At 41.7% G+C, this 114,295-nt stretch carries 118 protein-coding genes, 3 pseudogenes, 1 riboswitch and 1 other annotated feature (2 of these 123 running past the window's edge); of the genes and pseudogenes, 63 read left to right on the forward strand and 58 right to left on the reverse strand.

Going from position 1 to position 114,295, the window contains the following annotated elements; translation table 11 throughout:
• A protein-coding gene (gene pgtP, locus ACIH2S_RS05535; protein WP_036949779.1) for a phosphoglycerate transporter PgtP crosses the window boundary here: on the reverse strand, window positions 1-267 show its start. Its footprint begins 1,113 nt before the window's first position; the window shows 267 of its 1,380 coding nt (coding positions 1-267); the start codon lies at window positions 265-267; its stop codon lies off the left edge, out of view.
• A gap of 400 nt (window positions 268-667) precedes the next feature.
• Here pgtP and ACIH2S_RS05540 point away from each other — a divergent pair, with 400 nt between their 5' ends.
• Genes ACIH2S_RS05540 through pgtA form a run of 3 tightly spaced genes read left to right on the forward strand, consistent with a single transcriptional unit; the run spans window position 668 to window position 5,140 of the window.
• A complete protein-coding gene (locus tag ACIH2S_RS05540) occupies window positions 668-1,897 on the forward strand; it encodes an ABC transporter substrate-binding protein (RefSeq protein WP_108479394.1) in 1,230 nt (409 codons plus the stop codon).
• Window positions 1,894-3,900, forward strand: coding sequence for a two-component system sensor histidine kinase PgtB (gene pgtB / locus ACIH2S_RS05545; RefSeq protein WP_430248227.1), 2,007 nt, complete (start codon window positions 1,894-1,896; stop codon window positions 3,898-3,900). Before ACIH2S_RS05540 ends, pgtB begins: the two co-directional genes overlap by 4 nt.
• Window positions 3,893-5,140, forward strand: a complete 1,248-nt coding sequence (pgtA, locus tag ACIH2S_RS05550) for a two-component system response regulator PgtA (RefSeq protein ID WP_430248229.1) — start codon at window positions 3,893-3,895, stop codon at window positions 5,138-5,140. Before pgtB ends, pgtA begins: the two co-directional genes overlap by 8 nt.
• A gap of 63 nt (window positions 5,141-5,203) precedes the next feature.
• On the opposite strand, the gene ACIH2S_RS05555 is transcribed toward pgtA, so the two are convergent.
• Window positions 5,204-6,112 (reverse strand): gluconeogenesis factor YvcK family protein, encoded by a 909-nt coding sequence (locus ACIH2S_RS05555; protein WP_036949771.1) that lies wholly within the window; start codon window positions 6,110-6,112, stop codon window positions 5,204-5,206.
• A 732-nt stretch (window positions 6,113-6,844) separates the two neighbouring features.
• Window positions 6,845-6,980: riboswitch (molybdenum cofactor riboswitch) on the forward strand.
• Between ACIH2S_RS05555 and moaA the strand changes: the two genes are divergently transcribed.
• The 5 genes from moaA to ACIH2S_RS05580 all read left to right on the forward strand — a co-directional run bounded on the left by moaA (window position 6,970) and on the right by ACIH2S_RS05580 (window position 10,014).
• Window positions 6,970-7,950 (forward strand): GTP 3',8-cyclase MoaA, encoded by a 981-nt coding sequence (gene moaA / locus ACIH2S_RS05560; RefSeq protein WP_036949769.1) that lies wholly within the window; start codon window positions 6,970-6,972, stop codon window positions 7,948-7,950. Its footprint overlaps the riboswitch before it by 11 nt.
• Window positions 7,951-7,976: 26 nt before the next feature.
• Window positions 7,977-8,456, forward strand: coding sequence for a cyclic pyranopterin monophosphate synthase MoaC (gene moaC / locus ACIH2S_RS05565; protein ID WP_036949768.1), 480 nt, complete (start codon window positions 7,977-7,979; stop codon window positions 8,454-8,456).
• Window positions 8,453-8,698 carry a molybdopterin synthase sulfur carrier subunit gene (gene moaD / locus ACIH2S_RS05570; protein ID WP_036949767.1) on the forward strand — a complete coding sequence of 82 codons (246 nt, stop codon included), beginning with the start codon at window positions 8,453-8,455 and terminating at the stop codon, window positions 8,696-8,698. Before moaC ends, moaD begins: the two co-directional genes overlap by 4 nt.
• Window positions 8,699-8,700: 2 nt before the next feature.
• Complete coding sequence (moaE, locus tag ACIH2S_RS05575; RefSeq protein WP_036949766.1) at window positions 8,701-9,153, forward strand: molybdopterin synthase catalytic subunit MoaE; 453 nt, start codon at window positions 8,701-8,703, stop codon at window positions 9,151-9,153.
• Window positions 9,154-9,306: 153 nt separating this feature from the next.
• Window positions 9,307-10,014: a Bax inhibitor-1/YccA family protein gene (locus ACIH2S_RS05580; protein ID WP_036949765.1), complete on the forward strand. Its 708-nt coding sequence runs from the start codon at window positions 9,307-9,309 to the stop codon at window positions 10,012-10,014.
• 81 nt (window positions 10,015-10,095) lie between these two features.
• Here the strand turns inward: ACIH2S_RS05580 and ACIH2S_RS05585 are convergent, their stop codons facing one another.
• The 5 genes from ACIH2S_RS05585 to cecR all read right to left on the reverse strand — a co-directional run bounded on the left by ACIH2S_RS05585 (window position 10,096) and on the right by cecR (window position 15,870).
• Complete coding sequence (locus ACIH2S_RS05585) at window positions 10,096-11,202, reverse strand: ABC transporter permease (protein WP_036949756.1); 1,107 nt, start codon at window positions 11,200-11,202, stop codon at window positions 10,096-10,098.
• Between the two features lie 8 nt (window positions 11,203-11,210).
• Window positions 11,211-12,350: an ABC transporter permease gene (locus tag ACIH2S_RS05590; RefSeq protein ID WP_108479397.1), complete on the reverse strand. Its 1,140-nt coding sequence runs from the start codon at window positions 12,348-12,350 to the stop codon at window positions 11,211-11,213.
• Window positions 12,347-14,104, reverse strand: a complete 1,758-nt coding sequence (locus tag ACIH2S_RS05595; RefSeq protein WP_108479398.1) for an ATP-binding cassette domain-containing protein — start codon at window positions 14,102-14,104, stop codon at window positions 12,347-12,349. Before ACIH2S_RS05595 ends, ACIH2S_RS05590 begins: the two co-directional genes overlap by 4 nt.
• Before the next feature lie 8 nt (window positions 14,105-14,112).
• The gene (gene hlyD, locus ACIH2S_RS05600; protein WP_108479399.1) at window positions 14,113-15,105 is read right to left on the reverse strand and encodes a secretion protein HlyD; all 993 of its coding nucleotides are present in this window, start codon (window positions 15,103-15,105) and stop codon (window positions 14,113-14,115) included.
• 66 nt (window positions 15,106-15,171) lie between these two features.
• Window positions 15,172-15,870: a transcriptional regulator CecR gene (gene cecR / locus ACIH2S_RS05605; RefSeq protein ID WP_036949750.1), complete on the reverse strand. Its 699-nt coding sequence runs from the start codon at window positions 15,868-15,870 to the stop codon at window positions 15,172-15,174.
• Window positions 15,871-16,159: 289 nt separating this feature from the next.
• Here cecR and rhlE point away from each other — a divergent pair, with 289 nt between their 5' ends.
• The 3 genes from rhlE (at window position 16,160) to ACIH2S_RS05620 (ending at window position 18,971) form a co-directional block, all read left to right on the forward strand.
• On the forward strand, window positions 16,160-17,581 hold the full coding sequence (gene rhlE, locus ACIH2S_RS05610) for an ATP-dependent RNA helicase RhlE (protein ID WP_108479400.1): 1,422 nt from the start codon (window positions 16,160-16,162) through the stop codon (window positions 17,579-17,581).
• Window positions 17,581-18,540, forward strand: coding sequence for a tRNA dihydrouridine(16) synthase DusC (dusC, locus tag ACIH2S_RS05615; RefSeq protein WP_108479401.1), 960 nt, complete (start codon window positions 17,581-17,583; stop codon window positions 18,538-18,540). The genes rhlE and dusC overlap by 1 nt, the downstream gene beginning before the upstream one ends.
• A 182-nt stretch (window positions 18,541-18,722) precedes the next feature.
• Window positions 18,723-18,971, forward strand: a complete 249-nt coding sequence (locus ACIH2S_RS05620; RefSeq protein WP_036949742.1) for a GlsB/YeaQ/YmgE family stress response membrane protein — start codon at window positions 18,723-18,725, stop codon at window positions 18,969-18,971.
• A gap of 110 nt (window positions 18,972-19,081) precedes the next feature.
• On the opposite strand, the gene ACIH2S_RS05625 is transcribed toward ACIH2S_RS05620, so the two are convergent.
• The 4 genes from ACIH2S_RS05625 to ACIH2S_RS05640 all read right to left on the reverse strand — a co-directional run bounded on the left by ACIH2S_RS05625 (window position 19,082) and on the right by ACIH2S_RS05640 (window position 21,095).
• Window positions 19,082-19,450 (reverse strand): hypothetical protein, encoded by a 369-nt coding sequence (locus tag ACIH2S_RS05625; RefSeq protein WP_108479402.1) that lies wholly within the window; start codon window positions 19,448-19,450, stop codon window positions 19,082-19,084.
• Window positions 19,451-19,460: 10 nt separating this feature from the next.
• Window positions 19,461-19,925 (reverse strand): hypothetical protein, encoded by a 465-nt coding sequence (locus ACIH2S_RS05630; protein ID WP_272534686.1) that lies wholly within the window; start codon window positions 19,923-19,925, stop codon window positions 19,461-19,463.
• Between the two features lie 132 nt (window positions 19,926-20,057).
• Window positions 20,058-20,897 carry a 3-mercaptopyruvate sulfurtransferase gene (gene sseA, locus ACIH2S_RS05635; protein ID WP_430248558.1) on the reverse strand — a complete coding sequence of 280 codons (840 nt, stop codon included), beginning with the start codon at window positions 20,895-20,897 and terminating at the stop codon, window positions 20,058-20,060.
• Between the two features lie 36 nt (window positions 20,898-20,933).
• Complete coding sequence (locus tag ACIH2S_RS05640; protein ID WP_187369806.1) at window positions 20,934-21,095, reverse strand: hypothetical protein; 162 nt, start codon at window positions 21,093-21,095, stop codon at window positions 20,934-20,936.
• A gap of 240 nt (window positions 21,096-21,335) precedes the next feature.
• Here ACIH2S_RS05640 and dinG point away from each other — a divergent pair, with 240 nt between their 5' ends.
• Complete coding sequence (dinG, locus tag ACIH2S_RS05645) at window positions 21,336-23,447, forward strand: ATP-dependent DNA helicase DinG (protein WP_108479405.1); 2,112 nt, start codon at window positions 21,336-21,338, stop codon at window positions 23,445-23,447.
• Window positions 23,448-23,513: 66 nt separating this feature from the next.
• Here the strand turns inward: dinG and dps are convergent, their stop codons facing one another.
• Complete coding sequence (dps, locus tag ACIH2S_RS05650) at window positions 23,514-24,017, reverse strand: DNA starvation/stationary phase protection protein Dps (protein ID WP_036949728.1); 504 nt, start codon at window positions 24,015-24,017, stop codon at window positions 23,514-23,516.
• A 292-nt stretch (window positions 24,018-24,309) separates the two neighbouring features.
• Window positions 24,310-25,197 (reverse strand): threonine/homoserine exporter RhtA, encoded by an 888-nt coding sequence (gene rhtA / locus ACIH2S_RS05655; RefSeq protein ID WP_036949726.1) that lies wholly within the window; start codon window positions 25,195-25,197, stop codon window positions 24,310-24,312.
• A gap of 301 nt (window positions 25,198-25,498) precedes the next feature.
• On the opposite strand from rhtA, the gene ACIH2S_RS05660 reads away from it, so the two are divergent.
• From ACIH2S_RS05660 to ACIH2S_RS05670, 3 genes are all read left to right on the forward strand, one after another.
• The gene (locus tag ACIH2S_RS05660) at window positions 25,499-26,074 is read left to right on the forward strand and encodes a TIGR00730 family Rossman fold protein (protein ID WP_036949723.1); all 576 of its coding nucleotides are present in this window, start codon (window positions 25,499-25,501) and stop codon (window positions 26,072-26,074) included.
• A 17-nt stretch (window positions 26,075-26,091) separates the two neighbouring features.
• A complete protein-coding gene (locus ACIH2S_RS05665) occupies window positions 26,092-26,550 on the forward strand; it encodes a GNAT family N-acetyltransferase (RefSeq protein WP_036949720.1) in 459 nt (152 codons plus the stop codon).
• Between the two features lie 254 nt (window positions 26,551-26,804).
• On the forward strand, window positions 26,805-28,379 hold the full coding sequence (locus tag ACIH2S_RS05670) for an ABC-F family ATPase (RefSeq protein WP_154604456.1): 1,575 nt from the start codon (window positions 26,805-26,807) through the stop codon (window positions 28,377-28,379).
• A gap of 89 nt (window positions 28,380-28,468) precedes the next feature.
• Here ACIH2S_RS05670 and ACIH2S_RS05675 read toward each other — a convergent pair whose 3' ends face one another.
• The 3 genes from ACIH2S_RS05675 to moeA all read right to left on the reverse strand — a co-directional run bounded on the left by ACIH2S_RS05675 (window position 28,469) and on the right by moeA (window position 30,967).
• Window positions 28,469-28,804, reverse strand: a complete 336-nt coding sequence (locus ACIH2S_RS05675; RefSeq protein ID WP_036949717.1) for a zinc ribbon domain-containing protein YjdM — start codon at window positions 28,802-28,804, stop codon at window positions 28,469-28,471.
• Between the two features lie 170 nt (window positions 28,805-28,974).
• Window positions 28,975-29,697, reverse strand: a complete 723-nt coding sequence (gene moeB, locus ACIH2S_RS05680) for a molybdopterin-synthase adenylyltransferase MoeB (protein ID WP_154610038.1) — start codon at window positions 29,695-29,697, stop codon at window positions 28,975-28,977.
• Between the two features lie 28 nt (window positions 29,698-29,725).
• Window positions 29,726-30,967, reverse strand: coding sequence for a molybdopterin molybdotransferase MoeA (gene moeA, locus ACIH2S_RS05685; protein ID WP_272534679.1), 1,242 nt, complete (start codon window positions 30,965-30,967; stop codon window positions 29,726-29,728).
• Between the two features lie 426 nt (window positions 30,968-31,393).
• Here moeA and folE point away from each other — a divergent pair, with 426 nt between their 5' ends.
• Both folE and yeiB read left to right on the forward strand, forming a co-directional pair.
• Window positions 31,394-32,053, forward strand: a complete 660-nt coding sequence (gene folE / locus ACIH2S_RS05690) for a GTP cyclohydrolase I FolE (protein WP_036949713.1) — start codon at window positions 31,394-31,396, stop codon at window positions 32,051-32,053.
• 3 nt (window positions 32,054-32,056) lie between these two features.
• Window positions 32,057-33,238, forward strand: coding sequence for a DUF418 domain-containing protein YeiB (gene yeiB / locus ACIH2S_RS05695; RefSeq protein ID WP_108479411.1), 1,182 nt, complete (start codon window positions 32,057-32,059; stop codon window positions 33,236-33,238).
• On the opposite strand, the gene sanA is transcribed toward yeiB, so the two are convergent.
• The 4 genes and pseudogenes from sanA to ACIH2S_RS05715 form a co-directional block, all read right to left on the reverse strand.
• On the reverse strand, window positions 33,235-33,939 hold the full coding sequence (gene sanA / locus ACIH2S_RS05700; RefSeq protein WP_036949704.1) for an outer membrane permeability protein SanA: 705 nt from the start codon (window positions 33,937-33,939) through the stop codon (window positions 33,235-33,237). The two genes, yeiB and sanA, sit on opposite strands and share 4 nt — an antisense overlap.
• Window positions 33,940-34,086: 147 nt before the next feature.
• A complete protein-coding gene (locus ACIH2S_RS05705) occupies window positions 34,087-35,205 on the reverse strand; it encodes a hypothetical protein (RefSeq protein ID WP_320205292.1) in 1,119 nt (372 codons plus the stop codon).
• 24 nt (window positions 35,206-35,229) lie between these two features.
• Window positions 35,230-36,120, reverse strand: a pseudogene (locus ACIH2S_RS05710) (rhomboid family intramembrane serine protease); the annotation flags it as partial.
• 168 nt (window positions 36,121-36,288) lie between these two features.
• Window positions 36,289-37,986, reverse strand: coding sequence for an NAD-dependent malic enzyme (locus ACIH2S_RS05715; RefSeq protein ID WP_036949699.1), 1,698 nt, complete (start codon window positions 37,984-37,986; stop codon window positions 36,289-36,291).
• 430 nt (window positions 37,987-38,416) lie between these two features.
• Between ACIH2S_RS05715 and ACIH2S_RS05720 the strand changes: the two genes are divergently transcribed.
• The 4 genes from ACIH2S_RS05720 to ACIH2S_RS05735 all read left to right on the forward strand — a co-directional run bounded on the left by ACIH2S_RS05720 (window position 38,417) and on the right by ACIH2S_RS05735 (window position 41,649).
• A complete protein-coding gene (locus ACIH2S_RS05720) occupies window positions 38,417-39,055 on the forward strand; it encodes a hypothetical protein (protein ID WP_196712263.1) in 639 nt (212 codons plus the stop codon).
• Between the two features lie 143 nt (window positions 39,056-39,198).
• Window positions 39,199-39,666, forward strand: coding sequence for a hypothetical protein (locus ACIH2S_RS05725; protein WP_230082505.1), 468 nt, complete (start codon window positions 39,199-39,201; stop codon window positions 39,664-39,666).
• Window positions 39,667-39,692: 26 nt separating this feature from the next.
• Window positions 39,693-40,385, forward strand: a complete 693-nt coding sequence (locus tag ACIH2S_RS05730) for a hypothetical protein (protein ID WP_154633934.1) — start codon at window positions 39,693-39,695, stop codon at window positions 40,383-40,385.
• Window positions 40,386-40,395: 10 nt separating this feature from the next.
• Window positions 40,396-41,649 carry a hypothetical protein gene (locus ACIH2S_RS05735; RefSeq protein ID WP_036949694.1) on the forward strand — a complete coding sequence of 418 codons (1,254 nt, stop codon included), beginning with the start codon at window positions 40,396-40,398 and terminating at the stop codon, window positions 41,647-41,649.
• A 131-nt stretch (window positions 41,650-41,780) separates the two neighbouring features.
• Here ACIH2S_RS05735 and cdd read toward each other — a convergent pair whose 3' ends face one another.
• The 4 genes from cdd to metG all read right to left on the reverse strand — a co-directional run bounded on the left by cdd (window position 41,781) and on the right by metG (window position 46,215).
• Window positions 41,781-42,677: a cytidine deaminase gene (cdd, locus tag ACIH2S_RS05740; RefSeq protein ID WP_272534674.1), complete on the reverse strand. Its 897-nt coding sequence runs from the start codon at window positions 42,675-42,677 to the stop codon at window positions 41,781-41,783.
• 179 nt (window positions 42,678-42,856) lie between these two features.
• Entirely contained in the window at window positions 42,857-43,552 is a 696-nt protein-coding gene (locus tag ACIH2S_RS05745) for a CidB/LrgB family autolysis modulator (RefSeq protein ID WP_430248235.1), read from the reverse strand.
• Complete coding sequence (locus tag ACIH2S_RS05750; protein ID WP_272534671.1) at window positions 43,552-44,019, reverse strand: CidA/LrgA family protein; 468 nt, start codon at window positions 44,017-44,019, stop codon at window positions 43,552-43,554. Before ACIH2S_RS05750 ends, ACIH2S_RS05745 begins: the two co-directional genes overlap by 1 nt.
• 168 nt (window positions 44,020-44,187) lie before the next feature.
• Window positions 44,188-46,215, reverse strand: coding sequence for a methionine--tRNA ligase (gene metG, locus ACIH2S_RS05755; protein ID WP_036949687.1), 2,028 nt, complete (start codon window positions 46,213-46,215; stop codon window positions 44,188-44,190).
• 238 nt (window positions 46,216-46,453) lie between these two features.
• On the opposite strand from metG, the gene apbC reads away from it, so the two are divergent.
• The 6 genes from apbC (at window position 46,454) to asmA (ending at window position 52,768) form a co-directional block, all read left to right on the forward strand.
• Window positions 46,454-47,566: an iron-sulfur cluster carrier protein ApbC gene (apbC, locus tag ACIH2S_RS05760; protein ID WP_006662269.1), complete on the forward strand. Its 1,113-nt coding sequence runs from the start codon at window positions 46,454-46,456 to the stop codon at window positions 47,564-47,566.
• A 218-nt stretch (window positions 47,567-47,784) separates the two neighbouring features.
• Window positions 47,785-48,345 (forward strand): LemA family protein, encoded by a 561-nt coding sequence (locus ACIH2S_RS05765; RefSeq protein WP_006660137.1) that lies wholly within the window; start codon window positions 47,785-47,787, stop codon window positions 48,343-48,345.
• A gap of 29 nt (window positions 48,346-48,374) precedes the next feature.
• Window positions 48,375-49,331, forward strand: coding sequence for a zinc metalloprotease HtpX (htpX, locus tag ACIH2S_RS05770; protein ID WP_036949682.1), 957 nt, complete (start codon window positions 48,375-48,377; stop codon window positions 49,329-49,331).
• A gap of 170 nt (window positions 49,332-49,501) precedes the next feature.
• Complete coding sequence (udk, locus tag ACIH2S_RS05775) at window positions 49,502-50,146, forward strand: uridine kinase (protein ID WP_036949681.1); 645 nt, start codon at window positions 49,502-49,504, stop codon at window positions 50,144-50,146.
• A gap of 65 nt (window positions 50,147-50,211) precedes the next feature.
• Window positions 50,212-50,793 (forward strand): dCTP deaminase, encoded by a 582-nt coding sequence (dcd, locus tag ACIH2S_RS05780; protein ID WP_036949679.1) that lies wholly within the window; start codon window positions 50,212-50,214, stop codon window positions 50,791-50,793.
• A gap of 112 nt (window positions 50,794-50,905) precedes the next feature.
• Window positions 50,906-52,768, forward strand: coding sequence for an outer membrane assembly protein AsmA (gene asmA / locus ACIH2S_RS05785; protein WP_272534667.1), 1,863 nt, complete (start codon window positions 50,906-50,908; stop codon window positions 52,766-52,768).
• 67 nt (window positions 52,769-52,835) lie between these two features.
• Here the strand turns inward: asmA and ACIH2S_RS05790 are convergent, their stop codons facing one another.
• On the reverse strand, window positions 52,836-53,513 hold the full coding sequence (locus tag ACIH2S_RS05790; protein WP_108478981.1) for a hypothetical protein: 678 nt from the start codon (window positions 53,511-53,513) through the stop codon (window positions 52,836-52,838).
• A gap of 214 nt (window positions 53,514-53,727) precedes the next feature.
• On the reverse strand, window positions 53,728-55,311 hold the full coding sequence (locus tag ACIH2S_RS05795; protein WP_036949673.1) for a TerC family protein: 1,584 nt from the start codon (window positions 55,309-55,311) through the stop codon (window positions 53,728-53,730).
• Between the two features lie 242 nt (window positions 55,312-55,553).
• Between ACIH2S_RS05795 and gndA the strand changes: the two genes are divergently transcribed.
• The 5 genes from gndA (at window position 55,554) to ACIH2S_RS05820 (ending at window position 61,176) form a co-directional block, all read left to right on the forward strand.
• Window positions 55,554-56,960: an NADP-dependent phosphogluconate dehydrogenase gene (gene gndA / locus ACIH2S_RS05800; protein ID WP_108478980.1), complete on the forward strand. Its 1,407-nt coding sequence runs from the start codon at window positions 55,554-55,556 to the stop codon at window positions 56,958-56,960.
• A 256-nt stretch (window positions 56,961-57,216) separates the two neighbouring features.
• Entirely contained in the window at window positions 57,217-58,509 is a 1,293-nt protein-coding gene (locus ACIH2S_RS05805) for a DKNYY domain-containing protein (RefSeq protein ID WP_349487655.1), read from the forward strand.
• Window positions 58,510-58,596: 87 nt separating this feature from the next.
• Window positions 58,597-59,790: a multidrug effflux MFS transporter gene (locus ACIH2S_RS05810; protein WP_349487656.1), complete on the forward strand. Its 1,194-nt coding sequence runs from the start codon at window positions 58,597-58,599 to the stop codon at window positions 59,788-59,790.
• A gap of 128 nt (window positions 59,791-59,918) precedes the next feature.
• The gene (locus ACIH2S_RS05815; protein ID WP_108478978.1) at window positions 59,919-60,554 is read left to right on the forward strand and encodes a CatB-related O-acetyltransferase; all 636 of its coding nucleotides are present in this window, start codon (window positions 59,919-59,921) and stop codon (window positions 60,552-60,554) included.
• A gap of 199 nt (window positions 60,555-60,753) precedes the next feature.
• On the forward strand, window positions 60,754-61,176 hold the full coding sequence (locus ACIH2S_RS05820; protein WP_196712265.1) for an FxLYD domain-containing protein: 423 nt from the start codon (window positions 60,754-60,756) through the stop codon (window positions 61,174-61,176).
• A gap of 54 nt (window positions 61,177-61,230) precedes the next feature.
• Here the strand turns inward: ACIH2S_RS05820 and ACIH2S_RS05825 are convergent, their stop codons facing one another.
• The 9 genes from ACIH2S_RS05825 to hisG form a co-directional block, all read right to left on the reverse strand.
• Entirely contained in the window at window positions 61,231-61,659 is a 429-nt protein-coding gene (locus ACIH2S_RS05825; RefSeq protein ID WP_230082515.1) for a YbaK/prolyl-tRNA synthetase associated domain-containing protein, read from the reverse strand.
• A 188-nt stretch (window positions 61,660-61,847) separates the two neighbouring features.
• On the reverse strand, window positions 61,848-62,459 hold the full coding sequence (gene hisIE, locus ACIH2S_RS05830; RefSeq protein WP_036951929.1) for a bifunctional phosphoribosyl-AMP cyclohydrolase/phosphoribosyl-ATP diphosphatase HisIE: 612 nt from the start codon (window positions 62,457-62,459) through the stop codon (window positions 61,848-61,850).
• A complete protein-coding gene (hisF, locus tag ACIH2S_RS05835) occupies window positions 62,453-63,229 on the reverse strand; it encodes an imidazole glycerol phosphate synthase subunit HisF (RefSeq protein WP_108478976.1) in 777 nt (258 codons plus the stop codon). Before hisF ends, hisIE begins: the two co-directional genes overlap by 7 nt.
• Window positions 63,211-63,948, reverse strand: a complete 738-nt coding sequence (gene hisA, locus ACIH2S_RS05840) for a 1-(5-phosphoribosyl)-5-[(5-phosphoribosylamino)methylideneamino]imidazole-4-carboxamide isomerase (protein ID WP_036951923.1) — start codon at window positions 63,946-63,948, stop codon at window positions 63,211-63,213. Before hisA ends, hisF begins: the two co-directional genes overlap by 19 nt.
• Before the next feature lie 5 nt (window positions 63,949-63,953).
• Window positions 63,954-64,547, reverse strand: a complete 594-nt coding sequence (hisH, locus tag ACIH2S_RS05845) for an imidazole glycerol phosphate synthase subunit HisH (RefSeq protein ID WP_036951920.1) — start codon at window positions 64,545-64,547, stop codon at window positions 63,954-63,956.
• Window positions 64,547-65,614 (reverse strand): bifunctional histidinol-phosphatase/imidazoleglycerol-phosphate dehydratase HisB, encoded by a 1,068-nt coding sequence (gene hisB / locus ACIH2S_RS05850; RefSeq protein WP_108478975.1) that lies wholly within the window; start codon window positions 65,612-65,614, stop codon window positions 64,547-64,549. The genes hisH and hisB overlap by 1 nt, the downstream gene beginning before the upstream one ends.
• Window positions 65,615-65,627: 13 nt before the next feature.
• Window positions 65,628-66,698, reverse strand: coding sequence for a histidinol-phosphate transaminase (gene hisC, locus ACIH2S_RS05855; protein ID WP_430248236.1), 1,071 nt, complete (start codon window positions 66,696-66,698; stop codon window positions 65,628-65,630).
• A gap of 3 nt (window positions 66,699-66,701) precedes the next feature.
• A complete protein-coding gene (gene hisD, locus ACIH2S_RS05860) occupies window positions 66,702-68,018 on the reverse strand; it encodes a histidinol dehydrogenase (RefSeq protein ID WP_430248237.1) in 1,317 nt (438 codons plus the stop codon).
• A 6-nt stretch (window positions 68,019-68,024) separates the two neighbouring features.
• Window positions 68,025-68,924, reverse strand: coding sequence for an ATP phosphoribosyltransferase (hisG, locus tag ACIH2S_RS05865; RefSeq protein ID WP_036952018.1), 900 nt, complete (start codon window positions 68,922-68,924; stop codon window positions 68,025-68,027).
• Between the two features lie 40 nt (window positions 68,925-68,964).
• Window positions 68,965-69,092, reverse strand: a sequence feature (His leader region).
• Between the two features lie 252 nt (window positions 69,093-69,344).
• Here hisG and ACIH2S_RS05870 point away from each other — a divergent pair.
• A complete protein-coding gene (locus tag ACIH2S_RS05870; protein WP_108478974.1) occupies window positions 69,345-70,169 on the forward strand; it encodes an SDR family oxidoreductase in 825 nt (274 codons plus the stop codon).
• 41 nt (window positions 70,170-70,210) lie between these two features.
• Here the strand turns inward: ACIH2S_RS05870 and ACIH2S_RS05875 are convergent, their stop codons facing one another.
• Window positions 70,211-70,834 (reverse strand): glutathione S-transferase family protein, encoded by a 624-nt coding sequence (locus ACIH2S_RS05875; RefSeq protein ID WP_430248239.1) that lies wholly within the window; start codon window positions 70,832-70,834, stop codon window positions 70,211-70,213.
• Between the two features lie 283 nt (window positions 70,835-71,117).
• Between ACIH2S_RS05875 and ACIH2S_RS05880 the strand changes: the two genes are divergently transcribed.
• Together ACIH2S_RS05880 and ACIH2S_RS05885 are read left to right on the forward strand one after the other, a co-directional pair.
• The gene (locus ACIH2S_RS05880) at window positions 71,118-72,323 is read left to right on the forward strand and encodes a serine hydrolase (protein ID WP_108478973.1); all 1,206 of its coding nucleotides are present in this window, start codon (window positions 71,118-71,120) and stop codon (window positions 72,321-72,323) included.
• A 269-nt stretch (window positions 72,324-72,592) separates the two neighbouring features.
• Complete coding sequence (locus tag ACIH2S_RS05885; protein ID WP_234413559.1) at window positions 72,593-74,182, forward strand: hypothetical protein; 1,590 nt, start codon at window positions 72,593-72,595, stop codon at window positions 74,180-74,182.
• A 100-nt stretch (window positions 74,183-74,282) separates the two neighbouring features.
• Here ACIH2S_RS05885 and ACIH2S_RS05890 read toward each other — a convergent pair whose 3' ends face one another.
• The 4 genes from ACIH2S_RS05890 to ACIH2S_RS05905 all read right to left on the reverse strand — a co-directional run bounded on the left by ACIH2S_RS05890 (window position 74,283) and on the right by ACIH2S_RS05905 (window position 79,318).
• Window positions 74,283-75,650, reverse strand: a complete 1,368-nt coding sequence (locus ACIH2S_RS05890; protein ID WP_036951897.1) for an L-serine ammonia-lyase — start codon at window positions 75,648-75,650, stop codon at window positions 74,283-74,285.
• A 154-nt stretch (window positions 75,651-75,804) separates the two neighbouring features.
• Window positions 75,805-77,121, reverse strand: coding sequence for a serine/threonine transporter (locus tag ACIH2S_RS05895; RefSeq protein ID WP_108478971.1), 1,317 nt, complete (start codon window positions 77,119-77,121; stop codon window positions 75,805-75,807).
• A gap of 905 nt (window positions 77,122-78,026) precedes the next feature.
• Window positions 78,027-78,635 carry an undecaprenyl-diphosphate phosphatase gene (ybjG, locus tag ACIH2S_RS05900; protein ID WP_108478970.1) on the reverse strand — a complete coding sequence of 203 codons (609 nt, stop codon included), beginning with the start codon at window positions 78,633-78,635 and terminating at the stop codon, window positions 78,027-78,029.
• A gap of 419 nt (window positions 78,636-79,054) precedes the next feature.
• Window positions 79,055-79,318 (reverse strand): GrxA family glutaredoxin, encoded by a 264-nt coding sequence (locus tag ACIH2S_RS05905; protein WP_006657693.1) that lies wholly within the window; start codon window positions 79,316-79,318, stop codon window positions 79,055-79,057.
• A 192-nt stretch (window positions 79,319-79,510) separates the two neighbouring features.
• Here ACIH2S_RS05905 and ACIH2S_RS05910 point away from each other — a divergent pair, with 192 nt between their 5' ends.
• The 3 genes from ACIH2S_RS05910 (at window position 79,511) to rlmC (ending at window position 81,680) form a co-directional block, all read left to right on the forward strand.
• Window positions 79,511-79,867: a YbjC family protein gene (locus ACIH2S_RS05910; RefSeq protein ID WP_036951889.1), complete on the forward strand. Its 357-nt coding sequence runs from the start codon at window positions 79,511-79,513 to the stop codon at window positions 79,865-79,867.
• Between the two features lie 159 nt (window positions 79,868-80,026).
• The gene (locus tag ACIH2S_RS05915) at window positions 80,027-80,545 is read left to right on the forward strand and encodes a YbjN domain-containing protein (protein WP_036951887.1); all 519 of its coding nucleotides are present in this window, start codon (window positions 80,027-80,029) and stop codon (window positions 80,543-80,545) included.
• 7 nt (window positions 80,546-80,552) lie between these two features.
• The gene (gene rlmC, locus ACIH2S_RS05920) at window positions 80,553-81,680 is read left to right on the forward strand and encodes a 23S rRNA (uracil(747)-C(5))-methyltransferase RlmC (protein WP_196712269.1); all 1,128 of its coding nucleotides are present in this window, start codon (window positions 80,553-80,555) and stop codon (window positions 81,678-81,680) included.
• Window positions 81,681-81,704: 24 nt separating this feature from the next.
• On the opposite strand, the gene ACIH2S_RS05925 is transcribed toward rlmC, so the two are convergent.
• The 7 genes from ACIH2S_RS05925 to ACIH2S_RS05955 form a co-directional block, all read right to left on the reverse strand.
• Window positions 81,705-83,105 carry a hypothetical protein gene (locus tag ACIH2S_RS05925; RefSeq protein ID WP_108478968.1) on the reverse strand — a complete coding sequence of 467 codons (1,401 nt, stop codon included), beginning with the start codon at window positions 83,103-83,105 and terminating at the stop codon, window positions 81,705-81,707.
• A 176-nt stretch (window positions 83,106-83,281) separates the two neighbouring features.
• Window positions 83,282-83,950 carry an arginine ABC transporter permease ArtM gene (artM, locus tag ACIH2S_RS05930; protein WP_036951879.1) on the reverse strand — a complete coding sequence of 223 codons (669 nt, stop codon included), beginning with the start codon at window positions 83,948-83,950 and terminating at the stop codon, window positions 83,282-83,284.
• Complete coding sequence (gene artQ / locus ACIH2S_RS05935) at window positions 83,947-84,687, reverse strand: arginine ABC transporter permease ArtQ (RefSeq protein ID WP_036951876.1); 741 nt, start codon at window positions 84,685-84,687, stop codon at window positions 83,947-83,949. The genes artM and artQ overlap by 4 nt, the downstream gene beginning before the upstream one ends.
• 12 nt (window positions 84,688-84,699) lie before the next feature.
• Window positions 84,700-85,443 carry an arginine ABC transporter substrate-binding protein gene (artJ, locus tag ACIH2S_RS05940; RefSeq protein ID WP_036951873.1) on the reverse strand — a complete coding sequence of 248 codons (744 nt, stop codon included), beginning with the start codon at window positions 85,441-85,443 and terminating at the stop codon, window positions 84,700-84,702.
• Window positions 85,444-85,479: 36 nt separating this feature from the next.
• A complete protein-coding gene (artP, locus tag ACIH2S_RS05945; protein WP_036951870.1) occupies window positions 85,480-86,208 on the reverse strand; it encodes an arginine ABC transporter ATP-binding protein ArtP in 729 nt (242 codons plus the stop codon).
• Between the two features lie 99 nt (window positions 86,209-86,307).
• The gene (locus ACIH2S_RS05950; RefSeq protein WP_108478967.1) at window positions 86,308-87,789 is read right to left on the reverse strand and encodes a DUF2867 domain-containing protein; all 1,482 of its coding nucleotides are present in this window, start codon (window positions 87,787-87,789) and stop codon (window positions 86,308-86,310) included.
• 51 nt (window positions 87,790-87,840) lie between these two features.
• Window positions 87,841-88,740, reverse strand: coding sequence for a lysine exporter LysO family protein (locus ACIH2S_RS05955; protein ID WP_036951864.1), 900 nt, complete (start codon window positions 88,738-88,740; stop codon window positions 87,841-87,843).
• 412 nt (window positions 88,741-89,152) lie between these two features.
• Here ACIH2S_RS05955 and ACIH2S_RS05960 point away from each other — a divergent pair, with 412 nt between their 5' ends.
• The 7 genes from ACIH2S_RS05960 (at window position 89,153) to ACIH2S_RS05990 (ending at window position 98,537) form a co-directional block, all read left to right on the forward strand.
• Window positions 89,153-90,817 carry an ATP-dependent nuclease gene (locus ACIH2S_RS05960; protein WP_036951861.1) on the forward strand — a complete coding sequence of 555 codons (1,665 nt, stop codon included), beginning with the start codon at window positions 89,153-89,155 and terminating at the stop codon, window positions 90,815-90,817.
• Window positions 90,818-90,925: 108 nt separating this feature from the next.
• On the forward strand, window positions 90,926-92,035 hold the full coding sequence (gene macA, locus ACIH2S_RS05965; RefSeq protein ID WP_036951860.1) for a macrolide transporter subunit MacA: 1,110 nt from the start codon (window positions 90,926-90,928) through the stop codon (window positions 92,033-92,035).
• 2 nt (window positions 92,036-92,037) lie between these two features.
• On the forward strand, window positions 92,038-93,981 hold the full coding sequence (macB, locus tag ACIH2S_RS05970; protein WP_108478996.1) for a macrolide ABC transporter ATP-binding protein/permease MacB: 1,944 nt from the start codon (window positions 92,038-92,040) through the stop codon (window positions 93,979-93,981).
• A 464-nt stretch (window positions 93,982-94,445) separates the two neighbouring features.
• Window positions 94,446-95,792 (forward strand): purine-cytosine permease family protein, encoded by a 1,347-nt coding sequence (locus tag ACIH2S_RS05975; protein ID WP_108478966.1) that lies wholly within the window; start codon window positions 94,446-94,448, stop codon window positions 95,790-95,792.
• Window positions 95,793-95,802: 10 nt separating this feature from the next.
• Window positions 95,803-96,636, forward strand: a complete 834-nt coding sequence (locus ACIH2S_RS05980; protein ID WP_036951854.1) for a nitrilase-related carbon-nitrogen hydrolase — start codon at window positions 95,803-95,805, stop codon at window positions 96,634-96,636.
• Entirely contained in the window at window positions 96,633-97,379 is a 747-nt protein-coding gene (locus tag ACIH2S_RS05985) for an IclR family transcriptional regulator (protein WP_036983690.1), read from the forward strand. Before ACIH2S_RS05980 ends, ACIH2S_RS05985 begins: the two co-directional genes overlap by 4 nt.
• Window positions 97,380-97,601: 222 nt before the next feature.
• On the forward strand, window positions 97,602-98,537 hold the full coding sequence (locus ACIH2S_RS05990) for a DUF1177 domain-containing protein (protein ID WP_108478965.1): 936 nt from the start codon (window positions 97,602-97,604) through the stop codon (window positions 98,535-98,537).
• A 103-nt stretch (window positions 98,538-98,640) separates the two neighbouring features.
• On the opposite strand, the gene cspD is transcribed toward ACIH2S_RS05990, so the two are convergent.
• The 11 genes from cspD to ACIH2S_RS06045 form a co-directional block, all read right to left on the reverse strand.
• Window positions 98,641-98,874, reverse strand: a complete 234-nt coding sequence (cspD, locus tag ACIH2S_RS05995) for a cold shock domain-containing protein CspD (RefSeq protein ID WP_036951850.1) — start codon at window positions 98,872-98,874, stop codon at window positions 98,641-98,643.
• A gap of 290 nt (window positions 98,875-99,164) precedes the next feature.
• Complete coding sequence (locus ACIH2S_RS06000) at window positions 99,165-100,298, reverse strand: phage integrase Arm DNA-binding domain-containing protein (protein ID WP_006662243.1); 1,134 nt, start codon at window positions 100,296-100,298, stop codon at window positions 99,165-99,167.
• Window positions 100,288-100,524, reverse strand: a complete 237-nt coding sequence (locus ACIH2S_RS06005; RefSeq protein WP_006662242.1) for a hypothetical protein — start codon at window positions 100,522-100,524, stop codon at window positions 100,288-100,290. The genes ACIH2S_RS06000 and ACIH2S_RS06005 overlap by 11 nt, the downstream gene beginning before the upstream one ends.
• Window positions 100,525-100,555: 31 nt before the next feature.
• On the reverse strand, window positions 100,556-101,353 hold the full coding sequence (locus ACIH2S_RS06010) for a DNA adenine methylase (protein ID WP_430248245.1): 798 nt from the start codon (window positions 101,351-101,353) through the stop codon (window positions 100,556-100,558).
• 36 nt (window positions 101,354-101,389) lie between these two features.
• Window positions 101,390-101,725, reverse strand: a complete 336-nt coding sequence (locus tag ACIH2S_RS06015) for a hypothetical protein (protein WP_430248246.1) — start codon at window positions 101,723-101,725, stop codon at window positions 101,390-101,392.
• Between the two features lie 10 nt (window positions 101,726-101,735).
• Entirely contained in the window at window positions 101,736-101,939 is a 204-nt protein-coding gene (locus tag ACIH2S_RS06020) for a hypothetical protein (RefSeq protein ID WP_430248247.1), read from the reverse strand.
• Window positions 101,940-101,956: 17 nt separating this feature from the next.
• Entirely contained in the window at window positions 101,957-102,721 is a 765-nt protein-coding gene (locus ACIH2S_RS06025) for a hypothetical protein (protein ID WP_430248248.1), read from the reverse strand.
• 83 nt (window positions 102,722-102,804) lie between these two features.
• Complete coding sequence (gene rdgC / locus ACIH2S_RS06030) at window positions 102,805-103,707, reverse strand: recombination-associated protein RdgC (RefSeq protein WP_430248249.1); 903 nt, start codon at window positions 103,705-103,707, stop codon at window positions 102,805-102,807.
• A gap of 144 nt (window positions 103,708-103,851) precedes the next feature.
• The gene (csrA, locus tag ACIH2S_RS06035; protein WP_006657722.1) at window positions 103,852-104,037 is read right to left on the reverse strand and encodes a carbon storage regulator CsrA; all 186 of its coding nucleotides are present in this window, start codon (window positions 104,035-104,037) and stop codon (window positions 103,852-103,854) included.
• Window positions 104,038-104,062: 25 nt separating this feature from the next.
• Window positions 104,063-104,284 (reverse strand): hypothetical protein, encoded by a 222-nt coding sequence (locus ACIH2S_RS06040; protein ID WP_430248251.1) that lies wholly within the window; start codon window positions 104,282-104,284, stop codon window positions 104,063-104,065.
• A 114-nt stretch (window positions 104,285-104,398) separates the two neighbouring features.
• Window positions 104,399-105,088, reverse strand: coding sequence for a LexA family transcriptional regulator (locus tag ACIH2S_RS06045; RefSeq protein WP_230085754.1), 690 nt, complete (start codon window positions 105,086-105,088; stop codon window positions 104,399-104,401).
• 105 nt (window positions 105,089-105,193) lie between these two features.
• Here ACIH2S_RS06045 and ACIH2S_RS06050 point away from each other — a divergent pair, with 105 nt between their 5' ends.
• The 18 genes and pseudogenes from ACIH2S_RS06050 to ACIH2S_RS06135 all read left to right on the forward strand — a co-directional run.
• Window positions 105,194-105,439, forward strand: a complete 246-nt coding sequence (locus ACIH2S_RS06050; RefSeq protein ID WP_112860051.1) for a transcriptional regulator — start codon at window positions 105,194-105,196, stop codon at window positions 105,437-105,439.
• A gap of 37 nt (window positions 105,440-105,476) precedes the next feature.
• A complete protein-coding gene (locus ACIH2S_RS06055; RefSeq protein WP_430248253.1) occupies window positions 105,477-105,935 on the forward strand; it encodes a YmfL family putative regulatory protein in 459 nt (152 codons plus the stop codon).
• A gap of 80 nt (window positions 105,936-106,015) precedes the next feature.
• On the forward strand, window positions 106,016-106,222 hold the full coding sequence (locus ACIH2S_RS06060) for a hypothetical protein (RefSeq protein ID WP_430248256.1): 207 nt from the start codon (window positions 106,016-106,018) through the stop codon (window positions 106,220-106,222).
• Window positions 106,215-106,394, forward strand: a complete 180-nt coding sequence (locus ACIH2S_RS06065) for a DUF4222 domain-containing protein (protein WP_430248257.1) — start codon at window positions 106,215-106,217, stop codon at window positions 106,392-106,394. Before ACIH2S_RS06060 ends, ACIH2S_RS06065 begins: the two co-directional genes overlap by 8 nt.
• A gap of 9 nt (window positions 106,395-106,403) precedes the next feature.
• Window positions 106,404-106,856 (forward strand): annotated as a pseudogene (locus ACIH2S_RS06070) (helix-turn-helix domain-containing protein); the annotation flags it as partial.
• Window positions 106,857-107,449: 593 nt separating this feature from the next.
• Window positions 107,450-107,698, forward strand: a complete 249-nt coding sequence (locus tag ACIH2S_RS06075; RefSeq protein ID WP_430248258.1) for a hypothetical protein — start codon at window positions 107,450-107,452, stop codon at window positions 107,696-107,698.
• Window positions 107,698-109,185 carry a phage N-6-adenine-methyltransferase gene (locus ACIH2S_RS06080; RefSeq protein ID WP_430248259.1) on the forward strand — a complete coding sequence of 496 codons (1,488 nt, stop codon included), beginning with the start codon at window positions 107,698-107,700 and terminating at the stop codon, window positions 109,183-109,185. Before ACIH2S_RS06075 ends, ACIH2S_RS06080 begins: the two co-directional genes overlap by 1 nt.
• Window positions 109,182-109,364, forward strand: coding sequence for a hypothetical protein (locus ACIH2S_RS06085; protein ID WP_430248260.1), 183 nt, complete (start codon window positions 109,182-109,184; stop codon window positions 109,362-109,364). The genes ACIH2S_RS06080 and ACIH2S_RS06085 overlap by 4 nt, the downstream gene beginning before the upstream one ends.
• A complete protein-coding gene (locus ACIH2S_RS06090) occupies window positions 109,357-109,737 on the forward strand; it encodes a hypothetical protein (protein ID WP_154605978.1) in 381 nt (126 codons plus the stop codon). Before ACIH2S_RS06085 ends, ACIH2S_RS06090 begins: the two co-directional genes overlap by 8 nt.
• The gene (locus tag ACIH2S_RS06095) at window positions 109,722-110,105 is read left to right on the forward strand and encodes a RusA family crossover junction endodeoxyribonuclease (RefSeq protein WP_430248262.1); all 384 of its coding nucleotides are present in this window, start codon (window positions 109,722-109,724) and stop codon (window positions 110,103-110,105) included. The genes ACIH2S_RS06090 and ACIH2S_RS06095 overlap by 16 nt, the downstream gene beginning before the upstream one ends.
• Window positions 110,106-110,121: 16 nt before the next feature.
• Window positions 110,122-110,799 (forward strand): phage antirepressor KilAC domain-containing protein, encoded by a 678-nt coding sequence (locus ACIH2S_RS06100; RefSeq protein WP_154630795.1) that lies wholly within the window; start codon window positions 110,122-110,124, stop codon window positions 110,797-110,799.
• A gap of 193 nt (window positions 110,800-110,992) precedes the next feature.
• A pseudogene (locus ACIH2S_RS06105) lies at window positions 110,993-111,334 on the forward strand (DUF968 domain-containing protein); the annotation flags it as partial.
• A 32-nt stretch (window positions 111,335-111,366) separates the two neighbouring features.
• Window positions 111,367-111,762: an antiterminator Q family protein gene (locus ACIH2S_RS06110; RefSeq protein ID WP_430248263.1), complete on the forward strand. Its 396-nt coding sequence runs from the start codon at window positions 111,367-111,369 to the stop codon at window positions 111,760-111,762.
• A 677-nt stretch (window positions 111,763-112,439) separates the two neighbouring features.
• Window positions 112,440-112,658, forward strand: coding sequence for a hypothetical protein (locus ACIH2S_RS06115; protein ID WP_430248264.1), 219 nt, complete (start codon window positions 112,440-112,442; stop codon window positions 112,656-112,658).
• A gap of 106 nt (window positions 112,659-112,764) precedes the next feature.
• Window positions 112,765-113,088 (forward strand): GrlR family regulatory protein, encoded by a 324-nt coding sequence (locus ACIH2S_RS06120; RefSeq protein ID WP_430248266.1) that lies wholly within the window; start codon window positions 112,765-112,767, stop codon window positions 113,086-113,088.
• 53 nt (window positions 113,089-113,141) lie between these two features.
• Window positions 113,142-113,276, forward strand: a complete 135-nt coding sequence (locus ACIH2S_RS06125) for a hypothetical protein (protein WP_305071665.1) — start codon at window positions 113,142-113,144, stop codon at window positions 113,274-113,276.
• A 462-nt stretch (window positions 113,277-113,738) separates the two neighbouring features.
• A complete protein-coding gene (locus ACIH2S_RS06130; protein ID WP_430248268.1) occupies window positions 113,739-113,987 on the forward strand; it encodes a hypothetical protein in 249 nt (82 codons plus the stop codon).
• 22 nt (window positions 113,988-114,009) lie between these two features.
• Window positions 114,010-114,295: the 5' portion of a putative holin gene (locus ACIH2S_RS06135; RefSeq protein ID WP_125892324.1), read on the forward strand. 128 nt of this gene lie beyond the right edge of the window; the window shows 286 of its 414 coding nt (coding positions 1-286); the start codon lies at window positions 114,010-114,012; its stop codon lies beyond the right edge, outside the window.

Here is a 114,295-nt window from a genome sequence, read left to right on the forward strand (position 1 = left end):
ATCGGCAAGGCTACTCATCACGCCTTTACTGATCCCGTAAGCAATGAGCATACAGCTAGTTAGTAGACCAATTTGGGTGGTACTTAAATCTAAGTTTTCTTTCAAATACGGGGTAGAGAGCGTGAAGTTGTTACGGACAATATAGTAAGCCAAATAACCTAAGAACACGCTGAGTAGTGCTTGAACGCGATAGCGTTTATAGGCGGCAGGAACTTTTTCTGGTGCAATTTGTTTTTTTGCCGTGGCTGGCGTTAAAAATGACAGCATAGGTTCACCTGTGAAATAGAGTAAAAAGAAATTCCCTGATGTTTTTTGTCGTTTTATTTCTGACAGACTCATCATGTTCTTGTTGAAAAAATATCGCAATATGAAGGGTTTGGGTCAAAATTGACCCAATTTTGTATAGTGACGAGTCAAATTGACCCATTCATAAATTAACGGGAATGGATTTCAAAAAACGCGCAACTAAGGGTTGATTTAATCGCGTAACAATGAGAATAAAGCGGGTAAGTTTTGTCGTGTGCTCATAAATCCGAAAAGGGTAAAATTTGTCTCAAATGCACTTTTTGACAAACTCACATTATTGTTACTTTCTTTGATATGAATCACATCTACCCAGGGGATGACTACGCTTATGAGACTAATAACACCAATTCGTCCACTGATAATGCGGCTCTGTTTTTTTATTATCTTGCTAAACAGCGTGGGAATTAGCCATGCGAAAAATGATGAGTTGGTGATAGCGACAACATTCTCACCCGAAGCGACACAAGCGATAGTCACGAATTGGAATGCGCGAGAGGATGCAATACCCATCCGCACGATTAATCGAACCAGTGCCTCATTAGAGCGCTTGTTAGATACCGATGCTTTGGAAAATGTCGATTTAATTCTGACCTCCTCGCCGATGCTGATGCACCATTTGCAGCAGCATAATCGGTTGAGTGCATTGCCGGATATTCCTGAGTATTCCCAGCGCTTAATTCCTGAATCTTTAAAAGGTTCCGTTGCTGCGGTGGCATTTTCTGGATATGGCATTTTGACCAACCGAAAGTGGATGGAGCAAAACAAATTACCCATTCCTAAGACATGGGATGACCTGACAAATAGCCAATATCAAGGCTCGTTACTGATAAGCAGTCCATCTCGTTCTGATACCTATCATTTAATGATTGAGTCGTTATTACAGCAGCGGGGATGGGAAGATGGATGGCGCATTTTACTGGGAATGTCGGGGAATTTAGCCACTGTATCATCACGCAGTTTTGGGGTAGCCGATAAAATCAAAGTAGGGCTAGGTGGGGCTGCACCGATTATTGATAACTACGCGAATGTGCTATTAGCTGACCCTGAACTTGAGTTTCACTATCTGCCTGATTCAGCCACATCGCCGACGTTTATTGCGATCACTCGCCATAGTTTAGCGCCAGAGAATGCGCGAAAGCTGATTGATTTTTTACTCAGTGAACAAGGGCAAAAAGTGTTTGCAGACAGCAGCACAGGGAAATACCCAGTTACTCCTCTTGAGGATGACAACCCTCGAAAAGCGCAGCAAAGCCAGCTATTAGATTCGCCTAAACCGCTGGATGTCCAGTTGGTATTACAGCGCCAGCGATTAGTTCAACAACTGTTTGATGCGGCGATCACGTTTCGTTTAACGGAATCGAAAGATGCTTGGCGTGCGGTGTATATGGCGGAAGCTAAGCTAAAGCACTCTTTACCAGAGGTTCGAGCGCTACTGACGGCGATGCCAGTCAGTGCGAAAGAAAGTGAAGATCCTGCTTATTATTCGCGTTTTGAAGATAATCGCAAAGCGGAAGAGGAATATATGCGCTGGCAGCATTTCTTTCAGGAACAGCAACGTCAAGCCATCAGTGTATTGGAAGCGATTAAATGAAAACATCGATAGTGAAATTGATGGGGCGCTTCAGTATTACGGCTATTTTACGTGGCGCCTTTATCGCGGGCGCTTTGATGACACTGATCGTCAGTTGCGTCAGCTTATATGCATGGCAAGAGCAAAATAAGCAGATCCGCTACGCACTTGGAGACTATTTTCCCAAAATGCAGGCTTCATTTTTGATTGAAGGGCAGCTAAATACCTTAGTCAATGAATTGAACGAATTTTTAAAAGCGCCAAATACAGCGACGAGATTACAACTACGCAATCAGATCACCGCACATTTAGCGCAAATAGCCGCTTTTAATCAGCAATTGAATGGGCAGGATCAACAGCAAATCTCTGTCATTTTGACCCAAAGTCAGGATCTTTTACAGCGCTTGGATAAGGCACTATATGCCCTGTTTTTAGCACGGGAAAAAATTAATACATTATCTTCTCGGATCAACTGGTTACATGACGATTTTAGTACGGAGCTCAACTCGTTATCGCAAGATATTAGCCTACAACAAGGCTCTTTACTGGACAAAATTGAGCAAGATCCTCTTCAAGCCAAAGGGTTACAAAGTCGGCTACGTAACGTGCAAGGAGAGTTGCAGTTAATTTATACACTGGCGCGTTTGGAAGAGCAGATCACCAATATTTTGACGGGGCGCTTGAAGGATATTCAAGGGGATGATGCTTTTGATGAGCCCATCGATGTTAACGGCTATGCCCGTTATTTAGGGTACTTAAAAACGAATTTAGCTGCCAATGAAGAGGCGTTGAATTTATATCCAAGTTCAGTGACGCTGCGTCAAACCATCGATGAGTTGTTAGATATCGGCCTTTCGGATAACCAAATGCTTGAAGTCCTGCAAAATTATCAAACGGCGAAAAGAGCCTTAAATGAAGCGACGACCGAAAAAGAGCGAATTTTGGCTGATTTTCGCTCTCAGCTTGATTTGCAACTTGGGAGCAGCCACTTTCAGCTACAAACGCTAAACCAGCGTTTAGCGAACATTATGTCGTGGAGTGGCACAATTATTATTATTACCGCAGGGTTGGCATTACTGTTGGTATTGCTGTTCAATATGCTGTTTATTCGTCCTCGTTTGGTCAAACGTTTTACCGCATTAAACCAAGCAGTGGCTCGGATCAGTATTGGGGATTTGACGACCCATATTCCTGTCGAAGGTCGTGATGAGTTAGGGCGAATTGGCACACTGTTACAGCGCAGTATTGCTCAAATTAATCAGCAGAAAATTCAACTAGAACAAGAAATTGCAGAACGTAAGGCAATAGAAGAAAACTTAAGAACCACGCAAAACGAGCTGATCCAAACGGCAAAACTCGCCGTCGTGGGGCAGACGATGACCACCTTAGCCCACGAAATTAACCAACCGCTAAATGCTCTCTCGATGCACCTGTTTATGGCGAAAAAAGGGTTACCAGCGCAAGATAATGACACGTCGTTGATGGCGATAAATAAGTCAGAACAACTTGTGGCTCGAATGGATGGCATTGTGCGGTCATTACGCCAATTCGCTCGTAAGCGTGATGATAATGAGCAATTACAGCCTGTGAATTTACGCCAATCAATTCAAAGCGCTTGGGATGTCCTGAAGCTTCAACATAAAACCCGCAAAGTGATATTAAGTTATCCGGATATATTGCCTAAGGTGCTGGGGGATGAAATTGGTATTCAGCAGGTGTTGGTTAACTTGCTCTCTAACGCGCTTGATGCCAGCCCCACAGAGGCAGAAATCACCGTTGATTACAGCGAAACCGCGGATAAGTTGCTGTTGACCTTGTGTGATAACGGGGCGGGGTGGCCACTGCATTTAGCGGATACATTAATGAAACCCTTTACGACAAGCAAAGAGATTGGGCTGGGAGTTGGGTTATCCATTAGCCAATCGATTATGCAGCAAATTGGTGGTGAGTTAAGAATCGCTTCTACACTGCGTGGAAATGGGTGTGTAATTTTAGAATTTAAAAAGGTATTTGAAGATGCTTGATGACAACCATGACATATTGCTGATTGATGATGATAAAGATGTATTGGAAGCGTATTGTCTGCTACTCGAACAAGCGGGGTACCGAGTTTATGCGTGTGATAACCCATTGACAGCAAAAGAGTTAGTTCACCGCGATTGGTGCGGCATTGTTCTTAGCGATGTGTGTATGCCGGAATGTTCGGGCATCGAGCTGATGACACTATTTCTCGCTAAAGACAAACATCTCCCTGTGGTTTTGATTACTGGGCATGGGGATGTGCCAATGGCAGTGGAAGCAGTCAAAATGGGGGCATGGGATTTTCTACAAAAACCCATCAACCCGGAATATCTTTTAGAGCAAGTCGCCAAAGCGTTGGCGGCACGGAAACAGCGTGTATTGCAGCGTCGGTGGGGCAAAAACCAATTGATGCTCAATTTTGTAGGGAGCAGTGAATGGTCTTTACAAGTTCGCGGGCAGCTTCAAGGGTTATCGGAAACTCTTGCCGCTGTGTTCTTACAAGGAGAGTTAGGGAGTGGGCGCACTTATTTAGCTCGCTATCTGCATCAAATTAGTACACTGCATCAAGCGCCATTGGTGATCAAAACATTATTAAATGAGCAAGAAGTTCCTGTTGAAGCATGGGTCTCTGAGGCGCGCTCAGGCACATTGGTGATTAAGAATATTGAGTTACTCCCTGTGAACCAACAGCGTTATTTGGTTCAGCATTTACAGCAAGACCAACGGGAATTTCGCTTGATTGGGATCTCGGATCAGCCGCTGCTTACTTTGACTAAACAGCAGCAGATTATTGCAGAACTTTATTATTATTTTTCATTAACTCAGGTGAATTGCTTACCGTTATCCCTGCGTAAAGCGGATATTCCGGTTTTATTCCAACACTATTTAGAGCTGGCTTGTACTCGATTGAATCAGAAATTGCCTGAACTGGATGAGTCTTTTATCAAAAAACTGAGTCGTCGTCATTGGCCTGGAAATGTAACGGAGTTAGCCAACGCAGCGGAGCTGTACGCGGTTGGCATTATGCCAATGGGAGAGACGGCAAATCCGTTATTAACGTCGGTAGCGCCAACGGCATTAGATCAACAAATTGAAAATTATGAACGGCAGATTATTACGGAAGCACTGAATATTCATCAAGGGCGAATTAACGATGTGTCGGAATATCTGCAAATGCCACGGAAAAAACTCTATTTACGGATGAAAAAGTACGGATTAGACAAGCACCATTATCGGACTTAAATTATTGGAGATAAATAGAGAGAAAGTTGCAGGGATTGACCTGCAACTTAAAATTTCAGTGAATTACAGAAGGGGAATGGTCTCTTCGATGGCTTTCAACAGTAAATTTCTATCGTGGCGATAAGGAATATCATCAGCCTCTAATACTCGCTGAGTCACTTTGCGTTCTTGGCGGATTGTCGTGACATCTGTGCGTGGCCCTACAATCACCGCATCGATTTTTTTTCGTCCAATATAACGCTCCATCATGACTAGTTTTTCAGGGAGTGTGAGGCTAGCAGCGGAGGTGCTAATTTCCTTCCCTAAATTACCGATGTACACCATCGGCGCTTGGCTCTCTTTCAGGGCGCAGGCGATATCATCGAGTAATAACAGGGGCATTAAACTGGTAAAAAAACTTCCGGGGCCGATTAAAATCAAATCAGCTCGATGGATAGCATCAAGGGCTTCGCTGGTCGCTTTAACGGGAGGGTATAAACGCAATTCTTGCGGTAACTCCTGCAAAGCATCCACGTTAACTTCACCGTAGACTTCATTTCCCATATCATCAATAGCCATAAGGTCTACCGGTGATTCAGACATCGGGATTAATTGCGCATCCACTTTCAGCATATTGCGGATTAAATTGATGGCTTCAAGTGGGCGAACACTTAAATGGTCAAGGGATTTCAGCATTAGATTACCGAGATTATGTCCTGATAATTCCCCTGTACCTGCAAATCGATATTCAAACATCTTAGAGGCAATAGATGGCTCAGTAATCAACTGATTCAAGCAATTACGCATATCACCCCAAGCAATTCCTCCTTCAGAGCGACGAATTCGCCCTGTAGAGCCACCATTATCCGTGGTGGTGACAATGCCAGTTAAACGGGAGCCTAAAGATGAGAGAGAAGACATCACTCGACCAAGTCCATGTCCGCCCCCAAGGGCGACGACGTGATTAAGATTTGTCAAACTACGGTTTGGCATAGTGTTCCTATTTAAACAATCAATCTATTTAAACTGTCAATCTAGCTAAATTATCAATCTAGAATCAGTGCTAAAACAAAATTGGCGCTAATCTATCATAAAACACCATCTGAAGTTTACTTGCTGTGATAAAAAACAACAAAAGAGAATATTCTCGATCGGTATCACAAATTTCTTGATTATGTAACTAAGCGTAATTAACTAGAACGGTATGAAAATAAAGGATATAGATGGGAGATTATCAACGCTTTCTATAATCAGATTAAATAGCGCTGTTTATTGCGGGGTAACAGGAATTAATATTTTTTGAACTCGCGGAATTTAAGTGCGTATTTTACCCTCTAGGTGTCATTTTGATTCATTTCGATAATGATTCGATGGTGATGTAGTCATTTCAGTAATTCGAGACATCATATTTATGGATTCTTAGGGTTATCTATCAAAAAACGCGGGATAAAACTGATCTACAACAAACAATGCGCACAGAATTAACCTCATTTTGACGAGATATTGACAGATAGGCGTTTATCATCACATGGAAATAGCAAAAAATTATCCGTAATAATAAGGACTTCTGAGCATAGCGGTTGTTTTCTGTAAGTCGTTGTATATTAAGTTATATATCGTTTTTTGGATTCGCTTTTTCATTTGCAATGGGCTAAAATCCTTACAGAAAATAAGTGAACCCAGTGATGAGTGTCTTAACTCTTTAGGCTTAATCAGCTCACGGGGTTCCAGATAAAACTCCTAGCCTTTGTGTCTAAGTTCTCCTGAATATGATGCTCTGGCCGTGACCTTGAGTCACCAGGGTGCAAGATAGAAATGTCTGCATCTCCCGTATTTGGAAAGGTGTGAATATGCAGCAACTTGTCGATCAATTTGACCGAAAATTTTACTATCTTCGTTTATCTATCACTGATGTTTGCAACTTTCGTTGCACATATTGCCTGCCTGATGGCTACAAACCGAGTGGTCGCCATGAATTTCTGACGCTTGATGAAATCCGTCGAGTGAGCCGCGCTTTTGCTGAGTTAGGGACTGAAAAAGTCCGTATCACTGGCGGTGAGCCAACGATGCGTAAAGATTTCACCGATATCATCGCCGCTATCAAAGAAAATAACTCCATCAAAAAAATCGCCGTAACAACCAATGGTTATCGGATGGCTCGTGATGTGCAAGCATGGCGAGATGCTGGTTTGAATGCAGTAAACGTGAGTGTGGATAGCCTTGACCCTCGCCAATTTGCGGCGATCACTGGGCAAGATAAATTTTTCCAAGTCATGAAAGGGATTGATGCTGCATTTGATGCTGGCTTCGAAAAAGTTAAAGTCAATGCGGTCTTGATGAAAAACGTCAATGATATCGCCCTCAAATCTTTCCTCAATTGGATCAAACACCGTCCAATTCAACTGCGTTTTATTGAACTCATGGAAACAGGAGAAGGCAGCAGCCTATTCCAACGTTACCATGTGTCTGGTGAAACCGTTCGTGATCGCCTTATCGCAGAAGGCTGGTATATGCAGCCACGTTCTCGTAGCGACGGTCCCGCCCAAGTCTTTAGTCACCCTGATTACCAAGGGGAAATTGGGCTGATCATGCCGTACGAGAAGGATTTTTGCCAAAGCTGCAACCGTCTCAGGGTCTCTTCTTTAGGCAATCTGCATTTGTGTTTATTTGGTGAAAATGGCATTCCACTGCGTGATTTACTGGGCGATGAAAACCAGAATGAAGCCCTAAAAGCACGTATCCAGAGTGGCTTAATGTCTAAGCGAGAAACCCATTTCCTTCACCAAGGCGACAGCGGGATCACCCCGAATCTTTCCGTTATCGGCGGTTAATAACTTTTTGATTTTCAGGAGTAATTATGTCCCAACTGACCCACCTCAATGCGTCGGGCGAGGCGCACATGGTTGATGTATCAGCCAAAGCGGAAACCGTCCGTGAAGCACGCGCAGAAGCGTTTGTGACGATGAACCCAGAAACTTTAGCCATGATTGTGGATGGCAGTCACCATAAAGGGGATGTCTTTGCGACGGCACGTATCGCTGGGATCCAAGCGGCAAAAAATACGTGGCAGTTGATCCCGCTGTGCCATCCTTTGCTACTGACCAAAGTGGAAGTCACCCTGGAAGCTGAGCAAGCCCATAACCGTGTACGCATCGAAACTTGTTGCCGATTAACAGGGAAAACGGGTGTCGAAATGGAAGCGTTAACGGCGGCTTCTGTCGCAGCATTAACTATCTACGACATGTGCAAAGCGGTACAAAAAGATATGGTTATTGGGCCTGTGCGTTTATTAGAAAAAACGGGCGGAAAGTCCGGTCATTTTAAGGTGGAAGCATGATCACTGTCCTCTTTTTTGCTCAAGTTCGTGAGTTAGTTGGCACTGACCGCTTAGAGTTAGCAGCGGAGTACCCAACCGTAGAATCTTTGCGCCAAGCATTAACTCAAAAAGGTGATCGCTGGGCGCTGGCTTTGGAAGATGGCAAATTATTAGCTGCGGTTAATCAATCGTTTGTTTCTGCGGACCATCCCCTGAATGCGGGCGATGAAGTGGCTTTCTTCCCACCAGTTACAGGGGGATGACCATGGACAATACCCATATTGCGGTACAAACCGAGAATTTTAGTGTTGGCGAGCAGTATGCGTGGCTTGCTGAATGTGACAGTGATGGCGCCGTAGTGACATTCACAGGTAAAGTCCGTAATCATAATTTAGGGGACAGCGTAGCGGCATTGACTCTCGAACACTACCCTGGCATGACAGAAAAAGCCTTAGCGGACATTGTGATGCAATCTCGCGAGCGCTGGCCACTGCAACGCGTGAGTGTGATCCACCGGATAGGTACCTTACAACCCGGTGAAGAAATTGTATTCGTAGGCGTGACCAGCGCACATCGCAATGCAGCATTCCAAGCGGCTGAATTTATAATGGATTACCTGAAAACCAAAGCACCATTCTGGAAAAAAGAGTCTCTCCCTGATAATGAACGCTGGGTGGAAGCCAAAGAGAGTGATGAAGCTTCTGCAAACCGTTGGTAGTCTTAAACTGTTACGCGGAAAATGCGAATAAGCCGAATGGTAATGTCAAAATATTGTGATAAACTTTGGAACAAATTTGTCCGATCACAGTAAGGATTACTCTGTTGGTGGTTTTGCTGGGTCGATTTTTCTTAAAATGGAAGGGTAACCATCATGGGTCAATTTGATCAACGTAATGATTCTCTTGTCCAGAATGCCAGCACTGGCGTTCAGGCATTTATGTCGCAAGTCTACGGTTGGATGACCGTCGGGTTATTACTGACAGCTTTTGTTGCTTGGTACTCCTTAAGCAGCGGTCTGTTTTTCACTATCGCAACTAACAAAGTTCTATTCTTTGGAATGATCATCGCTGAACTTGGTTTAGTGATGGGGCTGTCTTTCTTACTGCCTAAAATGAGCGGTGCGATTGCAACTGGGATGTTTATGCTTTACGCATTACTGACTGGTTTAACTATCTCCGTTATTTTAGCGGTTTATACTGGTGAGTCTGTTGTTGGGACGTTCATCATTACCGCAGTGATGTTCGGCGCGTTAAGCTTCTACGGTTACACGACTAAGCGTAGCTTAACAGGGATGGGTAACTTCCTGTTTATGGCGCTGATTGGTCTGGTTGTCGCTTCTCTGGTTAATATCTGGCTGCAAAGCTCTATGATGTACTGGGTGATCACTTACGGTGGTGTATTACTGTTTGCTGCATTAACTGCTTATGACACTCAAAAACTCAAAGAGATGGGTGAGCAAATCAACCAAGATGACAGAGAAAATATGCGTAAGTACTCCATTATGGGCGCGTTATCTCTGTACTTAGATTTCATCAACCTGTTCCTGATGTTACTGCGTATTTTCGGTGACCGCCGTTAATTACTAATCAAGCTGATTGAAAATATGAAACCCCGCAATAAGTTAATTGTTGCGGGGTTTTTTATGGTTCTTATCTGGCAGTTAAGCGATTTTTTTGCGAAATAAGTAATAAGCCAGAGAGCTGGTTACCAGGAAGATAATCAGAAGAGGCCATAAGCTATGAAATACCACGGAAAAATCAGCATCTTTAAGGTAAATCTGCTTAGTGATATCCGTAAAGTGGCGGATGGGATTCACCCACGTAATATCCTGTAGCCAAACGGGCATATTCTCGACGGGAGAGATATAACCGGATAGCAACACTGCGGGCATCATAAACACAAACACGCCAATAAACGCTTGCTGCTGAGTTGAGCACAATGCGGAGATGAGCAGACCAAATCCCACGAGTGATAAACCATAAAAAATCATCGTGCCATAGAACAGCAATAGTGAACCCGCGAACGGGATTTTGTAGCAAAAAATCCCAATCACTAGCACCAATGTTGCTTGTGCAGTGGCGACGACTAAGGCAGGAATCGCTTTGCCAATAAAGATTTGCCATGTGGTTAGCGGCGAAACTAATAGTTGGTCGAGGGTTCCTTGTTCTCGTTCTCTTGCAATAGACAACGAGGTGACGATTAGCACTCCTATCGTCGTAATCAATGCCACTAATGATGGCACAATAAACCACTTATAGTCTAAGTTTGGGTTGTACCAGTTGCGAACAATCAGTTCACTGTTATTGGGCAGTACTTGGGTTTGTGTGAGCTCCTGCTGATATTGCATGACTATCTGTTCAATGTAATTAGCCGCTATTTGGGAGCTATTTGAGTTTCGTCCATCCAATAGCAACATCATATTTGCGGTATGATGGCTGGCGATATCAGCGCTGAAATTTTGATTAAAACGGACGACTAACAAGGCTTTACGGTTATCTAGCGTTTCTCGAATCTCAGGTTCATTTTTCAGTAACAGCACATGGGAAAATGCACTGGCTTTTGCTAAGCGTTGAGTGAGTTCAATCGAATGCTCGCCATTATCTTGGTCAAAAATGGCAATGGTGGTGTTAGTGACTTCTAAGGTCGCCGCCAGTGGGAAGAGGATCATTTGGAAAATGACAGGCATGATTAAAATAATTCGCGTCTGTTTTTCCTGCAATAGTGATTGCAACTCTTTCATAATTAAGGTGTAAAGACGATAAAACATAGTTCACCTCAATCCAAACGGCGACGCGTTTTCAGCGCCGTTAAGCCAATGAATAATATCGCTGAAGCAATCAGCAATAAGAAATCGGTGAGTAACACCAAATAGATATCTCCCGCTAAAAATAAGGTTTGTAAGCTGCTGACAAAGTAGCGAGCGGGAATGAAGTAAGTCACTACTTGAATAAATACTGGCATGCTATCAATTTCAAAAATAAACCCTGAAAGCATAATGGCAGGTAAAAAGGCAGCATTCAGCGCCACCATCGCCGCATTGAACTGGTTGCGGGTAATGGTTGAAATCAGTAATCCCATTCCTAATGCGGTGGCCAAATAGAGGCTGGTTATCACAAATAAAATCAATAAAGAGCCACGATAAGGAATATCGAGCACGAAGGTCGTCACCAACATACACAGCACCATGACGAACGATCCAAGAATTTGATAGGGCAATAATTTGGAAAGCAGTAATTCAGTGCGAGTGATTTGGGTGGAAAGCAGTGCTTCCATGGTGCCCCGTTCCCATTCTCGGGCTATCACCAGTGAAGTTAAAATGGCACCCACGACGGTCATAATGATGCTAATGGCGCCTGGAATAATAAAATGTTGGCTGAGTGCCGCTTCGTTAAACCAATAGCGTATATTGAGTTCGATAAGCGGGTCGGTGGGATAACCTTGATTTTCACCTTGTTGGATAAGCCATGTATGCCAAACCCCTTTGGTGTAGGCTTGCACAAAATTGGCGGTATTGGGTTCACTTCCATCGGTGATCACTTGGATTGCCGCATGTCCATCAGGGCGAGAAAGTTGCTCTGCAAAATTGACGGGGATCACCACAATGCCGCGAATTTCGCCCGCTTGCATTTTATTAATCAATAAATTGCGATTATCGCTAATGGTGGCATCAATAAAGGGAGAGCCGGTAAAGGTATCGACTAATTCACGAGCGGGTTGGCTTTGTTGATCCATTAGGATACCCACTCGTAATTTACTGGAGTCTAGATTGATCCCATAACCGAAAATAAATAGCAGCATCAGTGGGATAACAATGGCTATTAAGGAGCTACTGGGGTCTCGAACTATCTGCTTACTTTCCTTCCAACAGAGGGCTTTCAGCCTGCGCCATGAAAAACCAGAGGCGGTTGTCTTCATTGTGCCTCCCGCTGTTTATCGTAGTTGAAAATTAATTCAATAAAGGCATCTTCCATGGATGGATTCGGATTTTCTGTGCTGGCGACCTGTTTTTTTAGCTCATCTGGAGTGCCTGCGGCAATAATTTTTCCGTGATAAACCAACCCGATACGATCGCAATATTCCGCTTCATCCATAAAGTGGGTGGTGACCATGACGGTGACCCCCTTGTCTACCATACCATTAATGTGTAGCCAAAATTCTCGCCGAGTTAGCGGGTCAACCCCCGAAGTGGGTTCATCTAAAAACAGGATATCCGGTTCATGCATCAGTGAGCAGGCGAGGGCAAGGCGCTGCTTATAACCTAGCGGAAGTGAGTCAGTAATCTGGCTGATAATGGGAGTAAAATTAAACGCGTTGATCATCTCCTGCATTTTGGTGGCTTGTTGTTTATGATGCAAACCGTATACACCGGAGAAAAATTTTAAGTTTTGCCCAACTTTGAGGTTGCCGTAGAGGGAAAATTTTTGTGCCATATACCCAAGGTGCTGACGGGCTTTGTTTGAACTGGTTTTTAAATCCATACCAAGCACCAGAGCTTGTCCATCCGTGGGTTTCATTAATCCACACATCATCTTAAAGGTAGTGGATTTGCCTGCGCCGTTAGGCCCTAATAATCCAAAAATTTCACCCCGTTTTACCTGAAAGTTAACGGTATCCGTCGCGGCAAAATCCCCGAATTTTTTGGTCAGGTTGCGGGCTTCAATGACGGTTTCATTGGGAGCGGGGGGAATTTGTGGCACGATAGCTGCGAGTTCAGAACGATGGGATGGTCCGCCACCTAAAAGGTCGATAAACGCATCTTCAAAGCGTGGCTGGGCTTCAATCAGCGTTTGATCTCTCATATTTAACGCATTAAGTAAATTCTCTTGGGATGCATGAGGTTTTAAAATTAAGCGAATATAGCGCCCTTGGATCACGCCATCGGTGGTTTCGGGTAACACTAAGGCATTTTGTAGAATGGTGCGTTTTTGTGTTGGAGGAACATCGAGTAAAAATGAGCGTCCCGCCATCTTTTGGGTGAGTTGCTCGGGTTTCCCGCTATACAGAAGTTTGCCTTCATTGAGTAGTAGCACCTCTTTGCACTGCTCTGCTTCATCCAGATACGATGTGCTCCAGAGGATCAACATACCATCGTCAGCAAGGGTGTGCACCATTTGCCAAAGTTCTCGCCTAGCAATAGGATCTACGCCGACACCCGGCTCATCCAGCAGTAAAACTTTCGGCTTACCTAATAGCGTGCAGGCGAGTCCCAATTTTTGTTTCATTCCCCCTGAAAGCTTACCGGCAAGGCGAGCAGTAAATGGGGCTAGGCTAGTAAATGCGAGTAATTGTTTATAAGTTTGTTGGCGCTCTTCACCAATAACGCCGCGCAGGTCGGCATATAAATCAAGATTTTCTTGAACCGTTAAATCTTCATATAAACCGAATTTTTGCGGCATATAACCGAGGTTTGCCCGCACTTCGATACTGTCTTTAATAGGGTCTAATCCCATTAAGTGGATTTGCCCTGAATCGGGTTTGAGTAGCCCTGCCAGCATGCGCATTAGCGTCGTTTTCCCTGCACCATCGGGGCCGACTAACCCCGTCACGGAGCCGCCGTGAATTTCGGTAGTTAGGCTTTCAACCGCAGGGTTATTTAGCCCAACAAAGCGTTTTTCGACGTTTATTAATGAAATCACGCTGTTCGATGAGTGAATATCTTGCTGAGCCATAATGCGCCCTATTGCTGAGGTGTCGCAAATTCAACGGTGACAGGCATTCCTTGACGCAGTTTATCGTTAGGATCATCGACAATAATTCGTAATCGATAGACTAAGTCGGTACGTAAATCCGGTGTTTGTACACTTTTTGGGGTAAATTCGGCCGTAGGGGAGACAAAACCAATCGTACCATGGTAAGGGGTATTGGGCTGGCTATCCGTAAAGAGTAAGACTTTACTACCAGGAACCGCATCACCTAAATGAGCTTCACTCACATAGGCTCGCACCCAAACAGGGTGAGTTAATGTCACGCTAAAAACGGTATTACCTGCACCAATGATGGTGCCAGGTTCGATGGCACGAGTCAGGATTGTGCCGTCAGATGGGGCGATAAGCTGGGTGTCTGAGAGATCAAGCTCAGCTTGAGCAACGGCAGCTTCTGCTTGTAGCCATTCCCCTCGGGCTGCTGCTATCTCTTCTTGGCGAAATCCGCTCTGATATTGGTTGAGTTTATCTTGGGAAGCTTTTAATGCGGCAAGCGTTTGATTTCGATTGTTTTTGGCATTATCTAAGTCATTGGCAGAAATCAGTTTTTGTGCCGCTAAACCTTGCTGACGTTTGTAAAAATTATCCGCATATTGCCAAGCGGCTTGACGCTGAGCGACTTCAGATTCGACTTGAGCAATTTCTTGTGTCCGGTAGCCTTTCTCTTTGAGTGCTAACTGTGCTTTAGCGCTATCTCGCAGCCCTTTAGCTTTATTTAACGCGTTGATGTACGGCGCATCATCCAATTTACCAAGTCGTTGCCCAGCAGTGACTTTCGCCCCTTCATCAACATCTAAAGAGGCGAGTTTACCATTGACTCGAAAACTAAGGTTAACTGTGCGCACATCCACATTCCCGTATAAGGCGAATGTCTTATCCTTAAGTGACTGATAATAATAGCCTCCAGCAATAGTGGCAATCAGCATGATAAGCAGTAATATAACCAATGCACGGCGTTTTGTGTTCATAGCTAACCTTAGTGACGGATAAAAACATTACTCAGGATTATGATTTAATTTAATCCATATATCATATCACTTTTCTGCTAGTTGGCGATGACGTAACCCCAATAATAAAATGTCGATATGCTCAATAAGAACCTGATTAATAATTTTAAATTCGCTTTCGTTGATGTGCTTCCAACCGGTTTGTCTGAGTAAGGTTTCTCGCGCAATGCGGAATGAGAGGGTTTCACCTAAAATGGCGTGCGTGTGGATCAAGGTCGCTAGATTATTAGGGTCGGCGCCGATATAAATAGAAATTAAGCGATTGAGCCGTGAGTGAATGGGTCCTAACGCTTGTTCGTGGATCAATCCATACGCTTCGGTTGGGTTCAGCTGCTCGCGAGCTAGAATGCGAGAGAAGCTTAAGTTTTCTTTTTTAAGTTGGAAAAAATTGTACGAAATAATGGTTTTTTTCAGTAATTCGAGCGCTTCTTCAGGAATTTGTGACTCTGCGGGTTGGCTAATAAAGTTATCTATTTGAGTGATAGTTTCAGCGAAACTCTCTTTGATATTATTGGCAATTTGCTGAGCAACCGCGAGATATAACCCTTCTTTAGATCCGAAATAATAGGAAATAGCTGCGATATTTTGCCCAGATGCTTGGGCAATTTGGCGGGTGGTTGCCCCGTCGATACCTTGTTCTCCATAAACATCGGCAGCGGCGAGAAGAAGTTGGAGTTTGGCGCTCTCTCCGCGTAATGTTGGCGACGAATTTGTGTTCATAAACATTCCTTTTGATTCAGAATTAAATAATTTTTAGCATGCTCTTAGTTGGCATTTATTCATTGTGCAGGATGAAAACGGATGTATCTTTAGTTTTGTGTACGTATATATACTATATAAAGCAGATTTTGTATTAGTTTATTCATCAATCTAAATTAATATATTTATCACGGTCAAATGATGGTAGAATTTTTGCGTGTCGCATGGCAGTTTGCGCTTTTCTTCTATTGAATATCGAATCTTCCCCCCTAGAGCTGCCCAGTAAATTGAAGCGGTGGAGCCCGGAGTAATTAATTTGACTAGTTTTTCTGACCTCGCGTTAAACGAGGAAATCTTGCGTGCCATTAATGAATTAGGCTATGAAAGCCCTACGCCTATTCAACAACAAGCTATTCCTGCTGTTTTAGCGGGCAAAGACCTATTAGCCAGCGCTCAAACAGGTACGGGTAAAACAGCGGGTTTTACTTTACCTATTTTGCAAAAGCTGGTGGACAATCCACGCGGTAATAACCGTCGTCCTATTCGCGCATTGATTTTAACCCCGACCCGTGAACTTGCGGCTCAAGTGGCTGAAAATGTAAAAGAATATAGCCGTCATTTGAGAATTCGTTCATTTGTTGTGTTCGGTGGCGTCAGTATTAACCCGCAAATGATGAAACTGCGTGGTGGTGTGGATGTGTTGATCGCAACACCGGGTCGTTTATTGGACTTGGAACATCAAAACGCGGTGGATTTATCGCAGGTTGAAGTTTTCGTCTTGGATGAAGCTGACCGTATGTTAGATATGGGCTTTATTCACGATATTCGCCGTGTGATCACGAAATTACCTAAAAAGCGCCAAAATCTTCTGTTCTCCGCGACGTTCTCTGATGAGATCAAACAGTTGGCGAGCAAGTTATTGAACAATCCAGTTTCCATTGAAGTGGCTCCGCGCAACTCAGCTTCTGAGCAAGTAACGCAGTATGTTCATTTAGTGGATAAAAAACGTAAAGCTGAGTTACTCTCGTTTATGATTGGGCGTGAAAACTGGCAGCAAGTTCTGGTATTTACGCGTACCAAACATGGCGCTAACCGCTTAGCTGAGCACTTAAACAAAGATGGTGTCAAAGCGGCGGCGATTCATGGTAATAAGAGCCAAGGCGCTCGTACCCGCGCTTTAGCTGATTTTAAATCCGGGGATATCCGTGTCTTAGTGGCGACAGATATTGCGGCTCGCGGCTTAGATATTGAACAGCTCCCTTATGTGGTTAACTTTGAGCTGCCTAATGTGGCGGAAGATTATGTTCACCGTATTGGTCGTACTGGACGTGCGGAAGCCACGGGTATGGCGGTATCTTTGGTGTGTATCGATGAAGCGAAACTGCTTAAAGATATTGAGAAATTATTGAAAAAATCCATCCCACAGATGGAGATTGAAGGCTACGAGCCAGACCCATCAATCAAAGCTGAGCCGATCCAAAAGCCTTCTCAGCGTAATGATCGTCGTGGTTCTGATAGTCGCCGCGGGTCTGATAACCGTCGTGGTTCTGACAACCGCCGTAGCTCTGAGGATAGCCGCGGTGAGCGCAGCAATCATTCAGGCAATAATAGCAATAAAGGTTCAAGCCGTCCTCGTCGTCAAAATGCGAATTCCGAGAAAGGTCAGTCTGAATCCACTTCAGGTTCACCGTGGAAAAATGCACAGAAGCGCGTTAGACAAGGGCGTAGTGATAGCTAATGCGTGTGCTACTCGCCCCGATGGAAGGGGTACTCGATTCTCTGGTTCGCCGATTATTGAGTGAGGTGAACGACTACGACTTGTGCATTACTGAGTTTGTGCGAGTTGTCGATACCTTGTTGCCGGCAAAAACGTTTTATCGGTTATGCCCGGAATTGCAACAAGGTAGCCGGACGCCATCGGGGACGTTAGTGCGGGTGCAGCTATTAGGGCAACATCCTGAGTGGTTGGCTGAAAATGCCAACCGCGCAATTGAATTAGGCTCTTGGGGCGTCGATCTCAATTGCGGTTGTCCATCAAAAACGGTAAATGGCAGCGGTGGCGGTGCGACGTTATTGAAGCAGCCAGAGCTTATCTATCACGCCGCTAAAGCTATGCGAGCGGCTGTACCGAAAGATTTACCCGTTTCTGTGAAAGTCCGTTTGGGTTGGGATAGCAGCCAATTTGCTCATGAAATTGCGGATGCTGTACAGCAAGCCGGGGCGACCGAACTGACGGTTCATGGGCGTACAAAGGAAGATGGCTATAAAGCGGAATGTATTAACTGGCAGGCGATTGGTGAGCTTCGTCAGAAACTGTCGATTCCGGTGATTGCCAATGGCGAAATCTGGGATTATGAAAGTGCTAAACGCTGTATGGAAATCACTGGGTGCGATTCGATTATGATTGGCCGAGGTGCTTTAAATACGCCGAATTTGAGCCATGTGATCAAACACAATGTCGCGAAGATGCCTTGGGAACAGGTCGGAAAAATACTCTTTAAATATACGGAACTAGAAAAACTGGGTGATACAGGGCATTACCACGCAGCTCGTATCAAACAATGGCTGAGTTATTTACGTAAAGAGTACCAGCAAGCGGATGAACTGTTTTCTCAAGTGAGAGCGTTGAAAACGGCGGAGCAAATAGCGGATGTTATTGCGCTACATGTGGAGCAGCTTTCTGTCGTATCATCTTAACATGATGAAATTTGCCAAAATTTGAGATTAGGTCTTTAATTACTATGTATGGTGGTGACTAGTATGGTGGTGATTAATTCAAAATATTGTCATTACCGTATGTCATGATTAAAGAGTCTATATCGTGTAACAAAGTTATCGTGCTAGGAAATTTAGAGCAACAGAGATATTGGAGGCCTCAAATGGGCGTTATTGCTTGGATTATCTTTGGTTTAATCGCAGGTGTTTTAGCTAAATGGTTAATGCCTGGAACCTATCAAATGGGTTTTATCATGACGACTGTATTGGGGATCGTCGGGGCGGTTGTCGGGGGATACATCAGCACATTCTTTGGTAAAGGCAAGGTGGATGGCTTTAACTTCGGTAGTTTTGTTGTTGCCGTGATCGGCGCCATTGTCGTGCTATTCCTTGCGGGAATGTTTATTAAGTAGCATTTCTAGGGGCATCATTATCAAGGGTAGGTTTTTTACTACTGCACAATTTACTATTTATTAAAGCCACTTATTATGACGTTCGCTAAATAATGAGTGGCTTTAATTTTTTAATTTTCACATGGTTCCATGAATTTATGTATTGAAGATTTATCAAATGCAGTAATTTCAAATAACTGAGTCAATAATCTATCATCATGAACTGTATTCCAAGTGATACAGTTATTTTCAATTAATGTAAGAGAAAATTTCACTACAGAATTATGTGTCTCAGTGTAATGATTAAATTCAATAGTACGATATGAGTATAAGTAAAAAGCCATGTTATCTAAGTTTGTTGTATTATAACATCCTAGAATACAAAAATTTGGAGACTGGTTAATGGCTGGATGGATATCTTTTGTTTGCTCCCATTCTATTTGGCGCTTTAAACTTTTTAAAAATACGTTAGATATGACTTTGTGTTCTGTTGGGTTCATTAGTTTTCCCTCATATTTTTCTAGCTGAAATATCAATAATATTATCAATATAATTAAGTAGAAGATTTACTTCATCTAACATATCAAAACATAGGCTAATATCTAAATCATGGTGGTCTTTTATTGATGTTATTTTTGTGGTTTTTATTTTGTATTGTTTTATTGATGATGTTAATTTTTTATCTTTAGAGTCAATGAATAGAATATAATGGTGTAATGATTGTATTCTACTATGTAACTTCCTTCTATGCATTTCTTCATGAAAGGTATTTTTATTATGAACTTCAGATAAGTGTTTATAATAATCATTAAGTAGCTTGGATAGCTTCTCCTTATGAAAATAAATAGATGCCTTACGATTAAATTTAATCGTTAATCTTGATGTTTGTAATAGAACCCATAAAGTTGCTGCTGTACCGACAAAGGTAGATAGCGTCCCTAGGTTTATTACCCAGAGTTCCCATAATGTATTCATTAGTTATTAGCTCCATAAAAATAGAGTAATAGAAATCTTAATTAATTAGATTAATTTTTTATAATATTAGATTTAAATAGAACAAATAAATTCCCTCATAATTAACGCGTATTTATGAGGGAATAAAAATGATTAAGGTTCGATTGGTAACCCGTTGTCTTGTCCCCATTGCGCCCATGAACCATCATAGAGGCGCACATGTGGGTTACCTAATAATACCAATGCCAGTAAAACTACGGCAGCAGTCATGCCAGAGCCACAGGTTGTGACTGTTGGTGCGAGAATATCGACACCTTGCTGCGCAAAAATAGCTTTTAATTGTTCGGGGGATTTATATTTCCCATTATCCACTAATAAATCCCAAGGCACATTTTTACTGCCTGGAATATGCCCCATCCTTAAACCTGGGCGAGGTTCAGGAGCTTGAGCCAGAAAACGGGCAGATGCACGCGCATCAATAATTTGGATTTTACCTTCAGTGGCAACCTCTAACATTTGCTGTTGATTCAGCGCATTGGCATCTTGTCTATCAGCAATAAAGGTTTGTGCGGCGGGTGGGGTGACTTTACCAGATTGAGTTGCGAAACCAGCTGCTTTCCATGCGTTAATTCCACCGGCTAAAATTTTAACCTGTTTACAGCCTAAAGTGCGGAAAGTCCACCATGCACGCGGAGATGAAAACAAATTATTTTGAGCGTAAATAATGACTTGCGTTTGATTATTAATCCCCATCGCTCCAACAGCTTGGCTAAATGTGGCGGCGTCAGGGAGCATATGGGGTAAGTCGCAGCTCTTATCGGCGATTTCATCTTGATTAAAAAATTGAGCTTGGGGAATGTGCTCATCAAGGTAGCTTTGGTAGCAATCATAAGGGGCGGTAGGTGGTGGCGTAGAGACATCAAGCACAATAATATTACTGTCTGAAAGATGTGAATTTAACCACTCTGGTGTTACAAAATAATCGTTGTACATCATAACTCACCGTCCCGTTTGATTAATAATGGATGATTACTGGATCTGATTAGGTGCAGGTAATATCGATGGCGATTGAGCCTGATTTTGCTCTAAAGGTGTGGTGGAGCGGGTATAAATATTCATCCCGGCAAGCACAATACCCCCAATAGAACTCAATGCGCATAATGCGCACAGTGCGATGACGACTTTTTTCATTTTTATTAGCCTGATTTGACACGAAGATGCCAAAGTATAACTGGATGGTGATAGCAAACAAGTTTTACGGGATATTTTCTTGGCTCGATTTGGTGTTTTGCGAAAGGCTTTCCAGAATTTGTGTATAATGGAAATTAATACAGTAGTTTTGCGAAGGGTTTCGCAAAAGAGAAACGGGGGCTTTCCTGCCTCTTTTTTGATTAGCTATCATCTCCTTTTTACTTGGTCTTCTGCGTATCTATGTCTCTGTCAAATAAAATCAAAGAACAAATAACTCAATGGTATAAGGGGTTATCTAACCAAATCGAGGGGTTCGTCTCTCGGGCACCTCAGCGGCAAATGATTGCTGAAGTGGCGAAAAATTTGTCGGATGCAGAAGGGCGTCATTTAGTTATTGAAGCACCAACAGGGGTGGGAAAAACCTTATCCTATTTGATACCAGGCATTGCTGTTGGGCGCGAAGAAGGTAAAACTTTGGTCGTGAGCACCGCTAACGTTGCCCTCCAAGATCAAATATTCAGTAAGGATTTGCCATTACTGAGCAAAATTATCCCTGACTTAAAATATACAGGCGCATTTGGGCGGGCGCGTTATGTGTGCCCCCGAAACTTAGAAGCTATTTGTGCCGCGGAAGGGGAACAAATTGATTTAATGCTGTTGGTGGAAGACAAAACTGAAATTACCAACAGCGAAGAGAGAGCGCAATGCCAGCAATTACGCAATGATTTTCATAGCTTTGCTTGGGATGGGCTACGCGACCACCATAAAAAGGCATTTAGTGATAGTTTATGGCGTAAAGTCAGCACCGATAAAATGAATTGCCTTGGGCGTAATTGCCAGTTCTATCAACGATGCCCTTTTTTTATTGCACGCCGTGAAATTGAAGATGCGGATGTGGTCGTGGCTAACCATGCTTTAGTGATGGCAGCCATGGAAAGTGAATCGGTATTACCGGACCCTAAGAAATTACTGTTAGTTCTCGATGAGGGGCATCATGTTCCCGATGTGGCGAGAGACGCTTTAGAAGTTGAAGGGGAAATTACGCTAGTTCAGCTTACCGCACAGGTGGATAATTTTATTCATCATGTCGGGCAGTATGTTGCGCAGTTTCGCCCAGCAAAACCGCCTAAGTTGACTAATCCTGATAAGCTACAACAACATGCTGAAAAATTACGCGAGTGTTTCCGTGATTTTTCACTGTTAGCGAACGGGCTATTACCTGAAACATCCAAAGAGTCAGAATATTTGTTCCCAATGGGGATTTTGCCCGAGGTAATGCAGCAATGTTGCCTAGAGCTATTTAAGCTGACGGATGCGCTACGTGGGCTATCAGAGGCGATTCTCAGTGACTTAACGGAACAAACAGCAAAGCAAGATATTGTGCGTTTACATCGCTCCATTTTAGTGACAAGCCGAGCGATGGGCTATTTTGAAAATATGACCAAATTATGGCGCTTAGCCTCGCTTGATCAAAGCTCTGGTGCGCCCGTTTCGAAATGGCTTAGCCGCCATTATGAGAAAAATCAATCCCGGATTTTTATGCATTGCGCAGGGATCCGCGTAAGTGAACAGCTGCAACATTTGTTATGGAAAAATGTGCCTCATATTGTAGTGACATCGGCAACACTTCGCTCTTTGAACAGCTATTCACGTTTTATGGAGTTAACGGGATTATCCGAAAAGAGTGATGACCGTTTCGTCACGCTCACCTCACCGTTTAATCATGTTGAGCAGGGTAAGTTGGTGATCCCCAAAATGCAGCATGAGCCAACTATGGCAAATGAAGCTGAACATTTAAAAGAGATGGCAACCTATTTTCGCCATCAATTTACGCATAGTGATCACCATGGGGTCTTGATCCTATTTAGTAGCCAGCGAGCGATGGAAGGATTTCTGGAACATGTGAAAGATTTGCGTTTACAGCTATTAGTGCAGGGGGATCAGCCACGTTACCGGCTAGTGGAGACGCATTGTGAACGTATTAAACAAGGGCAAAAAAGCGCGTTAATCGGCTTACAATCATTTGCGGAAGGGTTGGATTTAAAAGGGGAATTTTTAACCCAAGTGCATATTCACAAGATTGCGTTTCCGCCTGTGACAAATCCAGTAATTATTACTGAAGGTGATTGGCTGAAGTCATTAAAGCGTTATCCATTCGAGGTACAAAGTTTACCTAGCGCTTCATTTAATTTGATCCAGCAAGCAGGGCGTTTGATTCGAAGTCATGAGTGTTATGGCGAAATTATCATTTATGATAAGCGCTTATTAACCAAAAGCTATGGTAAACGTTTATTAAATTCGTTACCCATTTTCCCTATTGAACAACCTGAAATGCCAACATCAGATAAGTAGGGCGATAAATAAATTGAGACCACCGAAGTGGTCTCATGGTCAATATATTGACTCTGTTTTACGACACTACTCAATATTGGCTTCTAATAACCACAGGAATTTATCCAGATCGCGAGATGCGGCGGTAAACATATCTGCGGTATTTTCATCTTCAACTTCATCGATAGCTTTACGAATATCATTTGCAACAACAGCATATCGTTCAGCTAATGCTTTTAAATGGTCTTGTACAGAATGAATATCCAATGGATAAGCTTCTAATGATGTAAACTTATTGACTTGTTGTGATGTTCCTGTGGCGATGCCACCTAACTGAACCGCACGCTCAGCGAATTCATCCAAGTGCCCAATGATGCTATCTCTAAAGCCATCTAACATCTCATGCACTGCGATAAAGTTGCGACCGCGCATGTTCCAATGTGCTTGTTTAGTGATTAAAGAGAGATCGGTGAAATGGATAACCATCATGTTTAAGATACCGATGGTTTCTAATTTTACACTATCTTCAATATCATTACGGGTATATAAAAGTTCAGTTGAAGAGGTTTTAAATAATTTTGCAGTATTCATAGAATTTCCTCTCTTAAATATAATTAACTCAATTGTCTTGTCTGCTTATAAATATAGAGTGTAAAGCTAAGAATGTCATAAAGTAATAATCTATTACTTTAATAGGCAGGACGATGATATTTTTTTTTGGCGTTTATTTAGATTTTACCAATCGAATCTATCGATGTGACATTTCAAATAAATGAAGATTACCTTACAAGATAATGAAATAAAAAATGAACAAAGAAAAAAAGTAAAAAAGCTAATAGAATTGCCTATTAGCCTTTAATAAAAGTGAAGATGACGTAATTATTTACGATACTTTTTCAATCTTTGATTTGGGTACCGAAGTGGATGTTGAGCCAATAGACGCGCATACAATACACAACAGCGCTAACCATTGTGTCATCGTTAAATGTTCTTGTAGGAAGACAATGCCTAAAAATGCTCCCATACAAGGCTCTAGACTCATTAGAGTACCGAAGGTTTTTGCGGGCAGCTTGGTTAACGCTATCATCTCTAATGTATACGGAAATGCGGTAGACAAAATAGCAACCCCTAAAGCCAAAGGTAGAATGGCTGGGTCAAACATCGCTTCAACCCCGGTTTGCATTAATCCAATCGGGAAGAAAATCAGCGCAGAAATCAACGAACCCACAGCAACCGTTGCGGCACCATAACCTGCGCCAGCGCGTTGACCAAAGATAATATAAATCGCCCAGCAGACACCGGCACCTAAAGCATAAGCGGCACCAACGAGATCGAGAGAGTCAATGTTATTGCCAATAGGCAGTAAGAATAGCAACCCAGCAATGACAAGCCCAATCCATAAAAAATCAATAGGGCGGCGAGAAGAGAACATCGCAACGGCTAATGGGCCCGTAAACTCAAGTGCGACCGCAATTCCTAAAGGGATACGCTCAAGCGCTAAATAAAACAGGTAGTTCATGGTTCCGAGAGATAAACCATAAGCAAGCAGTGGTCCCAGAGAGCTTTTTCTAAAATTTAAACGCCATGGTTTAAAGATCACACACAAAATAATCGTGGCAAGCAACAAACGTAAACCGGTAACACCTGGTGCGCCGATAAGTGGGAACAATGTTTTAGCTAAAGAGGCACCACTTTGGATTGACATCATTGCCAGTAATAGCAAGCCTATCGGTAATAGCGGAAAAGCACTCTTTTTAGTATCGGCAGACATGAATAAAAAACCTCAAAAAAACGTTAGGAACGTCGATAAAACCCACACGGTATATACAGATAAAATGGGTAAATCTAAATAATAATGGTGGTTTGTTGGGATATTTACCCTAAGCCAGCAAATTGGCGTGAATTATCTCACAGAATTCATGCAGATTATATTGCTTTGTTGAGAGCGAAAAATTCATCATATTATTTAATATTGGATAACGACTAAAAATAAAATATTGTGAGTTGAGCTTCTTTGAGGGTACCGTATAATTTTGCGCTTACAAGAATGATAATAGGAATGAAAATAGAACATGAAAAAAATTAAAAGCGTCGCGGTTTATTGTGGTTCAAGCATGGGGACGAATGAAATTTATCAAAAACAAGCCATTGAGTTTGCAAAAGAGCTGGTAAAGCGTGATATCGCTTTAGTCTACGGTGGTGCGAGTGTTGGGCTGATGGGAACCGTTGCCGATACGGTATTATCTTTAGGCGGCAAGGCTATTGGTGTGATCCCATCCCTGCTTGAAGAGCGTGAAATCTCGCATAAAAATCTGACCGAACTGTACAAAGTTGACACCATGCATCAGCGCAAAAGCAAAATGATTGAACTTGCTGATGGTTTTGTCGCAATGCCTGGTGGATACGGCACTTTAGAAGAATACAGCGAAGTGTTCACATGGAGTCAAATTGGTTTACATACTAAGCCTTGCGGATTATTCAATATTAATAATTACTGGCAGCCTCTGATTGATATGACCAATAAAATGGCGGATGAGGGCTTTTTACATGAAAAATATCGTCATATGGCGATTGTGGAATCATCCCCAGCCAGTTTATTAGATCAATTTGAAACGTATATTGCACCACCAGTGAAAACTTACGACTAACTTATTCGGGTAGCTTTATGATCAGAAAAGCAAAAAAAGAGGATTTATCAGCAATTCTTGCACTCTACCAAATTTTATTTGCCGAGATGGCTAAGTTTGATCGTGAAAGGTTACAAGCCGCGGAACAATCGAGTGAGTTTGTTGAAAATGCCATTGAGGATAATAAGTTTCATCTTTTAGTGGTTGATCATGAAGGTGAAATCAAAGGTTTTTGTATTGCTCAAAAACAAACGGCAGATCCTTATAGTTGCATTGTACCAAGGGATTTCGGTTATATTTTTGATTTGGTCATCTCTCCCGACTTTCGAGGTGAAAAAGCAGGTAAACAGCTCTTAGATGGAATGAAAGAGTGGGCTAAGTTGCAGAAATTTAGTCACTTAGAACTTTCAGTATTAGCGCAAAACCACCAAGCTATTAAGTTTTATGAGCGCGAAGGATTAGCCGAAGTATCCCGTACCATGGGGATCGCGTTGTAAATTTTAAGCTCTCCGTTATTGGGGAGCTTTTTATAGTATTAGCCCCCAAGGTATCATGAACAAATCATATCTTTTTCAGAAAAAGCGGCTCAAAAATCAGCACAAGATCTAAACGTGGGATTATGGCATAATGCGCGGCTATTTATTCTTATCAGACTTCAAGTCGGCGAGATAAGGGCAATTACGCCAATCTCGGGGCGACTCTACAAAGATCAATTTAAGGCATCGCAGTGTTAACAACCAACAATATCACTATGCAGTTTGGCAGTAAGCCGCTGTTTGAAAACATCTCAGTTAAATTCGGTACCGGTAACCGCTACGGTCTGATCGGCGCTAATGGTGCGGGTAAATCCACATTTATGAAAATTCTGGGTGGAGATTTAACGCCAACCGCAGGGAATGTGAGCACCACGGATCCTAACGAGCGTTTAGGTAAATTACGCCAAGACCAGTTTGCATTCGAAGAGTTTACTGTTCTCGATACCGTTATCATGGGACATGCTGAGCTTTGGGATGTAAAGCAAGAGCGTGACAGAATTTATGCGATGCCAGAAATGAGTGAAGAAGATGGCTATCGTGTTGCAGATCTTGAAGTGGCTTACGGTGAAATGGATGGCTATAGCGCGGAAGCGCGTGCGGGTGAGCTGCTATTAGGCGTCGGTATTCCGGTTGAGCAACATTATGGTCCAATGAGCGAAGTCGCGCCGGGTTGGAAACTGCGTGTGCTATTGGCTCAGGCATTATTTGCTGATCCAGATATTCTGTTACTTGATGAACCGACGAACAACTTGGATATCGATACCATCCGTTGGTTAGAACAAGTGCTGAATGACCGTAACTGCACCATGGTTATCATTTCCCATGATAGACACTTCTTAAATACCGTTTGTACGCACATGGCGGATTTAGATTACGGTGAGCTGCGTTTATTCCCGGGTAACTACGATGAGTATATGATTGCGGCAACCCAAGCGAGAGAGCGTCTGTTATCTGATAACGCCAAGAAAAAAGCGCAAATTGCTGAGTTACAATCTTTCGTTAGCCGTTTCAGCGCTAACGCATCAAAATCTAAACAAGCGACTTCTCGTGCTCGTCAAATTGATAAAATTCAATTAGATGAAGTTAAAGCCTCTAGTCGTCAAAACCCATTCATTCGTTTTGAACAAGAGAAAAAACTGTTCCGTAATGCTTTAGAATTAGAAGCGGTCACTAACGGTTACGATCAAGGTCCTCTGTTTAAAAACGTAAACCTATTAATGGAAGTGGGTGAGAAAATGGCGGTTATCGGTGCTAACGGTATCGGTAAAACCACATTCTTAAAAACCTTAGTCGGTGAGCAACCTGCGACAAGCGGAATCGTCAAATGGTCTGAAAACCATAACATTGGTTATTATGCGCAAGACCACGCAGAAGACTTCGATACTGACCTGAACGTGTTTGACTGGATGAGCCAGTGGAAAAGTGAAGGGGATGATGAGCAAGCGGTTCGCAGTATTTTAGGTCGCTTACTATTCTCTCAAGACGATATTAAGAAAAAAGTGTCGGTCTTATCAGGTGGTGAGCAGGGTCGTATGTTATTTGGTAAGTTGATGATGCAACAGCCAAATATTTTGATTATGGATGAACCGACCAACCACTTAGATATGGAATCCATTGAATCATTGAACTTAGCATTGGAAATGTATCAAGGAACGCTGATTTTCGTTTCCCATGACCGTGAGTTTGTGAGTTCACTGGCAACTCGTATTCTTGAGATTAAAGAAGATAAAGTGATTGATTTTAAAGGTACTTATGACGAGTACCTGAAAAGCCAAGGTGTTGTTATCTAATCTTGTTTGAATAAAAAATAGCCCCGCTGGTGTGATACCCGAGGGGCTATTTTTATTTAGCTGTTCAAAATGGCAGAACAGCCTCAAAATTAGTTTTTCTTCACAAACTCAGATTTCAGTTTCATTTGACCGAAACCATCGATTTTACAATCGATATTGTGATCGCCTTCCACTAAACGGATACCTTTAACGCGGGTACCTATTTTCAGCATTGAAGAACTACCTTTCACTTTAAGATCTTTGATTACGGTAACAGTATCGCCATCAGCTAATAAGTTGCCATTAGCATCTTTTACGATGAGTTCATCAATGTCAGTAACTGGCTCAGCATCATTCCATTCGTGCGCGCACTCAGGGCAGATGTACATATCGTTGTCAGTATAGGTATATTCAGACTGACATTTTGGGCAAGGAGGTAATGACATATTTATATTCTCAGTAATGACTGACACAGTCATAGTTCAAATCAGTAGGGATAACGAGGTTCCCCGAAAGGGGGATAGTATAAGACCAAAGACAAGATAAATGAATTTTTAGGAATATTCCTAATTTTGTATCTTAAAAAATGGCGAGACTTAGCTCGCCATGAAGAATCTTAGGAGCAAACCTCACAATGAGGGTCTTTATTGAGTTTAAATTGGCGAAAATCCAGCGTCATCGCATCAAATAACAGCACTTTTCCAACATTGACTTTGCCGTACTGGGCTAGCAATTTGATGGTTTCCATCGCTTCTAATGTGCCAATTGTCCCCACCAGCGGCGCCATGACGCCAGCCTCTACACATGTCAGGCTATTTTCTCCAAACAGTCGGCTTAGGCAGTGATAGCAGGGCATTCCTTCTTCATAGGTAAATACGGAAAGTTGCCCTTCCATACGAATTGCAGCACCCGAAACAAAAGGAATTTTGTGTTTAAAGCAGAGGCGATTAAGCTGCTCGCGAATGGAAACATTATCCGTGCAATCTAAGATCACATGATGCTGTTGAACTAATTGTTCTAGCTCAGGATCATCCAATTGCGCGTTAACAGTATCAATCTGGATATGAGGATTGATGGCCGCTAGCTGCGCTTTTGCTGAATCTACTTTAGGTTCACCGATAGTCGCGTCGCGGTGCAGGGTTTGGCGCTGCAAATTTGATAGGGAAACCGTATCAAAATCTACGAGGGTTAAATAACCGACACCCGCGGCGGCGAGGTATTGTGTCGCCGCGCAGCCAAGTCCACCAAGCCCAACGACCAAGACTTTACCTGCCTTCAGCTTTTCCTGCCCGTCAAAATCGAAGCCGCGTAAGATAATTTGGCGGTTATAACGTAGCATTTCCTGATCAGTCAGTTCTTGCACAGTCTTACTCACTTTTTAATAAGTAATTGAACATTTCCACATCAACCATTTCACCTGCCGCCACTTTTCCACGCTCACGTTCTAATACAATAAAGCAGTTTGCTTGGCTAAAAGAACTGAAGACATGTGAGCCTTGGTGCCCTGTAGTCGCCACTTGTAGCTGACCTTGTTCATTGACGCTTAAAATGCCTCGTTGGAAATCAAGGCGTCCAGGTGATTTTTTCAGTGGTGTAGTGACAGGAACTTTGAAGCGGACAGGGGCTTTCCATTGGCTATGGCCGCTGAGGCGAGCAATTAATGGCTGAACTAATTGATAGAAAGTCAGCGCGGCAGAGACAGGGTTACCTGGTAAGCCACAGAACCACGCGGAACTTAGCTTGCCAAATGCGAAAGGTTTACCTGGCTTGATAGCTAATTTCCAAAATCCAATCTCACCCAGTTCATCCAAAATTTGTTTGGTGTAATCCGCTTCGCCGACAGAGACGCCACCGCTGCTGATGACTAAATCAGCACATTGGTTAGCTTCAATAAAGGTTTGCTTGAGTTTTTCTGGTGAGTCGGGGATAACGCCAAAATCCAGCACTTCGCAATTGAGTTTTTCTAACATTAAGCGAACGGCAAAACGGTTTGTGTCATAAATTTGCCCCTCAGCCAGAGGTTCGCCTACTGCTTGAAGCTCATCACCGGTTGAGAACACGGCAACTTTCAAACGGCGCTGGACTGTCACATTCGCAATTCCAAGAGACGCTATCAATGGTAGCTGTGTGGTGGAGAGTAAGGTTCCGGCAGGGAATACCGCACTACCTTGGGCAATATCTTCACCAGCTTTACGGATATTGTTTCCTTGCTTGAAGCTTTCCGTAATAATAATTCCTTGATCAGTTTGTTCTGTGGCTTCTTGCATGACAACGGTATCAACGCCTTCAGGAATAGGCGCTCCCGTCATGATCCTTACACAGCTACCTGCGGGTAATTTTCCTTCCATTGGGTTGCCAGCAAAGGATTTTCCAGCGACGGGCATCGGGGTTTTTCCATCCCAATCAGCAAAGCGAAAACCATAACCATCCATCGCTGAGTTATCAAACGGCGGGACATTAATGGGAGAAATGAGGTCTTCGGCAATAATACGTTGGGCAGACTCAGTTAGTGGAATGATTTCAGTGCTTGTGACAGTTGCGGTGTTTGAACGTAATTTTTCTAATGCAAGCTCTAGTGAAATCAAACCGTTAGTATGACACTGGTCCATAAATCGTTACCCCTTAATCTTGTTATTGGCCTTCGAGGCTTAAAATAAATTGTTGGCGGTATTATGTCAGATATAGCGCATTGGGTGAATGAATAGAAATTGATTACTGATAGCTTTTGGGTGGATAGTTTGTCTCATTTGGGTCACATATTGCGTTGTTTTAATGAATCCGTTATCGAAGAACACGATTTTTGCTAAAACAGAGCTACCAAAAAGGCTAAAATAAAGGGTGTTATTAATCGCATTTAAATAATGAAATAGTTATTTAAATGGCAAGGAGTATTCTGGATCGAGTCGCGCGATAACCTGCAAATATTTCATGCTGTTGATAGATGTATTACTGGATTATCTGCACTTGCTGCTTTAGAGTACCGCGCACACCTGCATTTTTATAAAAATAGCGTTATACCATCTGTGGAGGATCCTATGTCATCTCTGAGTAAAGAGGCCGAATTAGTTCATGCTGCTTTGGAAGCAAGAGGGCTTGAAACCCCGTTACGTATTCAACCAAAATCCGGTGAGGATCGTAAGCAACTGATTGAAGGGCATATGACCGAAATTATGAAGTTGCTGAACTTAGATTTAACCGATGATAGCTTAGCGGATACCCCGCGCCGTATCGCAAAAATGTATGTGGATGAGATTTTTTCGGGCCTTGACTATGCAAACTTCCCAAAAATCACATTAATTGAAAATAAAATGAATGTTGATGAAATGGTTACTGTGCGTGATATTACTCTGACCAGTACTTGTGAACACCACTTTGTGACGATCGATGGTAAAGCGATTGTGGCATACATCCCTAAAGATAAAGTGATTGGTTTATCGAAAATCAACCGTATTGTGCAGTTTTTCTCACAGCGCCCACAAGTTCAAGAACGTTTAACTCAGCAAATTTTAGTAGCTCTGCAAACGTTATTAGGCACCATGAATGTCGCGGTTTCTATTGATGCAGTTCATTACTGCGTGAAAGCTCGTGGTATACGTGATGCAACCAGTGCAACAACCACCACATCATTGGGTGGGCTGTTCAAGTCTAGCCAAAATACACGTCAAGAATTCTTACGTGCGGTTCGCCATCTCTAATTTATGACCTCAACCGTTTCAGTTGCCCCTAAAAGCCGTATCGGGCAACTTGATACAGTACGTGGCATTGCTATCCTCGGTATTTTATTACTGAATATCTTTGGATTTGCTTTACCACAAGCGGCCTATCTTAATCCCTATTACACCCCCGAAGTATCATCCTCTGATGCGGCGGTTTGGGTATTTTTTAATCTTTTCTTTCAAGGGAAGTTTCTGGGAATTTTTTCCTTACTTTTTGGTGCCACATTAGGCTTGCTAAGTTATCGCTCAATATTATGGCAACGTAGCCGACTGATTGTTTTAGCGATTATTGGCTTGATTCATGGAATTGGTTTTTGGGATGGGGATATTCTTCTCGCCTATTCCTTGACGGGGCTGGTTGTGATAATGGTGTTGCCACACTATGCGGCTTCCACATTGTTCAAAATTGCCATTTCTATCTATTTGATTGGTTTGGTTATTTTATTTGCCATCGGCAGTAATGTGGTGGATACCAGTTTTTGGCAGATCACTGCAGACCAAGCGTTTCTTGATGCTTGGCAACATCGCATTGGTGGAATGACGGGGATCGCATATCGCACAGGTGAAGTGGCGATGATGGTTGAGTTATTGGTTATTCAGTATGGCTGGCAACTGGTTGCGATGATGATCCTAGGGGCGTTGCTACTGAAAAATGGTTGGCTAAAAGGGCAGTTTACTGAGCAGCATTATCGTCGAATGTCCATTGTATTAATCCTCCCCACCGTAGCTATCCAGTCAGTGGCTCTGTATGTTCAAAGCCTTTTTGGTTGGCGTTATTTTGATACCTCGATTGTTGGCTATATCATTAATGAGCTAGCGGTGCCGTTTCAGTCTTTGGGCTATATTGCGCTAGTTTATGGTTTTTGGGGGATATTTAGCCGAAGTGTGCTCGCGAAAGCCTTGCAAAATGTGGGGCGGATGGCGTTGAGTAATTACTTACTTCAAACACTGATTTGTACCACTATTTTTTATCATTTGGGTTACTTTTATCAGTTTACCCGAGTGGAGTTGTTAGCGTTCATTCCACCCATTTGGTGTGCTAACTTGCTGTTTTCTTATTGCTGGTTGCGCTTCTTTGAGCAAGGGCCAGTGGAATGGTGTTGGCGACAACTGACAGATAAACTTTTTTATCTTTTAAATCGGCATTCACCATCTGAACATTAATTGAGTTTATTCAGTTCATCAGGGGTAACTGCTGGATAGCCCTTTGTGCCATCAGGCATTTTTATTGGAGCAGGAATGGATTCTTGTTCCCCTAAAAATTTAGGTTCACGCTGGAGAATATAGAGATCAGCAAGCGCACCTAAGCGGGCAAACACTTCACGTATCCGCACTTTAAACATGCCTTCCGGCGTAGGTACCGCTAAACATTGGGCATCAATCCCTTTGTGCTTAGCAATGAATAGCGCTCTTTCGCAATGAAAACGCTGGGTGATAATGGTGAAGTTATCAGTATCGAACACTTTTTTCGTACGAACTACGGAGTCTAAGGTTCTAAAACCTGCAAAGTCGAGCACAATTTTTGAGGCGGGAACGCCCGCTTTGATGAGGTCTTTACGCATGGCGATAGGCTCATTGTAATTATGTGCGCCGTTGTCACCGCTCAGGAGTAAATATTTTACTTTACCGCTATGATAGGCATCCGCAGCGCCTTTAATTCGATATGTGTAATAGAGGTTAGTGGCTCCGGAGGCATAATATTTAGATGTGCCGAGAACCATCCCAACATCGCGGGCAGGCAGTTGCTCTACATCTTCATAGATATAGGGTGCAGTTTCCCAACTGATCCAGCGGTCGAGTAAAATAACAGTGGCGAAAGCTATCCCTGCCAGTATTAATAGACCATAAAGCAGACGTTTCCTCATGTCCTCGCCTTGAATAATTAATGCCTATAATAATTAGTGCTAACAATTAATAGGCTACTTGACTTAATTTCGTGACGCAAGTCGCGTAACGTAAAATCGTGTCAATATGGCATCGAATTGAAAAACAATAAGATGCCGTATGTTGGTTTATTCGTTCGGTAGTCCACCAAAACAGAGTAATGGACTGATGGTGTTTCTATCGACGGATTTTTGTTTATCAACCACATAAAATGATTTTGGGTAAGTGATCACCCAAACGTTATCAGTTTCAGCAATCCCTTGAATATATTCACCATTTGTTGGGACCGGCAGAACATTTTGGATATTCAATGTCTTGAGGCTGGTGGAGACCAGTGGAACCTGGGCTTCACTAGGGTATTGTGGCAAATAGTAAGCTTGGGTTAACGCCGTATTGATGCCATATCGACCATACTGTATATCGCTATTATTTCCACACCAATGATATTCTGTGATAGGCGAGGTTGGTGCTGTGACATGAGCGAGAATAAAGCGGGTATCTGTCACCATCCAGATGGATTGGCTATCTGGTGTGAAATAAAATTCTCTAACAGAATCATAATAATTCTCTACCGTAAACCAAGGTTTTGCACTAAATGTAAGTGTTTGAGTATCTAACAGATAGGCAGCTTGGGTGACATTATCATACAGCGCTAGATGTTTTTCATCGGGGGACAGTGCTGCTGGCATCTGAACGCCGAAAGCACCTTGATACTCTTGGCTATCAGGGAAGGTAAGCTTTTTCTCGACGGTATTATTTGAAAGGTTAATCACCGCGATACTGTTTTCTACGCCGCTTGTGACAAATGCACGTGGGCTATTTTTCATCACATAAATTTGGCGAGGGAAAAAGCTAGTTTCAATATTGGCCTCTACTTTTTGCGCGTCGATATCAATCACACTCACGCTGTTTGGTTGAAGCGAAGCAACATACAGTTTCTTTCCATCGTTACTAAGTGCTGCGCCATAGGCACCCATTCCACGGCAGCGATTAGAGCTACAGCCTGTTTCATTTTTGGGTAATGGAAGCTGAATAGTAAACAGCAATTTCCAATCATCTTTGGCTGAAGAGTAAGCGCTAACTAGGTTGGCTTCTTCGTCTGTGATAAAGATCCTCTGGTGGGCATCATCACTGAGAATAAAGCTCGGTTCAATTAATTCAGGGGCTTGAATTTGAATACCAGCAACTTGCTCTTCAGATTGTGTGGCGGGGAGTGATGCAAGCTCCTCTTCAGCAGCCTTTTCCATTACTCGCTTAGCTTGCTCTGCTTTGGCTGAATTAAGCTCTTTATCTAGCTCTTGAAAGATGAACTCACGCTCAGCAACAAGATCTTCATCAGTCGAAAATGATTGCTGGTGGATAACGAATGCTAAAATTCCCCCCATGATTAACACAACGAGTAAATCTAACACGTACTTTTTGGCAGGAATGAGAACGAAAGCAAAGCCAATTACGGCACCTGCAAGCGCGCCACCAATATGAGCAGCATTATCCACCCCCGATTGCATCCCGTTAATTAAGGTTAATGCAATCATGGCAATAATATTGTAGAGAGGGCGCTTAAGGGTATCGCGAGCGTCTTTAGTGAGGTCTGGGTTATTGAGCTGTTTTAAGAGTTCAATCACTGATGCAGCGGCGAGACCCATAATCGCCCCAGACGCGCCCAAGCTGACAGTAATATAGACGGTATTATCATTCTGTAGCAGGCTGCTCCATGACATTATGTCAAAGCGACGCATTGCGCTGTTTAAGGCTTCTTGGTATTGCCAAGCTGCACTGACAAACGACCCTACAATCCCTGCAAATAGATAGATTGCAAGATAACGAAATTTGCCAAAAGCGCGTTCACATTCAATACCAATTACCAGTAAGGCAAGGGTATTTAGCCCTAAATGTAACCATCCGGAATGTAGCACTATGCTAATAGGATAACGCCACCAATCACCGGTGAGAGAAAGCTGATAGACGCTTGCTCCGAAGAGCAACAAATTGTATTCCTGAGATTCAAGTGGTGCAGCAAAGTTAAGCTGATAAAAATAGACACCAATATTAAGAATCGCAATAAGCAGTGTGAGTGCTATCGCCCATAGGGAAAACTTGCGAATATTTTTTTGGGGCGCAGATTCAGGCGGCGTTGATTCAGGTATGGTTGGCTCTGACATGAGCGAGTCCTATGTAAACCGGTTATGTTTGCATCTTAAATAACTCTGGCGGCTATCTCAATCGCAAGTTATAGAAACGGGATACTTTCAGACAATGTTGAAATATAGAAAACAGAGAAAATAAAAAAAGAGCACCGAAGTGCTCTTTAATTTAGTAATTACAATTAGTTAGAATGAAGTTCGTTTATAGACACGATATTCTGGTTTCCAGAAATTGTGCTCAATAGCTTCATCTAATGCGCTATCTGATGTCATGGTCGCCACGCCTTGAACTTGCGCTTCTTTAGCCACTTGTTTTGCTATCACGCGGGAAACATCTTGGATCTCGGATAACAGTGGTAACAGTGGACCTTCACCCTTTTGTGCCAGTGGTGAGCAGCTTGCTAACGCACGGCTTGCTGCCATCAACATGCCATCAGTCACACGTTTTGCACCGGATGCAATCACGCCTAAACCAATACCAGGGAAGATATAGGAGTTGTTGCATTGCGCGATAGCAAAGATTTTGTCTTTATAAGCCACCGGTGGGAATGGACTACCTGTTGCCACTAATGCCTGACCTTCAGTCCAGTTGATAATATCTTCTGGACGCGCTTCAACACGGGATGTCGGGTTAGATAATGGCATCACGATTGGGCGAGGGCAGTGCTTGTGCATCTCTTTGATGATTTCTTCGGTGAATAAACCCGCTTGACCAGAAACACCAATCAGTACTGTTGGCTTCGCATTACGCACAACATCTAACAGTGAAATAGAGTCACTGTTGACATCCCAATCTTGCAAGTTAGCGCTGTTTTGCGTCAATTTGCTTTGGAAATCCAGCAAGTTTGGCAGTTTGTCTGTCAGTAATCCGAAGCGGTCAACCATGTAGATGCGTGCACGCGCTTCTTCATCGCTCAAACCTTCAGATTTCATTTGGGCAATAATTTGCTCTGCAATACCACATCCCGCAGAGCCTGCGCCCAAGAATGTGACGCGTTGGTCGCTCAATTTGCTACCCGCCGCATGGCTGGCGGCAATTAAGCTACCAAGAGTAACGGAAGCGGTGCCTTGGATATCATCGTTAAAGCAGCATAGTTCATCGCGATAACGGTTTAGTAATGGCATCGCATTTTTCTGTGCAAAGTCTTCAAATTGCAGCAGCACATTTGGCCAGCGGCGTTTTACAGCTTGGATAAATTCTTCAAGGAATTCATCATACTCTTCGCCAGTAATACGCGGATGACGCCAGCCCATGTACAGTGGGTCATTCAGGCGTTGTGGGTTATTAGTACCAACATCAATAACAACTGGCAAGGTATACGCAGGGCTAATACCACCACAGGCGGTATACAGGGATAATTTACCAATTGGAATACCCATGCCGCCAATACCTTGGTCACCTAAACCAAGAATACGCTCACCATCTGTCACAACGATAACTTTTACGTTTTGTTTGGTGGCATTTTGCAGCATGTCATCGATGTATTCACGGTTTGGATAAGAGATAAACAAACCACGCGCACGGCGATAAATATCAGAGAAATGTTCGCAAGCTTCACCCACTGTTGGGGTGTAAATGAGCGGCATCACTTCGGTTAAGTGTGCATCAATCAGGCGATAAAATAGGGTTTCGTTGGTGTCTTGAATATTACGCAGGTAGATATGCTTATCAATATCTGTTTTAAAATCAATTAATTGGCGATAGGCACGTTCAACTTGTTCTTCAATAGTTTCAACTTGTTCAGGCAGTAAACCATACAAGTTAAAATTAGCGCGTTCTTCTTCTGTAAAGGCGCTTCCTTTATTCAGTAAAGGAAATTCGAGTAAGATTGGACCAGCATAAGGAATGTATAGGGGACGTTTTGTTTCGTGTTCATGTTCCATGAAATATCACTCTTCGGACGATTAGTAAGCAACTGTCAGGTTAGATCCTAAGCTAAACAAAAAATATGTACAGTAAATAATGCTACAAAACAGTTAAATTTTTTACTGAATATTATGGTTTATATGATAAGGAAATTATTCACCGAAGGGAATTTTAGGTGGGATCTGTTTTACCATTACAACGAGTGGATCACGCTTATTTAAGTTCACCGATGTTTTTATCAGGATATCAATCTTTTCAACGCAGTATGTCATTTTGTTATAGGTTAAATTAATTTAACTGTTCAGTGAGAAATCAGTACTTATGGTGCAGTAAGTCGGTAGATGCTGATCCTGCTAAATATATTTTTATATATCATATATTGCCGCATGTTTTTAATTCATTTAGTTTTAATTTTCTTTTTATAAAACTATAAGATTGGTGGCTTTTATGATAAGGAATTTCACGTTAATTATTTTTATGCTCTTTCTATGTGCTTGTCATGGTTCAAATGATGTAAATAAAAACAATATTATTGAAAATAGTAATCCCTATGGCGAATATCAAAATAAAGAGCCTTCAAGGTTTCTTATTGCATTACAATTTATGTATCTTGCTGAATTTAAGAAAAGTTCAAGTTTAATGAAAAATTATGATTACAAAAAACAGGATTATAGAAAAATTGTTCATAGTTTTATTATTTTAAATAAGAAATGTTTTGATGAAGGAATTGATTATAAAGAAGCAAGTAAACTTTACTATGATTCACTGGATAGGTCTAACATATCTCATGATGCATGGTTTTTTAGTCATATTTTTAATGCGTTAGATGAGAAAGATAGTGAGGTAATATGGAAAGGATATTTATATGCAATAAATAAAGGCGGGAGAAATGAAGAAACAGCAGTATTAATGAAAATATGGTATTCAATGATTAGAGAAGCTACAAATTCATCATCAGAGAAACAAAAGGAAAGTATAGCTTGGTTATCTATAGTGAGAAAAATGCCAGTGATGAATAGTATCGAAAACACAATTAGTGAGATATGGACTAACGCTGTTCTTGCTAACATTATGGAGGGAGACTAGTGGGGGTAATATGGCATCAAAATAAAAAATTATTGTTATGTTTTATTTTGTTATTTTTCTCCTTTCAATCTATAGGTTCGGAGCCTAAGAAAGATAGTGTATCTATTTTTAACATAATTATACTTGAATATATAAGAGTGACTATGGATGAATATAAACAACCATTGTCAAAAGAAAAAATGGATAAAGTCCATTATGAATCTGCATTGGCATATGCGAATTACTTAAAGTCTTGGTTTGAATTAAATAAAGGTGTAGAGGTTAGAACGGAAAGAATTAATTTTAACGAGGCTAAAATTATCAATGAAAATGGATTTAAAGCAGCGAATTTACCCTGCGATGCATGGTTTTTTGCTGATATTTATGATGTTTTTGATGAAAATGAACGAAACAAATTTTGGAGGGAAATGAACGCTAATTCCGAAAGGGAATCCGAGGAGAAAATATTTGTTGATTTGTGGTTTAAAATGAAGGCTGAGGCAGAAAGCACTTCAATTGAAAAACGTAAAAAAAGCCAGCGATGGTTAAAGAGAATGAGGAAAATTCCCCTAGTTATTGAAATTGAGAAAACCATGACGATGGTTGAAGATAGTTTTCGTTATAAAAAATAAGTTTTTGAAAAATTTGGAGGCGTAATATGCCAATAAAATTTATTTTTTCTATATTTATCTTGTTAATTTCAACTTCATCGATGGCAGATAATCGTCCCGGTTTTGTTTGTGGGCGGTTTAACGATACAGTCATTGAAGTGCCTAGCAACTATGTCTACTCCTTCGCGGAATATGAAGGTTATAGTTATTTCGATCCAAGATTCTTAGAAAATAAAAAAGGTTGCGATGCAAATTTTCGAGTTTTGCCATTAATAATGAGCTGGCCTGAAATGAAGCCTTTTAATAAAAATGGAAATGAAAAAAATAAAAAACTTAGATTTTCTATAGAACCACTCGATGGTGATCCTAAAAGTTATCTTGAATATAAAAGGTATCTATATATTGATAGTGGTGAAGGAAAATATAAGGGGGATGTCTCATACAGTGAAGAATTAAAGCTTTATTTTAATGAGGTCATATTTAGATTCAATAATAAGCATAATCACTTTAAGGAATATAAAAGAGGTTATTATTGGGGGAGGGGTAAAGAGTCGATTAATATTTTATTTGACTGTGCATGGATACCTGGTGATGGTGTTTATAGTCGATGCGATGCGGTTTATTTGATTCCTGAAATTGGTGTTAAAATTAAATTATTAATAAATTATAAAGATTTAAATGTGTGGAATGAAATAATGGGTGATGTAAATAAATTTATTTATAAATATATAAAATTATAAGGTGTTAGATATGAAAAATAAACATTATAGACAAGGGTATCTTAGATTAACAAAAAGAGAAGCAGTAAAGGCACATAAAATTTTAACTCTAAGCAGAAAGCCAGAACTAATGTATGAATATTTAGCGAGTAAGGGGGATCGGTATGCAGTTCTAGCAAATAGTGTTGTTAAAGGTGACTCTTTTTCAGGTAAATTTGCATTAAACTACTTAGAAGAGATCATGATTGAAAAAGGCATTGTAGTTAGTCGAGAGAAGTTCGAAGAAATACGTTTTGATATGGCTTTTTTTTATTCATATACACTTCAAAATAGATTTACGGATGGCGTTACCGAGATATATGGAGATATAAATCATGAAGAAGTTATGTGGTTCCATGAGTTCGTTTTTGATATGCATAAGTTACCTGCGGAAGCGTGGACCTTGCAGCCTGTTTTTAATGTCATGCCAGGCTATGAAAATAAAGAGAGATACTGGCAAAAGGTATTGAATGCTGTAGGTGAGCCAGATAGGGAAATAGAGTTAAGCTTAAGTACTATGAATATTATGTATGAAGGTTTGTATGATGCGACTGAAAGTGAAAAATCCGAAATTCATAGTTGGATTAGAAGAGTAATAGATATAGACAATGCCATTGATGGTGTCGTGATAAGTTTGAAAAATACGTATGGATTCTTTGTATCACCTACATTAGAAGTCGATCTGGATGATGCTCAAGCACTTGTGTATGAAACGGGAAATCCATTAATTGATAGAGGAACAAATCGATTATCATTTTGGGATCTACCACCTCAGAGTCGTTATGAATATTATTTACAACCTGATTGGGTTGGTCAGACAGAGTTTGAACACTTTGATCGCCTTTCTGAATATTACCTTGAACGCCCCGCCTATATATTGCCAGAAACCGGATTATTTAATTCCCCATCTGCCAATTACAGCCCCAATGTTAATAAACATAGTGCCATGATAGATGATGTTATTGGCAACATTCCTTTTGCTGGCTATTCCAATAATCATGCACCAATTGAAATAACGGCTTCAGAACACCGAGGGTACCCAGTGAGTGTATATAGACCAAATGATTTTCAAATAGGTGAGTGTCAAACGGATCGAACCGTTGATAGCTTAAGAGACCATATGTCTTCCATGGACCACTCATCAAGCTCGTTTGATAGAGATTTTAGGGTGCCTCAGGCCCCGAGTATGCATGAATTTAACTACAGTGGTGGCTATAGCAGCTCATCATCCAGATTCTCATTTTAATTTTATTAACACTCAATAACGTTTTAATAAAAAACGGCGGTTATTGTAGTTGATAAACTCGTAATAACCGCCGTCTTAATTTTGAATATTTAATTTGTTTTCAATTAAATATGATTTAAATGAAATAGCGTTTAAATGGATTCATCCAAATAAATGCGCTCCACTTTTTGGCAACCTAACGAGTGCAAGGTATTTTCTGTTGTACACCACTGCTGCACCGTTGCATCTTGTTTTTCCACTAACACTGCTTGCTCAATAGCATGAATATCTTTACCCGCTAAATTCACCATAATTAGCGCAGCTTGTAATGGTGGTAAGCTTGGGTTGAACGCAGCATTTTCCGCGTAACGGCCTGTAAACAGCGAGCCATCTTTTAGCTGCACAGCAATACCGGAGTGAGATTCGCTGTATGGTGCGTGAGATTGGTTTGCAGCTTCAACCGCAGCAGATAACAATCTATCGCGACTTTGGTTTTGATAACCATGGTTAACATTGTCGAGAAGTAAAGTGGTGATATTCAGATCCGATGGGCCAAATGAATCAGGCAAATAATCATGAAGCGTAGCAACTTGGCGTTTTGGTAAATGCACCATGATCTTACCGCCTTCACGCAGTTCATTCATAAATTGTCGGCAGTGACCGCAAGGCGTGTAGTTGACGGTAATAGAGGTTAATTGCTTTTCGCCTTTTAGCCACGCATGGGTAATGGCACATTGCTCAGCATGGATAGTTTGACCAATAGAAACATGGTTAAATTCCATATTTGCGCCGAAATAGAGATTACCGCTGATCCCGCAAGCGATTGCGCCTACATTAAAGTGAGAAATTGGTGTGACAGCGTAAGCCGCCGCGAAAGGTAATAATGAAAAAGCGAGTTCACTGTCCGTGCATCCACTCTCAGCTTTAATTTGCTTTACTTGCTCAGCGGTTAACATGGCTGAGAAATCAGGTTTGTCCATAATAGGTTTTAGGACAGACTGTAACTTTTCTGGAAGTTCGGCCCAAGCGGCCTTGAATCTTGAATGCATAAGTAACCCTCCCTATTTAATTGTTTTCATTCTATTCAATTAATAGGGTGATTGGATGTGATCGCGATCACTTCATGAATGCAATCAATGAAACAAATTCATTAAATGAGAGATGTATCTCAAGTTTTTGCACTGAAATTTGCATAAGAGAGGTAAATGACCTCTCTTATTGATTCAGTTTAGCTAAATAAGTGAAGAATGACAGGGAAGATAAAAGGTGCAATTAAAGACGTTATTACCCCGCAGGTCATTAGCGCTAATGAACTGTAAGCCCCTTCAATATAGTTAATTTCTGCACAACGCGCCGTTCCCAAGGCGTGAGAAGCGGTACCCATTGCCAATCCTCGTGATGCATGGGTGCGAATACGCAAAACATCAAATAGGCTATGACCGAACATCGCCCCTAAAATCCCGACAAAAAGTACGCAAGCGGCACTAATTGCTGGGATGCCTCCGACTGAATCGGCAACTGCCATGGCTATTGGTGTTGTGACCGACTTAGGTAATATTGAACCTGCAATATCCGGTGTAGCCCCTAGCCACAGTGCAATAGTTGCCCCCGTAAACATCGCCACAATACTGCCAGCAAAACAGATACTAAATAGGGATTTCCACTGTGCTCTAATCTGGTGCATTTGCTCGTAGAGCGGAAAGGCGAGGGCGACGACGGCCGGCTGCAATAAATCATTGAGTATTTTACTGCCCGCAAAATAGTGCTCATAAGAGGTATTCGTCAGGATCAGCAGCGGAATAATGATCGCGATAGTTAACAATAATGGATTCAGAATGGGCAATTTGCACTTGATCGACAGCGCTCTTGCCAAGTAGAAAACAACGATAGTTAATGGTAGTGACCACCAAATATGTTCTAACATCACTCTTTCCCCTTGGTTTTATCATTATCGATGGTTGAAGAAATGGGTTCTTCAGGAGGAAGAGGAACTTCATCAGGCTTCACACCCACGATTGGGCGTTCTTTATGGATATAGTTTGAGCTGACTGCGACAACAATCATGACAATGAGCGTGCTGGCAATGCAAGAGATGACAATCGGGATCATCTGTTGGCTGAGTAAATCATAATAATTCATAATCCCCACACCGATGGGAACGAATAAAATCGTCATGTTTTTCAGCAGGATGCTACATCCAGGTTTTGCCCAGTGAGCAGGGATTATCTGTAATGCTAGCAAAACAAACAGCAGCAACATTCCGACAATACTGCCGGGAATGGAAAAAGGAAGCAGTTTGGAAATCACATTTCCGATGATCAGGCAGAGGTAAAGTATTGCGAAGGCTCGCAAATATTGCCATCCGGTGTTCAATACTTGTTTTAATGACATGGGACTTGTCCTATTACTCGACAGGCATTCATCATACAATTAACTTGAAAATTGTGCCAGAGATCACAAATAAAAACCCATAAAAAAACGGAGCTCACTAAAGTGGCTCCGTTTTGTACTGATATTGGCTAAGTTTGTTGCTCAATTTTCAGAGCGACAATCAATGGCTTATTTAACCTGCATACCTGGTTGTGCGCCATTATCTGGGCTCAGTAGGTAAATGTCTTTACCACCAGGACCTGCTGCCATCACCATACCTTCGGAGATACCAAAGCGCATTTTACGTGGAGCAAGGTTTGCCACCATCACGGTTAAACGACCTTCCAAGACTTTTGGATCTGGATAAGCGCTACGGATACCAGAGAATACTTGGCGAGTTTCACCGCCGATATCTAACTGTAACTTCAGTAGCTTATCTGAGCCTTCAACGAAGTCTGCTTGTTTGATTAGCGCAATGCGTAAGTCAATTTTAGCGAAATCATCGAATGTGATGGTCTCTTGAATTGGGTCATCCGCCAGAGGGCCGGTCAACTGCTTAACTGGTTGAGCACTTTGCTTGGACGCTTCTACCATTGCTTCCGCTTTTGCTAATTCAATACGGTTAAATAACGCTTTAAATGGCGCTACGTCGTGGTTCAGTAATGGAGTGTTGATGGAATCCCACGTTAATTCAACTTTCAGGAACTCTTCCACGCGCTTGGTTAAGCTTGGCAGAATTGGTTTCAAGTAAGTCATTAATACTCGGAATAAGTTGATACCCATCGAGCAGATATCTTGCAGCTCTTGGTCTTTACCTTCTTGTTTCGCAATGACCCAAGGTGCTTTCTCATCCACATAGCGGTTTGCAATATCCGCTAATGCCATAATTTCACGCACGGCTTTACCGTATTCACGATTAGTGAAATCGTCACCGATCACTTTTGCAGCATCAACAAATTGTTGGTATAGCGCTGGTTCCGCTAAGTTTGCGGATAATTTTCCAGCGAAACGTTTAGCAATAAAACCTGCGTTACGTGAAGCTAAATTCACCACTTTGTTAACGATATCGCTGTTCACACGCTGTACAAAATCTTCTAAATTCAAGTCGATATCGTCGATGCGTGAAGAGAGTTTGGCTGCATAGTAATAACGTAGGCAGTCAGCATCGAAATGATCTAAATATGCGCGAGCGGTAATAAATGTGCCGCGAGATTTAGACATTTTTGCACCATTAACGGTGACATAACCGTGAACAAACAGGTTAGTTGGTTTACGGTAGTTGCTGCCTTCTAACATGGCTGGCCAGAATAGGCTGTGGAAATAGACGATATCTTTGCCAATAAAGTGGTAAAGATCCGCTTTGGAATCTTTGTTCCAAAATTCATCAAAGTTTAAATCGCTGCGTTTGTCGCACAGGTTTTTAAACGAGCCCATATAGCCGATTGGCGCATCCAGCCAAACGTAGAAATATTTACCCGGAGCATCTGGAATTTCAAAGCCGAAATACGGGGAATCACGGGTGATATCCCACTGTTGTAAGCCAGATTCAAACCATTCTTGCATTTTGTTAGCCACTTGCTCTTGCAGTGCGCCAGAGCGAGTCCATGCTTGCAGCATGTCGCTAAATGCAGGTAAATCAAAGAAAAAATGTTCAGTTTCACGGATAACTGGCGTTGCGCCTGAAACCACTGAGCGTGGGTTGATCAGGTCAGTTGGGCTATAGGTTGCGCTACAAACTTCACAGTTATCGCCGTATTGGTCTTCCGCTTTACATTTCGGGCAAGTACCTTTGACGAAACGGTCTGGCAGGAACATGCCTTTTTCTGGATCGTAAAGCTGTGAAATGGTTTTGCTTTTAATAAAACCATTACTTTTTAATTTGCCGTAAATCAGTTCGGATAACTGTTTGTTCTCTTCGCTATGGGTTGAGTGGTAGTTATCGTAGCTAATCTGGAAGCCTGCAAAATCGTCCTGATGCTCTTGGTTCATTGCAGCGATCATTTCTTCAGGCGTAATGCATAATTGCTGAGCTTTTAACATGATCGGTGTTCCGTGCGCGTCGTCAGCACAGATGAAATGAACCTCTTTGCCGCGCATTCGCTGATAACGGACCCAAATATCAGCCTGAATGTGCTCCAGAATATGACCGAGATGGATTGAACCGTTAGCATATGGTAACGCACAGGTTACCAGTAATTTATTCGCGACTTGAGACATAGTAACTTTCTTACTTCCATTATTAATAAAGGGTCTTTGATGTTAACCGATCAATAAAAATGTCGCTAGGGCAATAAAATATTAATCGGCAATTATTAGGAAAAAACGCTAGGTGGAAACAAATTTTTACTGTTTGTGGTTTTTCATTCGCTTGGCGGTCACTATTTTTTTCGTTCTCTGCTATCATGCAACGTAGTCAAAAATGTGTAGTTACAAAAAAGAAAATAAAGGAGCCGGGATGAACGATAAATCCCCCGAGCAGAACAAACCAGAACTGCTGACTGAACAAGTCTCCACTGTTTTGGCTTCATTTACACACCCAACTCTCAAGCGCAATCTGATTTCAATCAAAGCATTGCATCGTTGTGCACTGTTGGACAATGTGTTGCATGTCGAATTAGTTATGCCATTTGTCTGGAAAGGCCCATTCCAAACGCTGATCAGCGAAAAAACGGCTGAATTAAAGCAATTGACGGGTGCTCACGCCGTAGAATGGAAATTACGCCATGATATTACTACTTTGAAACGTGCCAACGATTTACCGGGCATCAACGGAGTGCGTAATATTCTTGCGGTGAGTTCAGGTAAAGGTGGTGTGGGTAAATCCAGTACTTCCGTGAACTTAGCGTTAGCATTGGCACAAGAAGGCGCAAAAGTCGGTATCCTCGACGCGGATATCTATGGTCCTTCAATTCCGAATATGCTGGGTACTACACTGGAGCGACCAACGTCTCCAGATGGTCAGCACATGGCACCGATTATGGCGTATGGCTTAGCCACTAACTCTATTGGTTACTTAGTCACTGACGACAACGCGATGGTATGGCGTGGTCCTATGGCGAGTAAAGCTTTGATGCAGATGCTGCAAGATACTCTATGGCCAGATCTGGATTACCTCGTTATTGATATGCCACCAGGAACGGGTGATATCCAACTGACGCTATCACAAAATATTCCAGTGACAGGCGCAGTGGTTGTGACCACGCCACAAGATATTGCTTTAGTGGATGCAATGAAAGGCATTGTCATGTTCAAAAAAGTGAACGTGCCTGTGCTGGGTGTTGTTGAAAATATGAGCGCACATATTTGCAGTAACTGTGGTCATGTGGAGCCTATTTTCGGTACCGGTGGTGCAGAAAAACTGGCCGAAAAATATAATACCAAACTGCTAGGTCAGGTTCCGCTGCATATTTCATTACGTGAAGATTTAGACCGTGGTCAGCCGACCGTAATGCGCGACCCTGAAGGCGAGTTCGCCGATATCTATCGCGAAATTGCGTCTAACATCTCTGCATTGATGTATTGGGAAGGGGATAAGATCCCGACGGAAATCTCTTTCCGCGCCGTGTAATTAAATGGTATCGATAAAGGCTATTTGGTCAGTAATGACTAAGTAGCCTTTTTTATTGCCATAAAATCCGATTTTTTGATTGTTCTGATTTCTTCTCAGACTGTTCCTTTATTGTTGTAGGCTGCGTAGAATGTCACATAAATGAATTCCCTGGCCTGAAAATTAACGATATAGAAAATTCAGTCTTTATTCCGCTGGCGAATGCCTAAAAGGTGATTATGAAATTTTTAATTTTTATTGTCGTATTAGTGCTGATTGTTATTTATTTTTATAACCGCATCGTTGCACTACGTGAAGCTGTTGTTTCTAGCGAAACGGAGATCTCTGTTCAATTAGATCGCCGCGGTAAAGTATTTGATAGTTTACTGGCGACAGTCAAAAAATATTTAAGCCATGAAACAGAAGTCTTCACTAAAATTACCGAGCTGAGAAGCCAAGCACAAAATGCGACGGGGGATAAAGCCCGAGAAGCGGAAGATGCACTTTCTAAAATGGTTAGTAGTGGTGCTATCAATGTAGCGGTTGAAGCTTATCCAGAGCTAAAATCTGATGCAATCATGGCAAATTTACAAGAAGAGATTGTTTCTTCTGAAAACAAGCTCTCTTTTGCTAAACGTGGTTATAACCGTTCATTAGAAACGTATAATGCGTACATCGCTTCTATGCCTGCTGCATTAATTGTTGGCATTATTCCTAGCTTGAAAATCAATAAAGAATATTGGCGTTTAGACGAAGCTGACATCAAAACGGAAGAGTCTCGTCGCATTAACTTTGATTAAATGGATGTTGCCATTGGCAGGGTTTTATTATGGATTTTAGAAACGTTATACGTAAAAACAATATCCGTACTCGGTTAGTTGTACTGAGTTATATTGTGCTGATGTTAGTGATTGGTTTGCTGGCGGATACTGCAACCCATCCAGATGAGAGAATGGATTTTACCTCGAACCTGATAGCATTTGCGACATTACAACAACTGCCTGTGGCAACTTTTATTATTCTTGGGCTGACATTTTTAGGTCTACTTTATATTCATTTCTTCGGGCATAAATTGATGCTTGCCGGAATAAATGCGAAGGAAATCACCCAAGAAGGCGCTTCAACTCCTGAAGAAAGACAGCTATTTAATATTTTAGAAGAATTGAGCTTAAGTGCGACATTACGTTATGTACCGCGTCTGTATATTTTGGATACTGACGAACCAAATGCATTTGCGGCTGGCTGGAATTCTCGTAATGCTTTAGTTGGCGTCACGCGTGGTTTATTACAAACGCTAAATCGCCAAGAAGTTCAGGCGGTAATGGCCCATGAAGTGGGGCATATTATCCATGGTGATTCTAAATTAACGTTGTATGTGGGTATTTTAGCGAATGTTATTTTGACGGTAACGAACGTTTTTGCTCAAGTGTTTATTCGCTCAGCAGGGCGTAGCCGTAATAATTCAGCGAATAAAGCACAAACTATTTTATTATTGATGAATATCGTGTTGCCAATTATTACCAAAGTACTTTATTTTTATTTATCGCGTACCCGTGAGTATATGGCGGATGCGGCAGCGGTGGATCTAACCTCTGATAATCAAGCGATGATAAGTGCTTTGAAGAAAATTTCAGGGGATCATCAAAAGCATGATTATGATGATGAAAGCACAGGACAGGCATACAGACAGGCGGCATATATCTTTAATAAGGGGGATTCTGTGTTTTCAACCCATCCTTCTATAGAGAACCGAATTGCGGCCTTAGAAGGGCGTAAAGAATTTTAAGCTTAGCGCGAAGCTTACGCTTTGAAGAATAAAAATTGGGTGCGTTTTTTTATCAGTCTTTGACGAGATAGACTGGTACAGCGCACCATTACACCCTATAATTCCCGCCAACCATAACACTATGATGTTATGCACTTCATTTCTAAAATTTTTAACCAGGTTACCATTTTATGACTGACATATCGCATCACTGTACCATTGTAGGTATATCGGGCGCTTCTGCATCTGGCAAAAGCCTAATTGCAAGCACCTTATATCGGGAATTAAGAGAAAAGGTTGGTGATCATAATATCGGTGTTATTCCAGAAGACTGTTACTATAAAGATCAAACAGATATTCCTATGGAAGAACGACTAAAAGTGAATTATGACCATCCAAATTCAATGGATCACAGTTTGCTTTATGAACACCTCAAAGCACTGAAAAGTGGTCAAGCCGTCGAAATTCCTCAGTATGACTATGTCGCTCATACTCGCAAACAGCAAACCGTCAGTTTTAAACCAAAAAAGGTCATTATTATTGAAGGTATCCTATTATTAACAGACAAGCGTTTACGTGAAGAGATGGATTTCTCTATTTTTGTGGATACGCCGCTGGATATCTGCTTAATGCGCCGTATTAAACGTGATGTTAATGAAAGAGGAAGAACATTAGACTCCGTGATTGAACAGTATAATAAAACGGTTCGCCCAATGTTCTTACAATTTATTGAACCATCGAAACAATATGCCGATATTATCGTACCTCGTGGCGGTAAAAACCGTGTGGCGATTGATATTTTGAAAGCGAAAATTGGTGAATTTTGTCAGGACTGATAGCGTCAAATATCACCAGCGATAAGCTGCCATAAATATATAAATAATGAAGGGGGAAAGTGATCATGCGTCTTTGTGACCGCGATATAATTCAGTGGATGGATGAAGGTCGACTTGTTATTAGCCCGCGTCCACCGATTGAACGGATCAACGGAGCGACCGCGGATGTTCGTCTTGGAAACCAATTTCGTGTTTTTCGTGGACATACTGCGGCATTTATTGATCTCAGTGGACCAAAAGATGAAGTCAATGCGGCGCTAGACCGTGTGATGAGCGATGAAATTGTTCTTAAAGATGACGAACCTTTCTTCCTTCACCCTGGTGAATTGGCACTGGCAGTTACGCTAGAATCCGTCACGCTACCCGATAATTTAGTCGGTTGGTTAGATGGACGTTCTTCACTAGCAAGACTTGGACTAATGGTTCACGTCACAGCCCACCGGATTGATCCAGGCTGGCGCGGCCAAATTGTGTTAGAGTTTTATAACTCAGGTAAGTTACCTTTAGCATTACGTCCAGGCATGGTAATTGGTGCACTAAGCTTTGAACCGCTATCAGGCAGTGCAGATAGACCTTATAACAGCCGACAAGATGCAAAATATAAAAACCAACAAGGTGCCGTTGGTAGCCGTATTAGCCAAGACTAATACAGCAAGATAGCGAGCGACCTCTTCTATGGAGTTTGAAGAGGTCAGCAATCGCTAGCGTCAAGGAGTGACTGGCGAAAGGTGTGACAAATAAAGTAAAAGAGAGGGATGCATGAAACGGTTTTTAACGACGCTGATTATTTTACTTGTAGTGGTAGTGGCGGGGCTAACAGCTTTAGTGATGTTAGTGAACCCGAATGATTTTAGAGGCTACCTCGTTCAACAAGTTGAGAAAAAAAGTGGTTACCAACTTGATTTCAAAGGTGATATGCGTTGGCATGTATGGCCAACACTGAGCATCATTACTGGTCCAGTCTCAGTCACAGCACCTAACGCCAGCCAGCCTGTTTTAAGTGCTGAAAATATGCGCTTAGATGTGGATTTATGGCCGTTAATCTCCCATCGATTATCTGTTGAACAAATTGTCATTGATGGCGCAGTAATTCGCAAAACACCTGAAAGTGAACCCATTGCGACGGTTAACACCCCAGTTGCCCCTGGCGGTAGCCAAGTACCTGCCGATACAACAGATAAAAGCAAATGGTTACTCGATATCAGTAAAATTGATATCACCAACAGCTTAGTTATCTGGCAAACATCAAAAGATGAATACAACCTACGCAATATTAATCTGTCACTGAAAAAAAGTGATGATAAACAAGTTGCGATGAAATTCAGCGGTAATTTAAATAAGAACCAACAAGAATTTAATTTTGATATTAAATCAGATATCGATTTATCTAAATTATCTCAGCAGGTAAGTGGAAAAATCACGCAGTTTGATTATCAACTTAGTGGTGTTGATTTACCAGAAAATGGTATTAGCGGAAAATTCACCTCAGATTTTCTGTATACAAAAGCCAATTCAGGGGCGATTAGTCTTGATAATCTTGCCATTCAGGCAAATGACAGCCAATTAGTAGGGACAATCAATGTCAATTTAACCGATATTCCTGATGTAACGGTGAATCTATCCTCGCCTACTTTGAATCTCGATACGTTAATTGGGCAGGCACCAGCTGCGGGTAAATCGAATACAGCCAATGCAGCTTCTGAAAATACCGTCAGTAATAATGAGCGTGTTGGCGTGAAGCCCGTTATTTCGGGTTCCAACATGCAGAAGTATGATTTAACGGGATTGAAAGGATTTACTGCTCAATTTGATGTCTCGATGGACACATTGATTTATCGCGGCATGTCGATGACCGGGGTAAAAATTAAGGGCGATAACCAAACACCACGTTTAACGATTTCTCAGTTAGAGGGTAATGCGTTTGGTGGACAATTTTCACTACCTGTGACCATTAACTACAACGCTATCCCTGCTCAGGTTTCAGCAAAACCTGTATTTAATAATATTAATCTTACTCCGGTATTAAAGGCATTTAGTATGCCTGAAAAACTGAGCGGAATTATTTCATTAAATGCTTCGTTATCAGGTACTGGCTACGATGATTATGCGGTTAAAAATCAGTGGCAAGGACCGGTTAATTTTGAACTGCGCAGTGCTAAATTGGCGGATTTAAACATTCCGCAATTGATCCAACAATCAGTGTCCCGTTTCACTAATAAAATCAATATGCCAACAGATACCAACAGCTTCACAGAAGTGGATTTATTCACTGTGTCGGGATATCTCAATAAAGGCAATATGAATATTTCCTCCCTTAAAGCAACGTCTTCACTGCTGAATATTACAGGGCAAGGGCGCGTGAATATTCCAAAAGAAACCATCGATGTTAATTTAGGCGTAAATATTCTTGGCGGATGGGCAGGGGACTCTCGTTTGGTTCAGCAGTTGCGTAGTATGAATATTCCACTACGTATTTATGGTGGTTGGAATAACTTACAGTACCAATTGGATGTAGAAAAATTACTGCGTAATGAGCTACGAACTCAAGCGAAAGAAGCTATTGGTAGCTTCTTGAAAAAAGAAGAAAATAAAGGGCTAAATGATTTATTAAACGCGCTTTAACATATTATAAAACCGTCTTTTGTTATAAAACGAAGACGGTTTTTATTTAGTTATTATACAGTCTTAGTTATCCATAACCGTTTTCTGCGTAGTCCTGTTTTCTTCTCTCCTTTGCAGCATTTTTTTCAGAGAGATCATAATAACCTCTTTGCTGCTCTGTTTTTTTATCCTGTTGTTCTTCCACTAACAGCTCTTTAGAACTAGGTCTAGAATCTTGGAGTTTCGCCATTTCATTTTTTAGGTAATTAATTGAACCATTTTTTGATTTAAATGCTTTATCTAATGATTCCAGATCTATTTTTTTAGATTTATGGTGTTTATAACTTGAACTATCCAGCTTATTCTTAAGTTCTGTTATTTTTTCACCTAACTTATTTATTTGACTATTCACATCACTAAAAATAGTAGAGTCACTTGTAATTACATGTTGTGTAGAAATAGTTTCTCCAACAATGAAAATCGCTCTTATTGATGAAATGAGAGAGTTCACTTCATTATGAAGCTGTTTTATATCTTTCAGATGAACGGTTTTTTGATCCGTGGTGATTATTCTCACATGTTTAGCTTTTTTAGGGGAAGATGCATCACTGATAGAGTTCGCCGTTTTCAAAATAGGTTTAGGCATAGAAGTAGAATCATTATTTACACTTTTAGCTGAGCGTGAAAATTCAGTTGTCTTGCCTTGCTGATCAGTCACACTCATACGGCGAAGTTGGACTGGTTGGGTATTATTAATTGTAGTCATAAGTAGAGTCTCATTAAAGATTGATTATTAAACGATTTGAATTATTCAATACGCAAATAATTAATTCTTTAAAAAAACGCTACTACTTTTTAGTAATGGTTATACGGCAGTCATTTCCTCGACAAAAAAATACCGGCTCAATATTAAGATAAAAGCCGGTATTTAGATTGTATTAATCGTGACTTGTCTTAATCACACATTGCATTAACTAAGATTAGTCATCCACATAATCGTAGCCATCACCTACTGGTGCTGGTGGTGTAATCAAAACTTTATTCACGCGATGGCTATTCACCTCAAGGGGCTGGAAAATACAGCCATTGATTTCGACTTGCTCGCCCACTTCTGGAACGCGTTGTAAATGCTCCATTAAAAGACCCGCGATGGTTTCATACTCGCGCTTATCATCCAGCTCCATTGGGATATACATAATTAAATCTTCCAGTGGCATAAAGCCATTGGCAATCCATGTACCATCGTCCAATTTTTGAATGTCATGGCGGGAGTCATTTTCTTCATCGCCAACGGGTAAATTACCTGCGATAGTTTCCATCACGTCGGTTAATGTCACGATACCTTCGACTGAGCCGAACTCATCGACCACAAATGCAAAGTGGGTATGTGCTTTACGGAACTGTTCTAACGCTTTTAACAGTGATAAACCTTCAGGGAAAATAAGCGGCTGAGTAACCAGCGCACGTAAATTCAGTTGTTCACCACTAAGTTGCTGTTTGACTAAATCCAGCACATAAACCACGCCAATCGGGTCATCGCCGATACTTTCATCGACAACAACAAAACGTGAGTGTGGATTTTTTTCCATCAGTTCAATCAGTTCTGCAGACGACTTGTTAATATCCAAATAATCGACGTCGTGGCGGGACGTCATAATACTTTCGACGTTACGTTGCGCCATACCCAATACACGAGCAATCATTAAGCGCTCTTGTGGGTCAAACACAGATTGATTATCGGAGATTAAATCAGAGGTTCTTGCGTCTAATTCACCACGTTCAGTTTTACCACTTAAAATACGTAAGACAGCTTCTGCGGTACGTTCACGCAGAGGACGGCTACCTTTTAAGAATTTACGGCGGTTAAACTGCGCAAACTGGTTGAGCATCTCTATCATGATAGAGAAACCAATCGCTGCATACAGATAACCTTTTGGAATGGCGTAACCAAAACCTTCAGCCACAAGGCTGAAACCAATCATCAGTAAGAAGCTTAAGCACAAAATGACGATGGTTGGGTGCGCATTAACGAAGCTGGTCAGTGGTTTACTTGCCCAGATCATTAACATCATGGCGATAGTCACCGCTGCAACCATAACGCCGATATGGTCAACCATACCGACCGCAGTGATCACGGAGTCCAATGAGAACACCGCATCCAATACGATAATTTGCGCGACAACTGCCCAGAAATTGGAGGTTTTACGTTGGTTATTGGTATGTTCGTCCTTTCCTTCTAATCGCTCGTTTAGCTCCATGGTGGCTTTAAACAAGAGGAATATCCCCCCGATAAGCATTATCAGGTCTCTGGCGCTAAATGGATGCTCAAATAGAGTTAGAATAGGTTGGGTCAGCGTGATCAACCATGAAAGGCTGAATAACAGGATGATACGCATTACCAGGGCACACGTTAACCCTGTGATACGAGCTCTATCACGCAGTTTAGCTGGGAGTTTATCGGCCAGAATGGCGATAAAAACGAGGTTATCAATACCAAGAACGATTTCAAGAACGATTAGGGTAGCTAAACCCGCCCAAATCGAAGGATCTGCGATCCATTCCATACAGTTTGTTTTACCTTCTGATATGACGGCTTATACCGACTGGTGAATAATGAGGTTTGTTGACTTAAATATCAATAAAAATTCATTCAAGTAGCGTGATATTTGGCAAAAAATGATTCGATTAGTTTATCGATTGCATCAATAACTACCATGGAGCGGCATCCTGAGTTAACATGTGATCCCGTTAACAGAATGTCAGCACAATCGAGGCTGACTTGGTCCTAATCAGACAGGAGTTTTTCATGTCAAAGCAGCAGATTGGTGTTGTCGGAATGGCGGTCATGGGTCGCAACTTAGCCCTGAACATCGAAAGTCGCGGTTATTCAGTCTCTATTTTTAACCGTTCAAAAGATAAAACTGATGAAGTCATTGCCGAAAATCCAGGGAAAAAATTAGTTCCCAACTACACGATTGAAGAGTTTGTCGACTCTCTGGAAAAACCACGCCGCATCCTGTTGATGGTTAAAGCGGGTGAAGCAACAGACAAAACTATTGCTGCATTAACGCCACATTTAGACAAAGGCGACATTTTAATCGATGGTGGTAACACGCTGTACAAAGACACTATCCGTCGTAATCGCGAATTGTCAGAACAAGGATTCAACTTCATCGGTACAGGTGTTTCCGGTGGTGAAGAAGGCGCACTGAAAGGTCCTTCAATCATGCCTGGTGGGCAAAAAGAAGCGTACGAATTAGTTGCCCCAATCTTAAAAGAGATTGCAGCGAAAGCGGAAGGCGAACCGTGTGTGACTTATATTGGCCCAGACGGAGCTGGTCATTATGTGAAAATGGTTCACAACGGTATTGAATACGGTGACATGCAATTAATCGCTGAAGCTTACTCTTTATTAAAAGGTTCTCTGAACCTGAGCAATGAAGAGCTGGCGGAAACGTTCTCCGAGTGGAACCAAGGCGAACTGAGCAGCTACTTAATTGAAATTACAGCGGATATCTTCAAGAAAAAAGATGAAGAAGGTAAATATCTGGTTGATGTAATTTTAGATGAAGCGGCTAACAAAGGTACAGGTAAATGGACTAGCCAAAGCGCTTTAGATCTTGGCATCCCACTGACGTTGATCACTGAATCTGTCTTTGCGCGTTATATCTCTTTCCTGAAAGACCAACGTGTTGCCGCATCTAAAGTTTTAACTGGCCCAGTACTGAAAACGGTTGAAGGCGATAAAAAAGTCTTTATCGAGAAAGTACGCCGTGCACTTTACTTAGGTAAAATCGTTTCTTACGCTCAAGGCTTCCAGCAATTGAAAGCAGCGTCAGATGAGTACAACTGGGATCTGAACTACGGCGAAATCGCGAAAATCTTCCGTGCTGGCTGTATCATCCGTGCGCAGTTCCTGCAAAAAATCACTGATGCATACAATGACAATGCACAGATCGCAAACCTACTGTTAGCACCTTACTTCAAGCAAATCGCAGATGAGTACCAACAAGCTCTGCGTGATGTTGTCTGCTACGGTGTTCAAAACGGTATCCCAACACCAACATTCTCAGCGGCTATCTCTTACTACGATAGCTACCGATCAGCGGTGCTGCCTGCGAACTTAATTCAAGCGCAGCGTGACTACTTTGGTGCTCATACTTATAAACGTACTGATAAAGAAGGCGTTTTCCACACTGAGTGGATGGAATAAGAATAAACCGCAAGGTTATCTTCCGTAAGTGAAAAAAGGTGCTCAATCGAGCGCCTTTTTTATTTTTAACTTTTTATACACTTTCAGACTTCGAGTATTTCTTTCCTCACGCTTTTCCCGTTGAATATCCAGACAAAAATAGATTAAAAAAACAAAATAGGTATTTCACAGCATGAAATCCAAAACGATAAGTTTAATGGTAGTTGGTGTCACTCTTCTCGTCTCGATAGCGCTTATATCAGGAATGATATTATCAATGAATGACGAGCCATATCATGAAGTTAACAGTAAGGGCGAAAAAGTCGGTTACAGTATTTACGTTATTTATAATGATAAAGTTTATGCGAGTGTGCCGAGCAATGGCTTTTATCTGATGAAGGATGCCGATCCTGCAAGTTTTAAATTATTACCGGAAGGTACTTATTATGAACGTCAGTTTGCGATCGATAAAAACCATGCTTATTGTGGAAATTTGCTAATCCTTGCATTTAATCCGAACAGTGCAAAATCGCTGGGAAATAACTATTTTACCGATGGAAATCAGACCGTATATTGTTCAATGGGCTCAGTAAGGAATTATGAGCTTTCAACAATGGATGAATTATTTCAGTCTTGGTTATATGGTTGGGATTTAGGGGATAAACCACAAACCTATATTTACCCGATGAAACCACTTCCTGCATCATCGACATCATATCAATCATTATTATCACGTTATTTGGCAACTGACGGGCAGCGCGTTTTTTATCAAGGGGAATATATGCCAGATGCTGACCCTGCGACCCTACAAGATATTGGCTCCCTTCAGGATGATGGTTCCGTGAGAGATAGCCTTCATTTTTATCGTGATAATCTGAACGTCTATTATGACCAATATAGATTGCCAATAAAGAGTCATTCAGGTTTATACAGTTTGATACTGGATGGGTTATTTCAAGAGGGTTATTTGATTGATCCACAATCTGGCAATGTGGCAATGAATGACATTTTATTCCCTGAGGAACATGCGCCTTACCTACTAATAAGTCGTAATAGCCAGCATGTGAATCAAGCGTTATTTCTCTCTAAAGATGGCGTATTTTTCTACCATAGAGAAAAAGAAATTATTGTTCGAGCAGGGGCGAATCCATTTATTGATGGCGAATTAAAGGAAATAGCTCCCTTAGTATTCACTCATAATAACCAAACTTATTATCTACAGGATTCTGAGATTTGGGGAACGAATAAAAATCCGGGGTTAATTTCACGGAGTACAAAAATTTATCGTTTCAATGAGACGAATAGCGCACCTTGGGAAAAGGTGGGGGATTTAGATCATCACAGATTTGGTCAGGTATGGAAAAAAGGGAATGAATATTATTATTTTGATAATTTAGGCTCCACTCAACTAATTCGATATACCATTTATCGGATTGACAACCAGCGTACTGTGAATCGTTTGTTGAATGAACCGTTATTACCAAAAGATATTCGCATTTTGATTGATAATGATGATTTGCAACCGATAAAAGGCACTGAAGTGGTTCATGCAATTACCAAGTATCGATAAGATTCGATATCTATGCAGAAATTCTGATATTATCGATAGCCATTTTCAAAATCGCTATCGATAACTCACCTGTTCAGAATCGGTCATATGCATAAATTTCTCGCTTTATTATTACTTTTAGTCCTATTAGGGCCTCTTGGGATAGACCTGTATTTACCGACTATTCCGGCTATCGCTAAAGATTTAGGGAGTAGCGAGTCCATAATCCAATCCACAATTGGATTATTTATTTTAGTCTTAGGGATAGGGCAGCTAATTTCAGGACCTCTAGTCGATAGATTTGGTCGAAAGCCTATTGCTATCATTGGCTTAGCGATTTATTTGGCTGGATCCATTGTTGCGGCATTCTCAACGACGGCAGGGCTATTTATTGCTTCCCGATTGTTGCAAGGGGTGGCTGTGTGCTGCACCTCCGTGGTGGCATTTAGCTGTGTCCGCGACCGTATGAATGGGACTGAAGCCGCACGAGCATTTGGTTTTTTAAACGGAACACTTAATATTGTGCCAGCCTTGGCACCTTTATTAGGGGGATTACTGGCGGAGGCGTGGGGCTGGCGAGCGCCATTTTGGTTCTTAGCGATTTACGCTGTGGCAATTTTCTTGCTGATTCTATTTTTCCTACCAGAAACACGCCCATCCAGTTTACAACAGGTTAAAAAGCTTCAATTTAAGAGCTATTTTCGAATTTTAACCAGCGAGCATTTTTTGATTTTCGCGTTAGTCAATGCTGGCGCAATGGGCATGGCACTGACGTATGTCTCTTTAGCTCCTAGCGTATTAATGGGGGATGCTAAGCTATCGCCTCTCGAATTTTCCATTGTCTTTGGTGTCAATGGCTTCTGGATCATGCTGGCGAGTTATATCGCGAATTACTGCATTCGAAAAATGGGGCGTCCAGCGTGTTTATCTATTGGTAGTGTCATGATGGCACTCGGCTGCATCGGTTTATTATTCGGTTTGATGGTGCTTTCACCTGAAACACAAACCCATTGGTCAGTGTATATGCTGCCAGTAGCCTGCGCCTGTACTGGGCTTGCCTTTATGATGGGTACCGCGACCAGCTATGCATTGGAACCTTTTGGTAACGAAGCGGGAGCGGCTTCTGCATTAGTCGGGTTTGTGCAAATGGCGGGTGGCGCTGTATTAGGGTTATGTGCAATTGCGTTACCAATTGCGCCAAAATTGTCCCTTGCGTTGGTAATGCTAGCGGGATGTGTTTTCGGATTAGTTGCAAGAAAAATCAGTATAAAACGCGCTGCTGTAATAGAAAAAATAGAGTAACCGATATGATGAATAATCCACTGTTAAAGCAGCCGATGATCGGTTAGTGGTGATGTAGTGTGAACGCAATTACATCACCATAGAATGCGTTCTATGGTAACTAAATACTGATTTGAAGGTTATTTACCATGAAAAATAAACATTGGTCGAAAACGCAGTTATTACATGAAGTTGTTCAAAACCCCAATATCCATATTAAAGGACGTCACAGTTATTATAGTGATTGCTGGGATGATGGTTTTGAACAGTCTGTTGTGCGTTATTTACAAGGCGATGAACAGAGCCGAGATTGGCAATTAGCTTGGGATGTAGACCAACTCTATATTGGTGATTATGTGTGTATTGGGGCTGAAGCCGTTATTTTGATGGGGGGAAATCATACCCATCGATTAGATTGGTTCTGTTTGTATCCTTTTCTTGATCATATTGAAGAAGCCTATGTTGGTAAAGGCGATACCATTATTAGCGATGGCGTTTGGATTGGGATGCGGGCATTTGTCATGCCGGGCGTTCATATAGGCGAAGGTGCGGTGATTGCGGCGAACAGCGTTGTGGTTAAAGATGTAGCGCCTTACACTATTGTAGGCGGTAACCCTGCAAAGCCCATTAATACACGCTTTTCCCCTGATGTAATCGAGCAATTATTAGTGCTAAAGATTTATGAGTGGCATGAAGATAAATTCGAAGCATTGAAAGCGTTTATTTGCAGCTCAGATTTTCTGGCATTAAAAGAGGCTAGTGAGCAGTATGACCAAACTCATTAATCGGACATAGTACTTAAAATCTCTTTTTTCAACTTGAAGGGTTATCGCGAGATAGCCCTTTTTAGGATTAATTACCCATCATTTTGTGACTATTTCGGTTTTTTTATTATCATAATACGAGTACGTTAATTAAGCAGTTAGGTGTTAGGTTTGCTCATGCAGTATCAAACTCATGCAGTTTTAATTTGAGTCAACGCCTATGAAAAAATTAACTTATCGTATTTTTCATTTACTGGCTTCTTATCGTTGTATTTTGTTGGTTTCCATTATTAGTAGCTATTTTTCTTCTTTTCTTTATGCATCCTCGGAAAAAGCGGTCGCATATCCCGCACCGATTAATATCAGTCAGATTGAAATTAAATATAATGATCAACTGGATTATCCTGAGATAATTGGCAACATTACGAATGTTTCAAATGTTGTTTTATATCAGACCTATATTCGATTTGAACTACTGAAAGATGGCGTGTTTATTGGGGAAACAAACTATAGAGTGACTAGCTCAATTAAACCAAAACAAACGGTAAATTTCATTGCTACCATTCCAGATTATGATGTTGTACCCAATGAGCAGATTATTGTTGAAACTATCGCTGCCTATTATTTGGATAAACCGCGTTGAGTGTCATTTAGGAGCCAGCTGATGATGGTGGCTCCTTATCAATCAGAGTGTGGGTTATTCATCATTTGTGCGAATAAACTCGATTAAAGTGGGTGAAGCGATACGCTGGTAATCTTGGGTATTAAGAATAATTGAGCGCTCTAGGCTTCCCGCATTAAACGCGAGTTCATCAAAGCGGGTAAACAGGTAGGGGTCAGCGATAAGCTTCAGTGATGGATGAAAGCTAAATGGCGGGATAGCGCCGAAGACACAGTGAGTGAGTTCATCGACCTCTTTTGGGCTAGCTAATGAGGCACGAGTACCGCCAATGGCTTTGGCAATTTTACCTAAATCTGCTTGTTGATCAGCAGGTAAGATGGCTAAAACATGCTGGCGAATACCATTTCCTTTCACATGACAGACTAACCCTTTAGCGCCTTGACCTAGCTGTGTTCCGCGGATTTTTGCCACTTCTTCAGATTTTCCCGCCGTTGGGTGTTCCATCACGCGATACTTAGCATTTTTGCTATTCAGTAATTGGGTTAATTGTGTAAAAACGCCATTGTCAGACACAACGAGCTCCTTCTAAAATCCACATTAAATGAGGGGAATGATAACAAGTTCAGAGAGAGAAACAATGACGTGAGAAGAAAGTAAGGGCAGCTATCATAAAATAGTTACCCTTAAGCAAGTTACTGATGGCGCTCTTTCAAACGTTTGATAATGGCAGTTAAATCAAGGTCTTGATCTTGCAGTAAAACCATTAAGTGATACATCAAATCGGCGGCTTCGTTGGTTAGCTCTTCGCGGTCATTAACCGTGGCAGCGAGTGCAGTTTCAACGCCTTCTTCACCCACTTTTTGTGCAATACGCTTGGTGCCGCTAGCATACAGGCGGGCAGTATATGAACTTTCTGGGGAGGCATTTTTGCGCTCTTTCAGTAAGGTTTCTAATTCATATAAAAAGCCCCATTCGCTTTGAGCCGGTGCAAAGCAGCTGGTGGTGCCGTTATGGCAGGTGGGACCATCAGGCAGAGCCATGGCAAGTAGCGTATCGTTATCGCAGTCAGCAACAATATCTACCAAATTCAGGAAGTTGTTGGAGGTTTCCCCTTTGGTCCACAAACGTTGTTTGGTGCGAGAGAAAAAGGTGACTTTACGACATTCTAAGGTGACTTGTAGCGCTTCTTGGTTCATATAACCTAACATCAGAACATCGCCAGAAATAGCGTGCTGAACGATGACGGGCATCAGGTTATCGACTTTTTGCCATGCAAGCTGATTACATTGTTCTGTGGTTAACATACTCTAATTTGAACTCCATTTTCTGCTAAGTACTGCTTTAAGTCACCGATGTTAATAATCTGCTTGTGGAACACCGAAGCGGCTAAAGCGCCATCGACACCTGCGTCAGTAAAGGCGTCTAGGAAGTGGATTTTTTCCCCTGCGCCGCCGGAGGCGATCAGTGGAACTTGGCACACTTCACGAACTTTTTTCAGTTGTACCAGATCGTAACCTTGACGTACACCATCTTGGTTCATCATATTGAGAACAATTTCTCCAGCGCCACGCTCCTGAACTTCTTTCACCCAATCAAGGGTTTTCCAGCGAGTTTGGGTTGTGCGTTTTTCATCGCCAGTGAATTGATAAACTAAGTATTCATTGGTCTGCGCATCAAACCAGGTGTCGATACCGACCACAATACACTGAACGCCAAAGCGCTCAGCCAGACGGCTAATCAGTGTAGGTTCGGACAGCGCAGGGGAGTTGATAGAAATTTTATCCGCACCAAAAGAGAGGATTTGCGCGGCGTCTTCGACACTTTTGATCCCACCCGCAACGCAGAATGGAATATCAATCACTTCGGCCACTTTGGCGACCCAGCTTTTATCGACAACACGCCCGTCAGATGAGGCTGTGATATCATAGAAAACTAACTCGTCAGCACCTTCTTGGGCATAGCGTTGAGCCAGTGGAACGATATCACCGATGATTTCATGGTTGCGAAATTGCACCCCTTTAACCACTTGTCCGTCACGGACATCCAAACAAGGAATTATGCGTTTTGCCAGCATTGGATTGCCTCCGTTACGGTAAATTTACCTTCTAATAATGCGCGACCCACAATCACGCCTGCTGCGCCAGAAGCTGGTAGTGCGGCGATATCGTTTAAATTACCAATTCCGCCAGAGGCTTGCACCTCGATATCAGGGAATTTTTGGCTGATTTCGCGGTATAAATCCACATTGGAACCCGCCAGCGTGCCATCTTTTGAAATATCGGTGCATAGCACATGTTTTAAGCCATAAGGGCGATACATTTCAATAGCTTGTTCAAGGGATAAGTTTGAGTTTTCTTGCCAACCACTAATGGCAATCTCTTTGATGCCTTGGGCATTAATACGAACATCCAGCGCCAGTACGATAGCGTCGCCACCATAACGTTGGAACCACGTTTTGACTAACTCTGGTTGGGTCACTGCCGTCGAGCCAATCACCACGCGAGTCGCACCAGCATCTAACAGCGCTTTGACATCTTCTTCAGTACGAATTCCGCCCCCAACTTGCACCGGAACGGTCACGCCTGCCAATAGTTTTTTCAGCAGAGGAATTTGGCGTTTCTGTGGATCTTTAGCGCCCGTTAAATCCACTAAGTGCAGCAGTTTTGCCCCTTGCTTTTCATAATCTTGTAAGCGAGGGAGTGGATCTGTGCCATAGTCCGTTTGTTTGGCGTAATCCCCTTGATGTAAACGCACTACGGTGCCATCAATTAAGTCTAATGCTGGAATAATCATGGTTTTTACATCTCCAAGAAGTTTTGGATCAAGCGAGCACCCGCAGCACCCGAACGTTCTGGGTGGAACTGCACGCCATAGAAATTATCTTTATTCACGGCACTACTAAACAGGTTGCCATATTGTGTTTGCGCGATGGTGTTGGCGGAAATAGGCATTGAATAGCTGTGTACGAAATAAAAATAGGCATCGTCGCTTATCCCCTTAAACAGGGGATTGCCCGCGAGTGCTTTCACTTGATTCCAGCCACTGTGAGGGACAGGTAAGCCGTTTGCATCCATTTTGCGAACGGGGCTGTCGATCAATCCTAACAGTGGAATTTCTGTTTGACCTTCTTCACTGATACTGCCGAGTAATTGCATTCCAAGGCAGATACCCAAAACGGGTTGGGTTAGTGCTTTAATTAACGGAATGAGTTCACGCTCAGCCAGTTTTTCCATGGCTGCGCTGGCGGTGCCAACACCCGGTAGAAAGACTCTGTCTGCTTGTAAAATAGTGTTTGTGTCGCGGCTCACAATTGGGTCATAACCTAGGCGCTTAACGGCATAGGCGACGGACGCTAAGTTTGCACAGCCGGTATCGAGGATCACAACCTTCATTACAGAACTCCTTTCGAACTTGGCAAGGTATCCCCTTCAACGCGAATCGCTTGGCGTAAGGTACGACCAAAAACTTTAAACAGGCTTTCCGCTTTGTGGTGATCGTTTTTCCCTTTCGTTTTCAGGTGTAGCGTGCAGCCCATCGCATAGGATAACGAACTGAAGAAGTGCTCAATCATCTCGGTACTCAGGTCGCCAACTCGCTGATATTTAAATTCTGCTTTGTATTCAAGGTGCGGACGCCCAGAAATATCCAGTGCACAGCGTGCTTGGCATTCGTCCATCGGTAATACGAAACCAAAACGGGCAATGCCACGTTTATCTCCGAGTGCGACGCGTAGTGCTTCGCCTAACGCCAAGCCGGTATCTTCGACGGTGTGGTGGTCGTCAATAAAGAGATCCCCATTAACTTCAATGCGCAAGCGGAAGCCGCCGTGGGTAGCGATTTGGTCCAACATGTGGTCAAAGAAGCCAACGCCAGTGTTGATTTTGCTACCGCCTTCTTGGTCAAGCCACACTTCCACTTGGATGTTGGTCTCTTTGGTTACGCGCTCGACTAAGGCGTAGCGGTTACGCTTAGTGAGTTGGTTGGTAATGGTATTCCAATTCAGCTCTTTGGCACTGTAACGTAGCCCTTTAATCCCCATATTTTGGGCAAGCTGAATATCTGTCTCGCGGTCGCCAATGACATAGCTGTTTTCGATATCGAGAACACCGTCATTGAGGTAGCTTTCTACCAGCTTAGTTTTTGGTTTACGACAGCTGCAATTGTCTGCAGGCATGTGTGGGCAAATCAGCACATCATCAAAACGGATACCTTGAGATTCAAACACCTGCATCATTAAATTGTGTGGTGGATTGAAATCTTCCGTGGGGAAGCTCTTGGTGCCTAAACCGTCTTGGTTGGTGATCATTACTAAGCGATAATTGGCTTTTTGCAGTGCTAATAGGCTTGGAATGACATCATTTTCAAAGGCGAGCTTACTGAGGCTATCCACTTGATAATCTGTCGGTGGTTCAGTAATTAATGTTCCATCACGGTCGATAAAAAGAATTTTCTGGCTCATGATTATTTCCTAATTAGCAAAGTGCTTTAATCGCTTCAATAACACGGACGTTTTCAATTTCGGTACCAATGGTGATACGCAGGCAGTTGACCAGCCCCGGTTGTTTGCTTTGGTCGCGTAAAATAATGCCTTGATCCCACAGAGCCTTAAACACTTTAGCGCCATCGGTAAAACGCACCAGAATATAGTTGGTTTCACTTGGGTAGACGGTTTCAACGACAGACAATTCACGCAATGCCTCTGAAAGCGCAATGCGATTCTCGCGAATTTCTAACACGCGCTTTTTCATGGTGGCGATGCCATCAGCATTCAGGGCTTTTTCTGCTATCAGCGCCACAGGGGTAGAGAGCGGATAGGGGGCGATGACTTTCAGTAAAACTTCAATTACTTCAGGGGATGCTAAGGTAAATCCACAGCGTAAGCCCGCCAGTGCAAAAGCCTTTGATAAGGTTCTTAAAATTACTAAATTTGGGTATTTGGCAAGCCAGCTAGCGACGCTGAACTCAGGGCAAAACTCAATATAAGCTTCATCGACCACCACCAGCGCACGGTCAGCCGCCATTTCTAATACTTTCAGCAGCGCTTTATTATCGATGATATTGCCCGTCGGGTTATTTGGGCTACAGATGTAAATCAGCTTGGTATTCGATAAGTTTTCGCGGATAGCGGCGACATTCAGTGACCAATCTGGCAACGCCAGAATTTTTTTCTGTTCTACACCAAAGGTTTCCGCGCTGACGCTGTACATACCGTATGTTGGTGGGCAGAACATCACCGCATCTTTACCGGGTTCGCAAAATGCACGGATCAATAGTTCGATAGATTCATCCGCGCCACGGCACACTAATACTTGCTCAGGAGATAACCCTGCATAGGCGGCATAATTGTTAATCACACCAGCAGGTTGTGCCTCTGGGTAACGGTTAAGATTGCGTTCAATAAACTGATAATCTGGCGCCGTTGGGTATTCGTTGGCGTTGAGCCATACATCTCCATTTCCCCCAAGACGACGGGCGGACATATACGGGGTCATTACTTTTACATTTTCGCGTGCAAGGCTGGCTGCGTTAAACGTCTGGCTCATAGTTCACTCCTGATTTTGTTTTTTTAGTTCGGTGACTCGTAAGGTAACGGCGTTTTTGTGGGCAGTCAGCTGTTCCGCTTGTGCCAAAGTTTCTATGGTGTTGGCTAATCCTAGTAACCCTTGAGCCGACAGTTTTTGGACTGTCATTCGCTTCATAAAATCGGCTAAACCAAGGCTTGAATAGGTTGATGTGTAACCATAAGTTGGTAATACGTGGTTGGTGCCGGAAGCGTAATCCCCAGCGGATTCAGGGGACCAATCTCCCACAAATACCGATCCTGCACTGGTGATAGACTCAACCAAATCATCGGCATTGCGAGTTTGCAAAATCAAGTGTTCAGGTCCGTAGCGGTTACTGATTTCAACACATTGGTTGATAGAGTCCGCGATGATCACTCGGCTTGCGCTGAGCGCTTCACGCGCAATAGATGCACGAGATAACGCCGTCAGTTGTTTTTCAGTCTCTTCAATAACGCGCTGTGCAAAATCCGCGTCGTCGGTGAGCAAAATGACTTGAGAATCTGGCCCGTGTTCTGCTTGGGAGAGTAAATCCGATGCCGTAAATGCAGGGTTAGCTTGGCTATCGGCAATCACTAGTACTTCGGATGGCCCCGCTGGCATATCAATAGCCGCACCTTGGTAGCTTTGGCTAACTTGTCGTTTGGCTTCCGTTACATAGGCATTACCCGGTCCAAAAATTTTATCAACGCTCGGAATACTTTGGGTACCAAATGCCATTGCAGCAATAGCTTGGGCGCCACCAACTTGGAAAATGTCAGTAATGCCACATAGTTTGGCTGCATATAAAATTTCGTCTGCAATCGGTGGAGGTGAGCAGAGAATAATGTTGCGGCATCCGGCGATATTTGCAGGCGTTCCCAGCATCATGACAGTGGAGAGCAACGGTGCGGAGCCGCCTGGAATATACAGCCCGACAGAATCAATCGGGCGGGTCACTTGTTGGCAAATCACACCTGCTTGAGTTTCAACAGTGATCGGCGCAGGTTTTTGGGCTTCATGGAAGCGGCGAATATTGCCAATCGCCATGTTCATTGCCGCTTTAATGTCATCGCCAAGGCGAGCTTGGGCTTCATCAACGGCTTCTTGTGAAACACGAACAGAGGTAATGTCTGTTTTATCAAAACGTTGGCTCAGGGCGATGAGGGCTGCATCTCCCTCTGTACGCACTTGGTCAATAATTTGACTGACCGCGGCGCTAATGTTGCCAGAGGCGGCAATAGCAGGGCGCATCAGTAAAGCTTCTTGCTGCTCTTCAAGGCAGTCTGACCAGCGAATTGGTTGATTGAATCCCAGTTCCATGGCGAATTACTCCATCATTTTTTCAATTGGTAAAACAAGAATTGAACTTGCGCCCAAGGATTTCAGTTTTTCCATGGTTTCCCAGAATAGGGTTTCTGAGCTGACCATGTGCATTGCAACACGGCTTTGATCCCCTGCTAATGGCAAAATAGTTGGTCGCTCAGCACCCGGTAACAGTGCGATGATCTCTTCGAGTTTTTCACCCGGAGCATGCAACATAATGTATTTTGATTCGCGTGCTTGGATAACCCCTTGAATACGCGTCATCATGCGGTCAATTAACTGTTGCTTATCGGCAGACATTTCCCCGTCACGCTGGATTAAGCACGCTTTTGAGCGGTAGATGACTTCCACTTCTTTTAAGCCGTTTGCTTCAAGGGTTGCGCCTGTAGAAACGAGGTCACAAATGGCATCGGCTAAACCAGCGCGTGGTGCGACTTCGACTGAACCGTTCAGTAAGCAAGATTTGAATGTCACGCCTTTTTCATCAAAATAGCGTTTCAGTAGGTACGGGTAAGATGTCGCAACACGAGATCCATTCAAGCATTCTGCCCCGGTATAATTGAAGTCTAATGGCGCGGCTAAAGAGAGGCGGCAGCCACCAAAATCAAGGCGACGTAGAGTGGTAAATTGCGGATTTTCACCGCGAGCTTGGCGGCTTAATACTTCTTCTTCCAGTACGTTTTCGCCAATGATACCGAGGTCAACCACACCGTCCATTACCAGTCCCGGGATATCGTCATCACGTACACGAAGTAAATCAATAGGCATATTTTCTGCATAAGCAATCAGTCGCTGCTGTTGTAAATTGATTTTAATGCCGCAGCGAGCCAGTAGCTCTCTTGACTCTTCGCTTAGACGTCCTGATTTCTGTATTGCGATACGTAAACGTGATTTGTCCAACATAATTTTGCTCCACATCCCAAAAATATCTTTTTGATTAATAATAAAAAAACCCTCGGAAGATAATCTTCCGAGGGTTTTCTCAATTCGCATTTCAGCCACCGGAAGAGTCGTTGATCGTCTTCCAGCACACATCGCCCGAAAGACTAATCAGGATGATGGTGATGATGATGGTTGCGTGAAATACGAGTCATAATAGCTTCCGTTTAGTTATTTGGATAATTGCTTAAACATTCAATACTAATCAAGCTATCCGATTTCACACTATGAATGCAACCCTTTTTTTCAAAATAACTCATAATAATTAGTTCCCGGTTTTTTATAGTGATTAATCCCTTGGAAAATAGCTTCGGAAGTTGAATGATTTTCAGCTAATCTATGAGGCATTGATGCAATCACTTTCTCAGGATGCGGGACAGTCTTATGAAAAAAATCACCATTATTGGTTTAGGTTGGTTAGGGGTTCCTTTAGCGAGTCGCTTGATGGCACAGGGAATGACGGTCGCAGGAACGAAAACGAGTTTGGATGGTGTTGAAGCTGCCAAAAGGGTTGGTATTGACTGTTATCAACTGCAATTGACGCCAGAATTACAATGCGATACCGAAGATTTATGTGAATTAATGGAGGAGGCGGGGGTGATGGTAATTTTATTACCGCCATCAAAAGTCAGCCTTTCTGAGTATATTGTGGCGATTGAGCAATTAGTTGATAGCGCTATTAGCTATCAAATTCCTCGGGTTATCTTTACATCATCGACTTCTGTCTATGGTGATGTGGATGGCGTCATTAATGAAGATGCGCCGTTACTTGGTGAAACCGCCTCAGCACAAGCGTTAATTGCGGTTGAGCAATGGCTGCATGATTTACCCAATATTCAGGTGGACGTACTACGATTAGCTGGTCTTGTGGGTGAAAAGCGCCATGCAGGTCGCTTCTTAGCAGGGAAACAACAAGTCAAAGGGGCTAATCAGCCTGTAAATATGGTGCATCAAGATGATGTGATCGCCGCAATTTTGTTGTTGATCCAGCAATCCAATGGTGGACATACCTATAATTTATGTGCGCCTGAGCACCCGACGCGTCGGGAGTTTTACACTGAAGCAGCAAAGTCATTAGGCTTAACACCGCCAGAATTTGCGCTTGAAGAGCATGAAGCGACAGGGAAAACAATCGATGGAAATCGAATTTGCCAAGAAATGGGGTTTGAGTATGAGTTTACTCACCCACTTTATATGCCGATGAGTTAAATAAAATCCGTGGCGCTCAATACGAACGCCACGCTAAATGCTTATTTGATAGGTAACATCACAATTTCTTGGAACTCAGGACGCTTGGTCAGTGTTTGATACCAGCGCTCTAAATGAGGAAATTCAGGGCGTTCTGTCACAATTTCATGCCATGGGTAGAACAGTGGCGCTATGGCAATATCTGCAATACCAAATTTATCTCCGCTAAAATAGGCTTGAGTCGCCAGAGCATCATCCGCAATTTTCAGCAGCTTTTCGATATTTTGATAAATGACTTTGGCTTGAGCCGGGTCTCTATCGGCTTCAGGAACGCGAACGATTTTGTTCATCATCTGCTTGATATGGTCAAACAAATTAGCGCTGCTCCAATCCATCCATTTATCAGCAGCCGCTTTTTCTTGCAGATCACGGGCTAACAATAGGTGAGAGTGATCATACTTTTCCGTAAGGTAACGTAAAATTGCATTGGATTCCCACAGGGTAAAGCCTTCATCCTGTAAAGTTGGAATTGTGCTGTTTGGATTCATTTTCTTATATTCAGGTGTATCAACACCACCGAATGGGCCACCAACATCTTTTTGATTATAAGGAATATTCAGCTCTTTCAAGCACCACAGTACTTTTTTCACGTTTGAAGAGTTAGTACGTCCCCAGACAGTTAACATTGGAATCTCCCATGACTATGTTTTAACTTAAAGACGGTATTTTTGACCTAAACAAGATAGATGAAATTAATGAATTGAGAAACTTTATTATTTATTAATTGCGGTGGTCATCATCACTTATTTTGTTTAGGGTATAGGGGGACTTTAATTAGCGTAATATTTTGCAGTATCTCGATGAATTTGACTGCATTTTTGGTTTCTAGTGAATATTTTATTAAACATGGTTTGATTGTGATGAACGCTTTGAATGGTAATAGCAACACTAATAGTAAAGGAGTAACCAATGAATAAAACAACATTGTCCTCAGCAATTAGAGGAACAGGTATCGGGTTCAGTCTATTCGTTGTGATGAGCACAAGTAGTTATGCAGCTCAGACACCAGTTGCTCCACAGGTTGACGCAAAAGCGTTTGTATTAATGGATTATAACAGCGGTAAAATTTTGGCATCGGGTAACCCTGATGAGCGTTTGGATCCTGCAAGTCTAACCAAGATCATGACTAGCTATGTGGTCGGGCAAGCGGTCAAAGCAGGGAAAATTACACCGCAAGATATGGTGACAGTGAGTGAAGCCGCATGGGCGACAGGAAACCCTATTTTAAAAGGTTCTTCCTTGATGTTTTTGAAACCGAAAGACCGTGTTTCGGTATTGGATTTAAATAAAGGCGTGGTAATTCAATCTGGGAATGATGCCAGTATTGCCTTGGCTGAGCACGTTGCGGGGAGCCAAGAATCTTTTGTTGACCTGATGAATGGCTACGTCCAAAAAATTGGCTTAACCAATACCCATTTTAAAACCGTACATGGTTTAGATTCTGAAGGGCAATACAGTACCGCTCGGGATATGGCTGTGTTAGCGCAAGCGCTGATCCGCGATGTACCTGATGAGTATGTATTGCATAAAGAGAAAGAGTTTACGTTCAATAATATCCGTCAACCTAACCGTAACCGTTTATTGTGGAGCCAAAATCTCCATGTTGATGGCGTGAAAACAGGACATACCAGCGGGGCGGGTCATAACCTAGTCGCATCAGCAACCGATGGTCCTATGCGTCTGATTTCAGTTGTTTTAGGTGCTCCGAGTGACCGCGTTCGTTTTTCTGAAAGCGAAAAGTTACTCACTTGGGGCTTCCGTTTCTTCGAAACAGTGACACCGATTAAAGGGGATGCTGTTTTACAGACACAACGTGTTTGGTTTGGTGACATTTCAGAAGTGCCTTTAGGGGTCGAAAAAGATGTGGCAGTGACTATTCCAAAAGGTCAGTTACAAAACCTAAAAGTGGATATCAAACTGGATAATGACTCCCTTGAAGCTCCTTTAGCATTGAATCAAAAAGTGGGTACGATTAACTTTATTCTCAATGGTGAAGTGATTGAACAGCACCCATTGGTTGCAAAACAAGCTGTAGAGGAAGCGGGGTTTGTAGGTCGTATTTGGGATTACATCATGAAAACCATTACTGGCTGGTGGAATGCCATTTTTGGATGATTAAAACCTAATTATAAAATTAATATATGGAGACCTCTTTATGAGGTCTCTTTTTTTGTAATGAATAACATTAAATAAATTTACAGATAAACTTCAATTGAAATATTTTTAATTCAATTTAATAATCATTTTAATTGTTTGAGAGCTAACTATTTTACTGTTATTTAAATATCAATAGCTGAAATTATCTCATACAATTTCATAATATATTTATTAATTTAATTAATTGAAATGGAGAATTATCAATGGGCATTTCCATGGAAGAAAGAATGCATCAGCTGTCCTTACAAAAAAATACCAAAGGGATTGGGGAAAACAGTGTTAATGGTGGTCGTGCGGATAATCGCGGTGAAAATAGTGGCGTTATGAAATCCGGTGATGCCATTGATTCTGGCAACGGGGGCGGTTCTGTAGATGGCGGTAATACATTAAACCTGCATACTAACAATCATATAATGCAAGGTGGGCTTGCGCGTAATAATGGCGTTAACAATGGGGACGTTGAGGGGGGACATAGCACCAACTTTGGTTTAAATAATAATGAACTTAATGGTGGTTCCGCAACGAATGAATTTGGTTCTGTTAACCATGAAAATTCACATATTAAAGGCGGTAATGCTATTCGTGAATTGCAAGGCGGTATTGAAAAATACCAAGGAATGCAAAAGCAATTGGCGGAGGCAAATAAAGAAATCACTCGCAAAACTAATGAGTTGTCAGCACTGAAAAAAGAAATTGCATCACAAAAAGTAGAATTGCAAAAACAGCAGCAAGCATTAGCAGATCAAGCTTTTCAATCGAAAGATATGCAAGATAAGCTGAATGCGGCGCAACAGCTTCTTGCTCAAAGTGAAGAAGAAAAACAGTCATTAAATAATGAACTGATGAAGGCAAAAGGGGATATGAATCAACTTCGCTCTGATATGAAAGCTCAACGTGGTGAAATAGACAAACTCAAAGCTCAGGTTGATGCGGGCAAGCAAGAGATCAACGAGCTGGAAGTTAAATTAGATAAGACGAGTGGTGATAAAGAGAAACTCGAAGAGCGCTTAAAAGTCCAGCAAGAACGTAATAAAAAACAAGAAGAAAAAATTGCTGAAATTCAAGGTAAGATTGATGACAAACAAAAAGAAATTGCCGCTTTGAATGACAAGTTTGCAGATGAAGGAAAAAATCAAGCAGGTTTAAATGCTAAAATCCAGCGTTTAGAAAATGATATTGACAACTTAAAGAGCATTTTAGATAAGAAAGTTGAAAAAGAGTCTGAGTGCAGCTCTAAAGTTTCTCAACTACAAGAAAGAATTAGCGTCTTAGAAGCAGAGAAAAAAGAGTTAGACTCCTTGCTGCAAAACGAACTTCGCTCTTACACTAAACTGGCTGAAGAATATCGTCTCTATAAGCTATCCGTTAAAACAGACATGGAAACATTTAAACAGCTCAAACCAATGCTTTCTCAAATTGGTGATTTAGCAAACCAAGGTGAAGATATCTTAAATGACCCATCTAAAGCGTCGACAGTGACATTAGAAGCAACCGTAAGCTCGCGTAAAACTGAACGCTCGGCAGGAAGCACATTAGGCGGTTCTGCACAAAATACAGGGACTAATTTAGGTACAATTCATGGTGGAAATAGTACAAGTAACACTCAGAACCATAACACTCAGTACAATGGCGTGGTTGTTGACGATAGTGCGGTTGAAGTTGCTGCGGATAAATTAATTGAAAATATGAGTAGTTTGGTGGAAACCACCGAAACCGTGATTAAAGATGCGGGAGAGTCAGTAAACGGAATGGTTAGAACGGCAGGGGTGTTTGTTCAGACTCAAACGACTCAACACATTAACAGCATTGGCTTTTAACATTTTGTATTGATCCTGTATTTTGGAACATAATAAAAGGCCTGCATAATATGCAGGCCTTCTTGATAGCACTCATCAACATTTCAATGCAAGCGATAAATTATTCGCAATGACCCAATTTAATCGCCAAACCGCCTTGGGAAGTTTCGCGGTATTTTGCGTTGATATCTTTACCTGTTTCATACATGGTTTCGATGACTTTATCGAGACACACGCTTGGCGCGCTCACACGGCGTAATGCCATACGAGCAGCATTTACAGCCTTAACAGATGCAATTGCGTTACGTTCGATGCAAGGTACTTGGACTTGCCCACCAACAGGATCACAGGTTAATCCTAGGTTATGCTCCATGGCGATTTCCGCCGCAACACACACTTGCTCTGGGCTACCACCCATGAGTTCTGCCAAACCAGCAGCAGCCATAGAGCAGGCTACACCGACTTCACCTTGGCAACCGACTTCTGCACCCGAGATGGACGCATTCATTTTGTACAGCGTACCAATCACGCCTGAAACTAAGAAATAGCGGGTATAAGAGTTTTCGTTGACTGGGCGAATAAACTTATCGTAGTAAGCCAATACCGCAGGAATAATTCCGCACGCACCATTCGTTGGGGCAGTCACAACACGGCCACCGGCGGCGTTCTCTTCATTGACAGCAAGGGCGTACATGTTGATCCAGTCAATCACTGCCATTGGGTCAATATTGTTATTGTCAGAGGTCACTAATTGACGGCGTAATGCCGCCGCACGGCGAGGAACGCGCAGTGGACCAGGTAATAAACCTTCGGTGCTCACCCCACGTTCAATACCGGCTTTCATGACATCCCACACCGCAGCCAGATAGTCAGAAATCTCTTCTTTGCTGTGCAAGGCTAATTCGTTTTGCATTACTAATGCAGATAAAGATAATCCCGTTTCTTTACAGTGTTTTTGTAAATCAGCTGCATACTTGTATGGGTAAGGGACTTGAACCGCATTTTTAGTTTCTTGACCGAAATGTTCTTCATCGACGATAAAACCACCGCCAATAGAATAATAATTCTTGGTATACAGAACGTTATCGTCATCAAATGCGGTAATTGTCATTCCGTTTTCGTGTAATGGTAGGTTGGTTGAATGGAAATTCATCCCACCTTCCGTTGGGAAATCGACTTCATGTTGACCATTTGCCAGCAACAGTTTGCCAGTTTGCTCAACATTGCGCATAAATGCTGGGATAGCATCAATATCAATCGTATCAGGCAGATTACCCGCCAAACCCATAATAATCGCCATATCGGTGGCGTGCCCTTTACCTGTTAGGGATAAAGAACCATAAACATCGACGGAAATACGTGTGGTTTTAGTGAGAAGATTTTGCTGGATGAGGTCATCGACAAACTGCTTACCGGCTTTCATAGGGCCGACAGTGTGTGAGCTGGATGGTCCGATACCGATTTTAAAAATGTCGAATACGCTAATCATATTCTGTCTTCCTATATTGAAGGATCCCCATCAAACTGGCAATTACAGGGTATTTGTTGTCAGTAAGATGATTATAGAAGATCCCTCAATTAACCAGATTGATATAGGTTAATTGAGGGCTTAGATTTACTTAATTATTTGCTAATTTTTTTAATTAGAAGAATAACTTGTAAGTTGCAGCGGAGATAGCGACCAGACCCATGATGACAACGAAGATATTGCTGAGTTTACCGGAGTATTTACGCATCGCAGGAACTTTGCTGATTGCATACATTGGCATTAAGAACAGCAGGATTGCGATAACTGGGCCACCCAGACTTTCAATGATATCCAGTACACCAGGGTTCAATGTTGCAACAATCCAAGTTGTTACTAACATGAACAGTGCAGTACCACGATTTAATTTTTTAACATCAACTGTTTTGCCTTTTGCGCGATATGCACGCTCAACTAAACCATTGAAACCTTCACGAGCACCTAAGTAGTGGCCTAAGAATGATTTGATGATAGCGATAAAGGCGATGATAGCTGCGGCATACTTGATGAACGGCTGATCAAAATAGCCAGACAGGTAGTCAAGGATACTGATATTTTGCGCTTTAGCTGCAGCAAGGTCAGCTGAAGACAGTGTGAATACACAGCTGATGACGAAGAACATTACAGTCAGAACCATCAGGATGTGTGCAGAAGCTAGAATGCGTGAGCATTTTTTCTCAGCCGCTTCATCATACTCTTCACGTTTTGCAACAGAGAAAGCAGAGATGATTGGTGAATGGTTAAACGCGAAAACCATAACTGGGATTGTTAACCAGATAGTGATCCAAATGCTTTGTCCACCTGATGCTTTAGCCGCTTCAGTCACGTTATCTAAAGATAATGTGCTCAGAGCATCGGTGCTCCAATGTGGAACCATATACAGAGAGAAAGCGACCAGTACGGCGATGAATGGGAACACCAGCATACTCATGACTTTAACAATGTATTTTTCACCGAATGCCACGATTGCCATGACGCCACCGACTAAAATCAGTGCCAGCAACCAACGTGGTGGTGCACCAACGCCTAATAGTTCAGTCAGGAATTTGTTAACGTTGTTAGTGATGGAAACGCCATAAACTAACAAAATAGGATAAATTGCAAAGAAATAGAGCAGGGTGATCCAGTTACCTGCTGTACGACCAAAGTGCTCTTCTACCACTTCGGTAATGTCACCGTCTTTCTTTGAACCGGAAAGGACAAAGCGTGTTAAACCACGGTGAGCAAAAAATGTCATTGGGAAAGCAAGTACTAACATCAGTAATACTGGCAGTAATCCACTCATACCCGCATTGATAGGCAAGAATAAAACACCAGCGCCGATGGCGGTACCATAAAGACCGAGCATCCACACGGTGTCTGTTTTACGCCAAGCGGTAGCATTCCCTGTTTGCGAGGCTGTTTTGTTGATGGAACCAACTTTTGTTGTATCCATAATAGTCTCCAAAAATAAAAGTCAAAAAATAAAAATTGGGTGCCTATTTCACTAGGCTCTTAATCTTTTTGTACGATTAATCGACGGTTTAATTAATGGTTAGTAAATAAACAATCGGTTAATACACTGTCTAGCCATTAATAATGGTTTTATACGTAACAATCTGATTGGAAATAAAACTAAGATGAATATGAAATTCATTTTCAATCAGTTTTGCAATTTTATAAGTAATTTTTAAAAGTGGATTTTGAGTGTGAGAATCTACATTTTAGCAGAACAAAATGCCGTGATCATTATCTCAAAAGAGAAATATCCCCCATGTTTATCAGCTCACAGTGAATTTTGTAAAATTGTTAATGAAATTTAACTTAGTGCTAGCTATTACTGGTTTTCAACCATATTCATAAAATGATTATTCGACAAATTTATTTATATAAAAATACAAAACATTAAAACCGTTATCATGTTAATAAAAAATTTAACGTCAATAAAATGATCAATGACTTGAAAATAAAGATGGAAAAACCACGCTATTTCTTGGATGAGTTTCAACTTCATAATTAACGTAACATAATGATATTTATTGTATTTTTGTGATTGCATTAATTAATTAATAACGTGATTAATTTTTTTGGTTAATTAATGTTCTTGAGGAATATGTTAATTGTTTTAGGGGATTTAAGATTAGAAATAGAATACTTATTTTTCGTCACAAAAAATAATAAGAAAACGTTACAAAATATTTGTTAATTAATTGTTTTAATATTTATTTGATAAATTCAAATAAAGTTATTGATGCTAAAAATAAATGAAAACAAACTTTGATTTAGCTCAATATTTAATGACGGGAAAAATGAAGGGGAAAGTACTGACACTAATAATAGGTCAGTACTTTAAATCACCAATTAAGGTTGCATCCATCCTTTGCGAATGAGAGAACCAAATACGAGGTGGTAAAGACGAGTGATTGGCTGCTGAATAACACTGCCGCCCACAGCCCAAATCAGCTGAGATAAACCGCAAGAAATAGCACCTAAGATAAATGCACCAATCATGTCTAACGGCCAGTGAACGCCAAGATAAATACGAGACCATGCAATAACGATGGCAGGAACCATAAACACGAAGCCAACCCACGTTCTTAGCCAGAATAAGAAAGCAAAAACAAAGGTAAAGACGATAGTTCCATGGTTACTCGGAAAAGAAGGTGTTGCGTCGTGATCTAAGAAATTAGAACCAATTCCCATCACAAAAGGGCGTTCATGTGGCGCAAAAGAACCAATCAACCAAGAAATCACTAAACCAATAACAATGGCGTAAGCCGTTTTACAGGCAAAGGCACGTTGGCGAGTCATATTTGGCTGTGCACCCCAAAACCAGCATGCAACAGTAAATAGCGGAAAAATAAGGATCAAGCGTTTGGCGATCACCGTGGCTAACGCAATAGTACCACTTGCGGACTCAGGCGTTGCGTTGATCAGATTAAAAAGATCCAGATTTAGTTGTTCCAGCACGATCGGAGTACCTCGGACATTAGTTCTCAAGAAGACGGGACATAGCAATGGGAAGGGGGTGAATCAAGACACGCTCTAGACCTTGCTACTCAAGCTGACAAATTTACTTTTTGTTAAACATTAACTCAATCAATATTTGCTCAATAACAGTGATTTATCAGGGCAATGCAAAAGTTCTAGGCACAAAAAACCCGATAGCATGAAAGAATCAAATGGCTATCGGGCTCCTCAATATGGGGACATCAAAGAAAAGCAGTGGCACTAATTAAGACTACGGCAAAGGAGGAAAGTTCTCTCGGTGATCAGAAAAAGTGCAATTTTTGATGAAAATATTTTTGCATAGCACAAAAAGAAAAAATAAAGCCCCAAATGATAGGCTCATCTGGGGCTTTATAAAAGAAAATGTCTTGTAAGATTGATTACTTATACAGGCTCAGATTTTCTTTAGCGTATGCTTCAAAATCAGTGCAACCACCGATGTGTTTCTCATCGATAAAGATTTGAGGAACGGTTTCTACAGTTTTACCAACGGTTTTAGATAAGTCTTCTTTAGAGATACCTTCCGCTTGGATATCAACATAGCGATAATCGAAGTCGTCACGTTCATTTTTCAGTTTTTCTGCAAGTTCTTTAGCACGAACACAGTATGGGCAACCAGGGCGACCAAAAATAACAGTGTACATAATATCTCCTTAAATTTAGAACTCAGATTTTAATGACTATTCAGATACGAAATAATAATGCCCAATACTATGCCAACATCAGCTTCTAAATAAAAGTTGAATTTTCCTTTCATAGCTATAGGCAGTATATATAATTTGCTAGAGGTGGTGACGATACTGTCAGTATAAGGCAATAAAACGAAGGAAAACATCATGGAACAACAGCAAAAACCCACAAAAGAGACTAAAGGGACGATGCGCTCATTAGCGGATATGCCAAAACCCGTTCTTTTTCTTGAGGGTATCGGAATATTATTACTAATCACCGTATTACTTGCTACTAATGACTATATTACGCTGCCGGAATGGCTAGCCAGCTCTGGCGCGATTGTTTCTATGGTGCTGGTCGGGATGGGCTGCTTAATTCCGGCGATGATTAATATTATTTGGCGAGCCGTGCATGGTCTTACTTTTTTGGGAATTGATAATAAATCGGGTGGCGCGAGTCGTGACCGTCGTAATCAACCAAAAGAGACGACGCGAGATGATGATAAACCAGACGAAAAGTAGAGCAGGGCATGGTTTTACTGGTGTTTAGATTGGCTATGTGTGAAAATTGTCCGCTTTCTATTTGTTAGACTGAATGATTTGTTAGTATGAGTGCTTGGTTGGCATGAATATGGTTATTTTTGGTATATCGCTATTTTGAGTTGAAGAAGGTTATTGCTCATGGATTCTATTTGTTACCCAGATATCTCACAGCTGCGAGAGTGGCTAGACCAACTCAAAACGTCTTATTTCGAGTGTGATTCTTGTGCTGCTTTGCATCTCCCTCATATGCAAAATATTGATGGGATCTTTGATGCTAAATTAGACATTATTAATAATGTGTTAGTACTCTCAGCATTGGCAGAACTTAAACCTACCGCGATTATTACGCTGGTGGCAAATATTAGCCAAATTAACGCCAGTTCATTAACGGCAAAAGTTTTTCTCGAAATTAATAATGAAAATCTACCTAAGTTGGTGGTTAGCCAATCATTTTCGTTAGAAGCCGGAATTACTTATCGCCAATTTAGCCATTTCTTACAGCAGGCCGAAGAGCAAATTTCTGGTATTGTGTTTGAAATTTTCAGTAATAATCTACTGTATGCAAACCAAGATGAGTATGAAGAGTTAGAGTCGGATGATAATGATGACGACACTGAATCCGACCTTGATGATAAACCTTCTGTAATTATTCACTAAATACCCTATGCATTGTGAAAAATATTTGGCAGGAGAATGTCGCTCCTGTCAGTGGCTAGAATTATCGCCAGAACAGCAAATTGCCCGTAAACAAGATAATCTGCAATCGTTATTGCCTTCTTTGGCATCATCTATATTTTTGGCACCCGTGATAGGACCATTTGAAGGATTTCGAAATAAAGCCAAAATGGTTGTCAGTGGTAGCGTAGAAAAGCCAATTTTGGGTATTGTTAACCGTGAAGGTGACGCCGTCAGTTTAACGGAGTGCCCGTTATATCCCTCTGAATTTTCGCAAATCTTCGCGCAGCTTATTCCCTTTATCGCTAGAGCTGGGTTAACCCCCTATAACATTGAGCGTAAGCGTGGAGAGCTAAAATATATTTTGCTGACACAAAGCTGGCATACCAAACAATTTATGTTGCGCTTTGTCTTGCGTTCCGATAAAAAAATCGAGCAATTACAGAAAGCATTACCTTGGTTACAAGAAAAATTGCCGCAATTAGCCGTGATCACCGCCAATATTCAGCCCGTACATATGGCTATTTTAGAAGGTGAACAAGAAGTTATGTTCACTGAGCAACATGTGTTGCGGGATGAATTTAACCAAGTTCCTCTGTTTATTCGTCCGCAAAGTTTTTTCCAAACTAATCCTATCGTGGCATCTCAGTTATATCAAACTGCACGAGAGTGGGTAAAAGAATTGAATATCACTAGTTTATGGGATCTATTTTGTGGCGTGGGTGGCTTTGGTTTGCATTGCGCGGATAAGACGATCAAACTAACGGGGATTGAGATTAGTGCGCCAGCTATTGAGTGTGCTCGTCAGTCTGCCCAAGAGCTAGGTTTGCAGCACGTTGAGTTCCAAGCGTTAGATTCAACAAATTTTGCCACCAGCCGCCAAGATATTCCCGATTTAGTGCTGGTGAATCCACCTCGCCGTGGTATCGGTAAGAATTTATGCAATTATTTATCTGATATGCATCCTGAGTATATTCTCTATTCTAGCTGTAATGCCCAAACTATGGCGCAAGACTTTAAATTATTATCAGGATACGAAGTTTGCAAAATTCAACTGTTTGATATGTTTCCGCATACTGCACACTATGAAGTATTGAGTTTATTGAAGCGAAAATAGTGATTAAAATAGATAGGTTTGCGCCTATCTATTATGAATTTCTCCATATTTATCAATAGACAAATTACCTTTTGTGTTCTTTATTAATGGGAGATTTTCAGTAATAGTTGAAATCATTTTTTTAACGTCAGTTTCATTTGAATCGAGATTCCATTTTTTTAGTCCCTTATAAATGGTGATTTTGGTTATATTACTTATTAAGTCATGGCTTTTCAGTTTTATTTTGAAATTATTGGGTAATACTATATTTGCTTTATTTTTTATGAGTGCATTTTTTATATTAGTTTGAATATCTTCATCAGAAAATTCAGGTAAGCTAAGTTTGTTTTGACTGTTGGCTCTTTTATCAATTATGCGGACATTAAGTAATGCATGACCAGCATAAGAATGCTCAGTTTGATCATTGGTACTAAATTCATTAAAAAATTGAGATAATTGTTTGAAAAACCTGTAGCTATCTTCATCAAATAAAATGCCATTGTTTGGATCAAAAAATGTATATACTACTTTCTTGTTATTACTTTTGGCAGAAATAGCCATACAGTGGCCGATTGTTTCTACAAGAGAATAATAATAACCTTTGCTTTTTATTGATTCATCGATATCCATTTCTATATCAGCTAGTGTTTTTAACTCGCCATAATGATTGATATTTTGTCTATTTTCCAGTGGTTGTGTATTATCGTCGATTAATCCTGCGCGAATTTGTCTATCAACGGAGATTAGCCCCATTCTGTCTAACTCAAATTTTAAAAAGGCAATCAAAATTAAATGGGCATCATCTGTTGTTAACGGCATTCTATAGGATAATTTTTCTCTTATTGGTGCTATTTCTTCCTGGGATAAATGCAAGCAACTGGAGCAGTTTCTATCCAGTATTTTTTTTATAAAAAATACTAAATTGGCAAGGGAATCATAGCCAATGATAAATTTATCGGGGTCACTCAATATTTTAGTGATCTCAGGTAGTTGAAGTAAGTTAGCCAAATACACAATATTTTCTTCCTGAGCACTTATCTCTCTAAGTGTGAGGTTCTTTATATCGAATAATAGATTATCCAATGCAATAGTATTTGAATAATCTATTTGTTCATTGACGGCTTGGTGCATTAAAACATTAAATTCTGAGAGTTTGACATTTTTAATGAAATTTAAAAGATACTCATCGAGTGTATTTTGAGGCTCTTCATAATGGGCTAAAGTGTCAAAGGACTCATTTATCTTCTCTATATATTGCGTGCCACGGTTATTGTTCTCATACAGCAGAAAACAAGTGGAAAGACCACGGCAAATACCTGCTTGAATAGGGCTAATATTTGATACTTTGACAAGCTTATTCTGAAATAGATCGGGGATATTCGTTGCTATGTAATTAACAATAGGTTCTTGTTGAAAAGGAACGGAAAAATTAATTTGTGTAATCATCTCGATAGCCTTATTTAATCGGTATAATTTTGCAATGATTCATGCTACCAATACAAAAAAGGTCTATCTTTCAAAAAGCAATATAATATATAGAAATGATTTGCCATGTATGTTTTTCATACAAAAAAGCTTGGCATAAGACCAAGCTTTTTCATTTAAAAACAATCTGTTAACTTTTAGCTGCGATGTTCAAAAGCCAGTGCTTTACGCTCAATCAGACGCATAATTAACGTCAGAATCGCATTCACCACAAGATAGATAATTCCTGCCGCGACAAACGCCATGACATCCCATGTCTGCCCAAATACTTGGCTACTGTAGCCCATAATATCCAGCATCGTAATGGTACTGGCGAGAGAGGTACTTTTGAAAATCAGTACGACTTCGTTGGAATAGGATGAAAGTGAACGTTTAAACGCATAAGGAAGAATAATCCGCATAGTTTGCAGCTTATTCATACCCAGCGCTTGGCAAGACTGCCACTGACCTGACGGAATGGCTTTTACTGCGCCATGGAATAACAGTGTGGAATAGGCTGCACTGTTTAATGCTAATGCCACCATCGCACAAACCCAAGGCGTCGAAATAAACTCCCACAGCATAGGGTAATCTTGCAGTGACTTAAATTGGCTCGGGCCATTATAAATCAAGAAGAATTGCACTAATAACGGCGTACCCGTGAATAGGGTGATATACACCTTAACCGCTTGTGAAATGACGGGAGTTTTGAGGGATAAGATCAGCGTAAAGAAGATGGCTAAGATAAAAGCCACCAATAATGCACTGAAGGTCAGTGACAAGCTGGTCGGTAATCCCGGTAATATTTGTAGAATTAAATCGATCATTTCGCATCACTCCGTTCAAAACGCGTGGTGCGCAGTTCAATACGTTTTAGCACCAATTGGCTTAATAGGGTGATAGCGAGGTAAATCAGTCCCACAATAGCGTACCAAGTAAATGGTTCATGGGTACGATTCACAATGGTTTTAGTTTGTAGCATTAAGTCATTGACGCTAATTAAGGAGACTAACGCGGTATCCTTGAGTAACACTAACCATTGGTTACCTAAGCCGGGCAGGGCATGGCGCCACATTTGCGGCATGATATAGCGAAAGAAAATGGTGCGTTTGCTTAATCCAAGTGCTAATCCCGCTTCCCATTGACCATAAGGTACGGCTTTCAAGGCACCACGCAAGGTCTGGGAGGCGTAAGATGCATATAACAGCGCGAGCGCAACTACACCACAGAAGAATGGTGTGTAGTCAAATTCGCCGCTATCAGCAAAGAAAATGCTCGGGTCAATTTGGAAAGTACCTTGCCAGAAGCCTAAGTTAATGGCGATACCATCACCTAACAGGTTAATAAGCTGGAGAGTTCCAAAATAGACAAACAGCACCACCAGTAGTTCAGGTAAACCACGGATCAGCGTGACCCAGCAGGTTCCTAAAAAGGCGAGAGGTTTGAACCGAACAGATTCCCACGCGGTAAATAGCATCGCGAGAACCAATCCAAGGACTAGTGCTAAAACGGCAAGGCCGACGGTAATACCGGCGGCACTTGCTAAAAAGAATAAATCATTCATTAATTATATCGACTACTGTTGAAACCATTTTTTATGGATAGCATCGTAGGTGCCATCGGCTTTAACTTCAGATAAGGCTTTGTTCATTTTATCCAGCAACTCTTTGTTGCCTTTACGAACCGCGATACCTAAACCAATGCCAAAGTATTGTGGATCGGTCACTTTGTCGCCCACAGCCGCTAAGTTTTCATTACCTTTCGCTTTTAACCATTCATCAGCAACGGCTGTGTCACCGAATACCGCATTAATACGACCGTTTTGCAGATCTAAAATGGCAGATTGGTAGTTATCATAAGGGACAACCGTCATATCTTTATGTTGTTCCAGAATGTATTTCTGGTGTGTGGTACCGTTTTGTACCCCGATTTTTTTACCTTTTAACTGGTCAACGGCAGTAATCTTATCTTTTACTGCAATAAACTCAGCGGAGTTCGGATAGTAAGTTTCGGTGAAATCCACTTGTTGTTGACGCTCAGGGGTAATATCGATACCCGCCATTAACGCTTCAAAGCGACGGAATTTCAGGCTTGGAATTAAGCTATCAAAAGATTGGTGTGTGAATGTGCAGGTTGCATTCATTTTTTCACACATTGCATTTGCCAGATCTACGTCAAAACCTACGATTTGGTTGTTTTTATCAAACATTTCAAACGGGGCGTAAGTTGCTTCAGTTGCAAAACGGATGGTCTCTTTTTCCGCCGCCGCCGCAGATAGGGTTACAGCGCCTAATAATGTAGCTAATAATAATTTTTTCATTGCTTAATCCTATATCTATTAGTGGGACAGAATCTATTAATGGGATAGATAATTTGCAAATGCTTCGGTTTGAGGTGCAGCGAAGTGGCTAGCATCTCCTTGCTCTACAATATGACCGTTTTCCATATAGACCACACGGCTTGCGGTTTTACGGGCAATTTCAACTTCATGGGTCACGATAACTTGGGTGATCCCCGTTGCTGAAAGTTCACGAATAATATCCACCACTTGCGCTGTAATTTCAGGGTCAAGTGCGGCTGTTGGTTCATCAAATAACAGAACTTGAGGTTCCATCATCAAGGCGCGAGCAATCGCGACACGTTGTTGCTGTCCACCGGATAAATGCAGGGGATAACGGTCAGCAAATTGCGATAAACGTAAGCGCTCTAACAGCTTAGCGGCTTTTTCTTGTGCTTGCTGTTTGGATAGCTTCAAAACGCGGCATGGCGCTTCAATCAGGTTATCCATCACACTTAAATGAGGCCAGAGATTATATTGTTGGAAAACCATACCTACATTTTGGCGCAGATCGCGAATGGCTTTCGCATCTGGTGTTTTGGCAAAATCAAAAGTATGGTTGGCAACATTGAGTTGACCTGAACGTGGCATTTCTAGCAGGTTCAGTACGCGCAGTAAGGAGCTTTTACCTGCGCCACTTGGTCCGAGTAATACCATGGTTTCACCAGCAGAGCACTCTAAGTTGATATCAAAGAGTGCCTGATGGTTACCGTAGAAACAGTTTATGTTTTTTAATTGAATGCTCATGCTTACCAATAATATCTAAATTAACTACCCGCGATATTAATCCTGTAAGCATATTTATGCAATGTTTTATGCATAAAAATTTGGTTTTTTACGCTAAATTTATTCTGGCTTATTGGAGCTATCTTCCGCTATCGGTGCTGTCACAAGCTTTTTGTCCCGTTGAATAGCCAATTCACTAATACGCTTAGCCATGCCTTTAAAGATGAACAGATGAGCTGGCATCATCGCAAACCAATAGAGTAATCCGCTGAAACCCGCAGGATGCCACCATGCACGAACATCAATGGAGCGTAGGTTTCCACTATCATGAATAGTGAAAGTTAATCGACCTAAACCTGGTGCTTTCATACCAAAAAGTAAGCTAAGTTGTTTATTTGGTTCCATATTAATGACTCGCCAACCATCAACTTCATCACCAACCTGTAAGGTGTCACGATCAGGTCTGCCATATTTGACTTTATTCAACATCATATCGTCCATAATGGCGCGTGTTTTCCAAAGGATATTGGCGTAAAAATAGCCTTCTTTTCCTCCAATTTGCTGGACGGTATGCCAGAGCGATTCTGTGGATGCGGTGGTGCTAAAGGTAAAGCCCGCTTGTTTAGGATAGTAACCGTAACCCGGTCGCCAGCGTTTTCTCACCTCAGGATCATAACCCCAATCAGAGTTATCAATGGCACTGGCTTCTTCCGCTAATGTGGTTCTGACTGCATCATCAAATGAAATCAGCGTTTGCGGGATAAGCTCGCGAATGAGTTTATCGTCTGCAGGCAGATCGTGTTGTAAGCCTTGGATCAACTCTTTGGCAATAGTCGGCGGTACTGAAGTTATCAAGCTAATAAAGTGCACGGAGATCATGCTGACAGGGATTGGAATTGGAATTAACAAGCGACGCTTTCCAGAGACTTTGATAAAGCGCTTGAAGAGCTCTTGGTAGCTTATATATTCAGGGCCACCCGCATCTAACACTCGACTTTCTGTCACGGGAAGTTGGGCTAACTGGGTGAGGTAATACAGGATATTTTCAAGGGCAATTGGGGATGATTTTGAACGTACCCAACGAGGCGGCGTCAAGATGGCAAGGTTATACACCATATCTCGCATAATTTCGAAGGCCGCAGAACCTGAACCAACAATTATGGATGCGCGAATTTCAGTCACAGGAATACCACTTTCGCGCAGAATCTCCCCTGTTAAGCGTCTGGCAATTAAATGCGGGGAATAAGTATGCCCATGTTGCAGTGCGCTGAGATAAATCACCTGCTTGACGTTAGAGCCTTGCAGCGCATTTTGTACATTGCGTGCCGCTTCACGTTCACGTTCAATAAGATTGGCTTGATCCGCCATGCTATGAACGAGGAAGTAAACAATATCCACCTCGTCCATGATATTTTTCAGGGTTTCAGGCTGGTGTAAATCCACATAGATACAGCGAGTATCCGACCAACCTTGGGATAGCATCCAGTCTACACGTCGGGCGGCAGCAGTGACTTCATGACCTTCTTCCAATAATTTAGGAATTAAATTTTGCCCAATATAGCCACTTGCACCTAGTACTAAAACTCGTTGTTTACCCGTCATGTTAATTTCCTGTGATACCTAAATTAACGGCTATTGTGACTGAAATTCTACTTATGTAAAGAAGGCCATAAGGATTGGCGTAATTAGACTTAAAACGAAGCCGTGAACGATAGCCGCGGGGACAATCGACACGCCACCACTACGCTGCAATACCGGTAAAGTAAAGTCCATAGACGTAGAGCCACAAATTCCCAATGCAGTAGAACGATAGCGATTAATGATTAATGGAATCAACATGATGGCAGTCAATTCTCGCAATAGATCATTAAAAAATGCGGCGCTACCCATCACGGGACCATAGGCATCGGTAATTAAGATACCAGTGAGTGAATACCAACCAAATCCAGAGGCGATAGCTAACCCCATTTTGATAGGAAGCCCAAGGAAAAAGGCTGCGGCTGCCCCACCGATAAGGGCGCTAACCCCCATGACTAAGGCAATAGTCGTACCTCGGCGGTTAATTAAAATCTGTCGAATATGCATGCCACTATTACGCAGTTGTACCCCAACCAGTAACAGCAGCAACATTAGCGCCACTTGGCTGCCTTTATCCGCATAATGTAAGAATTTAAACCCCGTTAATCCTACTAAAAAGCCAATGAGCAAGACACCACACAGCTGCAAGGATTCAAATACCATTTTGATACGTGAAGGGGGCTTTTCTTGCTTGTGCTGCGGTACTTTCCACGGATCAAGTTTATCCAGGAGAATTAAAGAAAGCGCATTGAGGCCAAAAATGCAGGCGAAGAAGGTCAGGGCATAAATTAAGATGGACACTAAATGTGCGCTGAGGTTTTCAAGCAAAGCAAGGGTAATACCCATTAAAAATAAAATAACGTACACCATCGAATTTAAAGACTGATGAACTCGATGAAGAACATTTTTATTTTTTATAGGTATCAAGTAACCAAGAAACAGAGGTAAAAGAATAATCAGCAAGCCTGAATACATGTTAGTGCCCTTTTATTTCATTTTGTTTTACTGCATTAACTACACTAATTTATGCCAATATAAACAACAGATTATATTTAAAAATTCATGAACATAGCTATCGAAACATGAATAAATTTAACCTGTGATGCTAAATATCACGTGAGTGATAAATATTTTTCAATGGCTGATTAACTAAAAATAGGAGAAAAATGCTGGAAAATAAAGCATAAACATCCTATATCACCAACTAAATAAGCTCAATACAGGGACATGTATCGCAACGTGTTTTTTTTGTACTGTGTTGACTCGTATAGTAATTAATTGGCTTAATGAGTAAGCTTTTATTTGAGATAGTTCAGGTTGTTTCACGGATCCTTGAGTGGTCAAGATGTTACAATCAAACTCAGTTTTCGATAGCAAGGAGAGAGATATGTATCTGGAACGTGTGGAAATATACGGATTTAGAGGGATCAACCGACTTTCTTTAGAACTTAATAATAATACCGTTCTCATCGGGGAAAACTCATGGGGGAAATCAAGTTTACTCGATGCCTTAGATATTTTGCTCTCTCCCGAACATCGCGAATACCAATTCACAGCTAATGATTTTCACCATCCTACAGGGGATGATGAAACACGTTTTCGTACTTTGCAGATTGTCTTAAAGTTCTGTGAGAGTCGTCCTGGTCGCCATCATTCTTATCGTTTCCAAAATCTAGCTTCTGTTTGGGTCGATAATGGAGATGACTTAAAACATATTTTATTCCGAGTAAGTGCGGAGCTAAAAGATGATAACAGCGTTACGGTAGATAAGTGCTTCTTAAATTCTGGGGGTAATAAATTATCCCTTGATAATGTGGGTAAGTATATTAAAGAAATTGTCCGTTTATATCCCGTAATTCGCTTACGAGATGCGCGTTTCTTAAATAGTATAAACCCCGAGACGATAGTCAGCGGAAGCAACAATTTCCGTGAAAACTTTAATCATCAGATTAAAGAATTGACGATGGCGCTGGTGAATAATCCTGAACGCTTAAGTGATAATGACCTTGAAGATGGGGTGGACGCGATGCAGCAATTGCTGAGCCACTATTTTTCAGGGAAAAGCGGTCATATGGTGAAAACGGATAATCCAATGATTAGTATCGAGCCTCGTAAGCGGGGGTGGCAGGCATTGGATAATATTAACCGATTAATAGCGAAGCCGAATCAACGTAATATTCGCCTGATTATCTTAGGGATGTTTTCATCGTTACTGCAATCTAAAGGGAATATTGAGCTGGATAAACATGCTCGCCCAATTATTATTGTGGAAGACCCTGAAACACGGTTACACCCTATTATGTTGTCTATTGCGTGGGGGCTGTTTAGTTTATTCTCCTTGCAGCGGATCACCACAACCAATTCTGGTGACTTACTTTCCCAAGCGCCAATTGACAGCTTATGCCGTCTTGTCCGTGATACTAATAAAGTGTCTGCATATCGTTTGAACCCGCAGGATTTAAGTGCTGAAGAGTTACGTAAAATCTCTTTCCATATCCGCTTTAATCGACCTTCCGCATTATTTGCCCGTTGTTGGCTACTGGTTGAAGGTGAAACGGAAATTTGGCTAATGAGTGAATTTGCAAGGCAGTGTAATTATTTCTTCGAAACAGAAGGCATTAAGGTAATTGCTTTTGCACAAAGTGGCTTAAAACCTTTATTAAAATTTGCCAATAAAATGGGCATTGAATGGCATGTATTAACTGATGGGGATGAAGCAGGGCGAAAATATGCCGCAACGGCGACGCATTACGCCAACAAAATTAATTCGCCAGATAGAGACCGGTTAACCATGTTGCCTGCACCGGATATGGAACATTTTCTGTATCGCGAAGGGTTTCAAGGTTTGTACCATGAAATTGCAGAAATTCCTGAAAATGCTCGAGTATCCACTCGCCGCGTGATTTTAAAAGCGATTGCACGGACGTCAAAACCTGACTTAGCGCTGGCGACAGTAAACCGTGCCGCTGAATTAGGCCCTGAAGCTGTACCATTAGCTCTGAGAAATATGTTCTCAAGAGTCGCATGGTTGGCACGCGGTAAGGCGTATTAATATAAATTGCAGTTAATCTTAAATCTGTTTAGTGAAGAGTGATAATTATTCAGCTATCTTATTTTCAAGAGAGGGGCGGCCCTCTGATTGAAAATAGGAACAGAGTTAATGAAGGCAGCATCAAGAAAAAAATGGATTTATGGCATATTTGTCCTACTCGCGGCGCTGGTTACCGCATGGTTTTTTCTTGGTAACCAGCAACCAGAGAGCTACCAAACGGTTGATGTGACTCGTGGCGATCTCGATAAGCGGGTTATGGCGACGGGTAAATTAGATGCTGTACGTAAAGTGGATGTGGGGGCGCAGGTTAGCGGTCAACTGCAAACACTGTACGTTAAAGAAGGTGATACCGTTAAAAAAGGCGATCTGCTTGCCGTTATTGACCCGCAAAAAGCGCAAAACGAAGTCACTGAATCTCAAGAAACTATCCATGAATTAGAATCCAACTTGGCATTGGCTCAGGCTGAATTAAAGCTTGCACAAGTGACTTACCAACGCCATTTAAGCCTCTCAAAAGTACAAGCGGTGGCTCAGCAAGAGCTGGATAAAGCCAGAACCGATGTGGAAGTGAATAAAGCGAAGGTGGCCACGTATCAGTCGCAGATTAAACGTAATCGCGCCTCTTTAGATACCGCAAAAACGAATCTGAAATACACCCAAATTACAGCGCCAATGGATGGTATTGTGACGTTTATCAAAACATTACAAGGGCAAACGGTAATTGCCGCCCAAGAGGCACCAACGATTTTAACGCTCGCTGATTTGGATACTATGTTGGTCAAAGCAGAAGTTTCCGAAGCGGATGTTATCTACCTTGAGCCAGGGCAAAGTGCGTCTTTTACCGTGTTAGGCGCTCCGGATAAAAAATTCGCAGGAAAATTGAAAGATATCCTACCGACCCCTGAAAAAATTAACGATGCGATTTTCTACTATGCCCGTTTTGAAGTGCCAAACCCTCAACATCTTTTAAAGCTACAAATGACCGCACAAGTGGTGATTGAGCTTGAGTCCCATAAAAATGTGCTGCTCCTTCCCTTGCTCGCTTTAGGAAACGAAGTCACTCCGCAAGTTTATGAAGTGGAAGTTTTGAATGATGGGATACCGCAAAAGAGAAACATTGAAATTGGCAGTCGTAACGATGTTTCAGTGGAAGTGATTAAAGGGTTGCAAGAAGGGGATAAGGTCATCGTCGGTCGCAGCAGCGATACGGAATTGTAATGATGACGACTTTACTGGAGCTGCATAATATTACGCGGCGCTATCCTGCGGGTGAGCAGGAGATCACCGTACTCAAAGATGTTTCGTTGAAAATAAATGCCGGTGAAATGGTGGCGATTATCGGTGCGTCAGGGTCGGGAAAATCGACGTTGATGAATATTTTGGGATGCTTGGATAAACCCACATCAGGGGAATATTTCGTTGCAGGTCAAAATATTGCGACATTGGATAATGACCAATTGGCACAATTACGACGTGAACATTTTGGCTTTATCTTCCAGCGTTACCATTTACTGAGCCATTTGAGTGCTGAGCAAAATGTTGAAATCCCCGCTATTTATGCCGGAGCAGGCAAGTCTCAGCGACAGGAACGGGCGGTGCAATTACTTCAACGTTTAGGCTTAGGTGAACGAGTTCATTATCGCCCAAGCCAATTGTCGGGGGGGCAGCAACAAAGGGTTAGTATTGCTCGCGCTCTGATGAATGGCGGACAGGTTATTTTGGCGGATGAGCCGACGGGGGCGCTGGATAGCCATTCGGGGGAAGAGGTCATGAAGATCTTAAAAGATCTTTGTGCCCAAGGGCATACGGTGATCATCGTTACCCATGACCCGAAAGTCGCGCAACAAGCAGAGCGGATCGTTGAAATCAAAGATGGCGAAATCATCAATGATTCAGGTATGTTAGCAACGAAGAAAGCTGAGTTTCCGACAAAAATCGCGATGAAGAAAAATCCATTAGGGCAATGGGTTAGCCGATTTAGTGAAGCTTTATTGATGGCGTGGCGCGCGATGGTAGTGAATAAAATGCGCACCTTGCTGACGATGCTGGGAATTGTGATTGGTATTGCCTCAGTGGTATCCATCATGGTAATTGGCGATGCGGCCAAAGGGATGGTATTGAATGATATTAAATCGATTGGTACCAATACAATTTCGGTGTATCCCGGAAAAGATTTTGGCAGCGATGACCCAGAAAATCGCCAAGCGTTGAAAGCCTCCGATATTTCTGCCATTGCTCAGCAGCCTTATGTTCAGTCGGTGACTGGCTCCATTGATACCTCTGCTCGATTACGTAAAGGGAATTTAGATGCGGTGGCTCGAGTCGCAGGAGTGGGGGTAGGTTATTTCCAAGTTTATGGTAATAAATTCGCTGAAGGGATGGGATTTACTCAGGATATGCTTGATCGGCGTGCGCCTGTAGTTGTGATTGACGGTAATACGAAACGACGATTTTTTCCGAACAAACAGAATGTCGTGGGTGAGACATTGCTCATCGGAAATATGCCCGCCACTGTCATTGGTGTATTAGGAGAGCAAAAGTCAATTTTTGGTTCCAGTAAAAGCCTAGAAGTGTTTTTACCCGACACGACAATTAACAGTAAGCTGATTAACCGTTCTTACTATGACAGCATTGTGGTTAGAGTGAAGGATGGCATTGATGCGAAAGTGGCTGAGCAGCAACTGACCCGTTTGCTGACTTTGCGTCACGGTAAGAAGGATATTTTTACCTATAATATTGATACATTGGTCAAAACAGCGGAAAAAACCACCCAAACTATGCAGCTCTTTTTGACTTTGGTCGCTGTCATTTCCCTTGTGGTTGGGGGGATTGGTGTGATGAATATTATGTTGGTGTCTGTCACAGAAAGAACCCGTGAAATCGGTATTCGTATGGCGGTTGGTGCTCGAACGATGGATGTGATGCAGCAATTTCTTATTGAGGCGGTGTTAGTGTGTCTTATCGGTGGCTTAATGGGAATTGGCTTATCTTATGGCGTCAGTCTGATTGCTCAAATGGCGCTGCCAGGCTGGACATTTGCATTTGATCCAATTGCACTTGTCAGTGCATTTGCCTGTTCAACGGCGATTGGGATTATTTTTGGTTTCCTACCCGCGAGAAATGCGGCGAGATTAAATCCGATTGATGCATTAGCAAGAGAGTAATTTATCCATCAGTGATTATTTGAAAAGTTGTAGAGGGGGGATCTCTACAACTTTTTTCTCACGAATAAGGCAATTTATTAGATAAAATAATTAGTGAATAGCTGTTTAGGTCGAATATTTTGTGAGATTAACGGCAATGAAAAGATAATTTACTCTATATTTGCGTGTCTAAATTAGAATTATCTATCGATGAACACTCATTTTGTGAAATTTCTCTAATCAAATGTGGTTTTTTTAACCTATTAATTTACAGCTTATTTTGTTTTTACCCCCTCCTATTTCTCCTACCATTTAAATAACCGATAATAAAAAAGCTATCAAAAAGGTAAATTCTACTTGCGATTTAGTACCGATCGTGGATATTATTTGTCTTGTAGAATAAATGAAACCTAGTTCCGTTAAATGGAACTTTAGCGAAAAGCCAAAAAATCACAAGTAAAGACTCATACACAGCAGGATAAAAAATGGCAAATAAAGCAGGTGAAGATTATTCTCTGGCGCGGGTACCGCAAAGTGCTCGTCGACCGTTTTATGAAGTGTTGATCCTCCGTATCGGTTCACTCGCTTGCGTTTCGCAAGTGATGCTAGGTGCAGCGCTTGGTTATGGATTAACGTTTTGGCAGGCGTTTTGGGCAACAATGCTCGGTTCTGTAATTTTACAGGTCGTCAGTTGGGGTCTCGGAGCGGCAGCTTGCCGTGAAGGAATGTCAATCAGTCTACTGTCTCGGTGGTCTGGTTTTGGAAAACTAGGATCGGCATTAATTGGAGGTGCCATTGCTATCTCCTTAATGGGTTGGTTCGGTGTCCAAAATGGTTTCTTCGCGGATGGTATGTATAAAGCGACTAACGTGCTAACACCAGGGACCTGGTCGCTTATTACAGGCATTGCGGTGACAATTATTACGGTATATGGGTATCGCTTTTTATCTATTACCGCGAATATTTCAACACCGCTATTTTTATTCGCACTAGGTTGGGCAACTTATAATTTATTATCGGGACAGGACATTAGTTTATTAATTAATGCCACTGAACCTGCCGGGCCTTTAATGACAATGCCAGCTGCAATTACGATGGTTGCGGGTGGTTTTATCATCTCTGCTGTAACAACACCAGACATCAGTCGCTTTATGCATAAGCCGAAAGATGTGTTCTGGATGACGTTGATTGGTACATTCTGTGGCGAGCTTTTCGTCAACATGATAGCGGTATTAATGGCTTTAGCATTACGCACAAGCCAAGTTTTTGATTTGATGATGGCGTTAACTGGGTTGCTAGGTGCATCGATTGTTATCTTCTCAACAATTAAAATGAATGATATCAATCTCTACTCTTCATCACTCGGCTTCTCCACACTGTTGAACGCTATTTTTAATAAGCGTTTTGACCGCCGTTATTTAACATGGATTATTGGTATTTTTGGTACTGTGGCTTCCATGTTAGGCATTTTAGATAACTTTATTAGTTTCTTAATTTATCTTGGTATTTCGATTCCGCCTGTCGCGGGTATTATGGTTGTTGATTATTACTTGTTAAAACGTGACAGAAAAGAGCTGGATATCACCCGAGAACAAGGCATTTTACCAACGCGTTGTGAAGCGTATAACCCAGTAACTTTAGTGGCATGGTGCTGTGCGGTCGTTGTTGGTTGGGGAACCTCTGCTCTAGGACCTTTTGGTGCAGATATTGGCGTCCCAGCGTTGAACTCTTTGCTGGTTGGTGCGGTGGCTTATTGGATTGGTATGCGCTTATTAGCGGCATTCCGAGGCGAAAAAGGTACTCACTTCCGCCAAGTTTCTCATTTAGATTGAGGGCAAATGGATGACTGATAACCGAGTTAAAGTTGCGCTAGCTCAGTTCGATTCTGAGCTAGGGAATAAGACGGGTAATTTGCAACGCATGGCGCAATTATGCGAACAAGCGGCATCGCAAGGGGCAAAACTTATCTGTTTCCCTGAGTTAGCCACAACCGGTTATCGTGGTGATTTATTATCTACTCAATTATGGGATCTCAGCGATTTTGACGGCAGCGAAACATATCGTATGTTTAGTCAATTGGCTTCCCGCTTAGATATCACGATTGTAGCGGGATTTGCCGAACGCGGTAGCCGACTAGGTGAAGTATATAACTCGGTGGGCGTATGGAATCCCGGCTGTGAAAATATCAGCGGTGTATTTCGTAAGGTTCATGCGTTTGGTATTGAAAAACAGTGGTTCAAAAACGGGGATACTTTCCCCGTGTTTGATACGCCAATCGGTAAAATTGGTGTGATGATTTGCTACGACATGGGCTTCCCTGAAGTAGCGCGGATCCTCACTTTACAAGGCGCTGAGTTACTGATTGCGCCTTCTGCCTGGTGTATTCAAGACCGCGATATGTGGGACATTAATACAGCGTGTCGTGCTTTAGAAAATGGCACGCATCTTCTAGCGGTCAATCGCTGGGGGCATGAAGAAGATTTACACCTATTTGGTGGCAGTAAAATTATGGGCCCGCGTGGGCAAGTTTTGTGTGAGGCATCTTGCGAACAAGAACAGTTGTTAGTGGGTGAGATTGATTTTCGTCTTCAGGCATATACGCGTTTAAATGTGCCTTATCTAAGAGATAGAAAGCCTCTGGATTATGGCTTGCTAGTGCAGGAAACTCAGGTATGAGTATTTTAACAAGTGTTGTCGACGTGTATCGCCTATTTTTACGCTCAGGTAATGAGCTAACGGTCACCACGTTGGTCAATGAATTATCGATGCCGAAAAGCTCCGCGTCACGTCTGTTAAAGCAGATGGCAGAACTTGGGTTACTCGAAAAGAAAAATAACGCGCCGATTTATCGTCCAGGTTTGTTGATTATGGAGATTGCCCACCGAGCTCGTGGCATGAACCATTTAATTGATATGGCGTTAGAAGCATTAGACAGTTTGACGAAAGATACGGGGTTTACCAGTTATGTATCTGCGTTAGATGAAGATAAAGTCCGTGTTGTTCATGCACGAATTGGTAATAGCATGCTGCAAGTGGTTACGCAGCCGGGAACGCGTTTACCTATTGGTGGCACATCAACGGGGCGCGCATTATTAGCACGTTTGCCGATAAATGAGCGCATAAACTTAATTAATTTAGAGCCTGAAGAGTCTCGAGCTAGTTTAAATGAGCGCATTAGCGTGATCACTGAACGAGGTTGGGAGTTTTCAGTCAATGAGTCAGTTGCCGGTGTCGCTTCTGTATCCAGTACAGTATATGACCCTTCACAAAATACGTTGTATGCGTTGTGTTTGAGTCTCCCTGCGTCGCAAATGACCGATGAGATTATCGTGCAGTTGTCCCAAGATCTTTACCGTAAGGCTTCTTACCTAGGATGTATGGTTGGGGATCCTTATTGGTTAGAGCGTAGTACCAAGTAGTCAAAAAACCTTGTGATATACAGCAGTATCAGTAGTAAAAGTTCAGTAATGAGTAGTTGCAGTAAATAATAATTAAATACCATTCAAAGTGCGTGAATACGCCTTCATCAGGAAATATACCCTTTGTCTTTAGTTAAGGGGTATTCAGAGTAAGCGGGTGCTCCTTTGGTGCCCGTTTACTCTAAAACTCTAAAAAAAATAATTAGAATTAAAGGAAGTACAATGACTCTAAAGCAAACTTTGTGCGTTTATGAGCTGCTCGATTGTGCGAATGTTAGTGGGCATGATGTTGTTCAGTTGTTCCAGGATTTCCCCTCAGTTCAAGTCATTTCAACGACGGTTGTCGATCAAAAAGGCCAAAGCGATTTCGTCAGAATCACCATTCCGGGTTTACAAGGCAAGTCCCAAGGTAAGAATGCACCAACGTTAGGGATCATCGGGCGTTTAGGTGGATTGGGAGCCAGGCCTTCGCGCATTGGGGTTGTTTCTGATGCGGATGGTGCAATTGCTGCCATCACAACGGGATTAAAATTGGCTGAAATGCAGCAAAGAGGAGATGCATTACAGGGGGATGTGATCATTACAACGCATATCTGTCCAAATGCACCAACTCGTCCGCATACACCCGTCGATTTTATGGATTCCCCCCTTGAAGACGCAACGATGAATCTTCATGAAGGGATCCCTGAAGCTGATGCAATTTTATCGGTGGATACCACCAAAGGAAATCGCTTAATTAACCATAAGGGTTATGCGCTATCACCGACGGTTAAATCGGGGTATATCCTACCTGTTTCTGAGGATCTATTGCGTTTAATGGAGTGGAGTAGCGGACAAAATGCAGTGACTTTCCCGCTATCTATCCAAGATATCACGCCTTATGGCAATGGGCTTCATCACCTCAATAGTATTATGCAACCAGCAGTTTCAACGACGGTTCCGGTTGTTGGTGTCGCCATTTGCACTGAAACTGTTGTACCGGGTTGTTCAACGGGAGCCAGCCATGAAGTAGACATTGCTGCGACTGTGAAATTTATGATTGAAGTCGCAAAAGCTTTCGGTGAAGGGCAATGCGCGTTCTATGATGAAGAGCAATATCAGTTATTAACTGAATTGTATGGTGATATGCATCATTTGCAGGCAACGGATGAACAATAATATTTGTTGCAGACTGTCTTAATTTAGAACGTCGTTAATTTGGAATAGCCACAGTTAATTATTTACCCCTTAAAAATAATTAACTGTGCTCTATTACCCTAGCTTATTCTGTTTTCGCTTCACCACTTTCGATAATTGGGATAATGGCGGTAGCATGCGCGCCTTTAGGTCCGTCAATCATAAGCGTGTAGCTGACCTTTTGACCCGCTTTGAGTGTCCGGTAACCATCCATCTGGATTGTGGAATAATGTGCAAATACATCATCTCCGCCATCTTCTGGGCAAATAAAACCAAAACCTTTGGCATTATTGAACCACTTAACCGTACCTGTATTCATATTTCTGTCCTTCAAGTTTGCTACTGACTGTTTATATACATGCATAAAATGCATATGTATACCAGAAGAGTTTTTTCATTACACGTAAATTAAATTAATGTTTTATTTCGATAATATTTTTTATCTGTTTTTAACTTATTGTATATATTGATTTATTAAAATATCGATTTTCTTATTATGATTAAACGCATAAGGAGTGTTATGGTGTTTCTGTTTGTTTTATAAGCAATTATTTTCTTCCCCAAAACCCCACCAAAAATACTCCCCAAAACATTTAAAAATTTGAGTCTTTAAATTACGACAATTTTCCACTCTTTACCGCGATCATCGTTGTAATTATCAGTCATTACTTTCGACCTGTGACCTAACAATCTTTGAGTATCCAATCCTTGTTCTCGATATATCCTTTCAGAAAGAGAACGCTGTTCATGAAAGGTTGGTTCAGCACCTTTCGACCAAGTAATTCCACATTTATTACGTGCATTTTTAAACGCGGCCGTTAATGAGGTATTTGATATTGCCCCGCCTTTTTTACCCCTAGCAATAGAATGGCGATGGTGAAGTAGGTAAGGGCTAACAACAAGATCCCTACACATGGAGATCACATCACCAAGCGTCATTTCTATAGCATCACACTTCAGCGTTAATGGGATGGCAATTTTCGTCCCTGTTTTTTCTTGCTCAATGTGCAACATTCCATCCCAAACATCCGAGAATTTCATTTTTGTGATATCACCAAGGCGCTGCCCTGTAATTAGAGCTAATAGCATCCCATGCTGTAAGTAATGAGGGTGCATAGCTGCTTGCTGATAGATAGCCTTCCATTCATCCAGCGATAAGCGCTCTCGCTTCACTTTGCTTCTAGGTTTCTTGGTTGCAAGAGCAGGGTTATACCCTGGTGGAACATGGCCAACATGCTGAGCCTCTTTAAACACATCAACAATCACGGATCTGACTACTTGAGCCATTCGGTTATGCCCGAGCGCCTTTACTTCGTCTGTTATTTTAACGACTTCAAGCGCTGTTATATCTTTTAAGGACATCATCCCACAATGCTGCTTAAATAAATTTAGCGGCTTAATTTTTTGCTTATATGAGTTTAGCTTTAACTCGCCTTGGTCCATTCGTTCTTGCTGTATTTCTAAATATTTATCAATCCAATTGGACACGCTAATGCCAATTTTCTTATTTTTAATATTTGAAAGCCTGTCATTGATACTGAGTATTTGTTTTGTTTGCTGTTCAGCTATAACCACATTTGCTTGAGCGGCTACTTGCTCGGCTTCCTCGGCGTCCGTGCCGAGGCTATGAAACCTACCGGTTAACGGGTGTTTATATTGCCAATAAACCTTTCCGTTTCGTTTATCTAATTTCCGATACAAATTTGGAATAGTGATTTTATGAGCGCGGGGTCTAGCTGCCATCAGATAATATCCTTTGAAGTTTATCGTTTGAGCAATTCGGTAATTGAGGTTTTGAAACAATACCCACCCAGCGGGAATCACGATCTACCATCCATTTCTTACCAACTTTTAAGGCTGGTGGTACCATCATGTTCGCTTTCGCATACTTCAATAACACTTGCTTGCTGGGCGCATCATCACCGAATTCCAGTTTTGCCCATGCTTCTAGAGATACCATTCTAGACATAATTACCTCCACATATCTGCCCGCATGCAGATTAAAAATTCAACCACAAACACTCGGTACGCTTTACTGAACCTGCGTGTCCATTTGCTGCCGTTGTCTTTACTGCTTTTCGCCAGCTCGAGAGTTGGCCGTTATATAAATCGTTGTCATAACCACAGATAATAACTTTCCCTTGAAGCTGGCCAGCGACAGTGATTAATTGCTGGTGGCCCCATTCATCCATTTCGTACCGGTATGTTTCGCTTCTCATACTCCTTGTTTCATGTAGATAAGGCGGATCAATAAAATGTAAGGTGCTGGTGGTATCATGGTCTTTCATGCACTGAACAGCATCACGATTTTCAATTAATACCCCTTGCAATCTATCCACTACAGCGAGCAGGTTTTCCGGTGCACGTGTCCATATTTTTTGTGCTGTCGCTGAATTACGCTTAGTGTCTAATCTAAAACCCGTTTTACCTTTCGTTGCACCGGCGCTACCAAAGCCCATAGTGGCGCGAACAATCGTTTTACGTGCTCGTTCAATAGAGCAATCAGAAACTTCATAAGCACAATTAAATTCAGTTCGTGAGTAGGGCGTTAATAAGCAAGCATCGATAAGTTTTTCAGCCTGATCTTTATCACGCAGAACGCGAAACAGATTTACTATTTCATCATCCAAATCGTTATAAACTTCAGCTTCCGATCGAGGTTTACGTAAAAGAACTGACGCAGCCCCACCAAATGGCTCAACATAACAACGATGATCTGGAAAGTGACTAATCACCCAAGGAGCAAGTCGATACTTGCCGCCATGGTAGCGAATGAGTGGGTGCTTAATGGTTGCCATTATTAATTTTCCTTCATTGCATCCCTGCGAGTTAAATTAGAACTGCTTGCCGCCTTCTTTTGATCTGTTTTCACGTTTATGGTCAGCACGATGTTTGTTGTATTCGAGCTTTTCAGTGATGGCGCTTTCAATGTCATAGCCGAACGCATGTGCGTAATCCAAAATACGAATAACAGCATCAGCTAATTCAACCTCTGCCATTTTTCGATGAGGCAAGTGATCGTCCATTAAATCCTTGCGTTCACCTTCCATCGCTTCACTGATTTCTGAATGAATCAGGCAGAGTAGTGTCCCTTTTTCGCGTGGGTTGTCCCACCATCCAGCATCTTTATTTTGCTGATGAATTTGTTGCTGTAATTGCTTAATGCTCATATCGTTATCCTCACACAACAATTCTGTAAACTGAATTAACTGTCTGGATATATCCATCAGCAAGATAAGTATCGATATTAACTACTGGTGATGTATGTATTTGAGCACCATTAAAGAAGCGTTTTTTTGTGTCATTGTAAACATGACCATCAGCACCATGGGCGTTAACTGATTCGAGTAATATATCTGCATCAAATTTAATTTCGTTAGACATGATTAACCCCCTCGTTATTAATAATCATTGCAGTAGCAAATATCTTCTGGTGACTCATCCCAAACTAATAAGCTACCACCGTAATAGAGGTTCAAGATTAATTTATCAAAACGGGAATATGGGTTAATTATTCTTTTGCCTAAAGTATTACCTTTAACTTTACCCCCAAACAGCTCATATACTTGATGACCTTCATGTAAAAATAATTCGCTTCCATAGCCATCTTCTCGGACGCTACTCAGAAAGAATCTATAATCACATTCGCTTTCTCTTATTGAGCTATATGAAGATGTGGCCTCATCTGGGTGCAAGCTAACAAAAATAGATCCATCACGTTCATCATCAAAAAATACCTGTGGAGAATCCCACCCATTTTCAATTGCGTTGCTAGCATTACCTTCAATAAATGCCTCCCATAAATCGGAAGCTTTAATGTATTTAGGGCATTCTTCCTCACTAACAAAATCTTTTACTAAAGCGGCAACCTTTTCCTGTAAGTCTGTTTCGATTCCTGATTTCTCCCAAGAGTTACGCATTTTTTCAGTAACGAGCGTGTTGTATTTTTTCAAATCAACCATATCTTCTATGCTAGTGGGTAGGGCGCTTTCCATTGCCTTTTTAAATGCTTTTCCAAAGTCGCCGTAAGAACGAAAAGCATCATCAACAACATTGTTAAATAAGTTAGCTATACCTTTATCAATAATTTCTACTGCTTGTTCGCTATTTGCAAACTCAACACAACGCTGAGTTAATAATTCACTTAATGTTAGTTCTTTAGACATAATTAATACTCCACACACAATTTAGATAATAATAGTCCGTCTCTTAATAAAGAGAATTAAATTCTTTGGTATTGGCTAAATAGTTATTCTGTTTTTTCTTTATATTTTAATAATTCAATTAATAGCTCAATGGTATTAACCATGTGAAACATAAATACAGCATTGGTATGTCGGTATCGATATGCTTTATCACCATCGCATTCAATTTTTGCTAGTGGCTTGATGCTCTTAAAGTCAAAGTTATCTGTAAGTTTGAAAATTAAATCAAAGGTGCTTAATTCAATTAGACTTACTTTAAAATGATTGTCTAATGAATCTTTAACTTGTTCACGAATTAGATTAAGTTCAGCATCGTATTTTACAGTTTCAAGTTTTTTATCAACTTTACGTTGTAGCAAAATGAAATTACCGGGATGAATGTCATGATCAAAACACTCTTCAGGCGATAAATTATCAATGTGGTTTGATAGTCGTGTTGTAATACCGTTTTTTGCATCATCGATGTTAAATGTTTCAGTTTTTACGGTGCCACAAACTTTAACTAAGCTACCCACCAGTGCTTGATAATCTGGCTTTCTTGTTGTTGATATGAAGAGGAAGCCTTTGGAAACATGGTATAGCGCTGTAATAACTTTTGTCTTTGTTAATGCGATTTTTAGAAGTTCATCTATAGCCATACGCTTTATTTCAGGCACAAGATAATCGGTAATGCCTTGTTCTTTCAGTTTTTCAATGCGTTTGTTTATTTCGAACGCGATAGCCGCTTTAGGTAGTATCTTTTCATCAATACGGAAATTGATGATATAGCCACCTTCAATTGGCGTAACTAACTCACCAGTTACTTTATTTGGAATAAAGCCATAACTAAAAGAGTGCGACTCAAGAATATCAACAAAAGGTAATTCTTTTAAATGATTTTCTAGTGCTTCAGCATTTGGTAATTCAGCCTTAAATACAACTACACTGCTAATTGGAAAACGTTTCATTTGCAAATCTCCGCATAATAATTAACTCCACAAATATAAATAAGACCACTGACAGTAATTAAGTACATATTTACCCGTATGGACTAACGCCAATGGTCTTATTTATATTTAGAAAAAGAGGCGGCATGGCACCGCCAAAAACTACTAACTAGCAACGGCATTATTATTTTCAGCTTGGATCCGAAGATAAATTTCTTCGCGGTGAATACTTGTATCTTTTGGTGCTTCGATACCAATCCGCACTTGGCATCCTTTAATTCCCAAAACAGTGACTTTGACATCATCACCAATAACAACTGTTTCACCTGCACGACGGGTTAAAATAAGCATTCCACTAATTACTCCACATAGTTGATTAGTTGGTTGCTGGTAGGCCTAGACCTGCATTGCAGATCTCAGTTTGCTCGTAAATATCATCTTCGATTCTTACCAGCTTTTCTTTGAGTTCTGCGTAGGCAGAGTTAAGGCTTTCAAGTTTTTTAAGTGCAGCAGCTTTCTCCAAAATCCACGCATGAATTTCATCTGTGGACATTGGGTTGTTAAAAGTAACGATTGGTGTGCTTGAATTAGACTGCATAAGTTCCCTCCTATTCCTTGTGTGAAATAAGAATGCAACTAAAAGTAGATAATGTCAACAACTAAAAGTAGAAAATAAATGCAAAATAAAACCAGCTATTGCTGGCTTATTGAATTATGCGAATTGTTTTAACGACATAGGCAAGCTTCGAATTAATTTTCCATGAAAATATAATTCATGCATTTCATGGTCTTCAATATAGAAGGGTGGGTAAAATTCATTATCAGACATAACAGCTAGCTTTCTGCCTTTAACTCTTTGTAATCTCTTTATAAATGTAGACCCTTCAAAATTAAAAACATAAATACCATCGCCTGTAAATTGCTCAATTTTGGTATCTATAAAGAGTAAGTCTTTAGGGTTCAGTGTTGGCGACATGCTATCACCATCAGCATTTATAATTACAACACCATCAAGACTATTTCTACCGAAAAGCTCATAAACCCTTTCTTTGGGAATTTCTATAGATCGGATTATCTCAGGGAAGGGGTTATTGATGTAACCATTCCCAGCAGATGCAAATGCTTCGATTTGCCTCACTGTTACCGTGTCTCTTTCTTGTTCTTCGCCAAAGCTTCCATATATATCAACGCCATAGTCGAGATAAACTGGCGTGGAATGCACCGTATTTGCTACTTGTTCCATTTTGTCATCTCTGGGCTTTGCAGTTCCAAGCGTATAACGTCGAGCCATTTCATAGGAAACACCGACATTTTCAGACAGCTGTTTAACATCAACACCAGCATCTCTCATGCGCTCAGTAAGTCTCTTAGCGAAATCACTGTATTTTGTATTTTCTACCATAAGTAGAAGTCTATCTCGCACTTTAAGTATTGTCATTTCTATTTTAAGTTGCTTATTATCTCTACTTTAAGTAGTATTTATTCTATTCTTAATCGGAGAAGAAAAATGAATAAAGAAAATATTACAGAGAGAGCAATTAGAGCCGTTGGTGTCCCATCTTCCGTCTCGCGTTTATTCGGCTTTAATTCACCTCAATCGGTTTTTAATTGGATTAAAAACAACAAAGTTCCAGCGGAGCGTGTAATTCAACTCTGCAAAATGGGTGGATGGGAAATTTCTCCACACCAGCTTAGACCGGACCTCTATCCAAATGAGCTTGATGGTTTACCAAACAGTACCAAAACAAACTAACAGAGTTAACTACCAACAAAACAACGGAATTGTAGATATGTGCAAACAAACACTAAAAGAAGTCGTGAAAGAGATGTGCAAAGCATTCCCTGGTGGACGTTCGGCAATGGCGGGTGCTTTGGGTATTTCTGAAACAACGTTCAACAACAAGCTGTATGAAAAAAACGGCTGTCGCTTTTTTGAAAACGATGAGCTGGAAGCGGTTGAAGAGTTATCTGGCACTAAATTGCTGGTGGCTTATCACATGGAACGCCACGGGATTACCCCGTCAGTAAAAATTGAAGCTGAAAGCTTAGACAAAGTTGAATTGTTCGATATTCAAATGCGTTTGGGGGCAATGCATGGGGCGTTAAGCGTTTTAATCAAAGACAGTATTTCTGACGGCGTTTTAACACCAGATGAAATTACAGCTATCTACAGAAAAATGGAGAAAGTCTTTGCTTACGCACTGGGCTTCGTGGGTTCTTTAGAAAGCGTTTATGGGATTAAACAATGATGAGCATAGTTAGAAAGGTTGACGCCCAGATATGCGGTCCGGGCGTCGGGGGCGCTAAAAACATTTGTGGAGTAATTAGCATGAGCAGTTTAAACCAAATCAGAGCTAAAAAGCAATTCCGCTGCTTACCGGCTTCTAAAAGTGGTCCGTTTCAATATGTAGAAATCATAACTTCAGCAGATGCCTCGGGCAACTACAAGACTGAGCAGCAATTGGTAGATATCGCTGAGTTGAGAAACGATTGGGCTAACTTTTATTTCAATAGCAAAGGCGAGGCGCATGTCTAATGAAAACCCAAATAATCTTAATCGGGTGTATCTGGATAAGCGCGGTATTCGTGTTCGTGTCATACGTTATGACCGAGAAAAGCAGTGGGTCATATACCTGCGTGACGGCTATGAACATGAATGCTTCGCCCCTTTGTACAAATTTAAAGATGAATTCACAAGAGTCGAGTAGGTAGCAAGTATGAGCGTAAAACTATCAAGTTATGTTTGGGATGGCTGTGCGCCAGCAGGTTTGAAGATAACCTCAGTTGCTATCATGGCTCGTCTCGCAGACTTCTCAAACGATGAGGGCGTGTGCTGGCCATCGGTACCAACGATTGCCCGCCAAATCGGTGCGGGTGAAAGCACTGTACGTACCGCCATCAAAGATTTAGAAAAAGATGGTTGGTTATCGAGAGAAAAGCGTCGCAAAGGTAACCGTAATGCGAGCAATATCTATCAGCTTAATGTTGATAAATTAGCTTCAGCAGCGAGATCTGCATTACCTCAACCAGCAGAATCTGATACGTCAAATCCTGACACGTCAAAATCTGTCGCATCAAAATCCGTCCCGTCAGAATCGAGCAAAAATAATCGTTTTGACCCGTCAGAATCTGGGGGCGATCCGTCAGTAACTTCAAAACAAGATCCATCAGTAACTAACTCTTCGTCGCAGAATTCTAGCGAATCCAGCGACAAGCCTAAAATTGATTTTTTAAATCGTTACCCTGAGGCAGTGATTTACAGCCCGAACTTCCAGAAATGGGGATCTGCGGATGACCTCAAGTGTGCTGAATGGCTGTTTAGCCGCAAGTGTGAAGTCTTCAAAGAACTTGGGTTGCAAGAACCGAAAGAGCCAAATTTTATAGAGTGGGCTAACGATGTTCGCCTGATGGTTAGCCAAGACGGTCGCACCCACAAAGAGATTTGCCAATTCTACAAACGCATTACCCAGGATGAGTTCTGGAAGAAAAACGTTCAATGCCCAAGAACACTGCGCACCCAGTGGGATGATCTAACCCTCCGTTTAGCGGGTGAGCAAAAGGTTTCCATCGACCAAGTTGAGCGTGACGAGGCATTCACTCGCATTATCGGTTCCCGTTCAAAACCACAAAACCGTATCGAAGAAATTGCCGCTGAGTTAGCGGGTAAATCAGGCGTTCGTCGTATGACTGACTTTGTTGGACGTAAAGCATGGGCTGGTATTTGGCAACAGGCAGCAGAACAAGCAGCGAGAGAGGTGGCGGCATGATGCGCAGTGAAGCTAAAAAAATCTATGGCACTAACGTTTTTGGCATTGTCGCCATGTTGCATCAGCTGCGCCGTTGGTGGGCTATTCGCGAGTTGCGTGGGTGTTGGAATGATTCTCGAAGTGCATTAGTTGCATGTGGAAAATTTAATCACTTAAATTCGGTATCAGAACATTTCAATGTTCAGCAGCGCTATAAGCGGATTCGTATGTTTGCGAAAGCCCACCAGCAGCGAGGTGCTATCTAATGATCCATGTGTCTAGTTTCTCTGGTGGTCGTACCTCAGCGTTTATGGTCCATTTACTTGAACGAAAGGCCGCTAAAGAACATTTCACAATTAAACATGTCTTTATGGATACGGGTGCGGAACATCCTAAAACCTATGAATTCATCCGTAATGTTGCCAAAAACTGGAATATTGACCTTGTTTGCTTGCGACTAGTTATTGATCCGGAACTTGGAAAAGCCAACACCTATAAAATTATTTCAGTTGATGACATTGGGCATGACTTACAGCCGTGGATAGATGCTTGCAGTAAATACGGCACTCCGTATGTACATGGTGCTTTTTGTACTCGAACGATGAAAACAGAGGTTTTCACTCGTTACTGTAAAGAAACTTACGGCGAGTACCACACATGGCTAGGCATTAGAGCTGATGAGCCAAAGCGATTAAAAGAGCGTGAGGGTGTTTCATATCTTGCTGATATCAGCGAAGTTGAGAAACAAGACATTCTCGACTGGTGGGCTGAACAACCTTTCGATCTAGACCTGCCCGAACACTTAGGTAACTGCGTTTTCTGCGTAAAAAAAGGCATTAATAAAATCGCTTTAGCAACCCGTGACGAGCCGGAGCTAGCACAGCAATTTCTTAATGTAATTACCGATAAATCTGTTCGTGTCGTAGAACGCCGCCAGCAAGAAAATAAAGTCATGTATCGAGGTAATAATTCACTCGAAGGCATTATTGCCATGTTTGCGGATCATTCTCGTGATGATATAGCGGAAACTATTCGTGGTGCTGGTGGCTATGATGCTGGCTCATGCAGTGAATCATGCGAGCCAATGCTATGCGAACTGGAAGAAGAACAAAGCGAGTATGTTAAAAAACTCAATGTATTGAAGTCAAAGCCTACTCATAAACTTAATGAGATTGGGGATCAGTGGGCAACACCAGATGAATTATTTTGGGGCATTAACGCTAAGTTTGGTCCACTTACTATTGATTTATTCACCGATGGCGAAAACAGTAAAGCACCTCATTTCTATACAGCAGAAGACAATGCGCTTACGCAAGACTGGTCAGATAAGCTAAAAGAAATTGGAGGAGCAGCATTCGCTAACCCACCTTATTCCCGTAGTTCTTATCATGAAAAACAAGCAGTCACTGGCGTTGGTCACATAATTAATCATGCTTTAGCGATGCGTGAGAAAGGTGGTCGATACGTCTTTTTATTGAAAGTCGCCACGAGCGAAACATGGTGGCCTGATCATGCAGATCACATTTGTTACATCAAAGGTCGAATAGGGTTTGACGTTCCGAAATGGTTTAACCCAGCAGATGAAAAACAAAAGCCGTCAGGTGCAATGTTTGCCGGTGCAATAATTATTTTTGACAAAGAGTGGAACGGCGAGAAAGTAGGCAACATTCAACGTAAAGAATTAGAGCATATTGGCAAGTTAGCTATCGAACAGGCGCAGTGGCTGGCTAAAAAGATGGGGGTGGCGGCATGAATGGCAAAATAATTGAAATCCATCAATGTAAATGTGGCAGTGAAGATCTACATATCGAAACTCTTGAGTATCGCACTTGGTTTTATGTTTATTGCCACGGTTGTGGCGCCAACGGTCCAGCGATAAATGACAAGCTAGAAGCCGTAAGAATCTGGAATAAGGTGGTCGCTAATGCCTAAAAAATGCATGTTCTGTGGCGGCAATGCTGATTTGCATTGCGATGGGGTTATTTGCTACATCGGTGAGAAAAATGATAGAGGCGTATTATCCAGATTCTCATCGGCTTACACTTGCGATGCTCCTATGTGTGCAAGTTGTTCAACCTTCCATGGCAATTTTCATTGGCGCAAGGGCCGCTCTGGTGGTTGTGAATCAATTGATTATTGCCCTATTTGCGAAAGTCAAGAAATAGGTTTTGGGCGCCATTATATTTTTTATGAAATTGGTCAGGTCAAAGTCTATCGTCAAGCTCACTACGCTAAGTTCAATTCAGCTAAAGGCAATCATCTATCTGCTATTCGAGGTGGAGGTCAAATATGCCTGGATCTATAACCCTAACGCTACCATTTCCGCCAAGTGTTAATGCTTGCTGGCGAACTGTTCGCGGCACAATGATTATCAGTGAAAAAGGTCGCGCATTTCGGGCTAATGCAATAGCAGCGGTGTATCAGCAATTACGTAAAAGACCTGTGGCAATAGAAGAAGACGTATCAGTCATTGTGAAGATGTACCCTCCAACTAATCACAGAAGAGACATAGATAATTTTTTAAAAGCCCCATTTGATGCTCTTACCTATGCAAACGTATGGAAAGATGACAAGCAGGTTAGACACGCAGATATATGGTGGTGCGAGGTAGTAAAGGGTGGTCGGTTTGAAATTACGATCAGCTTACATGACAGCGCAAATGCGGTTGCGTAAAACGTGGAGAAAAAGCATGAATCAATTAGCGATAAAAACATTAACAATGTCCAGCGTAGAGATATCAGAGTTAGTTGAGTCTCGCCATGACAAAGTAAAACAATCTATTGAACGCCTTGCAAAGCGCGGTGTGATAGCTTTACCCCCAATGGGGGAGAAGCCCACAGAGGGGAGACCAGTATCGTTTTATTTGTTTTCAGGTGAAAAAGGTAAGCGCGATAGTATTATCGTCGTTGCTCAATTAATGCCTGAATTTACAGCGAGGCTGGTGGATCGCTGGCAAGAGTTGGAAAATCGAAACGCATTACCACAAACATTGCCCGAAGCATTAAGGTTGGCTGCTGATTTAGCCGAAGAAAATCAGCAGTTAGAGTCAAAATTAATAGAAGCAGCGCCTAAGGTGGATTTTGTTGATCGCTACGTTCAAGCAACAGGTTCAATGACCTTTAGGCAAGTATGTAAACTGCTGGGAGCAAAAGAAAATGACTTTAGATGCTTTTTGCTCGATAACAAAATTGCATATCGACTGAATAATATTTTAACTCCATACCAGCAACACATTGACGCTGGACGTTTTGAAATGAAAACAGGCGTTACAAAAGAAACGGCTTACTCATTTTCTCAAGCCCGATTCACAGCCAAGGGAGTTAATTGGATAGCTGGCGAATGGATGGAGCATAAAGCATATGCATAAGGCTTCTATACTTACAGCGAATACGGTACCAGATTTGGGGTTAGTAATATTTCGACCAGGAGTAAGCGAATTATCAAATTTTACTGGTCGCATGCTCATTATCCCGGTGCCTAATTCGTTAAGCGATAAATCAGTAGGGTCTATCTCTCTTTCTCCATCACTCCTCAGCGACGAGTTGAAGGATATTGAAGAGATAAAGCAGGTATTGGATTTAGCTGTAGATCCTGAGCCACCAGCAAGCTTTATGAAGTTTCCAAAGCTTCAGCGCTGGGAGAGTGTGAAATATCTGCAGTGGGTTAAATCACAGCCTTGCTGCGTATGCGGTGCTACTTCCGATGATGCCCATCATATTATCGGCTACGGGCAGGGTGGCATAGGCACAAAAGCCCATGACTTGTTCACTATTCCATTGTGTCGAATTCACCACAGCGAGTTGCATAAGGATCCGAAAGGGTGGGAACAAGAAAACGGCAGTCAGTTAGTTTTTTTATTTAAATTCCTCGACCGCTCTATCGGTCTAGGCGTATTCGGTTAATGCGTTGTGCGGAACGCAGTGGAGATTATTGCATGAGAGATATTCAGTTAGTTTTAGAGCGCTGGGGCGGTTGGGCTGCCGAAGGTAAAAGTCGTGTTGGTTATTCACCAATTGCCGCAGGGTTTAAAGGCTTACTCCCTAATGTGAATGGTGAACGACTTTCTTGTTGTGATGATGACGGAATACTCATCGACTCAGCTGTCGGTCAGCTAATTAAAGCTGGCAAAAAAGATGAATATGACCTGATAGAAAAACACTACATTAAGGACATATCAAAATCAGCAATAGCAAGGGATATGAAGTGTTCAGAAGGCAAGATTAGGCAAAAGCTTATGATAGCCGAAACCTTTATTGATGCCTGTTTAATTATGGCTGGCGCGGTTTTAGAAATGGACGAATGGACAAATAAATCACCAATTGATAACTGAATACTTTTCGTTACGAATTTTGGGTGCTAGTGTGATAAGAGTGAATACGTTGTCACCTAACTTATAGAATGAAACCTCGCCATCCGTGCGAGGTTTTTTTGTTTCTAGGAGATTGAAAATGAAGCAATTAAGCGGATAGACCGTGTAGCCTAAAGGTAGCAATAGTTGGGTAATGACCAACTCCCGAATCTCCGAGTAGAGAGCCAGCTTTGCATCTGGTTAGGGTTAATAAGTAAAGAAGCACCGGTGACGAAGCATGACCGCCAATCATGCACTGGTTAGATCCAATGGGGGCAGAGACGAACCGGGGTGATGATCTCAATGGCATGAGCGTGGCTACTGCGAGAGTGTAGCTATCTAATTTCAACCTGTAAGTAGATCTTACAAGTTGAACCATCCGGAAATTCCGGATGGTTCATATTCTATGATTTACCAGTACGGATTTTTATCTTTAATATTTACAATCAGCCAATAATAGCTACATTTAAATAACAATAATAAAAGACTATTAAATTGGATGGTTATATATGGCTATATTCAGTGCACTTCAAAAAGCTATGATGTTAACTGTATTTGTGTTGCTGTTTATTGCATTTCCGTTCTGGCTGAAGTAGCTCAATAAAAAGTAATCCAAGGCTGCCATTGTGTAGCCTTTTTTCGTTTAAGAGAGGCATCAAGTGAAAACAATCCAAGTCACTGCTCCAAAGCTTAATAGCTCAATCTCTTTTGAAGTACATCAGAAAGGTCAGCGTCTTGTTAAAGATGCTTTTTACGGAAAAACTGACACCCAGTTTGTTAGAAAATATCGTGTCAACTGCACATCTGATGATCTAGTCGTCACCATCACTCATAACGAAGGTGAAAATACGGGTGTTACTGCCAAGCTTATTAATTAATGATAAGAGAGAGTTCTTTTTATACCAATTCATTAGATATGCTTACTAAATTGCGGTAAAGTCACTTCGCTGATTTTCAGCTAAAAAATTACTGCATGAGGTATTTATGAAAGATGGTATTTACTTTGTAAGATTTAGAAGTAACTCTCAAGATTTTGGAAATGGCACGGTAGTAGTTAAAGATAATATTGTTAATGGTGGTGATTTTGCTTACCTGTACAGAGGTAAAGTGAATGGCATTCAAACCACATTAACAATAGAAAGGCATGATAAATCTGCAACATCAGTATTTGGCGATATTGATAAATTCAATTTGATTTTAAATATCACTGAATCTGGCAGGGATTATGTTTTAGCAGGGCATGTAGAAGGCATGCAGCAGATGAAAATTTCAATCAATGCTAAGTTCATCGGGGAAGTAATTAATTAATTCTCCGATATCAAATCAAGGTCGCTGAAGCGGCCTTTTTTATTGGAGAAAATATGAAAAATTTATTTATTAATCTGTGCATTAAGTTATCAGGTAAAACAAAAGAGCAATTACGCCTGTCTTGGTCATTTCATTACTTCCTCACCCGCTCAAAATACAAAGCTTACTGGCGAGCAGTTTTTCATTAATTTATCGAAAACCTCATGCAGAGAAATCGATAACTGCGCATAAGGCGGAGTTGCGCCCGTCATTTATTCCAATCTAGCTGCTATTGCTGGTGGCTTTTAAATGTAAAAAATGTGAATTTCGCTTAAGTATTATTTACTGTTCCATGTATTATTTCCTTGCGTACGCAACAATAGGAGATATGCATGAATTACTATGTTCACACATCTAAAGATGCACAAGGCGATTACGAAGTTCATAGAGATGGGTGTAGTCATATGCCTACAATCTTGAATAGAAGGCTTCTTGGTAATTTCTATACATGCACGGCTGCGGTTCAAATGGCGAGAAGCTTAGGATATACCCCAGCAAATGGATGTTATTGGTGCAGTAGAGAATGTCATACATCTTAAGTTATTAAGTGTGAATTAACTAAAGGTCACTTCGGTGGCCTTTTTTGTTGTCTAAAAATAAGGAACGTAACTATGTACGCACTCAAATTAATGACAGAACGTAATGGACGTAAAGTTGAAGAGTCACATTATTTGGGAAATATGTACCGACTGGAGTTTTATCCAGTAGTCGATAATCCCGATATTGCAGTTCGATTGGAATACACAACAAAAGACGGTGTACCTGCATTTGATATCAAGCGAACAGACCATGCTTACATTACTACGGTAACGGGTGATACGGTTCGGGTTATCTGCAGAGGTAAAACACCTTCTCATTAACTGTTAAGAGAACAAATCATTTATGAGCACATCAATAGGGATAACCCTCGGTGCTGCTGGCGGTGGCGCGATGGGCGGTTTCCTTATTGGTGCCGACTATGGTGTTGTGCTAGGGGCAGTTATTGGCGCTTCAGTTTCCGTCATTGCATCTAAAGATAACAACCGACGAAAGATACTTCATTTTATTTTGGCGTTAGGTGCGGGGATCCTCATTGCTAAAGAAGCCTCGGATTTTATTGCTCAGGTATGGCAATGGGAAATTAGCCCTAAGATAACAGCCATTATTATTTCGGCTTTATTAATCCCCG

The sequence above is a fragment of the Providencia lanzhouensis genome (assembly GCF_050469745.1).
GTDB classification, from domain to species: domain Bacteria; phylum Pseudomonadota; class Gammaproteobacteria; order Enterobacterales; family Enterobacteriaceae; genus Providencia; species Providencia lanzhouensis.

Bases quoted from the DNA above. Each gene is read 5' to 3' on its own strand.
- ACIH2S_RS05910 (WP_036951889.1), top strand. From the start codon at position 79,511: ATGGAACAACAGCAAAAACCCACAAAAGAGACTAAAGGGACGATGCGC.
- ACIH2S_RS06095 (WP_430248262.1), top strand. From the start codon at position 109,722: ATGCCTGGATCTATAACCCTAACGCTACCATTTCCGCCAAGTGTTAAT.
- ACIH2S_RS06005 (WP_006662242.1), bottom strand. From the start codon at position 100,524: ATGTCTAGAATGGTATCTCTAGAAGCATGGGCAAAACTGGAATTCGGT.
- ACIH2S_RS05735 (WP_036949694.1), top strand. From the start codon at position 40,396: ATGAAAAATAAACATTATAGACAAGGGTATCTTAGATTAACAAAAAGA.
- ACIH2S_RS05825 (WP_230082515.1), bottom strand. From the start codon at position 61,659: ATGGAACACCCAACGGCGGGAAAATCTGAAGAAGTGGCAAAAATCCGC.
- hisB (WP_108478975.1), bottom strand. From the start codon at position 65,614: ATGAGCCAGAAAATTCTTTTTATCGACCGTGATGGAACATTAATTACT.
- dusC (WP_108479401.1), top strand. From the start codon at position 17,581: ATGCGTGTGCTACTCGCCCCGATGGAAGGGGTACTCGATTCTCTGGTT.
- ACIH2S_RS05630 (WP_272534686.1), bottom strand. From the start codon at position 19,925: ATGAATACATTATGGGAACTCTGGGTAATAAACCTAGGGACGCTATCT.
- rdgC (WP_430248249.1), bottom strand. From the start codon at position 103,707: ATGAAACGTTTTCCAATTAGCAGTGTAGTTGTATTTAAGGCTGAATTA.
- ACIH2S_RS05625 (WP_108479402.1), bottom strand. From the start codon at position 19,450: ATGAACCCAACAGAACACAAAGTCATATCTAACGTATTTTTAAAAAGT.
- ACIH2S_RS05820 (WP_196712265.1), top strand. From the start codon at position 60,754: ATGAAAAAATTAACTTATCGTATTTTTCATTTACTGGCTTCTTATCGT.
- ACIH2S_RS05540 (WP_108479394.1), top strand. From the start codon at position 668: ATGCGGCTCTGTTTTTTTATTATCTTGCTAAACAGCGTGGGAATTAGC.
- ACIH2S_RS05745 (WP_430248235.1), bottom strand. From the start codon at position 43,552: ATGTTAGAACATATTTGGTGGTCACTACCATTAACTATCGTTGTTTTC.
- hisH (WP_036951920.1), bottom strand. From the start codon at position 64,547: ATGAAGGTTGTGATCCTCGATACCGGCTGTGCAAACTTAGCGTCCGTC.
- gndA (WP_108478980.1), top strand. From the start codon at position 55,554: ATGTCAAAGCAGCAGATTGGTGTTGTCGGAATGGCGGTCATGGGTCGC.
- cspD (WP_036951850.1), bottom strand. From the start codon at position 98,874: ATGAATACAGGTACGGTTAAGTGGTTCAATAATGCCAAAGGTTTTGGT.
- ACIH2S_RS05810 (WP_349487656.1), top strand. From the start codon at position 58,597: ATGCATAAATTTCTCGCTTTATTATTACTTTTAGTCCTATTAGGGCCT.
- ACIH2S_RS05875 (WP_430248239.1), bottom strand. From the start codon at position 70,834: ATGTTAACTGTCTGGGGACGTACTAACTCTTCAAACGTGAAAAAAGTA.
- ACIH2S_RS05725 (WP_230082505.1), top strand. From the start codon at position 39,199: ATGGATGAATATAAACAACCATTGTCAAAAGAAAAAATGGATAAAGTC.
- ACIH2S_RS05890 (WP_036951897.1), bottom strand. From the start codon at position 75,650: ATGATTAGCGTATTCGACATTTTTAAAATCGGTATCGGACCATCCAGC.
- htpX (WP_036949682.1), top strand. From the start codon at position 48,375: ATGGATTTTAGAAACGTTATACGTAAAAACAATATCCGTACTCGGTTA.
- ACIH2S_RS05715 (WP_036949699.1), bottom strand. From the start codon at position 37,986: ATGGAACATGAACACGAAACAAAACGTCCCCTATACATTCCTTATGCT.
- ACIH2S_RS05660 (WP_036949723.1), top strand. From the start codon at position 25,499: ATGAAAAAAATTAAAAGCGTCGCGGTTTATTGTGGTTCAAGCATGGGG.
- ACIH2S_RS05670 (WP_154604456.1), top strand. From the start codon at position 26,805: ATGCAGTTTGGCAGTAAGCCGCTGTTTGAAAACATCTCAGTTAAATTC.
- ACIH2S_RS05730 (WP_154633934.1), top strand. From the start codon at position 39,693: ATGCCAATAAAATTTATTTTTTCTATATTTATCTTGTTAATTTCAACT.
- ACIH2S_RS05815 (WP_108478978.1), top strand. From the start codon at position 59,919: ATGAAAAATAAACATTGGTCGAAAACGCAGTTATTACATGAAGTTGTT.
- ACIH2S_RS05805 (WP_349487655.1), top strand. From the start codon at position 57,217: ATGAATGACGAGCCATATCATGAAGTTAACAGTAAGGGCGAAAAAGTC.
- ACIH2S_RS05750 (WP_272534671.1), bottom strand. From the start codon at position 44,019: ATGTCATTAAAACAAGTATTGAACACCGGATGGCAATATTTGCGAGCC.
- ACIH2S_RS05915 (WP_036951887.1), top strand. From the start codon at position 80,027: ATGGATTCTATTTGTTACCCAGATATCTCACAGCTGCGAGAGTGGCTA.
- ACIH2S_RS05555 (WP_036949771.1), bottom strand. From the start codon at position 6,112: ATGCCAAACCGTAGTTTGACAAATCTTAATCACGTCGTCGCCCTTGGG.
- rhtA (WP_036949726.1), bottom strand. From the start codon at position 25,197: ATGTCTGCCGATACTAAAAAGAGTGCTTTTCCGCTATTACCGATAGGC.
- ACIH2S_RS06120 (WP_430248266.1), top strand. From the start codon at position 112,765: ATGAAAGATGGTATTTACTTTGTAAGATTTAGAAGTAACTCTCAAGAT.
- artQ (WP_036951876.1), bottom strand. From the start codon at position 84,687: ATGAATGATTTATTCTTTTTAGCAAGTGCCGCCGGTATTACCGTCGGC.
- csrA (WP_006657722.1), bottom strand. From the start codon at position 104,037: ATGCTTATTTTAACCCGTCGTGCAGGTGAAACAGTTGTTATTGGTGAT.
- ACIH2S_RS05960 (WP_036951861.1), top strand. From the start codon at position 89,153: ATGTATCTGGAACGTGTGGAAATATACGGATTTAGAGGGATCAACCGA.
- hisD (WP_430248237.1), bottom strand. From the start codon at position 68,018: ATGGAACTGGGATTCAATCAACCAATTCGCTGGTCAGACTGCCTTGAA.
- sanA (WP_036949704.1), bottom strand. From the start codon at position 33,939: ATGAGGAAACGTCTGCTTTATGGTCTATTAATACTGGCAGGGATAGCT.
- ACIH2S_RS05905 (WP_006657693.1), bottom strand. From the start codon at position 79,318: ATGTACACTGTTATTTTTGGTCGCCCTGGTTGCCCATACTGTGTTCGT.
- artM (WP_036951879.1), bottom strand. From the start codon at position 83,950: ATGATCGATTTAATTCTACAAATATTACCGGGATTACCGACCAGCTTG.
- yeiB (WP_108479411.1), top strand. From the start codon at position 32,057: ATGACCTCAACCGTTTCAGTTGCCCCTAAAAGCCGTATCGGGCAACTT.
- ACIH2S_RS06130 (WP_430248268.1), top strand. From the start codon at position 113,739: ATGTACGCACTCAAATTAATGACAGAACGTAATGGACGTAAAGTTGAA.
- ACIH2S_RS05950 (WP_108478967.1), bottom strand. From the start codon at position 87,789: ATGACGGGTAAACAACGAGTTTTAGTACTAGGTGCAAGTGGCTATATT.
- ACIH2S_RS05705 (WP_320205292.1), bottom strand. From the start codon at position 35,205: ATGGAAAAGGCTGCTGAAGAGGAGCTTGCATCACTCCCCGCCACACAA.
- ACIH2S_RS06075 (WP_430248258.1), top strand. From the start codon at position 107,450: ATGATGCGCAGTGAAGCTAAAAAAATCTATGGCACTAACGTTTTTGGC.
- sseA (WP_430248558.1), bottom strand. From the start codon at position 20,897: ATGTACAACGATTATTTTGTAACACCAGAGTGGTTAAATTCACATCTT.
- ACIH2S_RS05620 (WP_036949742.1), top strand. From the start codon at position 18,723: ATGGGCGTTATTGCTTGGATTATCTTTGGTTTAATCGCAGGTGTTTTA.
- ACIH2S_RS06000 (WP_006662243.1), bottom strand. From the start codon at position 100,298: ATGGCAGCTAGACCCCGCGCTCATAAAATCACTATTCCAAATTTGTAT.
- cdd (WP_272534674.1), bottom strand. From the start codon at position 42,677: ATGCATTCAAGATTCAAGGCCGCTTGGGCCGAACTTCCAGAAAAGTTA.
- ACIH2S_RS05985 (WP_036983690.1), top strand. From the start codon at position 96,633: ATGAGTATTTTAACAAGTGTTGTCGACGTGTATCGCCTATTTTTACGC.
- pgtA (WP_430248229.1), top strand. From the start codon at position 3,893: ATGCTTGATGACAACCATGACATATTGCTGATTGATGATGATAAAGAT.
- moaD (WP_036949767.1), top strand. From the start codon at position 8,453: ATGATCACTGTCCTCTTTTTTGCTCAAGTTCGTGAGTTAGTTGGCACT.
- ACIH2S_RS06010 (WP_430248245.1), bottom strand. From the start codon at position 101,353: ATGGCAACCATTAAGCACCCACTCATTCGCTACCATGGCGGCAAGTAT.
- moaA (WP_036949769.1), top strand. From the start codon at position 6,970: ATGCAGCAACTTGTCGATCAATTTGACCGAAAATTTTACTATCTTCGT.
- ACIH2S_RS06110 (WP_430248263.1), top strand. From the start codon at position 111,367: ATGAGAGATATTCAGTTAGTTTTAGAGCGCTGGGGCGGTTGGGCTGCC.
- moaC (WP_036949768.1), top strand. From the start codon at position 7,977: ATGTCCCAACTGACCCACCTCAATGCGTCGGGCGAGGCGCACATGGTT.
- ACIH2S_RS06050 (WP_112860051.1), top strand. From the start codon at position 105,194: ATGAATAAAGAAAATATTACAGAGAGAGCAATTAGAGCCGTTGGTGTC.
- ACIH2S_RS05790 (WP_108478981.1), bottom strand. From the start codon at position 53,513: ATGACTACAATTAATAATACCCAACCAGTCCAACTTCGCCGTATGAGT.
- ACIH2S_RS05640 (WP_187369806.1), bottom strand. From the start codon at position 21,095: ATGAAAAAAGTCGTCATCGCACTGTGCGCATTATGCGCATTGAGTTCT.
- ACIH2S_RS05975 (WP_108478966.1), top strand. From the start codon at position 94,446: ATGGCAAATAAAGCAGGTGAAGATTATTCTCTGGCGCGGGTACCGCAA.
- ACIH2S_RS05675 (WP_036949717.1), bottom strand. From the start codon at position 28,804: ATGTCATTACCTCCTTGCCCAAAATGTCAGTCTGAATATACCTATACT.
- ACIH2S_RS05955 (WP_036951864.1), bottom strand. From the start codon at position 88,740: ATGTATTCAGGCTTGCTGATTATTCTTTTACCTCTGTTTCTTGGTTAC.
- macB (WP_108478996.1), top strand. From the start codon at position 92,038: ATGACGACTTTACTGGAGCTGCATAATATTACGCGGCGCTATCCTGCG.
- ACIH2S_RS06015 (WP_430248246.1), bottom strand. From the start codon at position 101,725: ATGAGCATTAAGCAATTACAGCAACAAATTCATCAGCAAAATAAAGAT.
- ACIH2S_RS05720 (WP_196712263.1), top strand. From the start codon at position 38,417: ATGATAAGGAATTTCACGTTAATTATTTTTATGCTCTTTCTATGTGCT.
- ACIH2S_RS06100 (WP_154630795.1), top strand. From the start codon at position 110,122: ATGAATCAATTAGCGATAAAAACATTAACAATGTCCAGCGTAGAGATA.
- ACIH2S_RS06085 (WP_430248260.1), top strand. From the start codon at position 109,182: ATGAATGGCAAAATAATTGAAATCCATCAATGTAAATGTGGCAGTGAA.
- ACIH2S_RS05870 (WP_108478974.1), top strand. From the start codon at position 69,345: ATGAAAAAAATCACCATTATTGGTTTAGGTTGGTTAGGGGTTCCTTTA.
- cecR (WP_036949750.1), bottom strand. From the start codon at position 15,870: ATGTTTATGAACACAAATTCGTCGCCAACATTACGCGGAGAGAGCGCC.
- hisA (WP_036951923.1), bottom strand. From the start codon at position 63,948: ATGATTATTCCAGCATTAGACTTAATTGATGGCACCGTAGTGCGTTTA.
- ACIH2S_RS06020 (WP_430248247.1), bottom strand. From the start codon at position 101,939: ATGTCTAACGAAATTAAATTTGATGCAGATATATTACTCGAATCAGTT.
- apbC (WP_006662269.1), top strand. From the start codon at position 46,454: ATGAACGATAAATCCCCCGAGCAGAACAAACCAGAACTGCTGACTGAA.
- hisC (WP_430248236.1), bottom strand. From the start codon at position 66,698: ATGAGCCAGACGTTTAACGCAGCCAGCCTTGCACGCGAAAATGTAAAA.
- ACIH2S_RS06060 (WP_430248256.1), top strand. From the start codon at position 106,016: ATGAGCAGTTTAAACCAAATCAGAGCTAAAAAGCAATTCCGCTGCTTA.
- ACIH2S_RS05880 (WP_108478973.1), top strand. From the start codon at position 71,118: ATGAATAAAACAACATTGTCCTCAGCAATTAGAGGAACAGGTATCGGG.
- macA (WP_036951860.1), top strand. From the start codon at position 90,926: ATGAAGGCAGCATCAAGAAAAAAATGGATTTATGGCATATTTGTCCTA.
- ACIH2S_RS06045 (WP_230085754.1), bottom strand. From the start codon at position 105,088: ATGGTAGAAAATACAAAATACAGTGATTTCGCTAAGAGACTTACTGAG.
- ACIH2S_RS06080 (WP_430248259.1), top strand. From the start codon at position 107,698: ATGATCCATGTGTCTAGTTTCTCTGGTGGTCGTACCTCAGCGTTTATG.
- artP (WP_036951870.1), bottom strand. From the start codon at position 86,208: ATGAGCATTCAATTAAAAAACATAAACTGTTTCTACGGTAACCATCAG.
- ACIH2S_RS05895 (WP_108478971.1), bottom strand. From the start codon at position 77,121: ATGGATACAACAAAAGTTGGTTCCATCAACAAAACAGCCTCGCAAACA.
- ACIH2S_RS06055 (WP_430248253.1), top strand. From the start codon at position 105,477: ATGTGCAAACAAACACTAAAAGAAGTCGTGAAAGAGATGTGCAAAGCA.
- asmA (WP_272534667.1), top strand. From the start codon at position 50,906: ATGAAACGGTTTTTAACGACGCTGATTATTTTACTTGTAGTGGTAGTG.
- hlyD (WP_108479399.1), bottom strand. From the start codon at position 15,105: ATGAACACAAAACGCCGTGCATTGGTTATATTACTGCTTATCATGCTG.
- rlmC (WP_196712269.1), top strand. From the start codon at position 80,553: ATGCATTGTGAAAAATATTTGGCAGGAGAATGTCGCTCCTGTCAGTGG.
- folE (WP_036949713.1), top strand. From the start codon at position 31,394: ATGTCATCTCTGAGTAAAGAGGCCGAATTAGTTCATGCTGCTTTGGAA.
- metG (WP_036949687.1), bottom strand. From the start codon at position 46,215: ATGTCTCAAGTCGCGAATAAATTACTGGTAACCTGTGCGTTACCATAT.
- ACIH2S_RS05595 (WP_108479398.1), bottom strand. From the start codon at position 14,104: ATGGCTCAGCAAGATATTCACTCATCGAACAGCGTGATTTCATTAATA.
- ACIH2S_RS05990 (WP_108478965.1), top strand. From the start codon at position 97,602: ATGACTCTAAAGCAAACTTTGTGCGTTTATGAGCTGCTCGATTGTGCG.
- ACIH2S_RS05765 (WP_006660137.1), top strand. From the start codon at position 47,785: ATGAAATTTTTAATTTTTATTGTCGTATTAGTGCTGATTGTTATTTAT.
- ACIH2S_RS06090 (WP_154605978.1), top strand. From the start codon at position 109,357: ATGCCTAAAAAATGCATGTTCTGTGGCGGCAATGCTGATTTGCATTGC.
- moaE (WP_036949766.1), top strand. From the start codon at position 8,701: ATGGACAATACCCATATTGCGGTACAAACCGAGAATTTTAGTGTTGGC.
- hisG (WP_036952018.1), bottom strand. From the start codon at position 68,924: ATGTTGGACAAATCACGTTTACGTATCGCAATACAGAAATCAGGACGT.
- artJ (WP_036951873.1), bottom strand. From the start codon at position 85,443: ATGAAAAAATTATTATTAGCTACATTATTAGGCGCTGTAACCCTATCT.
- dinG (WP_108479405.1), top strand. From the start codon at position 21,336: ATGTCTCTGTCAAATAAAATCAAAGAACAAATAACTCAATGGTATAAG.
- hisIE (WP_036951929.1), bottom strand. From the start codon at position 62,459: ATGTTAACCACAGAACAATGTAATCAGCTTGCATGGCAAAAAGTCGAT.
- dps (WP_036949728.1), bottom strand. From the start codon at position 24,017: ATGAATACTGCAAAATTATTTAAAACCTCTTCAACTGAACTTTTATAT.
- ACIH2S_RS05925 (WP_108478968.1), bottom strand. From the start codon at position 83,105: ATGATTACACAAATTAATTTTTCCGTTCCTTTTCAACAAGAACCTATT.
- ACIH2S_RS05980 (WP_036951854.1), top strand. From the start codon at position 95,803: ATGACTGATAACCGAGTTAAAGTTGCGCTAGCTCAGTTCGATTCTGAG.
- moeB (WP_154610038.1), bottom strand. From the start codon at position 29,697: ATGCTACGTTATAACCGCCAAATTATCTTACGCGGCTTCGATTTTGAC.
- ACIH2S_RS05885 (WP_234413559.1), top strand. From the start codon at position 72,593: ATGCATCAGCTGTCCTTACAAAAAAATACCAAAGGGATTGGGGAAAAC.
- hisF (WP_108478976.1), bottom strand. From the start codon at position 63,229: ATGCTGGCAAAACGCATAATTCCTTGTTTGGATGTCCGTGACGGACAA.
- ACIH2S_RS06065 (WP_430248257.1), top strand. From the start codon at position 106,215: ATGTCTAATGAAAACCCAAATAATCTTAATCGGGTGTATCTGGATAAG.
- ACIH2S_RS06025 (WP_430248248.1), bottom strand. From the start codon at position 102,721: ATGTCTAAAGAACTAACATTAAGTGAATTATTAACTCAGCGTTGTGTT.
- moeA (WP_272534679.1), bottom strand. From the start codon at position 30,967: ATGGACCAGTGTCATACTAACGGTTTGATTTCACTAGAGCTTGCATTA.
- pgtB (WP_430248227.1), top strand. From the start codon at position 1,894: ATGAAAACATCGATAGTGAAATTGATGGGGCGCTTCAGTATTACGGCT.
- ACIH2S_RS05580 (WP_036949765.1), top strand. From the start codon at position 9,307: ATGGGTCAATTTGATCAACGTAATGATTCTCTTGTCCAGAATGCCAGC.
- udk (WP_036949681.1), top strand. From the start codon at position 49,502: ATGACTGACATATCGCATCACTGTACCATTGTAGGTATATCGGGCGCT.
- ACIH2S_RS05585 (WP_036949756.1), bottom strand. From the start codon at position 11,202: ATGTTTTATCGTCTTTACACCTTAATTATGAAAGAGTTGCAATCACTA.
- dcd (WP_036949679.1), top strand. From the start codon at position 50,212: ATGCGTCTTTGTGACCGCGATATAATTCAGTGGATGGATGAAGGTCGA.
- ACIH2S_RS05665 (WP_036949720.1), top strand. From the start codon at position 26,092: ATGATCAGAAAAGCAAAAAAAGAGGATTTATCAGCAATTCTTGCACTC.
- ACIH2S_RS05795 (WP_036949673.1), bottom strand. From the start codon at position 55,311: ATGGAATGGATCGCAGATCCTTCGATTTGGGCGGGTTTAGCTACCCTA.
- ACIH2S_RS05590 (WP_108479397.1), bottom strand. From the start codon at position 12,350: ATGAAGACAACCGCCTCTGGTTTTTCATGGCGCAGGCTGAAAGCCCTC.
- ACIH2S_RS06125 (WP_305071665.1), top strand. From the start codon at position 113,142: ATGAAAAATTTATTTATTAATCTGTGCATTAAGTTATCAGGTAAAACA.
- ACIH2S_RS06040 (WP_430248251.1), bottom strand. From the start codon at position 104,284: ATGCAGTCTAATTCAAGCACACCAATCGTTACTTTTAACAACCCAATG.